Source organism: Paraburkholderia sp. GAS333 (genome assembly GCF_050435665.1).
Classification (GTDB): domain Bacteria; phylum Pseudomonadota; class Gammaproteobacteria; order Burkholderiales; family Burkholderiaceae; genus Paraburkholderia; species Paraburkholderia fungorum_A.
Genome location: NZ_JBNDKS010000001.1, coordinates 1,147,277 through 1,261,808, shown reverse-complemented (window position 1 = coordinate 1,261,808; position 114,532 = coordinate 1,147,277). Strand labels below are relative to the sequence as shown.

The 114,532-nt window shown below is 62.2% G+C and carries 104 protein-coding genes (1 of these 104 only partly in view); 34 read left to right on the top strand and 70 right to left on the bottom strand.

All coding sequences use genetic code 11. The annotated features are described in order from the left end of the window. Positions 1-132: 132 nt before the first annotated feature. From rbsK to ABH945_RS05650, 7 genes are all read right to left on the bottom strand, one after another. Entirely contained in the window at positions 133-1,062 is a 930-nt protein-coding gene (gene rbsK, locus ABH945_RS05680; protein WP_074764153.1) for a ribokinase, read from the bottom strand. Positions 1,063-1,370: 308 nt separating this feature from the next. Further along, positions 1,371-2,429 (bottom strand): LacI family DNA-binding transcriptional regulator, encoded by a 1,059-nt coding sequence (locus tag ABH945_RS05675; protein ID WP_074764154.1) that lies wholly within the window; start codon positions 2,427-2,429, stop codon positions 1,371-1,373. Positions 2,430-2,801: 372 nt separating this feature from the next. After that, positions 2,802-3,869, bottom strand: coding sequence for an ABC transporter permease (locus ABH945_RS05670; protein WP_074764155.1), 1,068 nt, complete (start codon positions 3,867-3,869; stop codon positions 2,802-2,804). Further along, positions 3,869-5,461, bottom strand: a complete 1,593-nt coding sequence (locus ABH945_RS05665; RefSeq protein WP_074764156.1) for a sugar ABC transporter ATP-binding protein — start codon at positions 5,459-5,461, stop codon at positions 3,869-3,871. The genes ABH945_RS05670 and ABH945_RS05665 overlap by 1 nt, the downstream gene beginning before the upstream one ends. A 383-nt stretch (positions 5,462-5,844) precedes the next feature. Beyond that, positions 5,845-6,819: a sugar ABC transporter substrate-binding protein gene (locus tag ABH945_RS05660; RefSeq protein WP_074764157.1), complete on the bottom strand. Its 975-nt coding sequence runs from the start codon at positions 6,817-6,819 to the stop codon at positions 5,845-5,847. Between the two features lie 462 nt (positions 6,820-7,281). Then, positions 7,282-8,259 (bottom strand): magnesium/cobalt transporter CorA, encoded by a 978-nt coding sequence (gene corA, locus ABH945_RS05655; protein WP_074764158.1) that lies wholly within the window; start codon positions 8,257-8,259, stop codon positions 7,282-7,284. A 208-nt stretch (positions 8,260-8,467) separates the two neighbouring features. Then, on the bottom strand, positions 8,468-8,926 hold the full coding sequence (locus ABH945_RS05650; RefSeq protein WP_429249958.1) for a hypothetical protein: 459 nt from the start codon (positions 8,924-8,926) through the stop codon (positions 8,468-8,470). Between the two features lie 355 nt (positions 8,927-9,281). Between ABH945_RS05650 and cydX the strand changes: the two genes are divergently transcribed. Both cydX and ABH945_RS05640 read left to right on the top strand, forming a co-directional pair. Continuing rightward, positions 9,282-9,431, top strand: coding sequence for a cytochrome bd-I oxidase subunit CydX (gene cydX, locus ABH945_RS05645; RefSeq protein WP_074764160.1), 150 nt, complete (start codon positions 9,282-9,284; stop codon positions 9,429-9,431). A gap of 5 nt (positions 9,432-9,436) precedes the next feature. After that, the gene (locus ABH945_RS05640) at positions 9,437-10,057 is read left to right on the top strand and encodes an AAA family ATPase (RefSeq protein ID WP_429249957.1); all 621 of its coding nucleotides are present in this window, start codon (positions 9,437-9,439) and stop codon (positions 10,055-10,057) included. Positions 10,058-10,267: 210 nt separating this feature from the next. Here ABH945_RS05640 and ABH945_RS05635 read toward each other — a convergent pair whose 3' ends face one another. The 3 genes from ABH945_RS05635 to ABH945_RS05625 form a co-directional block, all read right to left on the bottom strand. Then, positions 10,268-11,365 carry a saccharopine dehydrogenase C-terminal domain-containing protein gene (locus tag ABH945_RS05635; protein ID WP_429249956.1) on the bottom strand — a complete coding sequence of 366 codons (1,098 nt, stop codon included), beginning with the start codon at positions 11,363-11,365 and terminating at the stop codon, positions 10,268-10,270. A 176-nt stretch (positions 11,366-11,541) separates the two neighbouring features. After that, positions 11,542-12,000, bottom strand: a complete 459-nt coding sequence (locus ABH945_RS05630) for an Lrp/AsnC family transcriptional regulator (RefSeq protein WP_074764162.1) — start codon at positions 11,998-12,000, stop codon at positions 11,542-11,544. A gap of 98 nt (positions 12,001-12,098) precedes the next feature. Then, positions 12,099-12,983 (bottom strand): LysR family transcriptional regulator, encoded by an 885-nt coding sequence (locus tag ABH945_RS05625; RefSeq protein ID WP_429249955.1) that lies wholly within the window; start codon positions 12,981-12,983, stop codon positions 12,099-12,101. 190 nt (positions 12,984-13,173) lie between these two features. Here ABH945_RS05625 and ABH945_RS05620 point away from each other — a divergent pair, with 190 nt between their 5' ends. Continuing rightward, on the top strand, positions 13,174-13,686 hold the full coding sequence (locus tag ABH945_RS05620) for a Spy/CpxP family protein refolding chaperone (RefSeq protein WP_074764164.1): 513 nt from the start codon (positions 13,174-13,176) through the stop codon (positions 13,684-13,686). Between the two features lie 292 nt (positions 13,687-13,978). Further along, positions 13,979-14,416, top strand: a complete 438-nt coding sequence (locus tag ABH945_RS05615; RefSeq protein ID WP_074764165.1) for a PGDYG domain-containing protein — start codon at positions 13,979-13,981, stop codon at positions 14,414-14,416. 38 nt (positions 14,417-14,454) lie between these two features. Here ABH945_RS05615 and ABH945_RS05610 read toward each other — a convergent pair whose 3' ends face one another. The 8 genes from ABH945_RS05610 to ABH945_RS05575 form a co-directional block, all read right to left on the bottom strand. After that, the gene (locus ABH945_RS05610; protein ID WP_074764166.1) at positions 14,455-14,820 is read right to left on the bottom strand and encodes a DUF3022 domain-containing protein; all 366 of its coding nucleotides are present in this window, start codon (positions 14,818-14,820) and stop codon (positions 14,455-14,457) included. A gap of 131 nt (positions 14,821-14,951) precedes the next feature. Further along, complete coding sequence (locus ABH945_RS05605) at positions 14,952-15,770, bottom strand: YhfC family intramembrane metalloprotease (RefSeq protein WP_429249954.1); 819 nt, start codon at positions 15,768-15,770, stop codon at positions 14,952-14,954. A 60-nt stretch (positions 15,771-15,830) separates the two neighbouring features. Then, the gene (locus tag ABH945_RS05600; RefSeq protein WP_429249953.1) at positions 15,831-16,898 is read right to left on the bottom strand and encodes a LacI family DNA-binding transcriptional regulator; all 1,068 of its coding nucleotides are present in this window, start codon (positions 16,896-16,898) and stop codon (positions 15,831-15,833) included. Between the two features lie 31 nt (positions 16,899-16,929). Next, positions 16,930-17,895, bottom strand: a complete 966-nt coding sequence (locus tag ABH945_RS05595) for a 2-hydroxyacid dehydrogenase (RefSeq protein ID WP_429249952.1) — start codon at positions 17,893-17,895, stop codon at positions 16,930-16,932. 4 nt (positions 17,896-17,899) lie between these two features. Further along, positions 17,900-19,195 (bottom strand): MFS transporter, encoded by a 1,296-nt coding sequence (locus tag ABH945_RS05590; RefSeq protein ID WP_429249951.1) that lies wholly within the window; start codon positions 19,193-19,195, stop codon positions 17,900-17,902. A gap of 132 nt (positions 19,196-19,327) precedes the next feature. Further along, entirely contained in the window at positions 19,328-20,341 is a 1,014-nt protein-coding gene (locus ABH945_RS05585) for a sugar kinase (protein WP_429249950.1), read from the bottom strand. A 251-nt stretch (positions 20,342-20,592) separates the two neighbouring features. Continuing rightward, complete coding sequence (locus ABH945_RS05580; protein ID WP_429249949.1) at positions 20,593-21,375, bottom strand: sugar phosphate isomerase/epimerase family protein; 783 nt, start codon at positions 21,373-21,375, stop codon at positions 20,593-20,595. A gap of 165 nt (positions 21,376-21,540) precedes the next feature. After that, positions 21,541-22,440, bottom strand: coding sequence for a LysR family transcriptional regulator (locus ABH945_RS05575; protein WP_429249948.1), 900 nt, complete (start codon positions 22,438-22,440; stop codon positions 21,541-21,543). Positions 22,441-22,558: 118 nt separating this feature from the next. Here ABH945_RS05575 and ABH945_RS05570 point away from each other — a divergent pair, with 118 nt between their 5' ends. From ABH945_RS05570 to ABH945_RS05545, 6 genes are all read left to right on the top strand, one after another. Beyond that, the gene (locus tag ABH945_RS05570) at positions 22,559-23,650 is read left to right on the top strand and encodes a YeiH family protein (RefSeq protein ID WP_429249947.1); all 1,092 of its coding nucleotides are present in this window, start codon (positions 22,559-22,561) and stop codon (positions 23,648-23,650) included. 210 nt (positions 23,651-23,860) lie between these two features. Continuing rightward, the gene (locus ABH945_RS05565; protein WP_429249946.1) at positions 23,861-24,598 is read left to right on the top strand and encodes a glutathione S-transferase; all 738 of its coding nucleotides are present in this window, start codon (positions 23,861-23,863) and stop codon (positions 24,596-24,598) included. 106 nt (positions 24,599-24,704) lie between these two features. Next, positions 24,705-26,438: a ClcB-like voltage-gated chloride channel protein gene (locus tag ABH945_RS05560; RefSeq protein ID WP_429250369.1), complete on the top strand. Its 1,734-nt coding sequence runs from the start codon at positions 24,705-24,707 to the stop codon at positions 26,436-26,438. A 200-nt stretch (positions 26,439-26,638) separates the two neighbouring features. Beyond that, the gene (locus ABH945_RS05555; protein WP_074764176.1) at positions 26,639-27,976 is read left to right on the top strand and encodes a C45 family autoproteolytic acyltransferase/hydolase; all 1,338 of its coding nucleotides are present in this window, start codon (positions 26,639-26,641) and stop codon (positions 27,974-27,976) included. A gap of 281 nt (positions 27,977-28,257) precedes the next feature. Next, positions 28,258-28,512 (top strand): hypothetical protein, encoded by a 255-nt coding sequence (locus ABH945_RS05550; RefSeq protein ID WP_074764177.1) that lies wholly within the window; start codon positions 28,258-28,260, stop codon positions 28,510-28,512. A gap of 294 nt (positions 28,513-28,806) precedes the next feature. Further along, on the top strand, positions 28,807-29,037 hold the full coding sequence (locus tag ABH945_RS05545; protein WP_074764178.1) for a DUF2795 domain-containing protein: 231 nt from the start codon (positions 28,807-28,809) through the stop codon (positions 29,035-29,037). 62 nt (positions 29,038-29,099) lie between these two features. Here the strand turns inward: ABH945_RS05545 and ABH945_RS05540 are convergent, their stop codons facing one another. Beyond that, positions 29,100-30,176, bottom strand: coding sequence for a LysR family transcriptional regulator (locus tag ABH945_RS05540; protein WP_429249945.1), 1,077 nt, complete (start codon positions 30,174-30,176; stop codon positions 29,100-29,102). 262 nt (positions 30,177-30,438) lie between these two features. On the opposite strand from ABH945_RS05540, the gene ABH945_RS05535 reads away from it, so the two are divergent. Further along, positions 30,439-30,651 carry a hypothetical protein gene (locus tag ABH945_RS05535; protein WP_074764180.1) on the top strand — a complete coding sequence of 71 codons (213 nt, stop codon included), beginning with the start codon at positions 30,439-30,441 and terminating at the stop codon, positions 30,649-30,651. 149 nt (positions 30,652-30,800) lie between these two features. Here ABH945_RS05535 and ABH945_RS05530 read toward each other — a convergent pair whose 3' ends face one another. Further along, positions 30,801-31,418 carry a TetR/AcrR family transcriptional regulator gene (locus ABH945_RS05530; RefSeq protein ID WP_074764181.1) on the bottom strand — a complete coding sequence of 206 codons (618 nt, stop codon included), beginning with the start codon at positions 31,416-31,418 and terminating at the stop codon, positions 30,801-30,803. A gap of 218 nt (positions 31,419-31,636) precedes the next feature. Here ABH945_RS05530 and ABH945_RS05525 point away from each other — a divergent pair, with 218 nt between their 5' ends. From ABH945_RS05525 to ABH945_RS05515, 3 genes are read left to right on the top strand one after another with little or no spacing between them, the layout of a single operon-like run. Then, on the top strand, positions 31,637-32,782 hold the full coding sequence (locus ABH945_RS05525) for an efflux RND transporter periplasmic adaptor subunit (RefSeq protein WP_429249944.1): 1,146 nt from the start codon (positions 31,637-31,639) through the stop codon (positions 32,780-32,782). Further along, positions 32,779-35,910 (top strand): efflux RND transporter permease subunit, encoded by a 3,132-nt coding sequence (locus ABH945_RS05520; protein ID WP_429249943.1) that lies wholly within the window; start codon positions 32,779-32,781, stop codon positions 35,908-35,910. The genes ABH945_RS05525 and ABH945_RS05520 overlap by 4 nt, the downstream gene beginning before the upstream one ends. A gap of 2 nt (positions 35,911-35,912) precedes the next feature. Further along, positions 35,913-37,430, top strand: coding sequence for an efflux transporter outer membrane subunit (locus ABH945_RS05515; protein WP_429249942.1), 1,518 nt, complete (start codon positions 35,913-35,915; stop codon positions 37,428-37,430). Positions 37,431-37,890: 460 nt separating this feature from the next. On the opposite strand, the gene ABH945_RS05510 is transcribed toward ABH945_RS05515, so the two are convergent. Together ABH945_RS05510 and ABH945_RS05505 are read right to left on the bottom strand one after the other, a co-directional pair. Continuing rightward, positions 37,891-38,742 (bottom strand): lipid A biosynthesis lauroyl acyltransferase, encoded by an 852-nt coding sequence (locus tag ABH945_RS05510; RefSeq protein WP_253189673.1) that lies wholly within the window; start codon positions 38,740-38,742, stop codon positions 37,891-37,893. Positions 38,743-39,160: 418 nt separating this feature from the next. After that, positions 39,161-41,647 carry a penicillin-binding protein 1A gene (locus ABH945_RS05505; RefSeq protein ID WP_074764184.1) on the bottom strand — a complete coding sequence of 829 codons (2,487 nt, stop codon included), beginning with the start codon at positions 41,645-41,647 and terminating at the stop codon, positions 39,161-39,163. A 493-nt stretch (positions 41,648-42,140) separates the two neighbouring features. Between ABH945_RS05505 and ABH945_RS05500 the strand changes: the two genes are divergently transcribed. From ABH945_RS05500 to ABH945_RS05485, 4 genes are all read left to right on the top strand, one after another. Next, positions 42,141-42,812, top strand: a complete 672-nt coding sequence (locus tag ABH945_RS05500; RefSeq protein ID WP_429249941.1) for a hypothetical protein — start codon at positions 42,141-42,143, stop codon at positions 42,810-42,812. Positions 42,813-42,824: 12 nt separating this feature from the next. Then, positions 42,825-43,073 (top strand): hypothetical protein, encoded by a 249-nt coding sequence (locus ABH945_RS05495; RefSeq protein WP_429249940.1) that lies wholly within the window; start codon positions 42,825-42,827, stop codon positions 43,071-43,073. A 260-nt stretch (positions 43,074-43,333) separates the two neighbouring features. Further along, the gene (locus ABH945_RS05490) at positions 43,334-44,014 is read left to right on the top strand and encodes a PspA/IM30 family protein (protein WP_074764186.1); all 681 of its coding nucleotides are present in this window, start codon (positions 43,334-43,336) and stop codon (positions 44,012-44,014) included. Between the two features lie 130 nt (positions 44,015-44,144). After that, positions 44,145-45,320: a tetratricopeptide repeat protein gene (locus ABH945_RS05485; protein WP_429249939.1), complete on the top strand. Its 1,176-nt coding sequence runs from the start codon at positions 44,145-44,147 to the stop codon at positions 45,318-45,320. 98 nt (positions 45,321-45,418) lie between these two features. Here the strand turns inward: ABH945_RS05485 and ABH945_RS05480 are convergent, their stop codons facing one another. Further along, positions 45,419-46,102, bottom strand: a complete 684-nt coding sequence (locus tag ABH945_RS05480) for a TetR family transcriptional regulator (protein WP_429249938.1) — start codon at positions 46,100-46,102, stop codon at positions 45,419-45,421. Positions 46,103-46,280: 178 nt separating this feature from the next. On the opposite strand from ABH945_RS05480, the gene ABH945_RS05475 reads away from it, so the two are divergent. Both ABH945_RS05475 and ABH945_RS05470 read left to right on the top strand, forming a co-directional pair. After that, positions 46,281-47,768, top strand: a complete 1,488-nt coding sequence (locus ABH945_RS05475) for a flavin-containing monooxygenase (RefSeq protein WP_429249937.1) — start codon at positions 46,281-46,283, stop codon at positions 47,766-47,768. A 59-nt stretch (positions 47,769-47,827) separates the two neighbouring features. Further along, positions 47,828-48,823, top strand: a complete 996-nt coding sequence (locus ABH945_RS05470) for an alpha/beta fold hydrolase (protein WP_429249936.1) — start codon at positions 47,828-47,830, stop codon at positions 48,821-48,823. A 243-nt stretch (positions 48,824-49,066) separates the two neighbouring features. Here the strand turns inward: ABH945_RS05470 and ABH945_RS05465 are convergent, their stop codons facing one another. From ABH945_RS05465 to ABH945_RS05450, 4 genes are all read right to left on the bottom strand, one after another. Then, positions 49,067-49,885: an ABC transporter permease subunit gene (locus ABH945_RS05465; protein ID WP_074764191.1), complete on the bottom strand. Its 819-nt coding sequence runs from the start codon at positions 49,883-49,885 to the stop codon at positions 49,067-49,069. Continuing rightward, positions 49,885-50,814, bottom strand: a complete 930-nt coding sequence (locus tag ABH945_RS05460) for an ABC transporter permease subunit (RefSeq protein ID WP_074764192.1) — start codon at positions 50,812-50,814, stop codon at positions 49,885-49,887. Before ABH945_RS05460 ends, ABH945_RS05465 begins: the two co-directional genes overlap by 1 nt. Next, positions 50,811-52,001, bottom strand: a complete 1,191-nt coding sequence (locus ABH945_RS05455; RefSeq protein WP_074764193.1) for an ABC transporter ATP-binding protein — start codon at positions 51,999-52,001, stop codon at positions 50,811-50,813. The genes ABH945_RS05460 and ABH945_RS05455 overlap by 4 nt, the downstream gene beginning before the upstream one ends. Positions 52,002-52,092: 91 nt before the next feature. Beyond that, positions 52,093-53,193 (bottom strand): polyamine ABC transporter substrate-binding protein, encoded by a 1,101-nt coding sequence (locus ABH945_RS05450; RefSeq protein WP_074764194.1) that lies wholly within the window; start codon positions 53,191-53,193, stop codon positions 52,093-52,095. A gap of 497 nt (positions 53,194-53,690) precedes the next feature. Between ABH945_RS05450 and ABH945_RS05445 the strand changes: the two genes are divergently transcribed. Both ABH945_RS05445 and ABH945_RS05440 read left to right on the top strand, forming a co-directional pair. Next, on the top strand, positions 53,691-54,995 hold the full coding sequence (locus ABH945_RS05445; protein ID WP_429249935.1) for an Nramp family divalent metal transporter: 1,305 nt from the start codon (positions 53,691-53,693) through the stop codon (positions 54,993-54,995). 68 nt (positions 54,996-55,063) lie between these two features. Continuing rightward, positions 55,064-55,267, top strand: coding sequence for a DUF1289 domain-containing protein (locus tag ABH945_RS05440; protein WP_429249934.1), 204 nt, complete (start codon positions 55,064-55,066; stop codon positions 55,265-55,267). A 79-nt stretch (positions 55,268-55,346) separates the two neighbouring features. On the opposite strand, the gene ABH945_RS05435 is transcribed toward ABH945_RS05440, so the two are convergent. From ABH945_RS05435 to ABH945_RS05425, 3 genes are all read right to left on the bottom strand, one after another. Beyond that, positions 55,347-55,940, bottom strand: a complete 594-nt coding sequence (locus ABH945_RS05435) for an OmpW/AlkL family protein (protein WP_429250368.1) — start codon at positions 55,938-55,940, stop codon at positions 55,347-55,349. 140 nt (positions 55,941-56,080) lie between these two features. Then, positions 56,081-57,271, bottom strand: a complete 1,191-nt coding sequence (locus ABH945_RS05430) for an NAD(P)H-dependent flavin oxidoreductase (RefSeq protein WP_429249933.1) — start codon at positions 57,269-57,271, stop codon at positions 56,081-56,083. Positions 57,272-57,527: 256 nt separating this feature from the next. Next, positions 57,528-59,120, bottom strand: a complete 1,593-nt coding sequence (locus tag ABH945_RS05425; protein WP_074764198.1) for an ABC-F family ATPase — start codon at positions 59,118-59,120, stop codon at positions 57,528-57,530. A 249-nt stretch (positions 59,121-59,369) separates the two neighbouring features. On the opposite strand from ABH945_RS05425, the gene ABH945_RS05420 reads away from it, so the two are divergent. Beyond that, positions 59,370-59,576 carry a dodecin gene (locus tag ABH945_RS05420; RefSeq protein WP_074764199.1) on the top strand — a complete coding sequence of 69 codons (207 nt, stop codon included), beginning with the start codon at positions 59,370-59,372 and terminating at the stop codon, positions 59,574-59,576. 172 nt (positions 59,577-59,748) lie between these two features. Here ABH945_RS05420 and ABH945_RS05415 read toward each other — a convergent pair whose 3' ends face one another. From ABH945_RS05415 to ABH945_RS05400, 4 genes are all read right to left on the bottom strand, one after another. Then, positions 59,749-60,843 carry a BMP family ABC transporter substrate-binding protein gene (locus tag ABH945_RS05415; protein WP_074764200.1) on the bottom strand — a complete coding sequence of 365 codons (1,095 nt, stop codon included), beginning with the start codon at positions 60,841-60,843 and terminating at the stop codon, positions 59,749-59,751. Positions 60,844-60,913: 70 nt separating this feature from the next. Then, the gene (locus ABH945_RS05410) at positions 60,914-61,843 is read right to left on the bottom strand and encodes an ABC transporter permease (protein ID WP_074766452.1); all 930 of its coding nucleotides are present in this window, start codon (positions 61,841-61,843) and stop codon (positions 60,914-60,916) included. 28 nt (positions 61,844-61,871) lie between these two features. Further along, positions 61,872-62,978, bottom strand: coding sequence for an ABC transporter permease (locus ABH945_RS05405; RefSeq protein WP_429249932.1), 1,107 nt, complete (start codon positions 62,976-62,978; stop codon positions 61,872-61,874). An 85-nt stretch (positions 62,979-63,063) separates the two neighbouring features. Beyond that, positions 63,064-64,665, bottom strand: coding sequence for an ABC transporter ATP-binding protein (locus ABH945_RS05400; RefSeq protein ID WP_429249931.1), 1,602 nt, complete (start codon positions 64,663-64,665; stop codon positions 63,064-63,066). A gap of 250 nt (positions 64,666-64,915) precedes the next feature. Here ABH945_RS05400 and ABH945_RS05395 point away from each other — a divergent pair, with 250 nt between their 5' ends. Next, the gene (locus ABH945_RS05395; protein ID WP_074764203.1) at positions 64,916-65,848 is read left to right on the top strand and encodes a LysR substrate-binding domain-containing protein; all 933 of its coding nucleotides are present in this window, start codon (positions 64,916-64,918) and stop codon (positions 65,846-65,848) included. A gap of 144 nt (positions 65,849-65,992) precedes the next feature. Here the strand turns inward: ABH945_RS05395 and ABH945_RS05390 are convergent, their stop codons facing one another. Beyond that, positions 65,993-67,393 (bottom strand): 8-oxoguanine deaminase, encoded by a 1,401-nt coding sequence (locus ABH945_RS05390; RefSeq protein ID WP_429249930.1) that lies wholly within the window; start codon positions 67,391-67,393, stop codon positions 65,993-65,995. A 538-nt stretch (positions 67,394-67,931) separates the two neighbouring features. Between ABH945_RS05390 and uraH the strand changes: the two genes are divergently transcribed. The 4 genes from uraH (at position 67,932) to ABH945_RS05370 (ending at position 71,663) form a co-directional block, all read left to right on the top strand. Beyond that, entirely contained in the window at positions 67,932-68,285 is a 354-nt protein-coding gene (gene uraH, locus ABH945_RS05385; RefSeq protein ID WP_144150373.1) for a hydroxyisourate hydrolase, read from the top strand. A 271-nt stretch (positions 68,286-68,556) separates the two neighbouring features. Continuing rightward, a complete protein-coding gene (locus ABH945_RS05380) occupies positions 68,557-69,750 on the top strand; it encodes a urate hydroxylase PuuD (protein WP_074764205.1) in 1,194 nt (397 codons plus the stop codon). 303 nt (positions 69,751-70,053) lie between these two features. Beyond that, positions 70,054-70,320, top strand: coding sequence for a helix-turn-helix domain-containing protein (locus tag ABH945_RS05375; protein ID WP_074764206.1), 267 nt, complete (start codon positions 70,054-70,056; stop codon positions 70,318-70,320). After that, positions 70,317-71,663 carry a type II toxin-antitoxin system HipA family toxin gene (locus ABH945_RS05370; RefSeq protein ID WP_074764207.1) on the top strand — a complete coding sequence of 449 codons (1,347 nt, stop codon included), beginning with the start codon at positions 70,317-70,319 and terminating at the stop codon, positions 71,661-71,663. The genes ABH945_RS05375 and ABH945_RS05370 overlap by 4 nt, the downstream gene beginning before the upstream one ends. 122 nt (positions 71,664-71,785) lie before the next feature. On the opposite strand, the gene ABH945_RS05365 is transcribed toward ABH945_RS05370, so the two are convergent. The 11 genes from ABH945_RS05365 to ABH945_RS05315 form a co-directional block, all read right to left on the bottom strand. Continuing rightward, entirely contained in the window at positions 71,786-72,298 is a 513-nt protein-coding gene (locus ABH945_RS05365) for an ureidoglycolate lyase (RefSeq protein ID WP_074764208.1), read from the bottom strand. Continuing rightward, positions 72,295-73,308, bottom strand: coding sequence for an allantoicase (alc, locus tag ABH945_RS05360; protein WP_074764209.1), 1,014 nt, complete (start codon positions 73,306-73,308; stop codon positions 72,295-72,297). Before alc ends, ABH945_RS05365 begins: the two co-directional genes overlap by 4 nt. A 101-nt stretch (positions 73,309-73,409) precedes the next feature. After that, on the bottom strand, positions 73,410-73,931 hold the full coding sequence (gene uraD, locus ABH945_RS05355) for a 2-oxo-4-hydroxy-4-carboxy-5-ureidoimidazoline decarboxylase (protein ID WP_074764210.1): 522 nt from the start codon (positions 73,929-73,931) through the stop codon (positions 73,410-73,412). After that, positions 73,928-74,878 (bottom strand): allantoinase PuuE, encoded by a 951-nt coding sequence (puuE, locus tag ABH945_RS05350; RefSeq protein ID WP_429249929.1) that lies wholly within the window; start codon positions 74,876-74,878, stop codon positions 73,928-73,930. Before puuE ends, uraD begins: the two co-directional genes overlap by 4 nt. 244 nt (positions 74,879-75,122) lie before the next feature. Further along, complete coding sequence (locus tag ABH945_RS05345; RefSeq protein ID WP_429249928.1) at positions 75,123-76,046, bottom strand: aspartate/glutamate racemase family protein; 924 nt, start codon at positions 76,044-76,046, stop codon at positions 75,123-75,125. Positions 76,047-76,139: 93 nt separating this feature from the next. Next, positions 76,140-77,621, bottom strand: coding sequence for an NCS1 family nucleobase:cation symporter-1 (locus ABH945_RS05340; protein ID WP_429249927.1), 1,482 nt, complete (start codon positions 77,619-77,621; stop codon positions 76,140-76,142). 378 nt (positions 77,622-77,999) lie between these two features. After that, complete coding sequence (locus ABH945_RS05335; protein ID WP_074764214.1) at positions 78,000-78,740, bottom strand: GntR family transcriptional regulator; 741 nt, start codon at positions 78,738-78,740, stop codon at positions 78,000-78,002. Between the two features lie 329 nt (positions 78,741-79,069). Next, positions 79,070-79,996, bottom strand: a complete 927-nt coding sequence (gene ldcA, locus ABH945_RS05330; RefSeq protein ID WP_429249926.1) for a muramoyltetrapeptide carboxypeptidase — start codon at positions 79,994-79,996, stop codon at positions 79,070-79,072. A 49-nt stretch (positions 79,997-80,045) separates the two neighbouring features. Beyond that, positions 80,046-80,729, bottom strand: coding sequence for a tRNA adenosine(34) deaminase TadA (gene tadA / locus ABH945_RS05325; protein ID WP_429249925.1), 684 nt, complete (start codon positions 80,727-80,729; stop codon positions 80,046-80,048). Positions 80,730-80,764: 35 nt separating this feature from the next. Continuing rightward, positions 80,765-81,166: a DnaJ family domain-containing protein gene (locus ABH945_RS05320; RefSeq protein ID WP_429249924.1), complete on the bottom strand. Its 402-nt coding sequence runs from the start codon at positions 81,164-81,166 to the stop codon at positions 80,765-80,767. Positions 81,167-81,744: 578 nt separating this feature from the next. Continuing rightward, positions 81,745-82,347, bottom strand: coding sequence for a 2'-5' RNA ligase family protein (locus ABH945_RS05315; RefSeq protein WP_429249923.1), 603 nt, complete (start codon positions 82,345-82,347; stop codon positions 81,745-81,747). 160 nt (positions 82,348-82,507) lie between these two features. Here ABH945_RS05315 and ABH945_RS05310 point away from each other — a divergent pair, with 160 nt between their 5' ends. Both ABH945_RS05310 and ABH945_RS05305 read left to right on the top strand, forming a co-directional pair. After that, positions 82,508-83,719 (top strand): putative DNA modification/repair radical SAM protein, encoded by a 1,212-nt coding sequence (locus ABH945_RS05310; protein WP_429249922.1) that lies wholly within the window; start codon positions 82,508-82,510, stop codon positions 83,717-83,719. 9 nt (positions 83,720-83,728) lie between these two features. Further along, positions 83,729-85,213 carry a UdgX family uracil-DNA binding protein gene (locus tag ABH945_RS05305; protein WP_429249921.1) on the top strand — a complete coding sequence of 495 codons (1,485 nt, stop codon included), beginning with the start codon at positions 83,729-83,731 and terminating at the stop codon, positions 85,211-85,213. A 46-nt stretch (positions 85,214-85,259) separates the two neighbouring features. On the opposite strand, the gene guaA is transcribed toward ABH945_RS05305, so the two are convergent. From guaA to guaB, 3 genes are all read right to left on the bottom strand, one after another. Further along, entirely contained in the window at positions 85,260-86,843 is a 1,584-nt protein-coding gene (guaA, locus tag ABH945_RS05300) for a glutamine-hydrolyzing GMP synthase (RefSeq protein ID WP_074764221.1), read from the bottom strand. Positions 86,844-87,049: 206 nt separating this feature from the next. Continuing rightward, on the bottom strand, positions 87,050-87,829 hold the full coding sequence (locus ABH945_RS05295; RefSeq protein WP_429249920.1) for a hypothetical protein: 780 nt from the start codon (positions 87,827-87,829) through the stop codon (positions 87,050-87,052). Between the two features lie 6 nt (positions 87,830-87,835). Further along, the gene (gene guaB, locus ABH945_RS05290) at positions 87,836-89,296 is read right to left on the bottom strand and encodes an IMP dehydrogenase (RefSeq protein ID WP_074764223.1); all 1,461 of its coding nucleotides are present in this window, start codon (positions 89,294-89,296) and stop codon (positions 87,836-87,838) included. Between the two features lie 315 nt (positions 89,297-89,611). On the opposite strand from guaB, the gene ABH945_RS05285 reads away from it, so the two are divergent. Then, positions 89,612-90,589 carry a DMT family transporter gene (locus ABH945_RS05285; RefSeq protein ID WP_429249919.1) on the top strand — a complete coding sequence of 326 codons (978 nt, stop codon included), beginning with the start codon at positions 89,612-89,614 and terminating at the stop codon, positions 90,587-90,589. 111 nt (positions 90,590-90,700) lie between these two features. On the opposite strand, the gene ABH945_RS05280 is transcribed toward ABH945_RS05285, so the two are convergent. After that, a complete protein-coding gene (locus ABH945_RS05280; protein WP_429249918.1) occupies positions 90,701-91,027 on the bottom strand; it encodes an RnfH family protein in 327 nt (108 codons plus the stop codon). Next, on the bottom strand, positions 91,024-91,461 hold the full coding sequence (locus ABH945_RS05275) for a type II toxin-antitoxin system RatA family toxin (RefSeq protein ID WP_074764226.1): 438 nt from the start codon (positions 91,459-91,461) through the stop codon (positions 91,024-91,026). The genes ABH945_RS05280 and ABH945_RS05275 overlap by 4 nt, the downstream gene beginning before the upstream one ends. A gap of 112 nt (positions 91,462-91,573) precedes the next feature. On the opposite strand from ABH945_RS05275, the gene smpB reads away from it, so the two are divergent. Further along, positions 91,574-92,020, top strand: a complete 447-nt coding sequence (smpB, locus tag ABH945_RS05270; RefSeq protein WP_074764227.1) for an SsrA-binding protein SmpB — start codon at positions 91,574-91,576, stop codon at positions 92,018-92,020. A gap of 199 nt (positions 92,021-92,219) precedes the next feature. On the opposite strand, the gene ABH945_RS05265 is transcribed toward smpB, so the two are convergent. The 3 genes from ABH945_RS05265 to ppsA form a co-directional block, all read right to left on the bottom strand. Further along, the gene (locus tag ABH945_RS05265) at positions 92,220-93,152 is read right to left on the bottom strand and encodes an SPFH domain-containing protein (RefSeq protein ID WP_074764228.1); all 933 of its coding nucleotides are present in this window, start codon (positions 93,150-93,152) and stop codon (positions 92,220-92,222) included. A gap of 60 nt (positions 93,153-93,212) precedes the next feature. Beyond that, a complete protein-coding gene (locus ABH945_RS05260; protein ID WP_074764229.1) occupies positions 93,213-93,668 on the bottom strand; it encodes an NfeD family protein in 456 nt (151 codons plus the stop codon). Positions 93,669-93,830: 162 nt separating this feature from the next. Further along, positions 93,831-96,233 (bottom strand): phosphoenolpyruvate synthase, encoded by a 2,403-nt coding sequence (gene ppsA / locus ABH945_RS05255; RefSeq protein ID WP_429249917.1) that lies wholly within the window; start codon positions 96,231-96,233, stop codon positions 93,831-93,833. A 529-nt stretch (positions 96,234-96,762) separates the two neighbouring features. On the opposite strand from ppsA, the gene ppsR reads away from it, so the two are divergent. Further along, positions 96,763-97,578: a posphoenolpyruvate synthetase regulatory kinase/phosphorylase PpsR gene (ppsR, locus tag ABH945_RS05250; RefSeq protein ID WP_074764231.1), complete on the top strand. Its 816-nt coding sequence runs from the start codon at positions 96,763-96,765 to the stop codon at positions 97,576-97,578. Between the two features lie 94 nt (positions 97,579-97,672). Here the strand turns inward: ppsR and ABH945_RS05245 are convergent, their stop codons facing one another. The 16 genes from ABH945_RS05245 to rpsB all read right to left on the bottom strand — a co-directional run bounded on the left by ABH945_RS05245 (position 97,673) and on the right by rpsB (position 113,898). Next, positions 97,673-98,458 carry a TrmH family RNA methyltransferase gene (locus ABH945_RS05245; RefSeq protein ID WP_429249916.1) on the bottom strand — a complete coding sequence of 262 codons (786 nt, stop codon included), beginning with the start codon at positions 98,456-98,458 and terminating at the stop codon, positions 97,673-97,675. Between the two features lie 76 nt (positions 98,459-98,534). After that, positions 98,535-99,284, bottom strand: coding sequence for a ribonuclease HII (gene rnhB / locus ABH945_RS05240; protein ID WP_429249915.1), 750 nt, complete (start codon positions 99,282-99,284; stop codon positions 98,535-98,537). Then, complete coding sequence (gene lpxB / locus ABH945_RS05235; protein WP_429249914.1) at positions 99,281-100,450, bottom strand: lipid-A-disaccharide synthase; 1,170 nt, start codon at positions 100,448-100,450, stop codon at positions 99,281-99,283. Before lpxB ends, rnhB begins: the two co-directional genes overlap by 4 nt. Positions 100,451-100,453: 3 nt before the next feature. Further along, positions 100,454-101,242, bottom strand: a complete 789-nt coding sequence (gene lpxA / locus ABH945_RS05230; RefSeq protein WP_074764235.1) for an acyl-ACP--UDP-N-acetylglucosamine O-acyltransferase — start codon at positions 101,240-101,242, stop codon at positions 100,454-100,456. Between the two features lie 115 nt (positions 101,243-101,357). Then, positions 101,358-101,822 carry a 3-hydroxyacyl-ACP dehydratase FabZ gene (gene fabZ / locus ABH945_RS05225; RefSeq protein ID WP_006048683.1) on the bottom strand — a complete coding sequence of 155 codons (465 nt, stop codon included), beginning with the start codon at positions 101,820-101,822 and terminating at the stop codon, positions 101,358-101,360. Positions 101,823-102,016: 194 nt separating this feature from the next. Continuing rightward, positions 102,017-103,153: a UDP-3-O-(3-hydroxymyristoyl)glucosamine N-acyltransferase gene (gene lpxD / locus ABH945_RS05220; RefSeq protein ID WP_429249913.1), complete on the bottom strand. Its 1,137-nt coding sequence runs from the start codon at positions 103,151-103,153 to the stop codon at positions 102,017-102,019. 84 nt (positions 103,154-103,237) lie between these two features. Beyond that, complete coding sequence (locus ABH945_RS05215) at positions 103,238-103,759, bottom strand: OmpH family outer membrane protein (protein ID WP_171910247.1); 522 nt, start codon at positions 103,757-103,759, stop codon at positions 103,238-103,240. A gap of 58 nt (positions 103,760-103,817) precedes the next feature. Beyond that, entirely contained in the window at positions 103,818-106,130 is a 2,313-nt protein-coding gene (bamA, locus tag ABH945_RS05210) for an outer membrane protein assembly factor BamA (protein WP_074764238.1), read from the bottom strand. Positions 106,131-106,197: 67 nt separating this feature from the next. Then, on the bottom strand, positions 106,198-107,592 hold the full coding sequence (gene rseP, locus ABH945_RS05205) for an RIP metalloprotease RseP (protein ID WP_429249912.1): 1,395 nt from the start codon (positions 107,590-107,592) through the stop codon (positions 106,198-106,200). 7 nt (positions 107,593-107,599) lie between these two features. Then, the gene (locus tag ABH945_RS05200; RefSeq protein ID WP_074764240.1) at positions 107,600-108,805 is read right to left on the bottom strand and encodes a 1-deoxy-D-xylulose-5-phosphate reductoisomerase; all 1,206 of its coding nucleotides are present in this window, start codon (positions 108,803-108,805) and stop codon (positions 107,600-107,602) included. Between the two features lie 10 nt (positions 108,806-108,815). Next, positions 108,816-109,637, bottom strand: a complete 822-nt coding sequence (locus ABH945_RS05195; protein ID WP_074764241.1) for a phosphatidate cytidylyltransferase — start codon at positions 109,635-109,637, stop codon at positions 108,816-108,818. Continuing rightward, the gene (gene uppS, locus ABH945_RS05190; RefSeq protein ID WP_074764242.1) at positions 109,631-110,413 is read right to left on the bottom strand and encodes a polyprenyl diphosphate synthase; all 783 of its coding nucleotides are present in this window, start codon (positions 110,411-110,413) and stop codon (positions 109,631-109,633) included. The genes ABH945_RS05195 and uppS overlap by 7 nt, the downstream gene beginning before the upstream one ends. Before the next feature lie 64 nt (positions 110,414-110,477). Further along, a complete protein-coding gene (gene frr / locus ABH945_RS05185) occupies positions 110,478-111,038 on the bottom strand; it encodes a ribosome recycling factor (protein WP_012433445.1) in 561 nt (186 codons plus the stop codon). A gap of 99 nt (positions 111,039-111,137) precedes the next feature. Further along, positions 111,138-111,851: a UMP kinase gene (pyrH, locus tag ABH945_RS05180; protein ID WP_074764243.1), complete on the bottom strand. Its 714-nt coding sequence runs from the start codon at positions 111,849-111,851 to the stop codon at positions 111,138-111,140. A gap of 218 nt (positions 111,852-112,069) precedes the next feature. Then, on the bottom strand, positions 112,070-112,951 hold the full coding sequence (tsf, locus tag ABH945_RS05175; protein WP_074764244.1) for a translation elongation factor Ts: 882 nt from the start codon (positions 112,949-112,951) through the stop codon (positions 112,070-112,072). A gap of 194 nt (positions 112,952-113,145) precedes the next feature. Beyond that, positions 113,146-113,898, bottom strand: a complete 753-nt coding sequence (gene rpsB, locus ABH945_RS05170) for a 30S ribosomal protein S2 (protein WP_429249911.1) — start codon at positions 113,896-113,898, stop codon at positions 113,146-113,148. Positions 113,899-114,416: 518 nt separating this feature from the next. Between rpsB and map the strand changes: the two genes are divergently transcribed. Continuing rightward, positions 114,417-114,532: the 5' portion of a type I methionyl aminopeptidase gene (gene map, locus ABH945_RS05165; RefSeq protein ID WP_429249910.1), read on the top strand. 694 nt of this gene lie beyond the right edge of the window; 116 of the gene's 810 nt are visible here — the first part of the coding sequence; it begins with the start codon at positions 114,417-114,419; the stop codon falls past the right edge of the window.

Genomic DNA, 114,532 nt, shown 5'->3' with positions numbered 1-114,532 from the left:
TGAAGCGTCGAAGGCAATGTGGGACGTAAAAAAGCCGCCAGGCATCTGGCGCGTGGCGGCAAAAGTCAAATCAGATTGAATGGGCTTGAACGCGGGGACGAGAACGCCAGTCGCGACGCCGTCCTTGGGCTATCAACCCGCTGCGCCCACTTCATCGCGAGTGGGAATCGACGGCTGAGCACCCGCGCGAGTCACCGACAACGCCGCCGCGCGTTGCGCAAACCGGATCGCCGTATCGACGTTCTCGCCCTGCGCAAGCTGCGCCGCAAAGCCGCCGATAAACGTATCGCCCGCTGCAGTCGTATCGATGGCTTTCACCTTCGCCGCGTCGTATAGCGCGGCATGTCCGCCATCGAGCGCCGCGTAGACGCCGCGCGCGCCGAGCGTCACCAGCACGTTGCGAACACCGGCCGCCTGCAGCGCGGCAGCCGCTCTGGCTGCATCTTCGGGGGAATCGACCGGCAAACCGGTCAGCGTGGCGGCTTCCAGTTCGTTCGGAATCAGGTAATCGATCAGCGGCAGCCAGTCGGCAGGCAGCGGACCGGTGGCGGGCGCGGGGTTCAGAATCACCGTCTTGCCCAGACGCCGCGCTGCGGCCAGTGCTGCGCGCACCGTGTCGGGCGGGGTTTCGAGCTGGCAAATCACCACATCGGCGGACGCCAGCACCGCCTCGTGACGGCCGACCGTCTCCGGCGTGAGTTCGCCATTGCTGCCCGCGACGATCACGATCGCATTCTGGCTCGCATCGTCGACGACGATCAGCGCGACGCCGGTCGCTTCGCTGCCGGTTTCCACCGCCGAGCAGTCGATTCCTTCCGCCTCCAGACCCGCGCGCAATTGCGCACCGTTACCGTCCGCGCCGACGCAGCCGAGCATCGACACCTGCGCGCCGAGCCGCGCGGCCGCGACCGCCTGGTTGCCGCCCTTGCCGCCCGCGACCTGCGTGAACGTGCGGCCGGCGAGCGTCTCGCCGGGATGCGGCATACGCGGCGCACGCGCCACCAGATCCATGTTCAGACTGCCGACCACTGTCACGCGTGAGCGCGTTTCGTTACTTGCCACTGCTGTCTCCTTTCGTGCGTGCGGCAGGGTTATGCCGGTGCCAGGCCAGACTGGCTTCCGCGGACCCGTCCGGCGGCGAGCGCCGTGTGTCCGGATCGTTTCGCCGCCCTGTCGGCTGACTCGCTGACTCGCGATCGCAGCGGGTATTTACGATCGACCGCCGGTTAAGCAGTCAGGCCAACCGCCAGAAAACCGCACAAAAAACTGGCGCGCGTGGGGCGATCGAGTCGCCATGCCACGCCACCCTTACCACCCTTACCACCCGGCTATCACCTCGAACCGACCTCAAATCTGCCGCAAATCCACCTTCAAGCCGCCAACCCGTGCTTCTCCGCTCCGGCCCACGTCGCCGTGGATTCACGCACGATCAGCCTCGGCGACACCACCCGGCGACGCCCCGCCGCCCGCGTGCCGACCGGCAAACCGGCACCGCCTCGCGCGCTTCCCGCGATCCGCTCGATCAGCGTCTGCGCCGCCATGTCGCCCAACGCACGCACCGATTGCCCGACCGTCGACAACGCCGGATACGTAAAGCGCCCCAGTTCGATGTCGTCGAAACCGATGATCGAGCAATCGCGCGGCACGCTGATATTGCGCTCCGCCGCTGCGCGCAACGCGCCGATGCCCATCATGTCGTTGCCTGCGAAAATCGCCGACGGCTTGACCGTATCGAATAGCTGTCCGGCCGCGCGATGCCCGCCCGTGCCCGAAAAATCGCTTTCGACGATCGCGTCAGGCGGAATCTCGATGCCGCGCTCGGTCATCGCGCGGATGAAGCCGTGCACACGCATGGCGCTGACCGCCGTCGCGACCGGCCCCGTAATACAGCCGATCCGCACATGCCCGAGTTCAAGCAGATGACGCGTGGCGAGATAGGCGCCCTTTTCATGGTCGATCTGCACCAGATCCGCGTTCAGCCCTTCGATGTTGCGGTCCACGATCACCAGCGGCTCGTGCGCGTCGGCGAGGGTCTGCGCGAGCACGGCGTCGTCGCCGGCGGACGCGACGATCAGCCCGTCGATGCGCTTTTCCTGCAGCACGCGCAGATAGTTACGCTGCTTGGCCGGATCGTCGTCGGAATTGCAGAAGAACACGCAGTAGCCATTGCGCGAACAGCCGTCCTCGATACCGCGCGCCAGTTCCGCGAAATACGGATTCGTGCTGTTCGGCACCACCAGCCCGATAGTCGCCGTCGCCCGCGCTTTCAGCGAGCGCGCCACCGCCGACGGCACATAGTGAAGCTGACGGATCGCGTGCTCGACCTTCGCGCGCACGTCGGCGGACACTGGCCGCGAGTTATTCACCACGTGCGATACCGTCGTGAACGACACCCCTGCCACGGCCGCTACATCCTTGATCGTCGCCATAACCTGTTGCTCTCCTGCCTGTTTTTCCCGCCGGTCGCGCCAACTGGCGACCCACCGGACGTTCTCATCGAAATCAGACCAACCCCGTTTGTATTTTTGCTGTACCGCCAGTCACGCTGCGACTGCTGCTGGTTCCGCCCCCGGTCCAGACCATTGCTGCTACGCCTTCATCTGCTTTCTGCGACTTCATCTGCCACTCGCTTACAACTTCATTTCTCATCTGTTCGCGACTTCGTTTGCTACTCCATTTGCCGCTCCATTTGCCATTCCAGCCACTTCATCCGGCCAGTCTGGCAAATCCGGCAAATCCGGCAGCATCACAGCCGCGCCACCCGCCGCCGCTGCGCCAGTCCGCTGCCGCCCCGCTTCGCATCACGCCCGCTTGCGCCGGCTCCGGTACGTATCCAGCACCACGGCCACGACGATCACCGCACCGGTGATCATCCGTTTGGTCGGCTCGTTCGCGCCGATCTGCGCGAGCCCGGCTGCCAGCACCGAGATGATCAACACGCCGAAAAACGTGCTGATCACCGAACCGCGTCCGCCCATCAGGCTCGTGCCGCCGATCACCACCGCCGCGATCACCTGCAGCTCCATGCCGACGCCCGCGTTCGGGTCGGCCGCTTCCAGACGCGAAATCTGGAACAGCGCGGCGAGGCCTGCCATCGCGCCCATCAGCGCGAACACGATCACCTTGTAAGGCCGCGGATTGACGCCCGCGAGCCGCACCGCTTCCTCGTTCGTGCCGATGCCGACCAGATAACGACCGAACACCGTGCGCGTGAGCACAAGTTGCGCGATCACCATCACCGCGACCGCGATCAGGAACGCCGGCGAAATGCCGAGCGCGATCGGGTTCGACAGGATGTCGAACGCGTCGCCGATATAGGCGGTGCGCGAATTCGTCATCTGATAGGCCAGCCCGCGTGCCGCTTCGAGCACGCCGAGCGACACGATGAACGACGGAATCCGCCAGCCCACCGTCACCGCACCGGTGATCGTGCCGGTCAGCGCGGCGGCCGCCATGCCGAGCAGCGCCGACGGGATCGGCCCCCAGCCCCACTTGAGCGCCGCCACGCTGACCACCGACGCCCCCAGCGCCAGCACCGACCCCACCGACAGATCGATCCCCGCGATGATCAGCACGAAGGTCATCCCCACCGACATCACCACCAGATCCGGGATCTGATTGGCGATCGTGCTGAACGTGTCGTAAGTCAGAAAGTGCGAACTCAGCAGCGAGAACAGCACGATCATCGCCAGCAACGCGCCGGCCAGACCCAGGTAGTTCGAAAAGCCGAGCCGCGTGCCGGCCGGTTTGCCGCTCGCGAGCGGCGCCGACGGATCGGCCGGCGGCGTGACGTTGCCGCCCGCGCCGGCGTTTGCGCCTGCTGCGCCCTGCTTGCCGCCCGATGTTTCCCGCAACGATTGATCGGTCATCACAGACTCCCTGCTTCAGTGGTATCGGGGGCGTGCAGCATCGCCTCGCGGCTGCGGTAACCGGCAAATGCAGCCGCCAGCAACGCATCCTGCGACCAGCTATCACGCTCGAACACGCCCGTCATGCTTCCCGCGGACATCACGCCGATCCGGTCGCAGATCAGCATCAGCTCACGCAGGTCGCTCGACACCACGACGAGCGCGCGCCCTTCCCGGGCCAGCGCGCCCATCAAGCCATAAATATCGAACTTCGCGCCGACGTCGATACCGCGCGTCGGTTCGTCAAATAACAGCACGCGGCAATCGCGCGCCAGCCAGCGGCCGATCACGACCTTCTGCTGGTTGCCGCCCGACAGCTCGCCGACAATCTGCCCCGGTCCCGAACTGCGGATCCGCATCGCGTCGATCTGCTTCTGCGCGAGCGCGTTTTCGCGTTTCGCGTCGACCACGCCATGCCGCGCGACGCTGCCGATATTGCCAAGCGACACGTTGGCCGCGATCGGTTGCGGCAGCAGCAGGCCTTCGCCTTTGCGGTCTTCGGTGATCAGCGCGATGCCCGCGCGCACCGCGTCCGACGGCGACGCGATCTCCACCGGTGCTGGCGTCGCGCCCGGCGTCGCGGCCAGCGCTACCGTGCCGCTGTCCTTCTGATCGGCGCCGTAAATCAGCCGCATCAGCTCGGTTCGGCCCGCGCCGATCAGCCCGCTGATGCCGAAAATCTCACCCGCCCGCACCTCGAACGACACGTCGCGCACCACCTTGCCGCGCGCGAGCCGGTCCACCTTCAACAGCGTCGCGCCGATGTTGCGCACGCCCAGATCGATCCGCTCGCCGAGTTCGCGGCCGACCATCCACGTGACGATCTCGTCGCTGGTCAGGTTCGCCATCGCGTCGACGTGCACGAGGCGGCCGTCGCGCAACACCGCGACCTGCTCGGCGACCCGCGCCAGCTCTTCGAGCCGGTGCGAGATATAGACCAGCGCGACGCCGCGCGACTTCAGCCGGTCGATCTGTTCGAACAGCAGATCGACCTCGCGCGCGGTCAGCATCGCGGTCGGTTCGTCGAGGATCAGCACGCGGCAGTCGTCGATCAGATTGCGCGCGATCTCCACCATCTGCTGATGACCGATCCCGAGTTCGCCCACCAGCGTGTCGGGGTCGATGGCGTCGAGGCCGACTTGCGCCATCGCCTGACGCGCGTCCTCGCGCAGCTTGCGACGGTCGATCCAGCCAAAGCTGAATGCGCCCGCACGCGGCAGCCGGTTCAGGAACAGATTCTCGGCGACCGACAAGGTCGGCAGCAGATTCAGCTCCTGCATCACCATCCGCACGCCGAGCGCTTCGGCCTGTGTCCGGCTGGCCGGTGCGTAAGGCGCGCCGCCCAGTTGCATCGTGCCGGCGGTCGGATCGACCAGCCCGCCGATGATTTTGGACAGCGTGCTCTTGCCCGCGCCGTTCTCGCCGGTCAGCGCCAATACTTCACCGGCTCGCAGCGACAGCGAAACGTCGGCGAGCACCGGTTCGGCATAGGTCTTACCGATGCCGCTGACGGACAGTACAACGGGTGACGCGTTGTGGTCGGTTGAATCCATCGCGATCCTGTTTCCATGGCGGGCGGCGTGGCCTCATACGCGGTGACGCAAATGAGGTCGCGGCCGGCCGTCACGAGTCATGTCGGCTCAATACGCGCGGTTCGCGAGTCCTAAGGTTCGCGCACCATCCGTTGCCCAGCCGCCGTCATGACGCTTACCACTGAAATTAACGGCGGCACTGCGGGTTTCTTGAGCGCTTATTGAGCGTTTATTGAATAGTGCGGATTCGCACGCTGAAGCCGGAGTTTTGCCGGCGTCGGAGGGTCCGGTTGCGGTGCAGCGGGAACCCGCGACGGCTCCGGTTTCGGTGCGATTCCGTGAGCCCGGCGCCGGATACCGGACGCGTGGTCCCGGCATCCGGCCCGGTGCTGCTTAGGCGACGCTTACTTCGTCACCAGGCTGACCGGCGTTTCCACCACGCCCGACAGCTCCGACTGCTTCTTGTGCTCGCTGAGCGCCTTCAGCGCGGTGTCGATTCCGAACACGGCCTGCTTGGCCGCGTATTGATCGGCGGTGGCGAGCACGCGGCCGTCCTTCAGCATCGGCTTGATCGCGTTGATGTTGTCGTAGCCGACCACCAGCACCTTGCCCTGCTTGCCCGCTGCGCGCACGGCGGAGACCGCGCCGATCGCCATGTTGTCGTTACCGGCGAGCAGCGCCTTCAGGTTCGGGTACTCGTTGAGCATGGCGGCAGCCACCGTATTGCCCTTGTCGATTTCCCACTCGCCCGACTGCACCGACACGACCTTCGCGCCGACCGTCTGCATCGCCGCCTTGAAGCCCGCGGTACGCTGCTGTGCGTTGGTCGTGGTCGATACGCCTTCGATGATGCCGACCTCGTCGCCCGACTTCAGACGCTTGGCCAGGTAATCGCCGACCATCTGCGCGCCCTTCGCGTTATCCGGTCCGACGAACGGCACGTTCAGGTCTTTCGACTTGAGCACGTCCTGATCGAGCCGGTTGTCGATATTCACGACGATGATGCCCGCATCGACCGCCTTCTTGACGACCGGCGCAAGCGCCTTCGAATCGGCCGGTGCGAGCACGATGGCGTCGACCTTCGACACGATCATCTGCTCGACGATACGGATCTGGTTCGCCGTGTCGGTCTCGTCCTTGATGCCGTTGGTGATCAGGTCGAAATGGCTGGAATTGTGGGCCTGATAATCCTTCGCGCCGGTTTCCATGGTCAGGAAAAATTCGTTGGCGAGGGACTTCATGACCAGCGCGACCTTGGGCTTGTGAGCGGGAGCGCTCTGCGCGTAGGCGGCTGAAAACGGCAAGGCGGCGGTGGCGGTAGCGAGGACGGCAGCTGCAAGAATGCGGCGGCGCATGCGATGACCGTTGCAATGACTCATTGCGTATCTCCAGGTTTCTAGGCTCGAAGCCGAGCCGTATTTTTAGTGGCGCGCAAACGTTTGCGAGGCCTATTCTCAGCGCAGTTCCTTCGAAATGTCAACGATTCGCGGTGTTGCAGTGCATCGGCGCGCAGGATGTGCGGCGGTGCTATGCGGTCGGTAGACTCAGCCCGATTCGCCGGATAGGCGCGTCGGCAGGCAGCGTGTGGCAAGGGTCCCTCGCTCGGTCCGTGCGTGGCAGGGTTGCCGCCGGCTGCAAGACAGGCAGCCGGCGGGCCGCTTATGCTGGCCTTTTATTGCGCGCGGTGCAAGCGGGGACAACGCGGAGCGATGGGGACTTTGAAGAAGGTTGTTGGCCCGCTGTCAGACGGGCTTGAGGTTGGCGTTTGTGGCCGGTTTGTGGCCGGTGCTTGGCCTGTGTTCAGCCGATTGCGATACCAGCCGTGAAACCGGCCCCGAGCCCTACAGCCAGCCGGCCTTGCGAAAGCGCCGGTACAGGAAAATGTCGACCGACAGCATCACCAGCAGGCAGATCTCATAGCCAAACTTGAAATGCAACTCGGGGATGCTTTCGAAGTTCATCCCGTAGATGCCGGCGATCATGGTCGGCACCGCGAACAGCGCCGCGAACGAGCCGAGCCGCTTGGTCACCTCGTTCTCGGCCAGCGAGATCATGCCGAGGTTGACCTGCACCGCCGTGACGACGATTTCGCGCCGGCCTTCGATCGTTCTGACGATTCTCTCAAGATGGTCGTAGACGTCGCGAAAGTACGCCTGCATGCCCGAGCAGACGCTCGGAATACGACCGCCTGTCAGCTTGCTGACGGCTTCCTGCAACGGTCCAATGTGATGCTGCAGGATCACCAGACGGCGTTTCAACGAGTACAGATCCTGCACGATCGCGCGCGACGCCGCCGAATCGTTGCGATCGAAAATGCGGTCTTCGAGATTCTCGATCTCGGTGCTCATCGCCTCGATGATGGGGAAATAGCGGTCGACCACGTCGTCCATCAGCGCGTACAGCACGAACGCCGAACCTTCCTTCAGCAGATGCGGTTCGCGCTCGCACCGCGCACGGACATTCTGAAAGCCGATTTTCGTCCCGCGCCGCACCGACAACACATAGTTGCTACCCACAAACACATCGACTTCGCCGATCAGCAGTTCGCCCTCTTCGTCCATCTCGACCGTGTGCATCACGGTGAAAAGCGAGTCGCCGTATTCCTCGATCTTGGGACGCTGGTGACCGTTCTGCGCGTCTTCGATCGCGAGTTCGTGCAGGCCGAACTCCTTTTTCATCACGGCCAGTTCGCCCGGGCCCGGGTCTTTCAGCGCGACCCACACGAAGCACTCGGGCCGCGCCACGTAGTCGCTGATGCTATCGATGTCGATATCTGCCAGCTTCCGGCCGTCCTGATAGGCGGCGCAATTGATCAGCATGTTCGGATTACCTTGAAAAGCTAAAACAGACCGGCCGGCATTGCCTGAAGCGTAAGCCTGGCGCAAGGTCCTCGTTGACGGATAAACGGTAGCCGCCATGTTAGCGGCTACGCGCAAACGTCAGGTATCCAATTGTTAATCGCTGCGGACTGCGGGGCTTAGTCGCGGTAGAGCATTCCGCGCGCCTGAACGGCGCCGGCCTACAACCTCATTGAGCAACCCGGTTCAGCAGAATGCGATGATCGTCGTTGAACGTGACCGATGCGCGGTTCGTGTAACGCGGATCAGCCGTCACCATAAACTTCAACTCGACCACCGGATCGAACTGCGTCGACACGCCGATCCGGTGCACGCCGGGGCTGAGGTAGAAGACGACGTGCTCGCCGTTCATCAGATCGGTAACCCGCTCGCCGTCGATATAAACCAGCGCGTCGCGAAACCGCACGATGACGTCGCGCGAACGTTCCCGTCTTACATCCACGGCCACGAGTCCTGGCGCCGGTTGCGTGTAGCCCTGCTCCACGATGCGCGTCGACGGCACCGGCTTGAAGGGCACAGGCTCGGCCGGTGTCGAAGCACAACCGCCGAGCGCCGCGACGGTGAGCATGGCAAACGCGATCATCACGACAGACGCGGCCTTGCAGTGGCAACCGATGCGCATTGGCATGCTGTCTCTCCCGTGTTGTTAATTGTGGTCGTTGTTCTTCGAACTTCGATGCCGCGCGCGATAGGTGACGCGAGATCAACGCGTGCCCTGCTGCCAGGCCATCCTGACTGCTGAGTGTTGCCCTTCGCCATTGCATGATAGCAACGCGCAGCCGTTGCACCAGCTTGGCCGAACGGCCAATCCGACGCCTCTTGCATGGCGTCGCGTTCTTGTTCATGATCGCTGCAAAGGACTGCGACGTGGGCGCTCGGGCGCTGCGGATTTACCCTCGGTTGCGTCGCAGGTCAGGGTTGCCAACCCGCATGCGTCATACGGGTTCGTCCGTGTCGGCAGACCCGCGATCAAGGAGACGGCTATGTGGTATTTCACCTGGATTCTGGGCGTCGGCGTGGCGTTGGCCTTCGGCGTCATCAACGTGATGTGGCTGGAGGCGAACGGCAAGTTCGCGCGCGACCCTCTACCCGGCGACCCGCCAGCCGCGCCATCCGGGGACAAATCTGCGTGATCGGCGTGACGCATCTGGTTTTCTTCTGCGGCCACGCGGGCACGGGCAAGACGACTCTCGCCAGAAAACTGCTCGCCCCGCTGATGCAGGCAAGCGCCACGCCCTGCTGCCTGCTCGACAAGGACACGCTCTACGGCGGTTACAGCGCCGCCGCGATGGCCATGCTGACCGGCGACCCGAACGACCGCGACAGCCCACTTTTCCTGCAGCATCTGCGCGATCCCGAATATCGCGGCCTGATCGATACCGCGTGCGACAACCTTCGACTCGGCGTGAGCGCAATGGTGGTTGCGCCGTTATCGCGCGAAATACGCGAGCGCCGTCTGTTTGATCGCGCATGGCTCGGAATTGGCGACGAAGTGAAACTGCGGGTCGTGTGGGTTCATACGACCGAAGAGACGGCGCGGCAGCGGATCATCGAGCGCGCAGATCCGAACGATGCATACAAACTCGCGCATTGGGACGAGTACCGGCAACGCCGCTTCGTGCCCAGCGGCGACATGTGCGACGACCTGCTGATGTTCGACAACACCGCGCCAGTGCAGGCGGATTATGAAACGTTGCTGACGCGTATCGTCGGCGAATCGTGGACGACTGGCGGGAGGTTGCCGCCGTTGCCCGTGTAGCAACCTCTGTCTGACAAAGCCAAAAAACTACGCCCTGAACATCAGGACACATGTTCAGGGCGCGACTCACTCAAGCGGCATGTCTGTGATGCTCTACCGTGGCCTGGTTTCTCCATTCGCCGCATATGGCCAGAACATAAGCAGCGATGATTCGCCGAGTCGTCCGGCAAACGGCTCCGGTTTCCAGAAACCTTTTCCACCAACCCGGCGTCACACCACCGCCAGCGTCTCCAAAGACTTTCCTTCATACAACTGCCCAAACCGGTTCGCCAGAAAGTCGCGCAGCGGCACCTGTTCCTGACGCACAAAACCGCTTTGAGGCAGCTTCTTCTCGCGGAACAGATCGAGCACTGCGCACATCGCGCCGGCCGTCGTAATCTGGATCGCGCTCATCGGCACGCCGCACACGGTCTTCGCGAAAATCTTGCGGGTGAACACTTCCTGCACCAGTTGCCCATCGCGCATGCCGCTCACGGTGATGAACACCAGCACGACATCCTGCGCGGTCGACGGCACCGAGCGGCGCATGATGTTCTTCAATGTGTCGCGGTCGCTCGAAAGACGCAGGTCTTCAAGCAGGAATTGCATCAGTTTGCGGTGGCCCGGATAACGCACCGACTTGTAATCGAGCGATTCGACGCGCCCAGCCAGCGTCTCGCACAACGTGCCCAAACCACCGGAGGTATTGAACGCCTCGTACTCGGTGCCGTCGAGCGAAAAATGTTCGAGGCCTTCGAGCGGCTGCACCCACTGCGTGCGGCTGTCGCGGATCGCCTCGCACGGCTGACAGTATTCGTTGATCAGACCGTCGACGCTCCACGTCAGGTTGTACTTCAGCGCGTTGGTCGGAAACTCGGGCAACGCACCGACGCGCATTTTCACGTCGCGAATCTCGGTGAAACGGTTCGCCAGTTCGTGCGCGGCAATACCGATGAAACCCGGCGCAAGACCGCACTGCGGCATGAACGCATGCTCGGCGTCGTCGGCGATCGCGCGGATCGCGTGGGTCGCGCGCACATCCTCGGTCAGGTCGAAGTAATGCACGCCCGCGCCCTTGGCCGCTGCGGCCACGTTTACCGCGAGGTAATACGGCAATGCGTTCACCAGCGTGTCGAAACCCTGAATCGCGGCGCGCAGCGCGGCCGCGTCGGCGGAATCGACCCGGCGAGTCGGAATACCCTGGGCGGCGAGTTTGTCGAGCGCGTGCTGATCGCGGTCGAATGCGACGACGTCGTAATCGCCGGTTTCGCGCAACATATGAGCGATGGTGTGACCAATCAGCCCTGCACCAACGATGGCTACTTTCATGCGCTTCTCCTTGTTATCCGTATGCCGTCTTGAACTCCACAGCGACAGTTTAGGAAGAAGCAAAAACAGTTCATACACGCAAAATGCTGCGTTATGACCATGAACTTCGACGTTCCGACCAACTTTTCAATCAATATGTTGAAAAGTTATAAAAATCGCGTAAACGCGGCCCCGCTTCAAACCGTCCCGCGATCGATCTTGCGCGCCAGAATGATCGACGTCGTGGTCCGCTCGACGCCTTCCAGCCCGCCGATCTGATCGAGCAGATCGTTCAGGCGTTCGGGCGAATCGGCGCGCAACCACGCGACATAATCGAACTCGCCGCTAACCGCGCAGAGCAACTGCACCTCGGGCATCTTGCCCAGTCGCTTCTGCACCGCCGCACCATATTTCGGCGCGATGATGATGCCGACATAAGCGACGATGCTCGAATCGAGCACGTCCTGCCCGAGCCGCACGCTATATCCGGCGATCACGTTGCTGCGCTCCAGCCGCGCGATTCTCGCGATAACCGTGGTGCGCGCCACGTCGAGTTGGCGCGCGAGACTGGCGACGCTTTCGCGGGCGTTAGCTTGCAACAGTGCAACGAGGTTACGGTCGAGGTCGTCGAGTTGGTCGAGGCGCGGTGGTCGCATTGAGGGTTTCGAATTGGGCCGGTAATGCGGACGATTATCGCGCGTCTTCGCCACGAAAAGCGGGGTTGGCCGCGCTCTCTTGCATGCTCATCGCGAACTCACACGCCGAACCGGTCGATCACGAAATCGATGAAGCTGGTGAGCTTGGGTGTCGCGCGGCGATCGCGTGGATAGATCAGATGCACCGGGGCGCCGTCGGGTAGAAAATCGTCCAGCACCGGCACCAGTTCGCCGCTCGCAATCTCGCGCGCGAGCAACGCTTCCGGCTGCAACACGAGGCCGAAACCACGCAATGCGGCAACCTTCAGCGCCTGCCCGTTATTCGCACGAAAACGGCCCGCACGCAGCGGGTTTTCGTCGACGGTATCGCCATCGAGACGCCATAAGCCTTCGCGTCCCCAATGCAGGAAACCCAGGCATTCGTGCTGCGCGAGATCGGCGGGCGTGCGCGGCGTGCCATGCTTCGCCAGATACGCTGGCGACGCGCACGCGCGCATCCGGTAAGGCTTCAACGGCCGCGCGACAAAACCCGAATCCGCCAGATGACCGATGCGTACGGCCGCGTCGAAGCCTTCTTCAACGAGATCGACCACGCGGTTCGACAGATCGAGTTCCAGCGTGATATCCGGCCATGCGTTCAGATAATCGGTCACGGCGGGCGCGAACACTTCGACGCCGTAAGTCAGCGGCGCGGTCACCTTGAGCACGCCGCGCGGTGCGGCGGCCATCGCTTCGGCCAGCGACTCGGCGTCTTTCACATCGGCGAGGATACGTCTGCATTGTTCGTAATACTGCCGACCAATCTCCGTCAGACTTTGCCGACGTGTAGTGCGTGTCAGCAGCCGCGTCGCCAGCCGCGTTTCGAGCGCGCGGATATGCTTGCCTACCATCGCCGACGAAATGTGAAAGCGCTCGGCGGCCGCGGTCAGGCTGCCTTCGTCGACCACCGCGACGAAAATTTCCATGCTGACGAATTTATCCACCCGCTATTTCCTTTCGTTTCGGTTGTAAGCGTTTGTCGCACAACAGCCGCATTACCCAGATATCGTGTTACAAATAGCGGCGACGGAAACAGGCGGCAGCCAAACGTTGCGCGTTATCGACGCAATGTGAAGCGCGACGGAACGCTCGCCGCACGCCCTGTCCCAATTCGAATAGACATCAGGAGTTTCGATGAAAAAAGCACTGGTTATGCTGGCCACCGCAGTCGCCATGAGCGGCGCGTTCGCACAAACTCCCGCGCCGGCTTCGGCACCGGTGAGCGCCTCGGCTCCGGCCGGCAAGGCAGGTCACGAACGCAATGTCGAAGACCGCATCGCCTATCTGCATTCGCAACTGAAGATTACCTCGGCGCAGGAATCGCAATGGAACACGTTCGCCGACGTGATGCGCGGCAACGGCGAGACGATGGGCCAACTGTTCGAACAGCGCAAGTCGGCCGGCAAGCTGTCCGCCGTCGACGACATGAAGCAATACGCGCAGATCGCGCAAGCGCATGCCGATGGCATGAAGAAGCTGGTCGATGCTTTCGATCCGCTGTATAGCAGCTTCTCGCCGGAGCAGAAAAAGCTCGCCGACGCGACGTTCCATCAGCCGGGCGGCGAAGGTGGCCGTCATCATCATGGCAAGGGTAAGGGCGGTAAAGCAGCCGCTGCCCCGGCTAGCGACGCAGCTGTGAAGCCGTAAGCGCTTAAAGGTTCTGTTCGTGCGCGGCGCGAGGTTGGCGCTGCGCACGCGGATCTTTTGCGAAGGGCGCTGGTTCGGGATGGTTCACAGCATCCGCAACGCCCTTCGCAAAAGAAGCCAAAAGAAGCTGATTTTTCCGATGCATCTGGCATCATGCGGGTAGACGGCTTTGGGACGTGAAGTCCCGTGAGAAAATCCCTTGTTTTAAAGCCCCTAGGAACGACATCGCGGCATAAGCCAGCACGCTGTCTTTCCCCTTTCCGCACCAGTCTGCCTCTACTCCTACCGCTTCATGACCGAACTGAAAAATCTCGACCTGACTCAGGACGCCCACGCACTTCGCGTCGTCAAGGACGAAACGGTCGCCGTCGAATTCGCTGCGAGCGAAGGCGAATTGATGAGCCTCGAAGGCCCGAACCGCTACGTGCGCGGTGACGCGCTGATCACCGGATCGACCGGCGACCGCTGGGTCGTTTCGCGCGAGCGCTTCGACGCTAAATACCTCCCCGCCGACGCAGCCCTCGCGCACGGCGAAGCCGGCGCGTACCGCAACCGCCCTGCGGTCGTGCTGGCCAGACAGATGAACGAAGCGTTTTCGCTCGCGCGGTCCGCCAGCGGTGGCGACGTGCTGCGCGGCGTCGCAGGCGACTGGGTGATGCAATACGCGCCGGGCGACTACGGCGTAGTCCAGGCCGCGCGCTTCGCGAAGGTCTACCGGCGCGCGGACTGATTCCTGGTCGCCGCGCTCAGGCGATTAGCGCCCCCCCTTCAGGCAAACTCGTCGCCGAGATCCACGATGACGTCGCGCGGCACCGCCTCACCTTTCGCATACTGCTCTTCGAGCGAGCCCAGGCTCGCTTCGACATACGCGCGCAACACCGCGAAACTGCGGCCCCGCAACCGCGCCGGCAACGCGAAATAACGCGCCAGCGCCGCCGGTGTGATCGCTACGGTCATCACGATGCGGCGTGCGGTCGAACCGAAGCGCATCGCCACCCAGTGAATCGTCAGCGTCGGCGTACCGTCTTCGGCGGCGCTCTGGATGAACTGCGTCTGCTCCGGGAACAGATCGCTGATCACACGCGCCAGTTCCTCGAACTCGGGATTCGCGCAGTCGTATTGGTAAGCTTCCATGAGGTCTGCCGAAAGATCGGCCTTAAGAGGCTGAAAGAGCTTAAAAAGCTACAGGAAAAAGTCGGCCGATTGTAGGCAAAGGCCGACGTTTTAGCGAGCTATCCGCAGAGCGTGCGAATACACTCGGGCAATCACGGACGTGCAGCCGCTGCAGGACGTTTGAAAGTCCTGAACAGCAACCCGGCGACCACGAGCGCAGCCACCGCATAAATGGCGTCAACGGCAGCAAGCGGCACCAGTTGCGCCTGGAACAGCGCGGCGGGTGCGTCCACCAGCGCGTGCAGAACAATCGCCAGCGGCAGGATGCCGCGCCAACCCGCGCGCAACCCGCGCCACATCAGCACCGACAAACCAATCTGGAACACCAGCGCCGCCACGCGTTCGAGCGCGAAAATGCCCGCCGTCTGCGGCGTCAGGCTGGCGAGGATCAGGTGAATACGCATCAGCGAATCGGTCGGCAGATTGCTCAGGTAGCCGTCCAGTTCACCCCGGTTCTCGAAGATCGCAAACAGAACCCACTGAACCTGCACCAGCACGCCGACCAGCCACGCTTCCGCGCCGCCATGGCCGAGGCCGTAGGTCAGCGCGGTGCCGTCGTCGGTGCGGGCGGCCGTCGCGGGCGACTTCGCTGCCGCACGTTTCAGGATCAGCCGCATGCCGATAAAGCGCCCCACTTCCTCGCAGACGCCTGCGACCAGCGCGCCGTAAATCACGAAAGCCAGCGGGTTCGACAGGAACGTCGCGGTTGCCTCGTTGCGATGCAGGACGTAGTCGTTCAGCGCGCGCTCGATCACCATCGCGAACAGCGCGAACACGGCGATACCAGTAATGGCGTCGCGCGGATTGAGCGCGAGCGGACGGCGCGCACGCCGGTAAATCATGAAAGGTAACGCGGCCACGAAAAGCGTCGCGACGGCGAGGCTCGACAGGGTAATCGGTGCAACAACCATGAGTTTCCTTGCGATGACCGGCGCGCACCCGCTGCGCGCCGCAGCCCGCATGATCGCAGATCAGCGCGAAGTTGATGCGCGAACGATCAGCTCGCCCGGCAGAAGACAGTCCCGCACCGTTGTCTGAACGCCTTCGATGCGCTCGTGCAGAAACTCGACCGCGCGATAGCCGATCTCGTAGGTCGGCTGGCGGATCGTGGTGATGCCGGTGAGTTCGGCCCAGTCGGGGTCGTCGATGGAGAGAAGCGCGACGCGCGTTTGCCAGTCGGGGCCGTAACGCGATTTCAGATGCAGCGCGAGGCACAGCGCAACCGGCGCGTTGGCTGCGAACAGGGCGATGCGATGAGCGGTTGACGCGTTCTTGCCTCTCTTGCCGTCCGCAGCCGAATCGATCGCGCGATCCAGTTCGGCGAGACCGCGCGCCGTCTCGTCCGACTCCGCCAGATCCAGCACCAGCGTATGTCCCCGCGCGCGGCCTTGAGCGCCCATCGCATCGCGAAACGACGTCTGCCGCAAATGCCGCGAGCTGACCTGCTCGAACGGCTGCACGACAAACCAGATGTCGTCGAAGCCTTGTTCCAGCAGATGCTGCACGCCCAACTGCGCCGCCGCGCCGTTGTCGAGACCGACCATGTCGGCGGTCAGTCCTTCGACCTGACGGTCCACCATCACCGCCGGAATGCCGCTGCCGCCCACGGGACGCAACGTCTCCTCGCTCACGCCGAGCGCGTTGACGATCACCCCTTCCACCCGGTACGTGGTCAGCAGTTGCAGATAACGCCGCTCCATTTCCACTTCGTTGGCCGCGTGGCAGATCAGCGGCATCAGGCCGAGCGCGTGACAGGCCGCCTCGACGCCCTGCAGCACCTCGACCGTGTACGGGTTGGTCAGATCGGCGAGCAGCATGCCGATCAGCCGGTTGCGGCCGCGCTTCAGCCCGCGCGCCATCTGGTTCGGCTGATAGTTCAGCCGCGCGATGGCCGCCTCGATGCGCGCGCGCAATTCCGGCGACATCACGCTCATCTCGCCATTCAGGTAACGCGAAATGCTGGTCTTGCCCGTACCGGCCTCGCGCGCGACGTCGGTAATCGTCGCGCGGCGCGGCGTGCCCTGCTGCGGCGTGCTCATCGTGCAGTCACTCCTTCGCTGGCAGTCCGGCTCACTGGCTCAGCACGTCGCGATTGACGATGTTCGTCTTCAACGTGCCGTCGAGCGCGGCGACCAGGTTTTCGGCCGCATTGAGCGCCATCGCGTGACGGGTTTCGTGAGTCGCCGAACCGATGTGCGGCAACGCGACCACGTTAGGCAGTTTCAGCAACGGCGAATCGGCGGGCAGTGGTTCGGTATCGAAAACGTCGAGGCCTGCGCCGTGAATCGTGCCGTTTTGCAGCGCTTCGATCAGCGCCGCTTCATCGACGGTCGCGCCGCGCGATGCATTGATCAGGATCGCGCTCGTCTTCATCGCCTTGAATTCGGCCGCGCCGATCATGTGGCGCGTTTCGGCGGTGAGCGGCACTTGCAGGCAGACGAAGTCGGAAGTGGCGAGCAACTCCGCCAGCTCCACGCGCTTTGCGCCATAGGCCGCTTCGGCTTGCGGATTCGGGCTGCGGTTCGTGTACTGCACCTTCATGTTGAAGCCGAGCGCCGCGCGCCGTGCGACCGCGCCGCCGATCCGTCCCATCCCGACGATACCGAGCCTTTTGCCCTGCACGTCGACCCCGAATTGAGCCGGACCGACGCTCTCGCGCCAGTCACCCGCCTTGACCCAGTCGGCCAGTTCGACGACCCGGCGGGCCGACGCGAGGATCAGCGCGAACACGGTGTCGGCGGTCGATTCGGTCAGCACGTCCGGCGTATGCGCGAGCACGATGCCGCGCCGCGTGAGATCGGCGACGTCGAACTGGTCGAAGCCGACCGAGATGGTCGACAGCGCCTTCAGGCGGCTGGCGCCTTCGATCATCGCCGGCGTGATTTTCACGCTGGCGCCAATCGCGCCGTCCGCGTCGCGCAATGCGGCGACGAACGCATCATGCTGCGAGGCATCGACCTCGACGACTTCCGCGTGCTGTTGCAGATACGCGAGCACATCTGCGGGCAACGACTTGTAGGCGACGATCTTCTTCATGAGCTTATTTTCCTTGCAACGGTGTAGCGAGCGTGGGCTTCTGGGTCAGCGGCTGGGGCTTGACGGTCAGCGTCAGGATTACCGCGGCGATCAGCGCCACGCTCATGAATGCATACGATGCCGACGGCGATCCGGTCGCGCCGTTCAGATAGCCGACCACATACGAGCCGACAAACGAACCGAGCGCGCCCATGCTGTTGATCAGCGCCATCGCGCCGCCCGCGACGTTCTTCGGCAGCAGTTCCGGGACGATCGCGAAGAACGGGCCGTACGGCGCGTACATCGCGCCGCCCGCGATCACCAGCAGAGCATACGAGAGCCAGAAATGCGTGGAGCCGAGCGCATACGACGCCGCGAAAGCAATGGCGCCGACCAGCAGGAACGGCCACACGAACACTTTGCGGCGGTTGAGTTTATCCGATGCCCACGAAGCTGCAAGCATCGCAATCGTCGCAGCGAGGTAAGGCAGCGCCGACAGCCAGCCGGTTTCGACCATGCCGAGCGACGAACCATTCTTCAGAATGGACGGCAGCCACAGCACGAAACCATACACGCCGATGCTCCAGCAGAAATACTGCGCACATAGCCGGATCACGGCGGGCGTGCGGAACGCCTCGCCGTAATTGCGAACCGGCTTGATCGCGGCCTGCTCGGCGCGCAACGTCCGTTCGAGGTCGTCCTTCTGTTGCTGCGTGAGCCACGACACCTGCTGCGGCTTGTCCTTCACGATGAACCACCAGCACACCGCCCAGATGATCGCGGGCGCGCCCTCGGCGATGAACATGTGACGCCAGCCGAACGAATGCACCAGATAGCCGGACACGACCGACATCCACAGCACGGTCACCGGATTGCCGAGAATCAGAAACGTGTTGGCCCGCGAGCGCTCGCTTCTGGTGAACCAGTTGCTGATGAAGATCAGCATCGCGGGCATCACGGCGGCTTCGACGACGCCGAGCACGAAGCGGATCACCATCAACGACGGAATGTTGTCGACCATGCCGGTCAGCGCCGCGCAGCCGCCCCACAGGATCAGGCTCCAGAACACGAGCTTCTTGACACTGCGGCGTTCCGCGTAGATCGCGCCGGGAATCTGGAAGAAGAAATAGCCGAGAAAGAACAGCGCACCGATCAGCGACGCCAGCCCTTTGCTGATGCCCAGATCCTGGTTGATGCCGGCCGCCGACGCGAAGCCGAAGTTCGCCCGGTCCAGATAAGCGAGGCTGTACGTGATGAAGACGATCGGCATGATCGTCCACCAGCGGCGAACCGCAAGCGATGAAGTGACGGGGGTCTGCATGTGAGTCTCCTGTTACTGCGTACTGTGTTACGTCTCTCTACGGCATTTCCGGCGTCTACGGCGTCCCGGATTGGTGACGGGCGGTCGTGGGCGCCGTATCCGTATGTCTGTGCGTTGTTGCTGTGTTCGAAGTCACACGACGCCGGCCGTACTCGACACCCGTGCGCTCGTGCCGACAGGCGGCACGTCGGCCAGTTCGAGCGCGTCGAGTTCCGCGCGGCCCGGCAGGCCTTCTGAATCGCCGATCACCTGAATCGCCAGCGCGCCGATCCGGTTGCCGCGCGCCACCGCTTGCGGCAGCGTTTTGCCTTCCAGCAACGCGCTGACGACGCCGACCGCGAAGCCGTCGCCCGCGCCGACCGTGTCGACGACGTTCGCGACGGGCTGCCCGGCGACGGTGCCGGCATCATCGGCGGTACGGTAATACGCGCCCTGCGCGCCTAGCTTGATGATGACGCCGCGCGCGCCTCGCTCCAGATAGAAGCTGGCGATATCTTCGGGTTGCGTATAGCCGGTCAGAATCTCGCCCTCGCCGATGCCGGGCAGCACCCAGTCGGCCAGTGCCGCGAGCGAGTTCAGGCCTTCGACCATCGCGGCGCGCGACGGCCAGAGCGTCGGGCGCAGGTTCGGGTCGAACGAAATCGTCTTGCCCGCCGCGCGCATTTCGCGGGCGAGATGGAACGCGAGTTCGCGCGAACTGGCCGAAATCGCGGGCGCGACGCCCGTCAGATGCAGGTGACGCGCGGGCAGCACGTAATCGCCCACATAGTCGTCCAGCGACAGATGACTCGCCGCCGATCCTTTACGGAAGTATTCGATCGCAGGGTCGCTGCCGTCGTCGTTCTTCGATTTCAGCTGGAAGCCGGTCGGATAGCGATCGTCGGTGCTCACGCAGCGCTGGTCGATGCCCTCTTTCGTCAACGTGTCGCGCACAAACTGGCCGAACGAATCGTTGCCGACGCGGCTCATCCAGCCGACCTTGAAGCCGAGCCGGGACAGGCCAATCGCGACATTCAGATCGGCGCCCGCCACGCGCTTCGTGAATTGCCCGACTTCGGCGAGCGGGCCGGTTTCGGCGGCCACGAACATGGCCATTGCTTCGCCGTAGGTGATGACGTCGAGTGCTGCGTGTGAGGTGGTGGTCATGCTTTGCTCCTGCTCGCTGCTATGCGCTGTGTGTCTGGCTAGTTCTATTGCTGTGCGATGTCGTGAGCGCGTTTCAGGTGCGGTGGTTAAAGCCACCCTCGCCTGAACCGGCACGTTCATGTCACATGACTTTGCGTCGCCCGCGCTGTGATTCTCGCGGTGTGTTTTTTGTGTTTTATTTTCGCGGCATGTTGTCGTCTTGTTGTCGTCTATTGCCGCACTCTCAGGTTCTTCAAGCCACTCGCGACCACTTAAGCTTTGCCTAACCACTCGACGTAATGCGCGGCATCCGCATCGATCCGGCTTGTGTCGAACGGAAACTCGATGCCGCGCGGCACGTCGCGCGGCAAGCGCTCGAGCACGGCGGCGAAGTTTGCATCGTCGGCAGCCGGGGCCGCGGGAAAACGCCGCGCGCCTTCGCCAACCGTCGTCTTGCAATGGATATAGTCGACGTGCGCCGCCAGCAGACCGGCTGCGTCGAGCGGCGCGACATCGCGCCATGCCCAGTTGCCGATATCGAACGTCATGCCGAGCACATCGGCGAAACCTTCACGCGACAGCGCGTCGAACAGGCTGGTGAATTGCGACAGCGAGCCGCCTTCTTCCAGTTGCCCGTTTTCGACGACAAGCCGGAGATTCGCGCGCTGCACTCGCTGCATCTGCTCAGCAATCGCCGCGCCGTGCGCATCGCGGACGAAGCCGCCCAGTTGCAGCTTGACGAAGTGCGCGCCGAGCGCGGTGGCTTCGTCCTGCGCGAGATGCAACGCGGCGCTGTCGAGTTGTCCATCGGATGTGTAAAGCGAAGCCGGCGTGGAAAACACCGACCACAAGCCCAGTTCGGCGATCGATTCGCCGAGCGCCTGCAACCGCTGCGGCTTAGCGTCGGATTCATCGGCGAACAGCTCGCGACGCACTTCGAAACCCGCCGCACCGGCCCGCCGGCTCGCCTGCGCCCACTTCAGATGGCCGCCCGTGCGCACCGCGTCCATCCCGAACGCGCTTGCAACGATCACCACGTCTACTGCTTCAGCCATGTCGAATTTACCTGGTCCTGTCTTGCCGCACGCAATTGGAACCGGTTCCAATTGCGCTTTGAAAAAAAGCGCCGAGGCGCTTGCAATGCCCAGATAGTGGCCAGGGTCAGGGCCATGCACCATAGTGGAAATCCCCAGGCGCGGCGGGCATGTGGGCTCTTGCCGCTAGCCGCCGTCCGCGAGACACAGCGTCAGAAACTGCTCGACGACCCGGGCGGGCGCGCTCGCGTGCGGCACGAGAATCGACAACCGGCGAGTCAGCGGCTCCGGGCTGAGCGAGAACAGACGCAACGAGCCATTCTCGTGCCGCATCGACATGGCCGACACGAAACCGATGCCCATACCCGCGCGCACCGCCTCCTTCACGCCTTCGACCCCGGCGATTTCCAGCGCGACGCGCATTGGCACGCCCGCTCGAGCGAAGGCCCGCTCGACGATCTGCCGCACACCCGACCCCGCCTCCCGCACCACCAGCGGATGCGCGCCGAGCACCGCCAGTTCGACGCGGCCCCGGTCGTCTCCCGAAACGTCCTGCACCAACGGATGGGAGCGCGGCATGATCGCCACGATCTCGTCCTCGCGCCACGCGTGCACGGCGGTATCGGGCGGCAGATCGGCGCCGACCGGCCCTTCGATCATCGCGATATCCACCGAACCGAGCGCGCCGACGATCTCGGCCGTATTGCCGTCGGCGGTATGCACGCTCACATCCGGGTGCCGCCGATGAAAATCCGCGATCAGATAAGGCAGCAGGTAACTCGCGGGCGTCGTGCTCGCGCCAATCCGCAGCGTGCCCTGCTCCAGCCCGCGCAACGCGTCGCGATAGGCATGCGCCTGCCGCCACGTGTCGCGCAGCCGCGTGGCATAGCTCGCGAGTTGCTCGCCAGCGGGTGTCAGACGTATGCCGCGCCCGTCGCGCTGATACAGCGGCTCGCCGAATTCGTCCTGCAATTGCCGCAGTTGGCCTGATACCGCCGGTTGCGACAAATGAAGCGCCACCGCCGCACGGCTGATGTTCAGATGCTCAGCGACTGAGGCGAATGTTATAAGTTGATCGGGGGTCATGACGAGACAAATATCAGATTAGCCGATACTTTACATCCTAAATCACGATTTTTCATATCGATATATCTAAATTAGGATTAGGCCATCGAATCCAGTCAGTCATCAAAAGGACTGCGCCATGTCCACTGCCCCGCTTACCGCTGCCCCGACCGGCGAGTCGTCCACTCTCGGACAACTCAACGGCATCCTGTTCGTCGCGCTGTTCGCGGCGGCCGTGACCCGCGTCGCGGCGATTCCGGCGATTGCCGGGCTGGGCCTGAGTCCGCTGATCGTCGGCATCGTGGCCGGCGCCATCTACGGCAATGTGCTGCGCGACGGCATGCCCGCGAGTTGGGCGGCCGGCGTCAACTTTTCGGCGCGCAAGCTGCTGCGCATCGCCGTCGCGTTCTTCGGCCTGCGCGTGAGCTTGCAGGAAATCGCTCAGGTCGGCTTGCCGGGGCTCGCCGAATCGGTGCTGATCGTGGTCAGCACGCTGGTTATAGGCACGTGGGCGGGCATGAAAATCATGAAGCTCGACCGCGATACCGCGTTGTTGACGGCCGCCGGCAGCGCGATCTGCGGCGCGGCAGCAGTGCTGGCTTTCGAGTCGACGCTGCAATCCAAACCGCACAAGAGCGCGATGGCCGTGGGCAGCGTGGTGTTGTTCGGCACGCTGTCGATGTTCCTCTACCCGGTTCTGTTCAAAGCGGGCTGGCTGCATCTCGACACGATCGGCGCGGGGCTGTTCTTTGGCGGCACGATCCACGAGGTCGCGCAGGTGGTCGGCGCGGCCAGCAATGTCAGCCCGGAGGCGACCCACATCGCCACCATCGTCAAGATGACTCGCGTGATGCTGCTGGTGCCGGTGCTGCTGGTGGTCGGCATGTGGGTGAACCGCTCGGCGCGTAAAGAGGCTGCTGCCAACCCAACGTCGGCGGGCGCGCAAAACAACATCCCGCGCAAGCTGGCGATTCCGTGGTTCGCGCTCGGCTTCCTCGGCTTCGTCGTGATCAACTCGCTGCATGTGTTGCCCGAAGCCGCCACGAGCACGCTGAACACGCTCGACACCTTCGCGTTGACCATGGCCATGACCGCGCTCGGCATCGAAACCCGCATTTCGCAAATCCGCCAGGCGGGACCGCGTGCGTTGACCACCGGTCTGATCCTGTACGTATGGCTGATCGCCGGTGGACTGGGGATTACATGGGGTGTCCAGCATCTGTTCGGCTAAACCGTTCGCGCAGTTTGCGCTCCCTCAGCAACCCCGCCGCGTGCGGGGTTTTGCGCGTTCTGGAGCGCCCCGCTCGAGCCGTGAATCTTCATCGGAGACACCACCGGTTGCGCTCGCGCGGCATACTGGTTGCTGGCATCACCTTCTCCTGCAACCCGCGCGTTCACCGGCCATGCGTCGTGAATGGGCGACCGGAATGAGGACCGATCGATGAGCCTGGAACTTTACTATTGGGACGGCCTGCAAGGCCGCGGCGAATTCGTGCGGCTGGCGCTGGAAGAAGCCGGCGCGGACTACGTGGAAGTCGCGCGCGGCAAGGAGTCTAAAGGACTCGGCACGGGCGCAATGCTGGCGCTGATGAAAGACCGCGACGAGCCGTATCCGCCGTATGCGCCGCCGTTTCTGAAAGACGGCGACCTGCTGATCTCGCAGACCGCCAACATCCTGTTCTACCTGGGGCCACGGTTGAATCTGGCGCCGTCGGTGGAAAGCCTGCGTTACGTGGCCAACGGGCTGCAATTGACTATCGCCGATCTCGTCACCGAGGCGCACGACACGCATCACCCACTGGCGAGCGGCCTTTATTACGAAGATCAGAAAGACGCCGCGAAAGTGCGCGCGCACGACTTCATCGACAACCGGATTCCGAAGTTCATGTCGTACTTCGAGCGGGTGCTGAAGCAGAATCCGGCGGGCGACACGTTCATGGTCGGCGACGCGCTCACGTATGTCGATACATCGATGTTCCAGTTGATCGACGGTCTGCTGTACGCGTTTCCGCGTGCGCTCAAGCGATTCGGCGAACACTATCCGCGTCTCGCCGCGCTGCACGATCGTGTGATCGAACGGCCGAACATCGCCGCGTATCTGGAATCGGAGCGGCGCATCGAGCACAACGAGTCGTGCATCTTCAGGCATTACCCGGAACTCGATAAGGCGGCGAGTTGATTCGCGCTGCTGGATGGCATCAGGGTGCTGCAATGCATGCCTGCCGGCGCGCGTTGCCTGTGTCATGCCCGGTCCCTCACCCAACCCCTCACCCCGTACCACCGACGTGCTTTCATTCCTGCTGAAGCTGCGCACCCGCGCCCAACACCTGTTTCGCCTGTCCGAAGCCCATACGATGCTGGTCTGGTCGGTGGTCGTCGGCGTCGCCGGCGCCTTTGCGACGATTGCGTTTCGCGAGGCCATCGCGCTGTTGCAACTGAGCGTGGCCGGCCGGTCGGGCAGCTTCGTCGAAATGGCGCGCAGCATGCCCTGGACCGTGCGTATCTGGCTGCCCGCAGCCGGTGGCCTGATCGCCGGTCTGTTCCTGCTGATCGCCCAGCGTTACGCGGATAAATGCAATCACGTCGACTACATGGAAGCCGTCGCGATCGGCGACGGCGTGGTGCCGGTCAAACTGAGTTTGTGGCGCAGCGTATCGTCGCTGTTCACGATTGCGAGCGGCGGCTCGATCGGCCGCGAAGGGCCGATGGTGCAACTGGCGGCGCTCGCTGCGTCGCTGATCGGACGCTGGGTGCATTTCGACCCTTCCCGGCTGCGTCTGCTGGTCGCGTGCGGCGCGGCGGCGGGCATTACGTCCGCGTACAGCGCGCCGATTGCGGGCGCGTTTTTCGTCACCGAGATCGTGCTCGGCTCGATCGTGATGGAGAGCTTCGGGCCGGTCGTGGTGTCGGCGGTGGTGGCCAATATCACGATGCGCGAATTCGCCGGCTACAAGCCGCCATATGAAATGCCGGTGTTTCCGCCGGTGGCCGGGATCGAAGTGCTGCTGTTCGTCGCGCTCGGCGCGCTGTGCGGCGCGGCCGCGCCGCAGTTTTTGCGTTTGCTCGACGTGTCGAAGGCGGGTTTTCGCAAGCTGCCTTTGCCGTTGCCGGTGAGGCTCGCGCTCGGCGGCTTCGTGGTCGGCGTGATCTCGATCTGGTCGCCCGAGGTCTGGGGCAACGGCTACAGCGTCGTCAACTCGATCCTCCATTCCCCGTGGACCTGGACCGCGCTCGTCGCCGTGCTGGTGTTCAAGCTGATCGCGACGGCGGCTACCGCAGGTTCGGGCGCGGTCGGCGGGGTCTTCACGCCGACGCTGTTCGTCGGCGCGGCGGTCGGCTCCATCTTCGGCCAGGGCATGCATGCGTTGTGGCCGCACGCGACGTCCGCGCCGTATGCTTACGCAATGGTCGGCATGGGCGCATTTCTGGCGGGCGCGACCCAGGCGCCGCTGATGGCGATCCTGATGATCTTCGAAATGACGCTCAGCTATCAGGTCGTATTGCCGCTGATGCTGTCGTGTGTGGTCGCGTATTTCATTTCGCGTGCGATTGCGAAGACGTCGATGTACGAAATCACACTGCGCCGTAATAGCGAGGAGCAGGCGCGCTCCCGGCTGCGCGCCACCCAGATGCGCGAGCTGATCCGTCCCGCGGAAACCGTCGTGCCGCCCAACGCGACCGTGCAGGACATGACGCGCGTGTTCCTCGAATATCCGGTGAAGTATCTGTACGTGGCGAACGCGTCGGGGGCATTTCTCGGCGTGGTCGCGCTGAAGGACATCACGTCCGATCTGCTCGACAAAAGCGATACGTCGACCAAAACCGCCGCCAATTATTTGCAGCCGCATTTCGACGTGCTCACGCCGGATATGTCGCTCGGGGTCGCGTTGCAGCACTTCCTCGCGTTTCAGGGCGAGCGTCTGCCGGTGGTGGAAAGCGCCGCGCATCCGACGCTAGCGGGCGTGGTCTACAAGACCTCGTTGCTCGACGCCTATTTCCGGATGAATCCGACGCGCTAGGCGCCGGCCCGGGGGCATAACGGGGAGCGGCGCGGAGCCCCGGCGCAAAGCAGCGCAAAGTTTCTACAATGAGAGGACTGCTGCGGCGAATCGATCTCACTCGATCCGAGGCGATTTCAAGACCCATCACTCCTCGCCCGCAGCGCGCGTTACGCAAAAAGCGGGCGCATCGGAACGCCCGCCATCCGACCGGAGCGATCATGAGCGATTCATCCGCCGATGCCGTACGCCGCGACCAGGCGGGCTGGATTTTCGTGCACATCGAAGGCGAGCCGTACGATCGCGGCGAACAGCACGGCCAGTTGCTCGCCACCGAAATTCGCAACGCCATCCGCACCGCCCGTTATCTCGCGAAGTGGGATACGGGCGAAGATTTCGACACCTTCGTCCAGGCTGCGGTCACGCAGTTCGCGAACCAGCTGGACACCGAATTCGCCGACGAAATCCAGGGTATCGCCGACGGCGCGAAGCTGCCGTTCGCCGAAGTGCTTGCGTGGAACGGCTACATGGACCTGTTGCAAAGCTGGTGGCCGAGCCACGCGGCACAGCAGAAGCCGGAGCTTGGCGCGAAGCTCTGGCGTGGCCGGCGCGGACATCATTGCAGCGCGTTCATCGCAACCGGCGACGCGACCCGCGACGGCGGCATCGTGATGGCGCACAACTCGTGGGACCGCTACGCAGCGGGCGACGCGTTCAACGTGATCTTCGACATCGTGCCGGACCGCGGCAACCGCATCCTGATGCAAGGCCTGCCCGGCTGCATTTCGAGCCTCACCGACTTCTGGATCACGGCCGCCGGGCTGATGGTGACCGAGACCACGATCTCGAACTTCGTCGGCTACAACGCGGCCGGCGCACCTGAGTTTTACCGCTCGCGACGGGCATCGCAGTACGCGAAGGACATCGGCGAATGGTGCGAGATGTTCGCGCGCGCGAACAACGGCGGCTACGCGAATAGCTGGCTGCTCGGCGACGTCAAGACCGGCGAGATCGCGCGCTACGAACTGGGGCTGCACTTTTCCGGCTTCGAGACCACGAAGAACGGTTTCTATAGCGGCTACAACACCGCGACCGACCTGAAAATCCGCAACCAGGAATGTATCGGCGAAGGCGAGGACTACACGGACGTGCGCAAAAACGGCGCGCGCCGGTTGCGCTTCATGCAGCTCGAAGAAACGCATCGCGGCAAGATCGACGTCGAACTGGCCAAAGCAATGATCGCCGACCATCACGACGTCTACCTGGAGCGCAACGACAACCCCTGCTCGCGGACGATTTGCGGCCACCTCGAACTGGACGATGCCCGCTTCGGCGGCACCGATCACGGACCGTTTAACCCGTGGGGCGCGAACGACGGCAAGGTCGCCGACAGCGAGATGGCCCGCGCGATGGCGTTTAGCGCGCGCTGGGGGCATCCGTGCGGAAGGCCGTTCGACGCGCAGGCGTTCATGAAACGGCATCCGCAGTGGAACTGGCTGAACGGCTACATGCGCGACCGGCCGTCGTGGCCGTGGACGCGGTTCGAGGTGCAGCGCTAATGCGAAGTCAGCACGGGTTTTTAGTGCACCGCACCATCCGGTGCCTGCACGACGCCTCGTGCACGGAGCGGGCATCTACTGCCTCATTGGTGCCATCATCTGAAAACTACAATACGGTTTTGCCGCAAATGTGCGCGCATTGCAGTATTTGCCAACTAAGATGGAAGATACGCGCACGCGGGATAGTGCGAGGCCGCGTGTAGCCTGGCCGCCCTTTCGACGCGGGGACGGCACGGCGATTGCTCAACAGTTTGCGCCGCATGAGCTTAGGAGGTCGGGCGATGAAAACCTCGACACTGTTGACCATGGTGACGCTGTCAGCTTCGTGTTTTGCCGCGCCGGTTCATACCGCGACCGACGGCACGACCGCGACCAGCCTTGCCGCCCGCGCCAATGCCGCACCGGTCGCGCCTGCCGCACCCGGCGTCGCCGCCACGGACGACACCAGTCCGCAACAATGGCAACACATCGCGCTGCCGAAGTCGCGGCATCTCGACCGAAGTTTCATGGGACAAAACGAGCATTTGCAGACTTGACGGGCGGCGCCTGGGCGTAGCGCTGCGTAGAGCGGCCATTTGATACGTCAATGCGAACCTGGGCGCTTTGCGGGTTGATTCTTGGCGGCTGCGGTGTTGGCCGCCTTCCAGCGGCGGGCTTTTTTATAAGCCGATGCGTTATCGGCGGATTAATCTCTGAGTTCCGCCGAGTGGCCCGTCATTCGCGAACTTGCGAACGGGCAAATTCAGGTCTCGATAATTTACCTTCGCGCTCCAACCCTCATCTCAACCGGCGCATCAACGCCGCTCTCACCTTCAACCTGGAGCACTTGCATGACAGCATCGGCATTCCCCGGCGAATCGATTGATCTGCAGATCGCCGATCTTTTAAGCGAAGTCCATTTTCCGGCCAACAAGGACGCTTTAGTCGATGCCGCGCGCGAAGCCGGCGCGAGTAACGAACTGCTGTCGATGCTCGACGGCATGCCCGAACAGGATTACGCGGACATCGACTCGGTCACGCGTCTGGTCGCGGGAAATTACGGGCCCGGTCTGGGCTCGTGATCCAGAAAGAATGAGCGGGGATAAACCCCGCTCACGTCAGCATCAAAACGATCAGCAACTCTTCACGCCGACGACGCCGCCACGATCCGCGTACGCGGCACCTTCGGCAAGCGACGCGCCGCATCTCGCGGCAGCGCGACCTCAACAGGCGCCGCAGACACTGAACGCGTCCGGACATCGGCGTTAGCCATCGGCTCCGCTGCGACCCGCGCCGGCGCGATCACGCGCGGCGACCGCGCTGGCGGGCTGGTCTGCTGAAAATGCTCGACGAGGTGGTCGATAAACGTGCGCACCTTCGCCGGCAAATGAAGACGGCTCGGATATGCAATCGTGATTTCAACCTGCGGCAGCCGGTAATCGGTAAGCAAAGGCACGAGCCGCCCCGACGCCAGATCCCGCCCGATCAGGTAACTCGGCAGAATCGCCACGCCCATGCCGAGCAACGCGAATTGCCGCAACATCTCCGTATTGTTCGCGCCGATCGCATTGCCGGGGCGCACGCGAATGTCACCGCCATCGGGGCCCGTGAATACCCTTTCCTCGCCGCCGTGTTCGGACGGCCGCGCAAGACACGGATGATTCAGCAGATGCTCGGGACGCGTCGGCGTGCCGTGTTGAGCGAGATAAGCGGGGGTCGCGCAGACGGTCATGTAGCCAGTGGTCAGCCGTCGCGTGACGATGCTGCCGCTGCGCATATGCCGCGTCGCCAGAATGCCGACGTCGAAACCTTCCTCGACCAGATCGACCTGGCGGTCCGCGAGCGTGACGTCCGGCATCACGTCCGGATAGCGCGCCGCGTACGACTGCACCACCGGCGCGAGCGTATGCAGCCCGAACACCACCGGCGCGACGATCCGCAACGTGCCCACCGGCTCGTGATTACGCGCGACCACCATCTGCTCGACGCCTTCGAGGTCGTCGAGAATGTGCCGCACACGTTCGAGGTAAGTCCGGCCCGCTTCGGTCAGCGAAAGACGGCGCGTGGTGCGGTTGAGCAGCCGGGTGCCGAGACGCGCTTCGAGATCGGCCACGTGCCGCGTGATGACCGCCGTAGACAGATCCAGCGCACTGGACGCGCCGACGAAACTGCCGAGGTCCGCCACCTTGACGAATACGCGCATCGACTGAAGTTGATTCATGGGACCGCTCCTGCCACGGTAACGCCGGGCCGGCGCAACGCTGCCGCCTGTGTCGACCCGCACGGCAAGGCGCGCGCGGATTTGCCCAACGTTCCGATTGTAGCTAGCGGATCATGTCCCAACCCTGACCCGAAGATGACATTCCGGTCAGGTTGGCGACGCGCCCATTTCATAATTTGTTGCAAAGCAACATTGCGGCTTTTCGACTAGGTATAAACCCTAGTATTTTGGTACCATAGCGTCCGAAAGGAAATCAATCGCTATGACACCTCGTTTTCAACTGATCGAAAAAATCGCGTTTTCGCTGGTTTGCTGGTCCGCCGCAGCCTGTTCGGCCTTCATCGCCTACGAGCGATGCCCGGACATCAAGGTCGTTCTGCATGCCGGAGAAGAAGTCCTGCGCTACAGCGGCGAGTATTCGCTCGCCTGCGCGACGCCGTCTACCGACGTTTGCGGCCAGCTTCCGGTCAACTGATCTGATTGATTGGCGGCGGCGAGCAGGACTGCTGTAGCAGGGTCTGCCGCACTCCAGCCGCGCTTTTCGATATCGCCCGCGGAAAATCACCGGCCAGGCGCACCCAGCCACGCTGCAACTAAAGGCAGCTCCGCGAGCGGACTCCCCGCTCACGCATCGCGCCCGAACACCACACGCGCGAAAAATCCCGCCAGCACTTTTTCGGCCATCTCCGCAGGCACATTCTGCGGATCGATGATGTGAAAAAACTGCACGCCGTCGCACAAACCCATCAGGCCGATTGCCAGTTGCTCTGGCTCGATCAGCATCGGCGTGCCGACTCGCGCCGAGAATTCGCGGACATAAGCGCCCAACTGCTCCAGCTTTTCGTGCATGAATGCGTTGAAACGCAGCCGGAAGCGACCATCGCGCACGGCCAGCAGCTTTGCCTCGACCCACAGCAAAAAGCATTTATTCTCGCGATACAGGTTGCTGTAGTAGTTCAGCACGCGCGTTTCCATTTCCTCACGCGACGCCGCGCTCTCGAAGATCGCGTGCAAGCCTGCCTGCATCGTCTCGTGATCGCGCCGCAATAGTTCGAGAAACAGTTCGTTCTTGCTGCGGAAGTTCGAGTAGAACGCACCGCGCGTGTAACCTGCCGCCCCGGCGATGTCCTCGACACTCGCCGCGACAAAGCCCTTCTTCATAAAAATCGCTTGCGCAGCATCGAGCAGGCGCTCGCGCGTCTGGTCTTTGCTCTGCTCGCGGGTCAGTCGTTGCCGTTTCATGGGCGCCAGTCTAGCACCGAAAAGAATTCCAATTCACTTCGACATTCAAATACAGGTGTGTATTAGAATGCAAAACGTCATTCGAAGTCAGACGTGTATGCGAATTGCATAATCCGCTTACAAGCCTTTGCTGGCGGGCCGCTGCGGCTTGCCGTGTTCGTTCGCTGTCTCCTGTTGGGGTAATTGTGAAGCGTCCCGGTTTTCCCGCATCGTCGCCGATGCGCCAGCAGTTCCGCGGCTTTTTGAAGCGCTCCGCCTTCGTGTTTGCGATGGCAGGTTTCGTTGTAATCAGCGCGTGTTCGAAGAAGGAAGCGGCGGCTCCCGAGCCGCGCCCGGTTGTCGCGCTTGCCGTCCATGCGGACGGCAATTCGATGCAGGCCGCGTCGTTGCCCGGCGAAATACAGGCGCGTTATTCGACGCCGCTGTCGTTTCGCGTCAACGGCAAGATCATTGAGCGGCGCGTGCGTCTCGGCGATGTCGTGAAAGCCGGTCAGGTCGTCGCCCAACTCGATCCCGCCGACGCGCAGAAAAATGCCGCCAGTTCGCAGGCGCAACTCGACGCCGCGCAGCACGGCCTGGTGTTCGCGAAACAGCAGCTAGACCGCGACCAGGCGCAGGCGAAAGAGAATCTGATTTCGCAGGCGCAACTCGAACAGACCACCAACGCTTACGCTTCCGCGCTCGCACAGCGCGATCAGGCCCAGCAGCAGGTAGCGTTGTCGAAGAACCAGTTGCAGTACACCTCGCTGGTCGTCGGTCATGACGGCGTGATTACGGGCGAACAGGCTGACACGGGGCAAAACGTGTCCGCGGGTCAGGCCGTGTACAACCTCGCGTGGAGCGGCGACGTCGACGTGATTTGCGACGTACCGGAGAGCGCGCTGGCCTCGTTCGCCATCGGACAAAGCGCGAACGTCACGCTCGCGGCGCTGCCGGGGCGCAAGTTCACGGCGCGCGTGCGCGAATTGTCGCCGGCCGCCGATCCGCAAAGCCGCACTTATCGCGCGCGTCTTACGCTCCTGCAGCCCAGCCCGGACGTGCGTCTTGGCATGACCGCCGACATCGCGCCGATCTCATCACCGTCATCGTCGAACGGTCAGGCGGATCAGCACGGTTCGTTCACGCTGCCCGTCACCGCGTTGTTCCACCAGGGCCAGCAACCGGCCGTATGGATCGTGCGCGCCAACGACAATGCGCTCGAACTGCGCCGCGTCACCGTGGTCCGCTATACCGAGCGCACCGTCGTCGTCAGTCAGGGGCTGAGCGACGGTGAACGCGTCGTCCTGCAAGGTGTGCATACGGTGAGCGCTGGCGAAAAAGTCCGCGTGATCGCGCCGCTGCATCCCGAGGACTTCGCTTCATGAGCACGCCCCATGAAGAGGGACGCTTCAACCTGTCCGCGTGGGCGTTGCGTCACCAGGCGCTGGTCGTTTTCCTGATCGCGCTTGCCACCGCGTTCGGCATCCTCGCGTACTCGCGGCTCGCCCAATCCGAAGACCCGCCCTTCACGTTCCGCGTGATGGTGATCCGCACGTTCTGGCCCGGCGCGACCGCGCGGCAGGTGCAGGAACAGGTGACGGACCGCATCGGCCGCACGCTGCAGGCAACGCCCGCCGTCGATTTCGTGCGCAGCTACTCGCGCCCCGGCGAATCGCTGATGTTCTTCTCGATGAAAGACTCGGCGCCGGTCAAGGACGTACCCGAAACGTGGTACCAGGTGCGCAAGAAAGTCGGCGACATCGCGAGCACCTTGCCGCAAGGCATTCAAGGCCCGTTCTTCAACGACGAATTCGGCGACGTCTACACCAACATCTACACGCTCGAAGGCGACGGTTTTTCGCCCGCGCAACTGCACGACTACGCGGACCAGCTCCGCACGGTGCTGCTGCGCGTGCCGGGCGTCGGCAAGGTCGATTATTTCGGCGACCCCGACCAGCACATCTACATCGAGATCGCCAACACGCAACTCACGCGTCTCGGCATCTCGCCACAGCAACTCGGCCAGGCGATCAACTCGCAGAACAGCGTCGCGCCGGCCGGCACGCTGACCACCACCGACGACCGCGTGTTCGTGCGCCCCACCGGCCAGTTCAACGACGTCAACGCGCTCGCCGACACGCTGATCCGCATCAACAACCGCTCGTTCCGTCTCGGCGATATCGCGACCATCAAGCGCGGTTACGACGACCCGACCGTCACGCAGATGCGCTTCGGCGGCAAGGCCGTGCTCGGCATCGGCGTGACGATGCAGGATGGCGGCGACGTGATCCGCCTCGGCAAGGCGCTCGATCAGCAGATGGGGCCGTTGCGCGCGGCGTTACCGGTCGGCCTGCATCTGGTCGAGGTGTCGAGCATGCCGCACGCGGTCGCGCGTTCGGTCGACGACTTCCTCGAAGCTGTCGCCGAAGCCGTCGCGATCGTGCTGGTGGTCAGCCTCGTGTCGCTCGGTGTGCGCACCGGCATGGTGGTCGTGATCTCGATCCCGGTCGTGCTCGCCGTCACGGCACTGTGCATGTATCTGTTCGATATCGGTTTGCACAAGGTGTCGCTCGGCACATTGGTGCTGGCGCTTGGACTGCTGGTTGACGACGCGATCATCGCGGTCGAAATGATGTCGGTGAAACTGGAGCAAGGCTGGAACCGCACGCGGGCGGCAGCATTTGCGTACACCAGCACCGCGTTTCCGATGCTGACCGGCACGCTCGTCACCGTGTCCGGCTTCCTGCCGATCGCGCTGGCCAAATCGAGCACCGGCGAATACACGCGCTCGATCTTCGAGGTCTCGGCGATCGCGCTGATCGCTTCGTGGCTCGCGGCGGTCGTGCTGATTCCGCTGCTCGGTTTTCATCTGCTGCCCGAACGCAAACGCGAAGCGCACGAAGCGCATCTCGCCGACGACCACGAACACGATATCTACGACACGCGCTTTTACAGGCGTCTGCGCGGCTGGATCGGCTGGTGTATCGAGCGGCGCTTCATCGTGCTCGCGATCACCGTCGTGCTGTTCGCGCTGGCCATGGCGGGCTTCACGCTCGTGCCGCAACAGTTCTTCCCGAGTTCGGACCGTCCTGAATTGCTGGTCGACGTGCGTCTGCCCGAAGGTGCTTCGTTCGAAGCCACGCTGCGTCAGGCGCAACGCCTCGAAAAAACCCTTGTGGGAAGGCCTGAAATCGATCACACGGTGAGTTTCGTCGGCACCGGTGCGCCGCGTTTTTATCTGCCGCTCGACCAGCAATTGCAGCAGCCCAATTTCGCGCAGTTCGTGATTACGGCGAAGTCGGTGAAGGATCGCGAGAAGCTCGCGCAGTGGCTCGACCCGCAATTGCGCGACAACTTCCCGGCGATTCGCACGCGTCTGTCGCGGCTGGAAAACGGGCCGCCCGTCGGTTATCCGGTGCAGTTCCGCGTGAGCGGCGACGACATCGCCACCGTGCGCTCCATCGCCGATCGCGTCGCCGCGACGATGCGCGCCACGCGCGGCACGAGCAACGTGCAATTCGACTGGGACGAACCCGCCGAACGCTCGGTGCGCTTCGAAGTCGATCAGACGAAAGCGCGCGAACTCGGCGTGAGTTCCGAAGACATTTCGAGCTTCCTCGCGATGACGCTCTCCGGTTACACCGTCACGCAATACCGTGAGCGCGACAAGCTGATCAGCGTCGATCTGCGGGCGCCGAAAGCGGAGCGCGTCGACCCGTCGCGGCTCGTCACGCTCGCGATGCCGACGCCCAACGGCCCGGTGCCGCTCCGCACGCTCGGCCACCTGCGCAACGATCTCGAATACGGCGTGATCTGGGAGCGCGACCGTCAGCCGACCATCACCGTACAGTCCGACGTTACCGGCGGCGCGCAAGGCATCGACGTCACGCATGCGGTGGACCGCGCGTTGGGCCAGATTCGCGGCACGCTGCCGGTTGGTTACCGGATCGAAGTGGGCGGCTCGGTCGAGGAAAGCGGCAAGGGCCAAACCTCGATCTACGCGCAAATTCCGATCATGGTGATCGCCGTGCTGACCTTGCTGATGATCCAGCTGCAAAGCTTCGCGCGCGTGCTGATGGTCGTGCTGACCGCGCCGCTCGGGCTGATCGGCGTCGTCATCACGCTGCTGCTGTTCGGCCAGCCGTTCGGCTTTGTCGCCATGCTTGGCGTGATCGCGATGTTCGGCATCATCATGCGCAACTCGGTGATTCTGGTCGATCAGATCGAGCAGGACATCGCGTCGGGGCACAAACGGTTCGACGCGATTGTCGGTGCGACCGTGCGGCGTTTCCGGCCCATCACGCTCACTGCCGCTGCGGCTGTGCTCGCGCTGATCCCGCTGTTGCGCTCGAATTTTTTCGGCCCGATGGCGACCGCGTTGATGGGCGGCATCACGAGCGCGACGATCCTGACGCTGTTCTATCTGCCCGCGTTGTACGCCGCATCGTTCAGGGTGCGCGGCGACGAGCGCGAGCCGCCGACAACGTCCGGCGCGACGCATACGGGGAATTGAGCATGGTGACTTTGGCAACTCTCCAGCAGCCGCGCTTTGGAAAACTCTCCTTGCTGGTTGCCGCCTGCATGCTCGCGGCCTGCTCGTTCGGACCAGGCGGCGAGCCGCCCGCGATGCCGCAACCCGCGCACTACGGCGCCGAAGCGCAACCGACGCAAACCGTCCCCGCGCAAGGCATCACGCAGCAGTTTGTGACCGGCGCGAAGCCGGTTCCCGAATGGTGGAAGCTGTATCAATCGGACGCGTTGAACACGCTGGTCGACGAAGGCTTGCGCAATAGCCCGACGCTCGCCGCCACCGATAAAAGCCTCGCCGCCGCACGCGAGCAATTGCGCGCGCAGGTCGGCAGTTCGATGTTGCCGACCATCGACGCAGGCGGCCAGGCGACCCGCAACCGGGCGCTGACCATTCCCGACCTCGGACCGAGCACGCTGCTCTACAACGTGTTTGTCGGCCAGTTGCAGGTGCATTACACGTTCGACCTGTTCGGCGCCGCGCGTCTGGCCGACGCCGCACTGGCCGCACGCGTGAACGTGCAGGCGTATCAATTCGACGCGGCACGGCGCGCGCTCGCGGCCAATATCGTGACGGCGGCCATCACCAGCGCCGCACTGCACGCGCAGATCGACACCACCGAGCGGCTCGTGACCCTCGCCAACGAACAGGCGCGCGACACGCAGCGCCGTTACGCATTGGGCGCGGTTTCGCACAGCGATCAGTTGAATGCGGAGCAAAGCGCGGCGAGCCTGTCCGCGAGCCTGCCTGGGCTCAGACAGCAATGGCTGACCACGCGCCACGCGCTGGCTGTCCTGCTAGGCCGTACGCCCGACGCCGCACCGGACGACCTCGAGCTTGCGCAATTGCATGTGCCCGAGCAGGTGCCGGTCGTGGTGCCGTCTGAGTTGTTGCGCGCACGGCCGGACATCCAGGCCGCCGACGCCGCTTTGAAAGCCGCGGCTGCCGACGTCGGCGTGGCGACTGCGCAGATGTTCCCGAGCCTGTCGCTGAGCGCGGCGATGGGCCAGGGCGGCTTTAGCTGGCCCGTGGCGCTCTCCGGTGCTGGAGCGATCTGGAGCATCGGTGCATCGTTGTCACAGCCGCTGTTTCATGGCGGCGCGCTGTTTGCGCAGCGTCGCGCGGCGCAGGACACGTACGAGGCAACCGTCTCCCAATACAGGCAAACGGTGCTGGCCGCATTCCAGAATGTCGCCGACAGCCTCGCCGCGCTTCAACATGACGCACAGGCGCTCGACGCCGCGAACATCGCCGCGCGCTCGGCGCACGGCATTTTCGTCGAGACATCGGGACGCTATAAGCTGGGTGCGTTGCCAGAGTCGTCGGTACGTTCGGGCGAGCAGCAATTCCGTAACGCGCAACTCGATGAAATCCGCTATACGAGCGCACGTTTGACAGACACGGCGGCGTTATTCCAGGCGATGGGTAATCCACCGGTTGACGATGTTCAAGGTGTGAAGGCGGCTGACGCGGGGGCTAAATCGACAGTTGGAATTAGCAACTAAACCTGGGATTCCGTACTGAAGGCAGTCGAGTTATCCCCAGTTTGTGTTGACGAACCTGTTGAAAACTTTCTGATAACCCGGCTAACACGTTGAGCAGACTGGGATTTACCCAGGCGGTTCAGAATGAACCATTTGGGGCTGCCAGGCTATTTTTTCGCTGGATCGAAAGCCAGGGATGCCTCAACGTTATCCCCAGATTTTGTTGACAGATCTGTTGATAACTTCAACAGGTGTCGTGTAAGTGCTTGATGCGATTCGCTTTGCTGCCCGAAGACCTGGTGGAAACAAAGCGAGTCAATCTGGTGACCTGATGCGCGGGAAAATGCCCGCTTTGGCGGGCCTGCTTATCCACAGATTTTGTTGAAAGCCCTGTTGATAACGCCCGGAAATTCCACCTAAGTGCTTGAGCGCGCACCGGATTCAGCCACAGACGCGCTCACTGCCACGCACAGCAACGGCATCAGTAAACCCCCGCCTCCCCCGCCGGACGATTCTTGAAGCGTTTGTGCACCCAATAATATTGATCAGGAATCCGTCTTACCTGCGTTTCCAGAAACTCGGTAATTCTGCGGGCATCGACCGATACATCGTCGGACGGGAAGTTGCTCAGCGCGTCGAAAATAGTCAGCTTGTAGCCGCGATAGTCCGGCAGCACTTCCGTCACGAACGGCACCACGCGCGCATTGCCCGCCCGCGCCATCCGCGAGACGGACGTCAACGTGCAGGCTGGTACGCCGAAAAACGGCACGAATACGGAATCGCGCATGCCAAAGTCCATATCGGCTGCCAGCATCACCGGCGTGCCCTCGCGCAGCGCCCGCAACGCGCGCCGCACGCTGTCGCTGCGCGGAATCATCTCCGTGCCGAAACGGCCGCGCTGGCGCTTCGCCATTGCGTCGAGCAGCAGATTCGACATCGGCGTATAGAGCGATGCAACCGGATGACGCGTCGAATACATCATGCAACCCGCCTCGATGCCGACGAAGTGGAAGCCCACGAAGATCGTCGGCTGGGCCTGCACATCGTCGAGATCGATCGCGCTTTCGACTTCGACAAGCCGCGCCAGCGCCTGCGCGTTGCCGAACCATTGCGGCCCGCGCTCGACATAACTGCGGATCACATGACAGAAGTGCGCGCGCGCGAGACGTTCGCGCGCGTCGTCGCTCATATCGGGAAAACACAGCTTCAGATTGGTATGCACGACGCGTCGGCGTGTGCTGGGAATGCGGTACAGCAGTGCGCCGATACCCGTACCGATTCGCGCGACGACCCCATACGGCAGGAACGCAAACGCGCGCAACAGACCTGTCATCAGACAGATGAGAATTCGACTTTTCACAAGGCTGGAACCCGGTGGATGCTGGATGGTGAACACACCGGACACGGCAATTTCAACATTGCCAGCGAGCGAGGTGACGAGCAAGGTGAACCGTGCGCGCGTCAAACCGGGTCTTGCGCTGCGCGTTCTGAAGAGGGACGCCCCGCTTGCGGCGGGACGCTGTGGTGCCGAGGCCGATCCCGTTTAGGAATCGGGCGTCCTGTCAGGGACCCTGGGTGAATGCACCGCAGGCGTGATTAAAACACACCGCGAATGCCGGGAACAAAAACTGCTGGACGGCTGCCGGCGTTACGCTTCGTAAGCCTTACTGGGCAGGGTTTGGTGCTGCTTTCAAAAACTTGCATGCGCGCCTGGCCGAAGCCAGTACGCGCATGCATCGATGCATCAGGCATCAAGGCTTGTTCGACTCGAACAGGTCCATGATCTCTTTCTTCTCGTTCGACGAGACGCTCGGCGGCGGCACCACCGGCGGCGTCATGCCCGCCGGGCCGACACCACCCACTGCATCGGTCGCACCTGCGGTCGGATTCGCCGAATCGAGGCCGATGCTGGCGACAAACCCGTTACCCGGCGTCATGTTCGTGAAAAACAGCTCGCCGTCGACCGAGGTCACGCCGTCTGGCTGCGCCATCTCCGCCTGCGGCACGCCGCGCAACGCACGCTGCATGTACTCGACCCAGATCGGCAACGCGAGCTGCGCGCCGAACTCACGGCTGCCGAGGCTCTTCGGCTGGTCATAACCCATCCACGCGACCGCCACCAGCGACTGCTGATAACCGGCGAACCAGCCGTCTTTCGCGTCGTTGGTCGTACCCGTCTTGCCCTGCAGGTCCGAGCGATGCAGCACGTTGGTGCCCGCGCCCGTGCCGGCCGTCGCGACCGAATGCAGCAGGCTGTTCATCACATAGGCGTTACGCGGTTCGAGCGTGCGCGGCGCATCGCGACCCGCCGTCAACGGCTGCGCCTTGGACAGCGGCTGACCGCGTGCGTCCGTCACTTCGCTGATCAGATACGGGTTGATCCGGTAGCCACCGTTCGCGAATACCGAATACGCACCCGCCGATTGCAGCGGCGTGACGAGCCCCGCGCCGAGCGCCATCGGCAGATACGGCGGGGTCTTGTCGGCGTCGAAACCGAAACGCTGCGTAACGAAGTCCTGTGCGTACTTGGTGCCGATGAACGACAGAATGCGGATCGACACGAGGTTCTTCGACTTCTGCAACGCGAGGCGCATCGGCATCGGACCGTCCGGCTGGTCGTCGTCCTTCGGCTCCCACGCGTCGCCGCCCGGCGTGCTCGGCGGGAAGTAAAGCGGTGCGTCGTTGATGATCGTGGCCGGTCCGAGACCCTTGTCGAGCGCCGCCGAATAGATGAACGGCTTGAAGCTCGAACCCGGCTGACGCCATGCCTGCGTCACGTGATTGAACTTGTTCTTGTTGAAGTCGAAGCCGCCCACCAGCGAGCGGATCGCGCCGTCCTGCGGCGTGAGCGACACCAGCGCGCCCTCCACTTGCGGAAGCTGCGTGATCTGCCAGTTGTCTTTATCGTCGGCGACCACGCGCACGATCGAGCCTTCCTTGATCTTCGTCGCCGCCGATGCACGCGCGCTCAGCGCGCCCGCGACGAAGCGCAGACCGTCGCCGCTGATCGTCACCTGGGTGCCGTCGACCAGTTGCGCCTTGACCTGCTTCGGACTCACGTCCGTCACGACGGCAGCGATGATCTCGCCGTTGTCCGGGTGATCGGTGAGCGCGTCGTCGATCGTCTGATCGCGGTCGTCACCCGGCGCGGGCAGTTGCACGAAACCTTCCGGCCCGCGATAACCGTGGCGCCGCTCGTAGTCCATCACGCCTTTACGCACCGCCAGATAAGCAGCGTTCTGATCGGCGGAATCGATCGTGGTCGTGACGTTCAGACCGCGCGTATAAGTTTCGTCCTTGTATTGTGCATACATCATCTGCCGGACCATTTCGGCGATGTACTCCGCGTGCACGCTGTACTCGTTGCCCGGATTGCGCGTGTGAATCTCTTCCTTCACCGCCTGGTCGTACTGCTCCTGGCTGATGTATTTCAGCTCCAGCATGCGCCGCAGAATGTATTCCTGGCGGATCTTCGCGCGCTTCGGATTGACGACCGGGTTATACGCGGACGGCGCTTTCGGCAAGCCCGCGAGCATCGCGGCCTCGGCCAGCGTGATGTCTTTCAGATCCTTACCGAAGTACACGCGCGCAGCCGATGCGAAGCCGTAGGCGCGCTCGCCCAGATAAATCTGGTTCATGTACAGCTCGAGAATCTGGTCTTTGGTCAGCGCGCGCTCGATCTTGTACGCGAGCAGCATTTCGTAGATCTTGCGCGTGTAGGTCTTTTCGCTCGACAGGAAGAAGTTGCGCGCCACCTGCATCGTGATCGTGCTCGCGCCCTGCGATGCGCCACCGTGCGCGAGATCGGCGAAACCAGCGCGCAGAATGCCCAGGAAGTCGACGCCGCCGTGCTCGTAGAAGCGATAGTCTTCGATCGCGAGCACGGCTTTTTTCATCTGGTCGGGAATGTCCTCGAAGCGCACGAGGCTGCGCCGCTCGTCGCCGAATTCGCCGATCAGCACGTGGTCGGCGGTGTAGACCCGCAGCGGCACCTTCGGACGATAGTCGGTCAACGCGTCGAGCGACGGCAGTTGCGGCCCCATCACCACGAGCGCATAGCCGACGATCAGCGCGCCCACCACCGCGAGCGTCGCGACCAGGCTGACAAACCAGATGACGAGCGTCGAGCCGATCGAACGGCGCGCGGGCTCGGCGTCGCGTCCTGGAGTGCGTTGGTAGGAGTCCCGGTCTTCACCGGCCGGAGAATGGGAGGAATGCGGTCGTTTGATGATTGGCATGACTGGAATAGTGGGCGCATAACTGAACGCCTTTCTGCCCGCGCTCATGGCGCGCGCATGGGTCGTGATCGAGCATCGTAGCCTGAGGCGTGAATCACCGCGCGGCCCTCAGCCCCCGGCCAGCCGCACGGCACGCCAGGGAGCTTGCCCGGCGCAACGTAACAGCGCATTTTAAAGAAATCAAGCACGGTCCAAGCTAGTTTTTTTGTAAGAATTCCCTTCGCGGCGCGCGCGGCTGTATTTCCTGGTACGCACAAACCCGCCCCGGGCGGCGCGCGGGACTTATCAACAGAAACTGTGCGCAGGCCTGTGGACAAATGCCGAGGAAACGCTACAACTCGTTGATGTCACGGGATTTTCACGCGACGCCCGTTCCGCATCGGCGCAACTCGTCATATGATGGACCGACGCGTGCAAAGACACCGGAACGCGCGACGGCGTATGCCACATGCACGCCTTGACCCGCCAATGCCAACAAGTATGCGAGCCGATCATGAACAAGCCCAGTGAGCGTATCGTCGTCTTCGTCACGACCGCTCAGAAACGCGCGATCACCGCCACTGCCGAGAATCTGGGCATCAGCGTCAGCGAACTGATGAGGCGCGCGGTGCTCAGCTTCGGCGCCACTAGCGAACAGGTGAAGGCGGCGAGCATCGTCGACCGGCTGCGCGCGCCCCGCGCGCCGGATGCGCTCAACGCGGCGTTGCAGCGGGTGGCGCGCGGCACGCGGCACGCTCGCGCTGCATTGCCGGCGGCACTGCAGCCACGCGACGACAGCGAAGCCGACGCGCACGCACCTCTATCGGCCGACGACGCTGCAACGACCGCTTCCGTCAATTCCACGGAAACGGCCCATCCGGCGGCGCGCTCCGCAGCCGATCCAAAAGTATTGCCCGACACGCTCAAACCGGCCGGGTTTGCCCCGCTGCTTCCCGCAGGCATTGCCGCCGCTCTCGCCGCCGAAATCGACGAGGAAGCCGCCGCGACCGCCGAGGCCGTTGCCCGTGTTGCCGCAGCCAGAGCAACGGCCGACGATCCCGCCCCCACGCAAGCCGATAACGACGCGCAATTGCGCAGCGTGTTGAAGCGCCCGCGCCTCGACACCAAGCGCGAAGACGACGATCCGCTCGGCGATCCGAGCACCGAAGGCGGCCGCTTCGCCTAAACGAAAACCTTCGTGTTTTTCGCCCGCTGCGAAGCCACGCTTTACGCGGCGACAGCACAACATTGTCGCTGCCTGATTCAAGTGATGAATCAGCTTTCGATATTGCAAGCTAAAGCAATTAAAGATCGTCGCGCCTTATTCGTATTCGGTGATGAAACTCCGTTTAAGCGCGAATTACCGATGTGTCGCAACCCCGCGCACAGTCACGTCATCGACACCCGGCGCATGCAAAGTGGTGAGCACTGGCATCGCGCCCTTTAAGCCGAAATTAAGAAAGCCCATGGTGTAATATCCGCCAGCCGCTTAATGACAACCACGCGCTTTAACATTCACTTCAACATTTACAACTGCCACTCACCATTCATCGAACAATTTATCGTTTCGCTATTGCAATCGAAGAGTACGCCCCGAACTCCGGTCCGAACGTTGCGCAGCATCCCGCGCAGCGGCGTAAAGTAGCAGTTGAAAGTAGTTGAGCGCGTGAGATATTCAGCGCCGACACCATTCTCTGGAGGTTTTTCATGTCGCTTTTTGACAGCATTTCGCGCACGCTCAAAGGTCTTCTGAACGACGCAGCCGACTCCGTGCAAGACCCGTCGCGCGACTCGCGCCAGATCGTGCGCGAACTCGACGACAGCATCGGCAAAGCCGAAAATTCGCTGATCGAGATTCAGGCTCAGGTGGCCACGCAGCAAAGCAAGCGTGACGTGGCGGCCGACAAGGCGAAGAAATACGAAGACGGCGCGAAGCGCGCGCTGCAATCCGGCGACGAAGCACTCGCTCGCGAAGCCCTCGGCGCGCAAGCTACCGCCGAAGCCGAACGCGATGCGCTGACGAAAGAACTGACTACGCTTGAGCCGTCGGTTGCTCAACTGAAGAGCCAGATCGACGACATGCGCAGCCGTCGCAACGACCTGAACGCACGCTCGAACATCCTGCAGGCAAAGCAGCAGATCGCGCAGGCCAAAGATACGGCGGCCACCGCGTTGGGCGGCATCGGCGGCAAGAATCTGTCCGAAGATTTTCAGAAGCTCGAAGACAAGGTGGCGTTGTCGAATGCACGTTCGGACGCACGCCTGAATTCCGCCGACCAGAAAAGCGGCAAGGCGCTCGACGACAAGCTCGCGGATCTGAATCGCGGCCCGTCCGTCGAAGACCGTCTCGAGGCATTGAAGAAGCAGCTCAACACGCCGGCCCAGTAATTGCGTCGGCAGTACATACCGGCGTCTGTGTCTGCATCAGACGTCCGGTATGCCGGCCGAAGCAGTACGTTGCAACACACGGCCACCGGAAACGACTCAAGGAGACGGGCGCCACGCGCCCGGCCCGCACATGAAAAAATTTCTCGCCACCGCCTTCGCTTCAGCGCTGTTCGTATCGGCTGCGGCGTTCGCGTTGCCCACCGCGCAGCAGATCGAATCGGCAATGTCGCAAGGCAACTGGCAGCAGGCCGATGCCGGTCTGAGCGAAGTGCTGCAGGCGCATCCGAACAATGCGCGCGCGCATTATCTGTATGGCCAGGTTCTCGATCGCGAAGGCCGTTACGCCGACGCACTGGCTCAGATCCAGCAGGCCAAGACGCTCGATCCGCAAATCCGCTTCACCGATCCCACCCGTTTCGCACAAACCGAGGCGCGCGTCCGTCGCGACGCGGAACGTGCGGGCGGTCTCAATGGCAACAACACTACCCGCGCCGCGAATCCGTTCGCGCAGCAGAATGCGCCTGCTGTGCAGCAACAATCGGCGATGGCGTCGCAAGCGCAACAACGGCATGGTCCGGGAGTCGGTATGTGGATCGGCATCATTATTCTGATCGGTGTGATCGCGCTGGTACTGCGCTGGACCCTGCGCCGCGCCCGCACTCAGGAAGACACGCGCGCGGACGACGATCGTCGTGTGCAACTCAAGCGCGCCACCGAGTTGCTGAACACCGTGCGTTCGCTGAAGCTCGACGTGAAACTCTCTACTGCGCCTGGGCACGAAGCGCTGGAGAAGGAAGTCGAAGCGGCTGAAGATCAGTTGCGCGGCGTGGTCGAAGGCCTGGCGAATGGCAAGAACCCATTGCCGCCGTATCAGCTCGACGAACTCGAACAACGCATCGGCAGTCTGCGTGCGCGTGCGGACGGCAAGCCCGATCCGTATGCGGCGTCCGCGAATACCCAGCAGTCGTCGTATGCGCAGGAAGCCGAACGATTCGGCAATCCGCCGCAAGCACCGTATCAGCAACAGCCTCAACAGGTCATCGTGCAACAGGGCGGCGGCGGTTTCGGCGGCGGCATGGGCGGTCTGCTGACCGGCGTGCTGCTGGGCGAAGCGCTGAACTCGGGGCGTGAGCGCGTCGTCGAGCGCGATGTGATCGTCGACGATGATTCGCGTCGCCGTGGTAACGACAACGGTAACGGCGGCCTCGACTTCGGCCAGGGCTCGAACGACTGGAGCGATGGCGGCGGAGGCGGCGGAATCGATATGGGCAGCAACGACGATTCGGGCGGCTGGACGGATACCTGATTCACGCCGCAAGCAGAATCTCCGCTCAAATAAAAAACAGGCTCCGTACGATGAACGGAGCCTGTTTTTTTTATGCGCGCGTCTTCCTACGCGCAATCTCAGCCCGAGGTCTGCGCCCTCTCCGCCTCATGCTGCGCAAGCAGCATCGAACCCGCAAACAGCCTGACGATAAAACGCTCCGCATAAGCAATCAGCGCATCGCGCCTGGCGGTGTCCGCGTCGATATACTCCGCCGACAGATGGAACAGTTGCAGCACGATCTGCGTGCAGACTTCGTCGACGGTTTCGCGTGAGAGCGTCGGCATCAGCGCCAGTTGCACGACGTCGTCCGCCATTTCCGCCGACACCTCGTGCAGATTCGCGCGCACCGCCTCGCGCAACGCCGGCGACGTGCCGTGATACTCGACCAGCGCACTCTGAAACGCCGCCCGGTTCTCCAGCGTGAACGCAAAAAAAGCCACGCACGCGCGACGCGGCACGCTCAGCGGTTCGTCGTGCGCGGCGAGCCAGCGCTCACGCCGCAGCATCGGCCGCAAACGCCGGCTGACCGACTCGACCGCCTCGACCGCGAGATCGTCGAGCGCGCTGAAATGACGGTAAAACGTATTCGGATTCAGCCCCGCCTCACGCGCAATTTCACGCAGACCCAGGCTCGCGAAACTGCGTCCGCCCGCGGTCAAACGCAGCGCGGCTTCAATCAGCTTGCGCTTGCCCGCTGGCAATTCCCGCACAACGGCGTGGCTTGGATCGGCGACGAGCGCCGCTTCGGGGGCGGATTTCATGAGCTTTCAATCACCGTGCGACAGGTACGTTTAACAGTAGCGTTTAATAGCAGCACTCTAAACGATCTTGACGCGAAGTGTACAGTTGTCTACCCTGCGATTTATGCTCAGGTAGACAGGTGTGCACGTCTGCCAATACGAGCAATATCTGAAATTCCACCCCATGCCGGAGACTTTTGTGACGCCTGCCCCTTCCCGTCCCGCTGCGCCACGCATCGCCATTGTCGGCAGCGGTTTTGCCGGTATCGGCATGGCGATCCGATTGCAGCAGATGGGCATCACGTCGTTCACGATTTACGAAGCGGCGGCTGACATCGGTGGAACATGGCGGGACAACACGTATCCCGGCGCGGCTTGCGACGTCCCCTCGCACCTCTATTCCTTTTCTTTCGAGCCGAATCCGGCGTGGTCGCGTGCGTTCGGTGGCCAGGCGGAAATTTTCGCCTATCTGAAGCATTGCGCGCGCAAGTATGACGCGGAGCGCTATGTGCGCTGCAACGCGCGCGTGGCGTCGGCGCAATTCGATGAAACGCGTCGAATCTGGCGTGTCGAGATCGACTCGAACGGTTCGCGTGAAACCGTTGAAGCCGATATCGTGATCGCCGCGAGCGGTCCCTTGTCGCGTCCGGCCATGCCGCAAATTGCCGGGCTCGATCGCTTCGAAGGCAAGCTGTTTCATTCGGCGCGTTGGGACCACGCGTATCCGCTGGATCAAAAACGCATCGCCGTGATCGGCACCGGTGCAAGTGCGATTCAGTTCGTGCCGCAAATCCAGCCGCGTGCTGCGCACATCGACCTGTTCCAGCGAACCGCGCCGTGGATCATGCCGAAGCCGGACAAGCCGGTCGGCCCGCGCGCGCATTGGCTGTTCCGCCATTTGCCGTTCACGCAGCACTTCGTACGCAACGCGATTTACTGGCAACTCGAATCGCGCGCGATCGCGTTCGTGATCAACCCAAAGCTGATGAAGCTGCCGATGAAATTCGGCCTCAGCTATCTGGAACGCCGCGTGAAAGACCCGGCGCTGCGCGCGAAGCTGACGCCGAATTACCGGCTCGGCTGCAAGCGGGTTCTGCTGTCGAGCGACTACTACCGCGCCGTCACCCAGCCGAATGTCGACGTGGTGACCTCCGGCATTCGCGAGATCGTCGCTGACGGCATCGTGACCGACGACGGCGTGCATCGTCACGCGGACGCGATCATCTGCGGCACGGGGTTTCAGGTCAACGATGTTGGCGCGCCGTTCGACGTGACCGGCCTCGATGGAGCGGACCTCGGCGCGATGTGGCTGCGCGACGGCCCCGAGGCTTATCTCGGCACCAGCATCGCGAATTTCCCGAATTTCTTCATGATCGTCGGCCCGAATACGGGACTCGGCCACAACTCGATGATCTACATGATCGAGTCGCAGGTGCAGTACATCGCCGACTGTTTGCGCGTGATGAAGAAGCGCAAGGCGCGCACGATGAATTTGCGGCCCGACGTACAGCGTGATTTCAACGCGCGTCTGCAAAAGGATATGCAGCATTCCGTGTGGACCAGCGGTTGCCATAGCTGGTATCAGACACAGAGCGGCAAGGTGACGGCGCTGTGGCCGGGCTTCACGTTCAGTTTCCGTAAGCGCACCCGGCGCGTGCGGCCGGACGATTACCGGTTTGCGCCATAGCGCAGTCGCTCGCGTAAAAGCAGCGTTGCGTTTGAGAAAATCAAAAGGGAGACAAAAATATGACCCGCATCGACTCCAGTACGTCCTCATCCACCGCGCTGCCTTCGCGCTCCATCGCCGCGCGCCTGGGCATCACCAGCGTGTCGCGCGCCGATCTGCGTCGACGGTACACGCAAAGCGGCTCGAAGTTCGTGAAGATCATGGGCGCCGATGTTCACTACGTCGATGAAGGACACGGCGATACGATCGTGATGATTCACGGTTTCGCGTCGTCGCTGCATACGTGGAATCGGGTTGCGGATGAACTCAAACGCACGCATCGCGTGATCCGTCTCGACCTGCCGCCGTTCGGCGTGACGGGTCCGCTGCGGTCGAGCAGCGGCGTCATCGAAACGATGAATCTGCCGACTTACCGGCGTTTCATCGACACCTTCCTGCAAGCGCTCGATATCGCACGCGCGACCTTTATCGGCAATTCGCTCGGCGGCCTGATTTCATGGGACTACGCGATCCGTCATCGGAATGCAGTCGAAAAACTGGTGCTGATCGACTCCGCCGGCTTTCCGATGAAGCTGCCGATCTACATCGACCTGTTCAATAGCGCGCTGGTGCGCGTCAGTTCGCCATGGTGGCTGCCCGAGGCGATCATCAAGAGCGCGGTGCGCAACGTGTACGGCGATCCTCGCAAGATCGACGCGGTCACGCTGCGGCGCTACGTCGATTTTTTCCACGGCGAAGGCACACGCGCCGCGATCGGCAAGATGGTGCCCACGCTCGATTTCACCGAAGTCGACACTAACGTGTTGAAGACACTCGATGTGCCGACGCTGGTGCTTTGGGGCGCGAAGGACCGCTGGATTCCGACCGCGCATCTGGAAGAGTTCGCGAGCCGCATTCCGGGCGCGAAGTCGGTGATGTATGCGGGACTCGGTCACATTCCGATGGAAGAAGCGCCCGAGCGCGTGATGACCGATCTGCGCGCGTTTCTCGGCACGCCGGATGTGAATACGATGAACAGCAGTGAGCGCGCAGACGAAAAGCGGGCGCCGGTTTAAAACCTAGCCGCCGCCCAGCATGCGCAGAAGCCCGAGAAAAAGCTTCCAGAGCATGACCAGCATTTCCCACAGGTAATACAGCTGATCCCAGCCGGAGACGCGTGCAAAGGCCTCTGCAAACGCGCTTGTAAAACAATGAATCATGGTCGCCGAGGGGAAGATGGAAGGAGTTCGGAGCAGTCCTGAATCAACCGGCGACCCCTCGTGCGATGCCCGACCGGCATCGCACGAGGCATCGGAAAACTAGACCGCCAGCACTGCCCGCCTGCGCTCCGCCCGCTGCATGAAGAAGTTGGCCGCCACCACGCCAACCGTGACCACGGCGATAAACAGCGTGGCCAGCGCATTCATTTCGGGGTTCAAACCGAGCCGCACGCGCGAGAACACCACCAGCGGCAACGTCGTCGAACCGGGGCCGGACAGGAACGCCGACAATACCAGATCGTCGATCGACAACGTGAAAGACAACAGCCATCCTGACACAAGCGCCTGTGAAATCAGCGGCAATGTAATGAAGAAAAATACGCGCACGGGCGTTGCACCCAGGTCGAGCGCAGCTTCTTCGAGCGAAGGATTCAGCTCCTTCACCCGCGATTGCACGATGATCGCGACGTAGGACATGCACAGCATCACGTGACCGATCCAGATCGTGAAGACGCCGCGTTCGGCGGGCCAGCCAAGCAGCTTGCCCATTTCGATGAACAGCAGCAGCAGCGAGATGCCCTGAATCACTTCGGGAATCACGAGCGGCGCGTTGATCATGCCCGTATATAGCGTGAGACCGCGAAAGCGCCCCATGCGCGCGAGCACGAAACCCGCCCATGTGCCGATGATCACCGATGCGAACGCCGTCAGCAAAGCGATCCGCAACGACAGCCACGCGGCGGCGATCAATTCGTCGTCGTGCAGCAAGGCCACGTACCAGCGCGTCGAAAAACGCGTCCACACGGTGACCAGTTGCGAGTCGTTGAACGAATACACGACGAGACTCACGATCGGGATGTACAGGAACAGAAACCCGATACCCAGAGCCAGAAACTGCCAGAAACGATTCGGCTTCATCAGCGCCTTTCCTCCATCGCCTTCGCCTGCGCGCGCTGGAAAAACGCCATCGGCACCAGTAACAGCAACACCATTGCACACGTCACCGCGGAGGCCATCGGCCAGTCGGCGTTGTCGAAGAACTCATTCCACATCACGCGGCCGATCATCAGCGTATTCGCGCCGCCGAGCAGTTCCGGGATCACGTACTCGCCCACCGCCGGAATGAACACCAGCAGACAGCCCGCGATAATGCCGTTCTTCGACAGCGGAAACGTGATCTGCCAGAACGCCTTCCACGGCTTGGCGCCGAGGTCGTACGCGGCTTCGAGCAAGGTCATGTCCATCTTCACCAGATGCGCGTACAGCGGCATCACGAGAAACGGCAGGTACGAATACACCATGCCGATATAGACCGCGATGTTCGTGTGATACAGCTCGATCGGCGAATGAATCACGCCGATCGACATCAGGAAATTGTTCAGTAGCCCGTTGTTCTTCAGAATGCCGATCCACGCATACACGCGCATCAGGAACGAGGTCCAGAACGGCAACATCACGGCCATCATCAGCAGATTGCGGTTCTTCGGATTCGAGCGCGCGATGTAGTACGCCATCGGATAACCGATCAGCAGACACAGGAACGTCGAGATCGCCGCGATCACCACCGAACTCACATAGGTCGCGAAATACAGACTGTCGGTCAGCAGGAACGCGTAATGCGACAGGTCGAGCGTGATGTGAATCGCGCCGTCGGCGAAGTTGGAAAGCTGCGTGTACGGCGGAATGCCGAGTTGCAGATCGGCGAAACTGATCTTCACGACCAGCAGGAACGGCACGAGGAAAAACAGCAGCAGCCAGATAAACGGCCCCGCCACCACGGCCGTGCGGCTCGTCAGGTTGAAGCGTCGCACCGGCCACGTGGCGAACGAATGGATGAGGCGTGTCATGACGTCAGCACCACACCGGCCGACGCGCTCCAGCGCACATACACTTCGTCGCCCCAGGTGGGCGGATCGATTTCGGTCAGCGCGAGGCTCGTCACGTTCGCGATCACGGTCTTGCCGCCGTCGAGCTTCACGTGATACAGCGAATAGCCGCCCATGTACGCGATATTCGTGACGACGCCCTTGCCCCAGTTGTACGCGCCTTCAGGCGGCTTGCGCGTAAGCGCGATGCGTTCGGGACGCACCGAGATGGTCACCGGCATGCCGAGCGGGCCGGTAATGCCGTGGCTCACGTACAGGCGGCACGGCAGGTCCGGTGTTTCGATGAACACGTAGTCGGGTTCGTCTTCGACCGTATGACCTTCGAACAGATTGGTCGAGCCGATAAAGCCCGCCGAGAAGCGGCTATTCGGATACTCGTAGACCTCGTGCGGCGTGCCGAGCTGCACGATCTCGCCTTCGCTCATCACGGCGAGGCGGTTGGCCATCGTCATCGCCTCTTCCTGATCGTGCGTGACCATCACGCAGGTCACGCCGACCTGGTTGAGAATGTTGACCAGTTCGATCTGCGTGCGTTGACGGATCTGCTTGTCGAGCGCCGACATCGGTTCGTCGAGCAGCAGCAGCTTGGGCCGTTTGACCAGCGAACGCGCGAGTGCCACGCGCTGCTGCTGGCCGCCCGAAAGCTGATGCGGCTTGCGCTTCGCGAAACGGCCCATCTGCACGAGTTCGAGCGCGCTTTGCACGCGGTCGTTCAGCTCGGCCTTCGGCACGCCTTCCTGCTTCAGGCCGAACGCGACGTTCGACTCGACCGTCATGTGCGGAAACAGCGCGTACGACTGGAACATCATGTTGACCGGCCGGCGATACGGCGGCAGTTGCGCGAGGTCTTCTCCGTCGATCAGGATCTTGCCCGAGGTCACGGTTTCGAGTCCCGCCATCATTCGCAGCAAGGTCGATTTGCCGCAGCCGGAACTGCCGAGCAGCGCGAACAGTTCGCCCTTCTTCACCGACAGGCTGACACCCTTGACCGCGACCGTGTCGCCGAACTTCTTGACGACGTCGACGATCTGGATGAACTGGTCCGCGGCGTCGCTGCCCACAGCGTTCGCGCCGCCGCTGATACTCACATACTGGCCCTGGGACGACGCGGGCGCTGCCGCCCCTGCGCCCGGCTGGTCACTACTCATCACAATGCATTACTCCGGCGTTTGACGTACAAAGCCCCCGGCGGACACCGAGGGCTTCATGATGATACTTACCCGTTCAGTCTTACGGCACTCAGCGGCCGGACTTGAACTCGGTCCACAGCCGCGTTTGCAGCCGCTGGATTTCCGGCGGCAACGGCTTCAGCAGAAACAGGGTCTTGATGGTTTCCGGCGACGGATACACGGCCGGGTCGTTCGCCACGTCCTTGCTCACGTACTTGCGCGCCTCGGTGTTGGCGCTCGGGTAATAGACTTCGTTCGTGATCGCGGCGTGAACCTGCGGCGTTTCGATGTAGTTGATCCACTCAAGCGCGGCTTCCTTGTTCTTCGCGTCCTTCGGAATCGCCATCACGTCGAACCAGACCGGCGCGCCGCCCTTCGGCACGTAGTACTCGATCTTGTACGGTTTCTTCGCTTCGGCCGCGCGATGCTTGGCGATCACCACGTCGCCCGACCAGCCGTACGCGAAGCACACGTCGCCGCCCACCAGGTCGTTGATGTAGCCCGACGAGTTGAACTGCGTGATGTACGGACGGATCTTCTTCATCATGTCGAGCGCGGCGCGGTAGTCGGCCGGATTCGTGCTCATCGGATCTTTACCGATGTAGTGCAGCGCGGCGGCGAACATCTGGTCCGGCGCGTCGAGCACGGACACGCCGCAAGCTTTCAGCTTCGAAATGTTTTCCGGCTTGAAGAGGATGTCCCAGTTATCGAGCGGCACGTTCTTGCCGAGAATCTGCTGGACTTTGGTGACGTTGTAGCCGAGGCCGGTCGTGCCGTAAGCCCAGGGCACCACGTACTGGTTGCCCGGATCGGCGCCGGCGACCAGCGCCATCAGCGCCGGATCGAGATATTTGAGGTTCGGCAGCTTCGACTTGTCGAGCGGCGCGAAGATGCCGGCGGCGATCTGCTTGCCCGCGTAATTGCTGGTCGGCACGACGATGTCGTAACCGGAATTGCCGGTGAGCAGCTTGGCCTGCAGCGTGTCGTCGCTGTCGTAGTTGTCGTACTTGACCGTGACGCCGCTCTGCTTGGTGAAGTTCGGGATCGTGTCCTTGGCGATGTAATCCGACCAGTTGTACACGTTGAGCTGCGTATCTTTCGCAGCGGCCGTCAACCAGGGGGCCGCGCACAAGACCAGCGCCGCCACATGACCTACTACCCGTCTTTTCATCCCGTTCTCCGCTCCTGGCCGGCCTGAGCCGGTCGCCGTCACTCGTGCCGCGGCTTTGCGCACACGGCTCCCCTGAAAAACCCGAAAACTACCACCAATTATTGCGCGGACCAAAAAAAACGCCGAGGTGTCGCGCAAACGGTACAGCGCAGGCCGCACCACTGGAAAATGGGCGCAATTTTAGCGGGTTATCCGCGCGTGTCTACCCGAAAAAAACACGCTCGGCCGATGCGCTGTTATCTCATTGTCAAGTTCGGGAGGCCGCGTGACCAGCAGGGGCATGAGCGGTAGAGCGTTTCACAGTGCACAATGAGCTGTAAGGCAAATCCGGGAATCGCGTGCCGTGAATCCATCTGGCTGCGGTGTGGTTCCTCCGCCCTGCAAAGGTCCTGCTTCACGTGCACGACGCCTGCCTTCCGCACCGGCAAAGCAGGCACCCAGGAGCGGACCGCAGGCACGTGGCTTGCCCCGGATTCAGTCCCGACCCTCACACTGCGATGAACACGAATCCATCCGCGTGGCGACCCAACCGACGCCGGCGCGTGCCCGTCGATGGCGCGGCACGTCCGGCGCACTGGTTTTCGTTCGTCGGCGCGGGCGCGCTGATCGCCGTCGGCTATATCGATCCCGGTAACTGGGCGACCGCGCTCGGTGCGGGCGCGGGCTACGGCTACCGGCTGCTCGGCATCGTGCTGCTGTCGAGCCTGATGGGGATGCTGATGCAATGGCTGTCGTCGCGGCTGGGCGTCGTCACCGGCCGCGATCTCGCGCAAATCTGCCGCGAGCGCACCAGCCGGCGCGGCACCCTCTTCCTGTGGCTGACCAGCGAGATTGCGATCATCGCGTGCGACGTCGCCGAGGTGGTCGGCAGCGCCGTCGCGTTGCAATTGCTGCTGGGCGTGTCGCTGACGGTCGGCGTGCTGATGTCGGCGGTCTGCACGTTCGCGCTGCTCGCGCTCCAGCAGAAAGGCGGCCGCAAGCTCGAAGCGGTGATCGCCGCGCTGATCGGCTTTGTCGGATTGTGCTTCGTGGTCCAGCTGGCGCTCGCGAAGCCCGACTGGCACGCCGCGCTGGCCGGCACCGCGCCGAGCGTCGAACTGCTGCGCAACGCGGGCATGGTGTGGCTGGCGGCGGGCATCGTCGGCGCAACGGTGATGCCGCACAACCTGTATCTGCATTCGTCGCTCGTGAAGCACCACGCGCCCGACAACAGCGACACGCAAATCCGCGCCGCGCTGCACGTCGTCAATATCGACACGTTCGGCTCGCTGGCGTTTGCGTTCGTGATCAACGCGGCGCTGCTGATCGTGGCGGCGGCGGTGTTTTACACGAGCGGCCACCGCGACGTCACCGATCTCGCGGATGCGCATCGGCTGATTGCGCCGCTGGTCGGCTCGCGTTGGGCCAGCATCCTGTTCGCGGCGGCGCTGCTCGCCTGCGGGCTGAGCGCCACCGTGACGGGCACGCTGGCCGGCCAGGCGGTCATGGAAGGCTTTCTGCGGCTGAAGCTGCCGCGCTGGAAACGCGCGCTGTTGACGCGCGCGCTCGCGATCGGCCCCGCATTATTCGCGGTCGCGCTGTTTGGGCAGCACGGCTCGAATCAGTTGCTGGTGGCAAGCCAGGTGGTGTTGAGCCTGCAATTGCCGCTCGCCGTGGTGCCGCTGATCCGCTATTCATCGGATGCCGGACTCATGCGCGGATGGCGCGTGCGCGGCGTGCCGCTGGCGCTGGCGTGGCTGTCGGCGGCGTTTATCGTGTTGCTTAACGGCGCGTTGTTGTGGCAACTCGCGGCGGGCGGGTAGCTTTGCCGGGGAGCCCGCGCGTCATCGTTTAACATAGCGGAACTTTGCTTCCCGCCCCAAGGTTTCCGATGGCTTCGAATCTCCACGATCTTCCCGACAGCCCGTGCATCGGCGTCTGCTCCACGCTGTTCGACGACGTCTGCAAAGGCTGCGGCCGTACCGCCGCCGAAGTCTCCAACTGGGTTTTCCTCAGCGACGAAGAAAAGCGCGTCGTCTGGACGCGCATCGAGCAGGAAGGCACGGCAATGCGCTTCAGGAACGACAAGCTTTAATTTTTCGCCGTACCCGGGGCACATCCGTACCGGCCCGCGCCTGCCGCGCCCATTGCATCGGGCACGGTCCCGCGCAAGATCAGAACTTCATACCCACACCCAGCCCGACGATCAACGGATCGATGTTCAGGCGGCCAATCGACGCGCCGCCGAGTGTCGCGTCCGTGTGCATCCAGATTTTCTTGATATCCGCGTTGACGAACAGCTTGCGCGTGACCTGCACGTCGACACCGGCCTGCAACGCGGGTCCGAAGCTGTGATTGCTGATGCCGATCGACTCCCCGCCCGCGCTCAAACCGTTGTTATAGAACAGCGTGTAATTGAGACCCGCGCCGACATACGGACGAATGCGCCCCGCGTGATTGAAGTGGTATTGCAGCAGCAGCGTCGGCGGCAACACGTTCACGCCGCCGAGGTTGCCGAGGCTCGATGTCAGTTGATGGCGCGACGTTCCCAGAATCAGTTCGACGCCCAGGTAATCGCGAATCATGTAGGTGAAATCGAGTTCCGGCACGATCGCATTGTTGACGCCCACGTTGAGCGCCGACAGCGTGTTGCTCGTGCCGACGTCCGGCATGATGCTGATCGCGCGCAGACGCACCAGCACGTCGCCCGCGTGAATGCCGCTCATCGGATCGCTGTCCACCGATTGCGCGCGCGCCTCCGGCGCCATCAGTCCCGCGCATAGCAGCCCCGAGACAATGGCGGCGGTTTTGATTTTCTTGCTGAGCGCGTACTTCATAAGTTTCCCCGTGTCGTTGATTGATTCGTAGGGATTGTCGAAGCTCGCGTCGGCGTGCGCGTTGACCCGCATCAACCCAGCGAAAACGACCAGCGCCCTGCGACAGCAGGTCGCGTGTTGCCCGTCAGCAGCAGTTCGATCAGATCGTGAACGCTGCGGATTGCCGGGCCGAACGGCAACGCTTCTCGTCCGCGGAAAAACAGGCCGTTGGCTATGTCGCCGCGCAGGGCCGCGGCGAGCCGTGTATCGATGCAGAAGTGCCCGAACTTCTCGATGCCGTCGCGCCAGCCGCACATGCTCAGGCATTCGAGCGCGGTCGGGCATGCGTGCTTGAGCGCGCCGACCTTGTCGCGGATTTTCGCCTCGTGCTTCAGATAGCGTGCGAGCCACGGTGTTTTCACCGCGCGCGCAGGCAGCCCCGTCACGCTGACGAATTCGACGATGTCGTCGGGAGTCGCCTCGGCCAGCACGCGCTTGAAGTTCGGATGCGCGTCGCCCTCTTCGGTGACCGCGAACGGCGTGCCGAGTTGTACACCGCTTGCGCCCGCGTTAAGCAGCGTCCGCACAGACTCGTGACTGTTGATGCCGCCCGCGACGATCAACGGCACGTCCTGCCGGTTCAGGCCAAGCGACTTGAAAACCGTGTCGAGCTCGTCGAGCACGCGCACGAAGTCAAAGCGCTTATCGTGCATGTCGGCGATGTTGCCGACGCCGAGATGGCCGCCCGCGTGCGCCGGATGTTCGATCACGACCGCATCGGGGAGGCGCCCTTTTTTCATCCACCGTTTGAGCACGAGCGCGACGCCCCGGCTGTCCGACAGAATCGGGATCAACGCGATGTCCTGGCCCTGCGTCATGTCCGGCAAATCGAGCGGCAGGCCCGCGCCCATCACGATGGCGTCGGCGCCGCTTTCGCAGGCCACGCGCACGTAGTCGGCTTGCGCGTTGACCGCCTTCATCACGTTGACGGCGATCATGCCGCGGCCTTCGCTGAGCGCTTTGGCCGCGCGGATTTCGCGCTCCAGTGCGACGAGGTTCGCGTGTTCGAGCGTCGCGGTATCGGGCGACTGGCGGCATGCGTCGATCAGGTCGCGATGATGATGCCGCAGGTCGATACTGGCGATCGTGCCGAGCGCCCCTTCACGGGCAACGCTGCCGGCCAGCCGGTGCGCCGAGATACCGACGCCCATGCCGCCCTGAACGATAGGCAGCAGCGAACGGCCGCGAATCACCAGCGGCGGGAAAGGATGAGAGTTGAGCATTGACTGGCCCGATGGTGAGTGATCGAACCGGTGATGATCGACGCTCGGGCGCGGGGGGTTTTGCTTCAGGTCAATGGGTTGGTGATTGGATGGAGTGCGTGTGTTGAATGATTGATGCCGGTCACGTGGAGCGGCTTTCATCAAGGAAACGGTGCGATGCAATGACGCACCATGAAAAAAGCCCGCTTCTCCAAAGAAGCGGGCTTTCGTGAACTAGCTACGAGCGCGATGCGAAAAACGCGCGTGTCAATGACGCTTACTGCACGCCCTGGCTCGTCAGGAACTCTTCATAGTTACCACCGAAGTCGTTCAACGTGCCATCGGTCTTCACTTCGATAACCCGATTCGCCAGACCGCTAACAAACTCACGGTCGTGTGACACGAAAATCAGCGTGCCGTCGAACTTGTCGAGCGCGATCTGCAGCGATTCGATCGATTCCATGTCCATGTGGTTGGTCGGCTCGTCCATCAGCAGCACGTTGTGGCGGCCCAGCATCAGCTTGCCCCAGATCATGCGGCCCTTCTCGCCACCGGACAGCACCTTGACCGACTTGCGGATGTCGTCGGCATTGAACAGCAGGCGGCCGAGCGTGCCGCGCACCATCTGCTCGTCGTCGCCTTCCTGACGATAGCCGTCGATCCAGTCCATCAGCGTGACGTCGTCCGGAAATTCTTCGTACGTGTCTTGCGGCATGTAGCCGATGTTCGCGTTTTCCGCCCACTTCACGTTGCCGTGATCGAGTTCCAGCTTGCCGAGCAGCGAGCGCAGCAGCGTGGTCTTGCCCGCGCCGTTCTCGCCGATGATCGCGATACGCTCGCCCGGCTGCACGCTGACGCTGAAGTCGTTAAAGATGGTGCGTTCGTACTTCTTCGAAATCTTCTCCGCCACCACCGCGATGTTGTGCAGCTTCTTTTCGTACTCGAAGCGGATGAACGGATTCTGACGCGACGACGGCTTGAATTCCTCGATCTTGATCTTGTCGATCATCTTCAGACGGCTGGTTGCCTGACGCGCCTTCGACTTGTTCGCCGAGAAGCGGCGCACGAAGTCCTGCAGGTCGGCCACGCGTTCCTTCGCCTTCGCGTTGGCGTTCTGCTGACGCTCGCGCGCCTGCGTGCTGGCCAGCATGTAGTCGTCGTAGTTGCCCGGATAGACCTTCAGCGTGCCGAAGTCCATATCGGCCATGTGCGTGCAGACCTGATTCAGGAAGTGTCGATCGTGCGAGATGATGATCATCGTCGAGTTGTACTGGTTGAGCACGTCTTCCAGCCAGCGGATCGAGTTGATGTCCAGGTTGTTGGTCGGCTCGTCGAGCAGCAGCACGTCCGGCTTCGAGAACAGTGCCTGCGCGAGCAGCACGCGCAGTTTCCAGCCCGGCGCGACGTTGCTCATCGGACCGTTGTGGTCTTCGATCGCGATGCCGATGCCCAGCAGCAGTTCGCCCGCGCGCGCTTCGGCCGTGTAGCCGTCGTACTCGGCGAACTTCGCTTCGAGTTCGGCGGCGTGCATGTAGTCGTCGTCGGTTGCGTCGGGGTTCGCGTAGATCGCGTCGCGCTCGGTCATCGCGGCCCACATTTCGGCGTGGCCCATCATCACGACGTCGAGCACGCGCACGTCTTCGTAGGCGAACTGGTCCTGGCGCAATTTACCGAGGCGGATGTTCGGTTCGAGCATCACGTTGCCCGAACTCGGTTCCAGATCGGAACCCAGAATCTTCATGAAGGTGGACTTGCCACAACCGTTTGCACCGATCAGGCCATAGCGATTCCCTCCCCCGAATTTGACCGAGATGTTCTCGAAGAGGGGCTTGGGCCCGAATTGCATGGTGATATTGGCGGTAGACAGCACGGCGCGTCCCTTTGAATGTGATATCGGCGAAAAACCCAATATTTTAGCAGGTTATCGCGAATTCAACCCACGCGCACACCGGACGCCTGTCATGCAACCCGCATCGGGCGTCACGCAAACCGTCCCGCGCCTTTCTGGACGCCGCCAGGCACGCGACGTGCGACTTCACTCGCTCCAGGAACGGCCGTGCGCCAAAGGCCCGGTTGCCTATACTTTTTGAACACCAACGAAGTTCAAAGGAGGAAGTTCATGTCGGAACACGTCTATAAACAGATCGAACTGACCGGTTCGTCGAAAAAATCGATCGACGACGCCATCAGCACTGCCATTGCGAAAGCGTCGAAGACATTGCGCAACCTGCACTGGTTCGAAGTCATCGAAACGCGGGGCCAGATCGAGGACGACAAGGTGGCCTACTGGCAGGTGACGATCAAGGTGGGCTTGCGGATCGAGTGACGCGTCGCCGTCGCGTGGTTACTGGCTCCAGATGTGACCACTGAAAAGGCGAAAAAAAAAGCTGTGCCCCCTTCAAAGGGGACACAGCATTTCAGAGCCACGGTTGCCAAGGCCGCCGCCCGGTCGATCCTGAATTCTTCAGACCGTGGCGGGGCAAACCCGGCGCGCCGTCTTACTTCGGCAACGCGCCATCCACACCTTCCACGTACCAGTTGATCCGTTGCAGATCGGCATCGCCCAGCGTCTTGCCGGCCGGCACCTTGACCGCGCCCGACTGATCCTTGATCGGACCGGTGAACACGTCCCACTTGCCGCTCGCCAGTTCATCGCGCTTCGCCGCGACCTGCTTGAGGCCGTCAGCCGGAATCGCCGAGGTGTTCAGGTCGTCGAGCGAAACGGCTTTTTGCGGGATGCCCCACCACACCGGATCGTTCTTCCACTTGCCGTCCAGCACCTGCTGGATTGCAGCGTTGTAGTACACGCCCCAATTCCCGACCACCGAGCCGAGGTGCGCGTCAGGACCGAATTTCTTCATGTCCGAATCCCAACCGAACGCGTGCACATGCTTTTCCGATGCAGTCGCGAGCGTCGCGCTCGAATCGGTGTTTTGCAGCAGCACGTCAGCGCCCTGGCCGATCAGCGTTTCGGCGGCCTGCTTTTCCTTGCCCGGATCGAACCAGCTGTTGATCCAGATCACCTTCGTATGCACGTTCGGATTCACCGAGCGCGCGCCGAGCGTGTACGCGTTGATGTTGCGGATCACTTCGGGAATCGGCACCGACGCGACGAAACCGAGCGTGTTGGTCTTCGTGACCTTGCCCGCGGCGACGCCCGCCAGGTAAGCGCCCTGATACATGCGCACGTCATAGGTGCCGAAGTTCGGCGCTTTCTTGTAGCCGGTAGCGTGCAGGAACACGACGTCCGGGAAATCTTTCGCGACCTTCAGTTCGAAGTCCTGGTAGCCGAAGCTCGAACCGATGATGATCTTGTTGCCCTTGTTCGCCAGATCGCGGAACACGCGTTCCGAGTCGGCCGATTCCGGCACGTTCTCGATGCGCGTGATCTTGATCTTGTTGCCGAACTTCGCTTCGGCCTGCTTCGAACCCGCGTCGTGCGCGAAGGTCCAGCCGGCGTCGCCCGGATTGCCGAGGTAGACGAACGCGACGCCCGGGGCGTCGGCGGCCTGCGCGGTTTGTGCGAACGGTGCGGCGAGCGCGAGCGAGGCTGCGCCCCACGCAAAGGCGGTCAGCAGATTTCTTCTCTTCATGTTTTCTCCTGTCGTGTGCAACGTGTAGCTGTGGTTATCGGATGATTCAAAACGTGGGGACAGGCAGTTCTCAGCCCGCCGAGAAAAACGGCTTGCCCAGCGAAGCAGGCGCATTCAGACGGATCGTGTTCGGATTGCGCGAAATCAGCACCAGCACGACGACCGTCGCGATATACGGCAGCATCGCGAGGAATTGCGTCGGCACCGGCACGCCGATCGCCTGCGCGTAAAACTGCAGGCCGGTCACCGCGCCGAACAGCAGCGCGCCGATCAGCAGACGCCCCGGCCGCCACGTCGCGAACACGACCAGCGCAAGCGCGATCCAGCCGCGGCCCGAGGTCAGGTTTTCCTGCCACAGGTGCAGATTGACGATCGAGTAATAGCCGCCCGCGAGGCCCGCCATGCCGCCGCCAAAGGCCACCGCGCCATAGCGCACGCCGACCACCGGAAAGCCGACCGAGTGCGCGACCTGCGGCGATTCGCCGACCGAGCGCAGCACGAGACCCGCACGAGTGCGGTACAGGAACCAGCCGATCACCGCGAACATCAGGAATGCGAGGTAATCGAGCGGCGTGAGGCTGAACAGCGCCGGGCCGAGCACGGGGATCTTCGAGAGGCCGGGAATGGTCCACGTGTCGATGGTCGCGCGCACGGCCGCGGACGTGTACGGCTTGCCGACATACGCGGACAACCCGATGCCGAAGATCGTCAGCGACAGGCCGGTGGCGACCTGGTTGGCGAGCATGGTCAGCGTGAGGAACGCGAACAGCAGCGACATCGCGAGGCCCGCGCCGATCGCGGCGAGCACGCCGAGCCACGGGCTGCCGGTAATCGCCGTGACCGCGTAGCCGCTCACGGCGCCCATCAGCATCATGCCTTCCACGCCGAGATTGAGAACACCGGATTTTTCGGTGACGAGTTCGCCCGCGCCCGCGAACATCAGCGGAATCGCGGCGGTGACGGCGCTCGAAGTGAGCGCGCTGGCTTGTTGAATATCCATGAGATCGGCTGAAAAAACGGTGAACGGGTCAGTGAGCGGGAGCGGCCAGCGAACGGCGGCGCACACGGTAGTTCACGAACAGGTCGGCGCCCAGCAGGCAGAACAGCAGCAGCCCCTGGAACACGCCGGACAGCGCCTGCGGCAATTGCATCGAGGTTTGCACCGCTTCGCCGCCGAGGTACAGCAGCGCCATCAGCAGGCTCGCGAGCACGATGCCGATGGGATGCAGCCGCCCGACGAACACCACGATGATCGCGGTGAAGCCATAACCCGGCGACCACGTGGCCTGCAACTGGCCGATCGGACCGGCGATCTCGCCCATGCCCGCAAGGCCCGCGAGACCGCCGCTGATCAAGAGCGAGGTCCAGATGGTTTTCTTGTCGGAGAAACCCGCGTAGCGCGCGGCCAGCGGCGCGAGACCGCCGACGTTCATCTTGTAGCCCGAGAAGCTCTTGCGCATGAACACCCACACGAGCGGAATCGCGATCAGCGTGACGAACACCGACGCGTTCAGCCGCGTGCCGCGCAGCCATTTCCAATGCCAGTCGCCGTACAGCGTCGGGTAAAGCGCGTCGCCGCTGAACATTTCCGACAGCGGGAAATTCATCCCCTGCGGATCGCGCCACGGTCCGCTGACCAGATAGATCAGCAGTTGCGTGGCGACATACGTGAGCATCAGGCTGACGAGGATTTCGTTGGTGTTGAAGCGGCTTTTCAGCAGTGCCGGAATCGCCGCCCACACCATGCCGCCGACCACCCCGGCGATCATCATGAGCGCCAGAATCCACCAGCCGGTTGCCTGATCGAAATAGATCGCGACGCCGCTTGCGGCAATCCCGCCGAGCAGCATCTGCCCTTCGGCGCCGATGTTCCACACGTTCGCGCGATAGCCGACCGCGAGACCGAGGCCGATCAGGCACAACGGCGACGCCTTCAGCAGCAGTTCGGACCAGCCGTTCACGCTCGACAGCGGTTCGATAAAGAAGGCGTGCATCGCCTCCAGCGGATCGCGGCCGACGAGGCTGAAAATCAGGAAGCCGATCGCGAGCGTGAGCAGCGCGGCGATCAGCGGTACGGCGAGCTGCATCGTCCGCGAGGGGGTCGTGCGCGCTTCGAGTCGATAAGGAAAGATCATGGGTAGCGTGTGATTTATCGCGTTGTTGTTGTCGAGCCGAGGTCGAACCGGTTGGCTTAAGAAGCCGGCGTCGCTTTACGCATCGTCAGGCATGCGCCGGCTGTTCCGCCGACGGTGCCGCGCCTTCGCGTCCGCCGAACAGACCTGCCATCCAGCGGCCGATTTCCTCGGCATTGGTCGCCCCCGTGGCACGCACCGGCGACAGTCTGCCACCGGCCAGCACCGCGATGCGGTCGCAGATATCGAACAACTCCTCCAGTTCTTCCGAGATCACCAGGATCGCGACGCCGCGCGCGGACAGATCGAGCAATTGCTGGCGAATGAACGCCGCCGCGCCGACATCGACGCCCCATGTGGGCTGCGCGACCACCAGCACCTTGGGCGCCTGCAGAATCTCGCGTCCCATGATGTATTTCTGCAGATTGCCGCCCGACAGACTTTGCGCGAGCGCTTCGGAGCCGCCGCAACGCACGTCGAACGCGTCGATGCAGCGCTTCGCGAACGCGCGCATCGCACCGGACCTGATCCAGCCCGACTTCACCATCTGCTGCCGATGCGCGGTGAGTAACGCGTTCTCCGACAACGACATCGCGGGCACCGCGCCGCGTCCAAGCCGCTCTTCCGGCACAAAGCCGAAACCGAGCGCGCGACGCCCGCCCGCACCGAGCCGCCCGGCCGCCTTGCCGCAAATCGTCACGGCGTCGGCGCGCGCGCCCCGCTTTTCGCCGGACAACGCCGACAGCAATTCCGCCTGGCCGTTGCCCGACACGCCCGCGATACCGAAAATTTCGCCCGCATGCACGCTGAACGACACGTTGTTCAGCGACGTGCCGAACGGATCGTCGCTTTCGACCGACAACTCCTTCACGTCGAGCAGTACCGCGCCGGGGTTGTGCTCGCGACGCGTGTAGTCGGGCAGCGAATGGCCGACCATCAGTTGCGCGAGCGATGCGTGCGTCTCGCCTTTCGGCTTCACATGACCGGTCACGCGGCCGCCGCGCATCACCGTGGCGGTGTCGCAGAGCTCCTGGATTTCGTCGAGCTTGTGGCTGATGTAGAGAATGCTGCAGCCTTCGGCGGCGAGACGGCGCAGCGTCGCGAAGAGCTTTCTCACCGCTTGCGGCGTCAGCACGGACGTCGGTTCGTCCATGATCAGCAGACGCGGATTCTGCAGCAGGCAGCGCACGATCTCGACGCGTTGCCGCTCGCCCACCGTCAGGCTATGCACGTGACGCTGCGGGTCGATGTCGAGGCCGTAATCGGCGGAGACTTCGCGGATCCGTTTGGAGAGCGTCTTCAGATCGAACGGTTCGTCGAGTGCGAGCGCAATGTTTTCGCCGACCGTGAGCGTCTCGAACAGCGAAAAATGCTGGAACACCATGCCGACGCCGAGCTTGCGCGCCGCCGCCGGACTCGCTATTTCGACCGGCTGGCCTTCCCAGCGAATCTCGCCGGCATCGGGCCGTACCGCGCCGTAGATGATCTTCATCAGCGTGCTTTTACCGGCGCCGTTTTCGCCGAGCACCGCATGGATTTCACCCGGCTGGACGATCAACGTGACGTCGTCGTTGGCGCGCACGGCCGGATATTGTTTGGTGATGCCCGAAAGCACCAGCCGGGGCGTCGCCTGTTCCGGCCTGGGTGCCGGCTGCGCGGCGGCGCCGTTGCTATAAGAAGAGTCGCTCATGTGATTCCGTAGTACGTCAGAGACTGCCGGTTACAGCGTGTCCGTCTACCTCGCCGGCAGACGATCCGTCACCACAACCGGGTGACAATACCTAATTCGACCCAGTCAGTCGAGCCGCCAAAATTCCCGCAAACCCGCGCCGTTGCGCGCTCTGCGGGTATGCCTCCCTTGACGCGGTTTTTCGTTCATATTAAAACGCATATACCCCCACGCCCGTTCGATCAGCCAGAACATATATTTCGGAGAAGTCATGAGTCAGCAACGCGAGGCGATCGATACGTACCTTCTACGCGTCTTGCATACTTTATTGATGGAGCGCAGCGTCACGCGCGCGGCCGTCAAACTGAATCAATCGCAACCTGCCATCAGTGCGGCGCTGCGCCGCCTGCGCGACATCACCGGCGACCCGCTGCTGGTGCGCGGCAAATCCGGCATGGTGCCGACCGAGTACGGCCTGCGCCTGCTCGAACCGGTGCAGAACGCGCTGCGCGAAATCGAGCGCATCAAGTTCCAGCAGCACAACTTCGATCCGGCGACGTCGATCCGCTGCTACCGGATCGGTTGTCCCGACTACCTGAACGTGCTGTTCGTGCCGACCGTGGTCGAACGTTTTCGCCAGGCCGCGCCGAATGCGACGCTCGAATTTCACTCGCTCGGGCCCGCCTTCGACTACGAACTCGCGCTCGAAGACGGCAAGCTCGACATCGTGGTCGGCAACTGGCCGGAGCCGCCTGAGCAGTTGCATCTGTCGAACCTGTTCGTCGATCAGATCGTCTGCCTGATGAGCAACACACATCCGTTCGCCAAACGCGGCGGGCTGACGCTCGACCAGTATCTGAATGCTCCGCATCTCGCGCCGACTCCTTACTCGGTGGGCCAGCGCGGCGCGATCGACGTGCACCTCGCGCGCGAGCGGTTAAAGCGTCATGTGGTCGTCACGTTGCCGTACTTCAATCTGGCGCCGTACGTGCTGATCAAGTCCGATCTGATCTTCACGACGACGCGCCTGTTTGCCGATTACTACGCGAAGTTTTTGCCGCTCACCGTGGTGCCCGCCCCGCTCGATTTCCCGCCGATGCAGTACTACCAGTTGTGGCACGAGCGCGTGCATTACTCCGATGAAGTGCGCTGGTTGCGCAGCCTGGTCGCCGAGGCGACCAAAACGTTGATCGACAAGCCTTGAACCTTCCGTACTGAGAGTTTCCCGCCGCCGTTCAGGCCTGGTGGCGGCGGGCAACTCGATTAGCTTGTTACGCCGGTTTTCACGCTTTTTTCACACCTGCTTGCCGCAAGTTGCTCGCGCGGTTCGGTTGCCTGTCAGCCGGTACTACGCGGCCGCTTCGTAAAGCGTCTTCGCCAGCCGGTTGTGCCGCTCGATCACCGGGCCCAGTTCCAGCGTCGCCAGTTGCCCGTCTTTCACCACCACCTTGCCGCCGATCACGCTATAGCTCACCTGCGACGGCGCGCAGAACACCAGCGCGGCAACCGGGTCGTGCAACGCGCCCGCGAACAGCGGCTGACGCAGATCGAACGACACGAAATCCGCCGCCATGCCCGGCGCCAGTGCGCCGATATCGTCGCGGTTGAGCACCTTCGCGCCGCCGAGCGTCGCGATTTCCAATGCTTCTCGCGCGGTCATCGCGTCGGGTCCGAAGCCGACCCGCTGCAACAGCAGCGCCTGCCGCACTTCCGCGACCATCTGCGCGCCATCGTTCGACGCCGATCCGTCCACGCCCAATCCAACCGGCACACCCGCGAGCCGCATCCGTTTGACCGGCGCAATGCCCGACGCCAGCCGCATGTTCGAACACGGGCAATGCGCGACACCCGTGCCGGTGCGGGCGAACAGTTCGATGCCCGCATCGTCGAGTTGCACACAATGCGCATGCCATACGTCGTGACCGACCCAGCCGAGATCTTCCGCATACTCGGCGGGCGTCATGCCGAACTTCTCGCGGCTGTACGCAATATCGTTGACGTTCTCCGCCAGATGCGTGTGCAGCGACACGCCATACTGGCGCGCCATCACCGCCGACTCGCGCATCAGATCGCGGCTCACCGAGAACGGCGAGCACGGCGCGACGACCACGCGCAGCATCGCGTAACGGCCTTCGTCGTGATACGTCTCGATCAGACGCTGCGTGTCCTTCAGAATGTCGGGCTCGCGCTCGACCACCGAATCCGGCGGCAAACCGCCGTCCTTCTGCCCCACGCTCATGCTGCCGCGCGCCGCGTGAAACCGCATGCCGATCCGCTGCGCAGCGACGATGCTGTCATCGAGCCGGCTGCCGTTCGGATAGATATACAGATGGTCGCTCGACGTCGTGCAACCGGACAGCAGCAGTTCGGCCATCGCCGTCAGCGTCGAAACTTCGATCATCTCCGGTGTGAGGTTCGCCCACACCGTGTAGAGGTTCGTGAGCCAGCCGAACAGTTCGGCGTTCTGCGCGGCGGGTATCGCGCGCGTCAGGCTCTGATACATGTGGTGATGCGTATTCACGAGACCGGGGATCACCAGGTGCCCGCGCATGTCCAGCACTTCGTCGGCCGTTTGCGGCAAGTCCGCCGTCGGTCCGACCGCGACGATCCGGTTGTCTTCGATATACAGGCCGCCGTCGCGCAATTCGCGCCGGGCGCCGTCCATCGTGAACAGCACGTCCGCGTGCTTCACCAGCATCGTTTTCTTCGGCCTGCCTGCCGTCTGTTCCACCTTCTGCTCCATCGTCATTCGTTTTCTCCGCTTCAATGCTTCCGTGCAAAGCCGTTCGAACGCGATGTGGCGCACGCTCACCGTGCCGCCGCGTCCCGTCGAACGCCGTTGGCCCGGTTACCCAGCGTCTTCCGCCGTCTTCGGGTTGTGTGCCGCAGCCCAACACTTCAAGTTCGGGTTTGCTGCGGCACACAGCCGTAACCTTCGACGGCCAAAAAAACGCTGACAACTCGCGCCAATGCGATACCCAACTTCACGCTGCCGATATAGTGGGCCTTTTTTGGCACCGGTACGATCCGCCGGTGGGTTCGATTCAGCGTATTGATCGAACAAATCGGCATGCTGTGGCTTTCAACAGGCTGTCTGTCATGCGCCGGGGCTTATCTTTCCTATCTCGCGCGCGCTGGACGGAACATCCTTTTTACAATGGCTGCCACGGCGCTCGCTTCATTTCGCCGACGGGTATGTAGCCACTGACGTGGAGCCTCGATCCGCCGCAAACGTATCTGGATCGGGCCGCCGCCGAAACCTCGCAAACACACAAGGAAAATTGCGAATGGGAAAGCTCACAACCCATGTGCTCGACACCGCGAACGGCCGTCCCGGCGCGGGCATCAAGGTCGAACTCTTCGCGCTGTCGGGCGACACCCGCCGCGCGCTCAAAACCACCCTCACCAATGACGACGGCCGCTGCGACCAGCCGCTGCTCGAAGGCGACGCGCTAGTCGCGGGCGAATACGAACTCGTGTTCGGCGCGGGCGACTATTTCGCGTCGATCGGCACGAAGGTGCCGGAGCCGCGTTTCGTCGATCGCGTGGTGTTGCGCTTCGGCGTCGCCGATGCGGCTGCGCACTATCACGTGCCGCTGCTGGTGTCGCCGTGGTCGTACAGCACGTATCGCGGCAGCTAGGAGGCTGACGCCGATATGCGTCCGATTGCCTTGCGCAGAGGGTCGCCCGACACCGGCGACCTGTCCGCGAAACGCAATCGACCGCGTGCGGTTCGGCCCAGCGATCTGACTGGAAGCACTGTTAAAAAACGGCGTGCTGCGAACTGAGCGCAGCGTGTCTTTCACCCCGCAGTCGGCGCAGTGACGTAATACGTGCCCGAGACCCGTCAAGCGGGTCCGCACAAGGCCGAACGTCATCGCGCATACAACGAATCAGAAGTGGAGGAGTTTCATGGAAGGCTTTATCACCGACTGGCTGAACCTGGCGATTCGCTGGTTCCACGTCATCGCCGCGATTGCATGGATCGGCGAATCGTTCTATTTCGTCGCGCTCGACAACAGCCTGAAACCGCCGACGGACCCGAACCAGCGCCGACGCGGCGTGTTCGGCGAGCTGTGGCACGTGCATGGCGGCGGCTTCTACAACATGCAGAAGTACACCGTCGCGCCGCCGGAAATGCCCGACGATCTGCACTGGTCGAAGTGGCCGTCGTACACGACATGGCTGTCGGGCTTCGGTCTGTTCACGGTGCTGTATCTGTTCTCGCCGTCCACTTACCTGATCGACAAGAACGTGCTCGATATGGGTCCGGTGGTGGCAGTGGCGTCGGCAATCGGCTTTCTCGCGGCGGGCTGGATCGTCTATGACTCGCTGTGCCGCCTGCTCGGCACTAAAGACAAGGTGCTCGGCATCTGCGTCGGCGTGTATGTGTTCATCGCCGCGTGGCTGGCTTGCCACATTTTCGCGGGCCGCGCCGCGTACCTGATCATGGGCGCGATGCTGGCGACGATCATGTCGGCGAACGTGTTCTTCGTGATCATTCCGGGCCAGCGCAAGATGGTCGCGGCGATGCTCAAGGGCGACACGCCGAACCCGATCTACGGCAAACGCGGCAAGCAACGCTCGGTGCACAACACGTATTTCACGTTGCCGGTGGTGTTCGCGATGCTGTCGAACCACTACGCGATGACCTACACGCATCCGTACAACTGGGCCGTGCTGCTGGTCATCATGCTGGCTGGCGCGCTGATCCGTCAGTTCTTCGTGATGCGTCACCGTGGCCAGGTGCTGTGGTATCTGCCGCTGGTCGGCATCGCGCTGATGTTCTGCGCGCTGGTCTGGACCATGCCGAAGCCGATCGTCGCGCAGGCTCAGGCTGCGAACGCGCCGTCGGTGAAAGTGGCCGACATTGCGCCGGTGCTGCAACAGCGTTGCGTGGCGTGCCACTCCGCGCATCCGACGATGATGGGCAGCGCACCCGCAGGCGTGTTGCTCGATACGCCGGATGAAATCTCGCAGAACGCGCAGCGGATTTATCAGCAGGCGGTGACGCTGAAGGCAATGCCGCTCGGCAACGTCACGCATATGACCGACGACGAGCGCATGAAAATCGCTGCGTGGTTCGAAGGTGGTGCGGTGAAGTGAGATTTGCAGGAATTCGCACGCGGCTTGTCGTTTTTGACTGAAGGCCGGGTGAGCGTGCCGGCCTGAAGAGGCGGCATCATTGAAAAGCGGGCTTTTCGCGTAAGCGGGAAGCCCGCTTTTTCTTTTGTCGCCCTTTCGCGCGATTTGCCAATTATTAAATCGCATTTGGTAGCCTAAGAGCTACAAAAAATGCTATACCAGATCAAAATGTAGCCCATAGGCTACAAATCGGTCATTTATTTTTGTGTCCCATAGGCTACAATAAAGCGACAAATCGCAGAAATTGATGCCTTGGGGCTACAAATGACCAATCTGGCCGACGTATCCGACATGCTGAAAACCGTGCGACGCGAAAGCAATCTGTCGCAGGAAGAACTGGCGCGGCGCGCGGGCGTCGCGCGCACCACCGTCGCGCGGATGGAAACGCTCGCCAAAAATGATATGAGCGTGTCGGTGCTCGTGCGTCTGCTCGAAGCAGCGGGCTACGACCTGAAGTTCGTCGCGCACGGGCATGGGCGCACGCTCGAAGACATCCTCGCTGAACAGCGCAGCCCGGACGCGAACTCATGAAACTCGACGTTCAGGTACTGGGCAAGACCGTTGCCACGCTGTTCCGCGAGCGCGACGACTACGTTCTCAAATACAACGCCAACGCAAATGCCGCCGATTTCGTCAGCCTGGCCATGCCGGTTCGTGACGAAGCGTGGCGCTGGCCGCGCGACCTGCATCCATTCTTCCGGCAGAACCTGCCGGAAGGCTATCTGCTGAATCTGATCCGCGAGCAATTCGGGCCGTTGCTCGATGGCACCGATCTCTCGTTGCTGGCGGTGGTCGGTGCAATGGGTATTGGGCGCGTCACCGTCACGCCCGAAGGCGTCGCGCCCGGCACCGAATTGCAGGCGCTCGACGTGCAGGACATTCTGCATGGCGACAACACCGCCGACCATTTCTCGCAACTGGTGCGCGAATATGCACGCGCGGCAATCTCGGGCGCGGTGCCGAAATTCATCGCGCCGGACCGGCAGGCAAACAGCGAAGCTGTACCGACGCCACTCGGCAAGCCGACCATCCGCACGAGCCGTCACATCGTCAAGGGCTCGGACGACAGCACGCCGTTTCTCGGCTTCAACGAGTTCTATTCGATGCGCGTGCTGGAGCGGCTCGATGTGGCAAAGGTCGCGCGTACGCAGATGTCGGACGATGGCCGCGCGCTGATCGTCGAGCGCTTCGACGTGGATGCCGACGGCCTGCCCGCCTATGGCGTCGAAGACATGTGCGGCCTGCTGGGTCTGCCGCCGCATGAGAAATACAACTCGACCACCGAGAAAATGCTCAATGCCGCACGGGCTTATCTGCTCGATCGCGACAGCATGCGGCTTCAACTGGAACAGCTCGCGTGGCATCTGCTGACCAACTACGTGGTGCGCAACGCCGACTGTCATACGAAAAACGTTGCGCTGTACTACACGTCCGTCGACGATGTCGCATTCACGCCCGTCTACGATATCGTCACGACCCAGGCTTACCCGCGATTTGCCGCGAATCCGCCGGGCCTGCCGATCGACGGCCGCAAGACCTGGGCAGCCGGCAAGACGCTCGAGCGCTTCTTCAATACGCGGATGGGCATTCCGCCCCGGCAGTACGCGCAGATGGTCGAAGCGTTGTGCGATTCGGCGGTCACGGTCGGCCATGAGCTGATCGAAGCAGCGCGCAATGAGCCGCAATGGCACACCGTCGCGAAGCAGATGCTGCATGCGTGGGACGACGGCATGGCGTCGTTGCGCTCGTCGAAGAAAAGCCTGCAATTCAAGGGACTGAAACCCGCGATCGAGGCGGCGGGATTTTCCGCGCCCGAACCGGCTGAAAAAGCGCGTGAGGTGATTGGGCGCTCGCCCTTGCTTGGAAAACGGTGAATCAACGCGCGCGCGATTTGCACCGGCCGGCCGCAATGAAAAAGGCCCACGGCACCTGCATGCCGTGAGCCTTCTTTAACATTGCGCTGCGCGTGGGACACAAACACGCGCAGCGACAACCCTCAAACCGCGACCGCGCTCAACGCATCTTCCGTGAGCCACAGCGGCTCGGCCAGATCCTGCTCATTCAGATTCAGCCCGTCCCCGCCACGATCGACGACGATAAAGTCGCTCACATCACCCAGCGCGATCAGCGGATGGTGCCAGACGCCCTTTGCATAATTGACGCCCTGCCAGCCGCTCGTCACGAACGCGCGAATCTGCGATGCATCGAGATCGCCCGCCGGCGCGACCACGACCAGATACGGCTTGTCGTTCAGCGGCACGAACGCCTGACTGCCCAGCGGATGACGTTCGAGCATCTTCACTTCGAACGGCAACACGCGCGGCTGTCCGCGAAACAGGTTGACCAGCGTGCGACCGTTTTCGTCGGTGACATCCACTTTCGCGAGATCGTGAAAGCGGATCGTCGTGCCGAGGTTGATCGGAATCTGCTTCGCGCCTTCGAGTTCGATCACGTCGCCGAAGGCGGCGAACGCCTCTTTCGTCAACGGTTCGATTGCGAGCGTTTTCATGATGCGAGCGTGCCCCACAGACGCAGACGCGACACGCCGCCGTCCGGAATGATGTTAAAGCGTACGTGCGTGACCGGACCCAGCGCCGCGATCTCGCTTTCGAAGAAATGCTGCTTGTCCATTTGCAGCTTCTGTTCGCCGAGCAGCACCGGCCAGAACATGGCCTGCGTGACCAGCGAACTGTCGGTGCCGCCCGTCACGAACGCGGCCTGGATCGAGCAGCGGTCCGGATAGTTGCCCTTGAAGTGCGCGGTGTCGACTTCGATCTTTTTGATCACGCCCGGCTGCGCCAGCGCGATGATCGCCCAGTCGTTGCCCGGCTCGCGGCGACGGCGCGTTTCCCAGCCGTCGCCCATGTTCACGCCGCGACCCGGCATCAGCAGCGTGGACGCTGCGCCGAAGTGCTGGTTGTTCGCGCCGACCAGATACGCGCCGTTTTCCATCGCGGCCAGATCGAACTGCTCGGTGCGGCTCGCGCCTGCCCAGTCGACTTGCGGCTGACCATACACACGCAGACGGGCAATACCGCCGTCCGGGTAAATGTTCACGCGCAAATGCGTGTACGCGTTCGCGTCGCTGACTTCGTGATAGTGGTGGCTATTGCCCTGCAACGTCGACGACGGCACGATCTCGGTCCACTTCGTCGACTGATTCGGCGCACCGTCCACCACGCGCGCGGCTTCTACCGAGGCCGCCGGCGGGAAGTTGCCGGTGAAGTGGCTGGTGTCGAGATCGAGCCCCTTGATCACGCCCGGACGCGCGAGCTTGACGATGCACCAGTCATAGCCCGACACGCGCTTGCGGCGCGTTTCCCAGCCGTCCATCCACTTGCCGTTGTCGTCGTACTTGCCCGGAATGAAGACGGCCGGCTCCGGATTCAGCATGCGTTCCTTCGGCGCGAAGAAATCGTCGCTGGACTCGAGCGCCTGCGCGCCCAGACGCGGGTCCGCCAGATTCACATAGCGGCGCGTGAATTCCGGTGCGTTGGGATCGAGAATCGGGAGTGCCATCTTTGTCTTCCTTGATTGTGGGTGCTGAAAAAACGTTTCGATTCGAGAGTTGCGATGCGTGTGCGCATTAACAAGGCGTGATCGAAATCACGCCTGAGCGCTTACGCATCGATCAGATCGTCGAGCCGGAAACGTGCGATGCGGTAGATCTGGTCGAGGCTTGCGCGCAACTCGTCGGAGCGACTGTTGTTCACGCGCGCCTCGAAGTTCGCGATGATGCCGTGACGGTCATAGCCGCGAACCGCCAGAATGAACGGAAAACCGAATTTCTCGCGATACGCGCTGTTCAGCGCGAGCAGCTTGTCGAACTCTTCCTGAGTGCATTGCGCGAGGCCCGCGCCGCTCTGTTCGCGGGTCGACTCGGCGGTGAGTTCACCACGCACCGCGGCCTTACCGGCAAGCTCCGGGTGAGCGTTGATCAGCGCCAGTTGTTTCGCTTCGCCCGCCGTTTCGACAACGCCCGACATCTTGCGATGCAACTCGTCGATGCTCGCGAACGGCCGTTGTTGCGCGGCGACTTCCGCGACCCACGGCGAATGCTCGAAGATGCCCGAGAGCGCTGTGATAAACGCGTCGGCCGGGATGCTGTTGAGTTGGTCGAGTGTGTATTGCATCGCCTTCATGCCGCAGCCTCGCGGTTGTTTTGCTGGTAAGGGTGATGTTCGCGCCAGTGACGCGCAATATCGACGCGCCGCGTCACCCACACGCGATCGTGCTGTTCGATATGGTCGAGAAAACGTTGCAGTGCGCGGAACCGCCCAGGGCGGCCGAGCAGGCGGCAATGCATGCCGATGGACAGCATTTTCGGTGCTTCGTCGCCCTCTTCGTAGAGCACGTCGAATGCGTCGCGCAGGTAGGTGAAGAAGTGGTCCGCCGTGTTGAAACCTTGCGGGCTGGCGAAGCGCATGTCGTTGGTGTCGAGCGTGTACGGCACGATCAGTTGCGGCTCGGTTTTGCCGCCCTTGACCTCGACGTCCATCCAGAACGGCAGGTCGTCGCCGTAGTAATCGGAGTCGTACAGAAAGCCGCCATATTCCGCGACCAGACGGTGCGTATTCGGACTGTCTCGGCCGGTGTACCAGCCAAGCGGGCGCTCGCCCGTCACGCGCTCGATCGCTTCCATGCCGAGGCGCATGTGCTCGGCCTCTTTCTCCGGCGACACATCCTGGTAATGAATCCAGCGGTAGCCGTGACACGCAATCTCATGCCCCAGTTCGACGAAGGCGCGCGCGAGATCGGGATGCCGTTCGATCGCCATGCCGACACCGAACACTGTAAGCGGCAGATGACGTTTTTCGAACTCGCGCAGGATGCGCCACACGCCCGCGCGCGAACCGTATTCGTAGATCGACTCCATGCTCATGTGACGAGACGGATAAGCGGCAGCGCCGACGATCTCCGACAGAAACTGCTCCGAGCCAGGGTCTCCGTGCAACACGCAGTTTTCACCGCCCTCTTCGTAATTCAGGACGAATTGCACTGCGACGCGCGCTCGACCCGGCCAGTTGGCCTGTACCGGGTGGCGGCCGTAGCCGATCAGATCACGTGGGTAGTTCGAGTCGAGTGGCATGGTTTGACAATGCGTGGTGACGGTATGAAAAATTCGCGCGACGCTCTGAGCGGCGATATATGCACCTGACACGTGAGCTTTTTGCGCAAGTCCACGTGCGATGCGACTGCATGTGCGTCTCGCCGGCGCGGGTACGAACGGGGCTGAATCAGCGGCAAAAACCGCGTTTCGGCACCCTCGCCGAGTTGAATCAGTGTAGCGAAAACACCCGGATGCGCCCATACACCCGGGCAGATAGTGCGTGTCAGACTGAATGTATGTGCTGCGCCGATTCCTTCGCGTTTACCCGGGCTGAATCGGATGTTTCTGCGGATTCTTGAAGATTTTTTGACGAATCTCCATGCGTGACGACGTGTGCGCCGGCTTGCTGCTGATTAGGATCGGCCGGACCCGACGCGGCCGACCCGCGCGGCGACTGCGGATGCAACTCCGTTGCGCCCGGGCTGAACGACTCCAGCGCGCCGTCGTAGCGCTTGGCCAACGGTCGCGCATAGTCGCCGCGCTTGGCCGTCGAAAGCCGCAGCGAGACCAGCGCCTCACTCCATTTCACGGCCGCCGTCACGCCTTCGATCACCGGTGCGCCGAGCGCGTCCTCGATCTCCCGGCACAGTTCGGCCATGCCCGCACAACCCAGCACGATCGCGTCCGATCCATCCTCGGCGAGCGCACGACGGCATTCGTCGAGGATGATGCGGCGCGCCGCCGAACCCGGCTTGTCGAGATCGAGCACGGCTACATCAGTCGCGCGGACATTGCGGCAGAAGCGCTTCATCCCGTAGCGCTCGGCGAGATGCCACGCCATGCCGCAAGTGCGGGCAAGCGTCGTTACGACAGAAAAGCCCGGCGCCAGCACGCTCGCCGCATGCATCGCCGCCTCGGCAATGCCGATGACGGGCCCGCGCGCCACCTCGCGCGCCGCATACAAACCGGGGTCGCCGAAGCAGGCGATCACGTACGCGTCGCAGCCCTCGCGCTCGCCTGCGGCGACTTCCGCCAGCAGGCCCGGCGTGGCGAGCGCTTCGTCGTAGTAGCCTTCGATCGACGGCGGCCCCATGGTCGGATTTACCGCGATCACTTCGGTGCCTGGCGCGGCGACTTCCCGCGCGCAACGGCCCATTGCGTCCGTCATGCGCTGGGTCGTATTCGGGTTGATCAGTTTGATACGCATCTCGACTCCTGTTGCAACTCATTTGCGGCTACGAATCGGGCCGCGAACTGGCGAATTGGCGGGCAAAACGAACGGGCAAACGACCGACGAGACTCAGCGCGCAAGAATGCGATAGAACAGCGCGGCCAGCCCGGCGCCGAGGAACCACGAGAAATTCGCCACGTTGTCGAGCGCAGGCGTCATCACGCAGACCACGGTAATCAACGCGGCCGGCAGCAACGCAGCCACAGCCTGGTAGTTGACACCGTTGCGATACCAGTACGAACCGGTCGGCTCCACCGTGTACAGATCGTCGAGCACGATCTTCTGACGCTTCACCAGATAGTAGTCGACGATCAGGACGCCGTACAAAGGGCCGATGAAGCTGCCAAGAATGTCGAGCGTGTAGTGAATCACGGCCGGGTTGTTGAACAGATTCCACGGCGTAATGAAAATCGACGCCACTGCCGCGAGCATGCCACCCATGCGCCAGCTGATCAGACGCGGCGCGACGTTCGAGAAGTCGAACGCCGGCGACACGAAGTTGGCCACGATGTTGATGCCGATCGTTGCAATCGTGAAGGTCAACGCACCGAGAATCACCGCGGTCGGATAGTCGATCCGGCCTACCGTTTCGACCGGGTCCGTGATCAGTTCGCCGAAGACCGGCAGCGTGGCTGCAGTCGTCACCACCGTGACCAGCGAAAACGCGAGGAAGTTGACCGGCAGTCCCCAGAAATTGCCACGCTTCACGCTGCGAAAGCTCTTACCGTAGCGGGAGAAGTCGCCGAAATTCAGCATGGGGCCGGAGAAGTACGAGACGACCAGCGAGGTTGCCGTGATCATCACCGGCACGACCTGCATGCCGTGATATTTGACACCGCCCAGGTTGATGCCGATGTTGCGCCAGCCGGCGCGATACACCATGTAGCCCGCGAGGATGAACATCACGACATAGACCGCCGGACCCGCGAAGTCGATGAACTTCTTGATGGTTTCCATGCCGTGCCAGAACACCAGCGCCTGCAACGTCCACAGGAGCATGAAACCGGCCCAGCCGAGCGTCGAGAGGCCCATGAAGCCGTGGTGGTGAACATCCGCATAAGGCAGCCATTGCGGGACGAATTTGAGCACCACGATCACCAGCGCGCTCGACGCCAGATAAGTCTGAATGCCATACCACGCGACCGCGATCAACCCGCGAATCACAGCGGGAATATTCGCCCCGAGCACGCCGAACGTCGCGCGGCACGCGACCGGATACGGCACGCCGTTCATCTGGCTTGGCTTGGCGATCAGGTTGCACAGCAGATTGACGATCGTGATGCCGACCAGCAGCGCAATCAGCAGCTGCCAGCTCGTCAGACCGAGCGCGAACAGACTGCCCGCGAACACGTAACCGCCGACGCTATGCACGTCCGACATCCAGAACGCGAAGATGTTGTAAGCGCCCCAGGTCTGTTCGCGCAGCGGCGCGAGATCTTCGTTGTAAAGCCGCTCGCTATAGCCTGCCGGCATCGACGATTCGCCGGACGCGCTGCCGTCTGCATAAGTGGGTAGGTTGGGACTGCCGGGCGCTGCACTGAACTGAGCCATGATTCCTCCTTGGGTGGGGACCCTCGATAGCGCATCGAAGGACGTTGCACCAGCCGTGCCAGTCGCGCCCTCCTTGCCCGCGTACGCTTTAACGTTAGCTTTCGCTGTCGGGAAAGGAAGCCGGCGCTGTCTGTCAGGGCCGTGCCGCGGGTGTCTCCGTACTGAAGTACTTGTGGTGATCGCATCGCCGGCTGCCGCGAATGTCCGGCAATACATTGCTGCCCAAAGTCCGTCGTTCGAAGACGGACACGCGTGCGCAAGCCGGCAGCGCTCACGCCGAGCCGCCTTGCAACGCCTGATCCAGTTCGATTCAATTCAGTGCGGCGCGCACCGCTAACGGGCGCTTCTGCTCAAACCTGCTCGCACTGACTGCTTGCCTCAGCCTGCTGTGGAATTGGCTTTGGAGGCATTTTTCGGCGCCGCACCCAGCGTGCCGAACACTTCATGCAGATCGGCCGCGCCACGAGCGGGGCGGTCCAGCATCTTCAACTCGACGCTTTGCAGATGGCGCGACATCAGGGCCGCCGCCTCCTTTGCATCGCCGGCGTCGAGCGCGGCGAGAATGGCTTCGTGGTCTTCGAACGAACAAGGGCTGCGTCCGAGCGACTCGTACAACGCGGAAATCAGCGTGGAGCGCGCAACCAGGCCATTCAGACAGTCGCACAACACGGCATTGCCGGTGAGTCCTGCCAGTTCGGTGTGGAACTCGCCCGACAGGCGAATCCACGCCGGAAAATCACGTGTTTCGAACGCCTTACGTTCACGGCCGATCATGCTGCCGATGTTTTTCAACCGACGCATGCCGTGACCGTTGCAAATCTTTTCAACCACGGCAAGTTCGATGATGCGGCGCATTTCGAACACTTCGTGCACTTCCTGCAGCGACGGACTCGCGACGAACGCACCGCGATTCGGCTCGAGATCGACGAGATGGTCGGTCGCCAGTTGCGCGAGCGCCTGCCGGATCGGGCCACGCTTCACGCCGAATACTTCGCATAACTGCGCTTCGGTCAGCTTGGCGCCAGGAGCCAGCCGATGCTCGAGGATCGCCGCGCGGATGCGCTCGGCAATCGCTTCGGGTTTCGAACTGGTGATGGCGGCGAAGTCTGTGTCGGACATGATGTTTGTCTCTGTATGTTGGTCATCTTAGGACGGACATAAAGATTGTCAACAATTTTTGTTTTGAATTTTGACAATTTCTTGCGGAGGCTGGGGTTTGCGATGGGCGAGGTGGAGTGCTTTGCACAGTGCAGCTTATTTAGCAGGTTTATTAATTGATAAGCAGTCGGGCGATCGACAGCGTATTTTGTCAACAAAATCCGCCTGCGGTCGTGGTCGATTATGGTTATCGACGTGGCCAAGATATGACCGTTAGTTGCTTTCATATTGCTAAAAAGAGCGGGCTGCTCAATGCCCGCTCTCTTCCAGATCCGGATCGAAGCGAAATGTCAGGCGAGATGCGGATAGCCCGACAACGTCAATTTGAACCCATGCGCGTTCGCGACGAGGTGCCCGTCCGCGCCGACGGGCAAGGTCAGCATGTTATGGATATGCCCGAATTGCAGCCCTGTAACGACCGGAATGCCGATCAACGCCCTCACCTGCTCGACCATCGCGTGCAAGTCATAGCCGTTGTCGTAATCGTACGTTTTGCCGCCGGAAAAATCGCCCAGCACGAGCGCCTGCTGCTGCGCGAGAATGCCTGACAGATGCAACTGATAAATCATCCGCTCGATGCGGAACGGTTGCTCGTTGACGTCTTCGACAAACAGGATGCCGCCCTGCACCGGCGGCATATACGGCGTACCGATCAGCGACGTCAGCACCGCCAGATTGCCGCCCCACAGCATGCCCGACACGTCGACGGATTGTGCCTGCGGCGTGTTGCCGGTCACGGTCATGCTCGGCTTCGTCAACGCCGACCAGAAATGCTGCATGGTGAATTCGCTGACGTCCTCCGCGCCGAAATCGCTCATCAGCATCGGCCCACCGAACGTTTTCACGCCAGAACGCGCCAGCAACGCGAGCTGGATCGCGGTGAAGTCGCTGTGCCCGACCAGCGCGACCGGCTGATCGGCCAGGCGCCGCTGCAGCCCCTCATAGTCAAGGCCATGCAGAATACGCACGGCGCCGTAACCACCGCGGACGGCCAGCACCACATCGGGCAATTGCCGCGACGGATCGGCGAGCCGGTTCAGATCGGCCGCGCGTTCGCCGTCAGTGCCCGCGAATCGCTGATACCGACGCTTTGCCGCCTCCTCGCCGCCGACGCGGTGCCCCAGCGCGTGCAGACGATGCAAAGCGCGATGCAGCACCTCAGGATCATGCGGATATCCGGACGGCGCGATCAATTCGATGGTGCGATGAACGGTCATTGGCAAGACCTGTTGGATGTTGTCGTTTTACGGCGGGTTCAAAGCCGCTCTACAGCGCTTCGGCCGACGGAAGATCGCCGGCAGTTTCAGCGGCACGCGCCGCCGCGCGCGCTTCACGACTTGCGCGTCGACGCTCCGCAAAAAACGATTTGAGCGCCGCCCCACATTCGGCTTCGAGCACTCCGCCGCTCACCGTGGTGTGATGATTCAGTTGCGGATTTGCAAATGCATCGACGACGCTGCCGCATGCCCCCGTTTTCGGATCGCGAGCGCCAAACACGACGCGAGCGATTCGCGCGTGCATGATCGCGCCCGCACACATCAGGCAGGGCTCGAGCGTCACATAGAGTTCGCAGCCTGGCAGCCGGTAGTTTTCGACGGCCTGCGCGGCCGCACGCAACGCAATCATCTCTGCATGCGCCGACGGATCGTGCGCCCCGATCGGATGATTGAAACCTTTGGCGATGACTTCGTCACCACGAACGAGCACCGCGCCGACCGGCACTTCGCCCGCTGCGCGTGCCTCTTCGGCGGCGGCCTGAGCAAGTGCCATAAACCGGCGATCACGTTCGGACACGGCAGGAGACTCTGAGGGATCGGTAGATATTGTCGATCCACTGACCTCTCGCACAGCAGGCGGGCACGAATCGTTCACCGACGTTTTAGAGAGTTCTGCGCCGGCCTCATTGGGAGAAACAGACATATTCAATGCTTCGCCCCCCTCGACAGACATCGAACCAGACAGCACTGAGCAGCTAGCCGATTCATTCACCGCGAAACCACGTCTGCCGTGTCGAGTTTGCCAACCCGCTCCGATTGCCGCTCAGCGATGCGTCGGCAGTATTCGCGCGGCAAAACCAGCGGACCGCCGCGCAACGATTCGAGCGCCATATCGAGCGCCAGCATGCGAGCCCGGATGCGGCAAAGCGTGGCGCTGCCGCTGTCGGCATTCAACTCCGTTTGCAGATCACGCAACGCGCGTAACTGCTCAACTGCGGGCGGCAGGAAGCCCGCATTCTTCAAAATCCGGTTAGCGATACGCACCTCTTCCGGGACCAGCGCATCATCGTCCTGGGGTCGCGGCGCGGCCGTACCCGGCACGTCTTCGAACTCGCCGCGCGCGGCTGCGGCGGCAATACGCTGTTCGACAAGCGCATCAAGCAATTTCATCTGAAATCCACTACGTTGCGGCCCAAGCATTCTATCAGGGAGCGCCTAGCCGCTCCGCGTGTCTGACAGACAAAACACACCGGTTTTCAGATACTGCGTATTTGTGATACGCATAGACGTAAATTAGAGTTGAAACCCTGCTGCTGCGCCGTTTATGCACAACGAACTCGCGATAAATCTTCCATCAACCGGTACGACAAGCGTCCTGCTTTTTGTTCTTCGAGGCCACTTACCTGATGCAATCCAGAATGATTGATTCATCATCCTGCACCACTTCAGCGGCACCCGACTCGAACAGCCTCTCGCAGTTCGCCGCGCGCCGCCCGCATACTGTGTCCATAAGCAAGCTCATACTTGGGAAACGCTTGCGCACAACTTTAGCGACCATCGCCATGATGATGACGCTGTCAGGCTGCGGCGTATTCTGCGGCGGCGCGGGTGGAAGCGGTGGTGGCTTCGCTGGCGGCTGCGGAACCGGCGTACGGTTTTAATGCACACGCTTCAGCTTTGCACGGCTTAGTGGCGCGGAAGTAGCTGCACAACCACTTTCTCCCGCCCCTTTGCAACTGACGCAGTCGTTACGACACGCCGCCCACCAGAGACCACCGCGCCAATGCAACATGTCGGGTACGTCCTAACAAACTATGTATCAATGCAAACTCCCGCACATTCCAGCACGCGGGCTCAACGGGACGTTTGTCCGCCGGCGGTATGCCATAAGCCAGCGTAACGTGCGGCTCATAACTCTTGCTGGCAATCGGATGCCCCCAGAAGTCGACGCTGTTTAACGCTTGCTCTAGCGCGTCATGCAGCGCATGAAGGCCAACGACGCCCTCGCCTCCAGTCAACACCATGGGCCCCGGACGCGGCCTCTTTCCAAAATTCGCAACCGCGTCGAATTCGACGGTAAATGGCGCCATGCCGATCGACTCCGCTGCACGCTTTGCCGCGTCGACTTTCTCTTGCGGCAACCCTCCCGCAAAATTTCCCAGATGAGTCAGCGTTGCGTGCAAACGTCCAGCTGCTAGCGGCTTGCTGCGGACGCGCGCCTCCCCGCAAAGCTGGTGCGCGAGCTTCGCAATGCCGGCCGCTGTTCTTGTGTCGGGGAAAACGGCGAAAAACAGGCCATCTGTTGGCGTTGGCGGCGCCTCTAGCCCAGGCAACCAGAATTGTTCAGGCATGTCGCTCCTGACATGGAAAAGCCCGCATCTGCATGTAAATGAACCCCCGGTTTGTCGCGAGCGCGGCCGCGCCCCGATCGTTTCAGCCACTTCAGAAACCGCTTGCACCTTTGCTCTGCCCACGTACAATACTGTACATCCATACAGTATTGGCGGCAACATGGAATTGCTCAAAAAGCTCGAAGTATTGGCGGACGCGGCGAAGTACGACGCGTCGTGTGCCAGCAGTGGCGCTCCCAAGCGCGGCTCTCGAGGCACAGAAGGGCTCGGCGCAAGCACGGGTGCGGGCATTTGCCATAGCTTTACGCCCGATGGGCGCTGCGTGTCCCTCCTGAAAATACTGCTAACCAATTTTTGTCTTTACGATTGTCAATACTGCGTCAATCGGCGCTCGAGCAACGTGCCCCGCGCGCGCTTCACGCCGGAGGAAGTGGTCGATCTCACACTAGATTTCTATCGGCGCAATTACATCGACGGCCTGTTTCTGAGTTCCGGAATCATTCAGTCATCGAACTACACGATGGAGCAGCTTGTACGCGTTGCGCAGTCGCTGCGTGAGGAGCACCAGTTTCGCGGCTACCTTCATCTGAAAACGATTCCCGACGCCGACCCGCAACTGATCGCCCTGGCGGGGCGTTACGCCGATCGTTTGAGCGTGAATATCGAGTTACCTACTGACAGCAGTCTTGCTCGCCTCGCCCCGGAAAAGGACGTGCGCACCATCAAGCTGGCAATGGGTTCGATCCGTCTCGCGCAGGAAGAAGCGCAGAGCGACGCGAAGGCGCCAAAGTTCACTCCGGCGGGACAAAGCACGCAAATGATCGTCGGCGCAGATCAAACCAGCGACAGCACGATCCTGCAAACAGCCGAAACGCTCTATGGCGCTTATAAGCTGAAGCGCGTGTATTACTCGGGATTCAGCCCGATTCCCGACAGCCCTTCTGCGTTGCCCGCGCAGGCGCCGCCGCTGTTGCGTGAACATCGGCTGTATCAGGCCGACTTTCTGATCCGCGGCTACGGTTTCAGCGTCGAGGAACTGTTTGAAAAGCCGGGCAATCTTTCGCTTGAGATAGATCCCAAGCTCGCGTGGGCGCTGGCGCATCGCGAGGCGTTTCCGGTTGATCTCAATCGCGCACCGATGCGAATGATCGCGCGCGTGCCGGGCATCGGCATGCGCAACGCGAAGCGGCTGGTCGAATTGCGGCGAACGCGTCGTGTGCGCTATGACGACCTCGTTCGGCTGCGTTGTCCGCTGGAGAAAATCAAACCGTTTGTCGTCACGCAAGACTACCGGGCGGCCAGTCATGACGCGTCGTCGGCTCATTTGCGCCGTGTGCTGACGCCGCCGCCGGTACAACTGGCGCTGTTGTAAAGCATCGCAATGCGTTCCATCGTTATTGACGACGATTTCACCGCGTGGCGAGCCGCGTCACTCAAAGCGTTAGCCGAAGGCCTCGCGCCGGAATCGATTGAATGGCGCGTCGAACAACCGCCAGAGTTACGGCAAGGTCAAACATTGTTCGACTATGGGGAATCGTCGGAAAACGACATGATCACGCCCGCAACAGTGGCCGTGCTTGTATCAAAAGAACTGGGCGCGCTGATTCACGACTGCGCACTTCACTGCGAGCCACAGCGTTGGGCTTTTTTATACAAAGTACTGTGGCGCTGGCAGCAAGGAGATCGCTCGGTAGCGTCGCCGGCTGACGAAGACGGCGCGCAGCTTTATCGCATGGCCAAAAGCGTGCGACGCGCCAAGCACGACATGATTGCGTACGTCCGGTTTCGCCAGCAGGCGCAAGCGTCACGGCCACCCGAGTACATCGCGTGGTACGAACCGGAGCACGACGTCCTTGCGTGGGCGGCCGAGCATTTCGCCCAGCGCATGGGGCGCTCGTCGTGGATTATCACGACGCCAAGAGGCGCGGCGTTCTGGGACGGTCAGCAGTTGCATCTCGAACGCCGTCACGCGTTGCCCGGCGAACATCGCGTCGACACCGAGGACGAAGCCGAAGCGCTTTGGCTCGCCTATTACCGCAGCACGTTCAACCCGGCCCGCCTCAACGAGACCGCGCTCGAACAGCACATGCCGGTACGTTTCTGGAAAGGCTTACCGGAAGGCCACCTGATCCCCGCCATGATCAGCGAAGCGAAAAGCGGCGCGCGCCGTTTAGCGCAAGCAAGCGGCGTCGGTGAGCTCGGTGGCAAGTCGATTCCGGTTGAGGCTGAAGTCGCTCAACCAGTTCGCGAAAGCCCATCATCGCTTGATGCGTGCCGACGTTGCGACCTGTGGCGCAACGCGACGCAAGCGGTCGGCAGTTCAGGGCCGGGCGAAGCGCGAATCATGCTGATTGGCGAGCAGCCTGGAGATCAGGAAGACCTGAGCGGTCAACCGTTTGTCGGGCCCGCAGGGCAGTTACTGGACATGGCGATAAAGCGCGCGGGATTGTCGCGCGAGCGTCTTTATCTGACGAACGCTGTAAAACATTTCAAATGGGAATTGCGCGGCAAGCGACGGCTTCACAAGACACCGGGGCAGCGTGAGGTCGAAGCGTGTTCTTACTGGCTTGAGCGGGAATTGGAGACGGTGCGGCCAACTGTAATCGTAACGTTGGGAGCAACAGCACTCAACGCCTTGTTGCGAGAGAAAGCCAGCTTACGGGATTACATCGACAAACCGTTCGAAATGGCAGGCAGCGTGGGCATTGCGACCTATCATCCTTCGTTCGCGCTGAGACAGCCGAACGACGCTGCCCGCGACAAGATACTCGGCGAGATCAGCAACGCGCTTGAGCGGGCCCGTGAATTGGCGGAATCCGCATTACATGAAATACCCAACCCAACTTCGAAAAAATTGCGGCAATAAAAAAGGGCGCCGCAGCGCCCTCTTCCATGCCATTAAACCGGCAAGCTTATTCCCACTCGATTGTCGCCGGCGGCTTACCCGAGATGTCGTAAACAACCCGGTTAATCCCGCGCACTTCATTGATGATCCGGTTCGACACATGCCCCAACAACTCATGCGGCAGGTGCGCCCAATGTGCGGTCATGAAGTCCAGCGTCTGCACGGCGCGCAGTGCGACAACGTACTCGTAAGTGCGGCCATCGCCCATCACGCCAACGCTCTTCACCGGCAGGAACACCGCAAACGCCTGGCTCGTCAGGTCGTACCACGACTTGCCCGTTTCCTTATCGATAAACGTACGCAGCGTCTCGATGAAAATCGCGTCCGCGCGACGCAGCAGATCCGCGAAATCGCGCTTCACTTCGCCGAGAATACGCACGCCCAGACCCGGGCCCGGGAACGGATGGCGGTACACCATCGACGGCGGCAAACCGAGCTTTACGCCGAGTTCGCGCACTTCGTCCTTGAACAGTTCGCGCAGCGGTTCGAGCAGCTTCAGATTCAGCGTCTCAGGCAAGCCGCCCACGTTGTGGTGGCTTTTGATGGTCTGCGCGCCCTTCTTGCCCTTACCGGCCGATTCGATCACGTCCGGGTAGATCGTGCCTTGAGCCAGCCACTTCGCGTCGGTCAGCTTGCCAGCTTCGGTCTGGAACACTTCGACGAATTCCGCGCCGATGATCTTGCGCTTCGCTTCCGGATCGGTCACGCCGGCCAGCTTGCTCAGGAACGCTTCGCTCGCGTCGACGTGAATCACCTTCACGCCGAGGTTGTCGGCGAACAACGCCATCACCTGCTCGGCTTCGTTCAGGCGCAACAGGCCGTGGTCGACGAACACGCAGGTCAGCTGATCGCCAATCGCGCGATGCAGCAGCGCTGCCGCCACCGACGAATCCACGCCGCCCGACAGCCCCAGGATTACGTGCTCGTTACCGACCTGCTCGCGAATTTTCGCGACAGCTTCGTCGATATAGTTGCCCATTTCCCAGTCGGGCTGCGCGCCGCAGATCTTCAGCACGAAACGCTCGAGCATCGCGCGGCCCTGCACGGTGTGCGTAACTTCCGGGTGCCACTGCAGACCGTAGAAATGGCGCTTTTCGTCAGCCATCGCCGCGATCGGGCACGATTCCGTCGATGCCATCAACGCAAAGCCCGGCGGCATTTCCAGCACCTTGTCGCCGTGGCTCATCCACACCTTCAGCATGCCGTGACCTTCCGGCGTGGTGAAGTCGCTAATGCCGTCGAGCAGGCTCGTATGGTTGCGCGCGCGCACTTCGGCATAACCGAATTCGCGCAGATGGCCGTTGTCGACCTTGCCGCCGAGCTGCTCGGCCATCGCCTGCATGCCGTAGCAGATGCCGAGCACCGGCACGCCGAGTTCGAACACCGCTTGCGGCACGCGCGGCGTATCCGTTTCGGTGACCGAGCTCGGGCCGCCGGAGAGGATCACGCCCTTCGGCGCGAAATCGCGAATGAACGACGCATCGACGTCGTACGGATGAATTTCCGAATACACGTTGGCTTCGCGAACGCGACGTGCAATCAGTTGGGTGACTTGCGAACCGAAGTCGAGGATCAGGATCTTGTCATGCATGGCAGCGGACGGAGTCAAAAGTGAGCGGATACGGAATGCCGCGCACCGAAGCGCGCGGCCTTGAATTCAAAACGGTCCACGTGGGGACAATCGGACATGAAACGTAACGATGAAGCCAGCTGATGCGTTCGACGCCGCAGCCACCTGCCTGCGGCATGCTCGAACGAAATCCGTTAGCTTCAGCGGATGGCGTGGCGCTCGGCGCGTCAGCCATGAAGCGGTGGCCGGGGTGCGCCGGAAGCGTCGGCGGTTGCGTCACGCGTTTCGTTGCGCGCAACCGCTGCTGCCCGTGCAGCACGTTCAGACTCGGTGAGGCTGGCTTCATCGACAGGATGAAGTGGCGTGGCCGACGCAGCACCTACAGGCCGCGTAACCGGAATCACAGGTTCGACCACCGGCTCCGCGTGATACACCGGAAAACCCGCGGTGACACGTGCCGGTTCGCGCGCAGCGTCGCGCTCCAACTCGCGCCGCCTGGCGGCATCCTTTTCGGCCTGGATTTCGGCGTCTTTAGCAGCCTGGCTGGCGGCCAGTTTCTCAGCCCGCTTTTCAGCGCGAGTGGAAGAGCCTTTAACCACAATGCCCTTCTCACGCCGTCTTACCGCGCCCGACAGGCGCACGCCGCCGAGACCGACCACCACCAGCACCACACCCGCCAGCACCGCCACGACCTGCCCAAAACCGGTCAGCGAAGGTGTACGCAGACCGAGCAGCCAAACCAGCATCAGCACGCCGGTCAGCCAGTTCACATGGCCGACGGCCTTGGCAACCGCCGAAGTTAGCGCTCCATCGAACGACGCGTGCAACGCCAGCCACGCGAGTCCGATCAGCGCCACGCCAAACCCCTGGCCGACCAGAGCCGGCTCGGTTTGCACCAACTGCAGCGCGTTGTACAACGAAGTCCAAGGCGTCAGCAGAAACAGCAGACCGAACGCAAGCAACAACAAGGCATCGACGATAAGTACAAAACGCAGCAGTGGCTTCATTGGCGTTTAGTCCACGTGGTAGTTGGGGGCTTCCTTCGTGATTTGCACATCATGCACATGCGACTCGCGCAGGCCCGCGCCGGTGATCTGCACGAACTCGGCCTTGTCGTTCATTTCGTCGATCGTGCGGCAACCGCAGTAGCCCATGCTCGCGCGCACGCCGCCGATCAGCTGGAACAGGATGGCGTTGACCGAGCCCTTGTAGGCGACACGGCCTTCGATACCTTCCGGCACCAGCTTGTCGATATTCGCGGAGTTGTCCTGGAAGTAACGGTCTGCTGCGCCGTCCTTCATCGCGCCGACCGAACCCATGCCGCGATACGACTTGTACTGACGGCCCTGATACAGGAACACGTCGCCCGGCGCTTCTTCGGTGCCGGCGAGCATGCTGCCCATCATCACAGCGTTCGCGCCGGCTGCCAGCGCCTTGCTGACGTCACCCGAGAAACGCACGCCGCCGTCGGCGATGACCGGCACACCCGTGCCCTTCAGCGCTTCGGACACGTTCGAGATTGCGGTGACCTGCGGAACGCCGACACCCGCGACGATACGCGTCGTGCAGATCGAACCCGGGCCGATACCGACCTTCACGCCGTCCGCGCCGTACTCGACGAGCGCCTTCGCAGCCGCTGCGGTGGCGATGTTGCCGCCGATCACTTCGACGTGCGGGAAGTTCTGCTTGACCCACCTGACGCGCTCGAGCACGCCCTTGCTGTGACCGTGCGCGGTATCGACGACGATTACGTCGACGCCCGCCTGCACCAGCAGTTCGACGCGCTCTTCGTTGTCCGCGCCGACGCCGACCGCCGCGCCTGCGCGCAGCTTGCCGTGTTCGTCTTTACACGCGTCCGGGTGTTCGGTTTGCTTGGTGATGTCCTTGACGGTCATCAGGCCGCGCAGTTCGAATGCATCGTTGATGACCAGCACGCGCTCGAGGCGGTGGCTGTGCATCAGCGCTTTCGCTTCGGCGAGCGGCGTGCCTTCCTTGACCGTGACGAGGCGCTCGCGCGGCGTCATGATGGTGCGGACCGGCTCATCCAGGCGCTCTTCGAAACGCAGGTCGCGATTCGTGACGATGCCGATCAGTTGCGCGCCTTCGACAACCGGAAAGCCCGAAATGCCATGCTGCTGCGACAACGCGATAACGTCGCGCACTTTCATTTGCGGCGGGACGGTGATCGGATCACGCACGACGCCTGACTCGAAACGCTTGACCTTGGCAACTTCACGCGCCTGTTCGGCCGGCGTGAGGTTTTTGTGGATGATGCCCACGCCACCCATCTGCGCCATTGCGATAGCAAGGCGGGCTTCGGTGACGGTGTCCATGGCGGCGGACACGAGCGGCATATTCAGGGAGATGTTGCGGGTCAGCCGGGTCTTGAGGCTGGTGTCGCGCGGCAAAACATCGGAGAAAGCCGGGACGAGGAGCACGTCATCGAACGTGAGTGCTGTTTGGATCAGACGCATGGCAAATCCTATAGGCGCAAAAGCGAATTATACGCGATACCTCCCCGGTTTTCACTGCACTAACAGCAGCTTAGCGAATTTCGGGTGATTTTTTTCATGACTTTGGGCCTGTCGATTTCGCTTATCGGTTCGGCTCGGGTTCGATCGGGTTTCGTTTGCGCGTTCGGGCGCAAATAAGCGGCGGCGGGGAAAAACCGGATAAAACACGCATGACGGTCGCATGATTTCCGCTCAAATGCAGAATCGAACAAGACGCGGGACCGGCCAACCCGCTATTCTGCCGACCATTCTCAAGTTTTCCAGCAGGAGCAGTCGATGCAGCGCGGTGTGGCATATGGAGTAATGGCCGGAGCCTTATGGGGCATGGTTTTTCTGGTGCCGCGCGTGCTGCCCGACTTTTCGCCGCTGCTGCTGAGTGCGGGCCGCTACACGATGTACGGAATCGTGTCGCTGGCCGCCGCGCTGCCGATGGCGCGCTCGCTCGTCAAACGCCTGACCCGCGAGGATCTCGGCGCGCTGGTGAAGCTGGCGCTGGCCGGCAACCTCATCTATTACCTTTTGCTGACGGCGGCCGTCCATCTGATCGGCATTGCGCCGGCCTCGCTGATCGTCGGCGTACTGCCGGTCACGGTGACCCTGCTCGGACGGCGCGATCACGGCGCGGTGCCGCTGGCCCGGCTCGCGTGGCCGCTGACGGTGGTCATGGCGGGTATCGTCTGCATCAACGTCGACGTATTTACGGTGGCGGATAGCTCACCCGTCAGCGTCGCCACGAAGCTGCTGGGCATTGCGTGCGCAGTCGGCGCGCTGGGCTGCTGGACGTGGTTCGCGGTCGAAAACGCCCGATATCTGCAGCGCCAGACGCATTTCAGCGGCAACGAGTGGTCGGTGTTGTGGGGTGTGGTGACCGGCGCCCTCGGCGCGGCGCTGTGGCTGGTGGTCGCGGTGTTGCCGTCGGGTGGTCCGCAAGGCGAACTGGCGGATGCTCGCTGGCAAACTTTCTGGATGCTGAATCTCGGCCTCGCGATTGGCGCGTCGTGGCTCGGCAATGGACTGTGGAATGCCGCATCGAAACGGCTTCCGCTGACACTTTCCGGCCAGATGATCGTGTTTGAGACGCTGTTTGCGCTGCTCTACGCGTTCATTTATGACCAGCGCTTGCCGCGCCCGCTGGAACTGGCGGCGATCCTGTTGCTGGTAGCAGGAGTGTGCTGGTCGGTGCGCCAGCATGCGGACGACGATTCGTCAGGGGCCACACGGATCAAGGAGAAAGCGCAGGTTTCAGCGCCTTGATTGAAAGTTCGGCGTTCGGACCGCTCACGCGCAGCCTGCGACGATTTGCGGCGGTTCGCACAAGCCGTGCTCCCTTTCAGCCCTGAAGATGCGCGACTACTCCGCCTACCACTACTCCCGATTCTGCCAGCGACGCCCTTCGATCGACCCTGCCTTGCGGGCCTTCTGCACACGACGCTGACGCGACAGCTTCGGATCTACCAGCAGAGGCCGGTAAATCTCGACGCGATCGTGATCGGCCAGCACTGTATCGAGCGGCTTCAGCTTGCCAAACACACCCACCTTCTGCGTCTCCAGATTGATAGCCGGATAACGCTGCAAGATGCCGCTTGCGTCGAGCGCCTGCTGCAATGTCGCGCCCTCTGGCAAATCCACGGCGATCAGCGTTTGCGCGTCGGCCGCCGCGTAACAGACTTCAATCGACAGACGCGTGCTCATGCCTTACCGTAGCGCTGATCAGCGCGCTTAACGAATGATTCGACAAAACTATTGGCGATGTGATTGAACACCGGCCCGATGATTTTCTCGAGAATGATGTTGGTGAATTCGTAGTGCAGCGCGAACTCGATCTTGCAAGCATCCGCGCGCAACGGCGTGAAGCGCCAGAAACCGGTGAACTTGCGAAACGGGCCATCGGCGAATTCCATGTCGATGCGCGTGGGCCGCTCCATGCTGTTACGCGTGGCGAAGTGCTGCTTGATGCCCTTGAAGTTGATATCGATCTTCGCCTCCATGCCGGTTTCGTCCTGGCGGCGAATTTCGACGCCTCCGCACCAGGGCAGGAAGTTGGGGTAATCGGCGACGTCGGTGACGAGGTCGAACATCTGTTCCGCCGAATGGCGGATCAACACGGTTTTCTGGACATCTGCCATAAATTGAACAGCGCGCGGCAAGGGTGGACAAGCGGGTTAAAAAGCGCCGCGGGCTTTCCTTGCCCCGCTTTGCTAAAATCGTGATTTTAAACGAGTTGGGCACTTTCCATTCATGAGCATCATCGACAACAGAAAAGCCTTCTACGACTACTCGGTCGAAGAACGCTATGAAGCAGGACTCGTGCTCGAAGGATGGGAGGTCAAGGCGCTGCGCGCCGGGCGCGGCCAGATCAAGGAAGGTTATGTTGTGATCAAAAACAACGAACTGTTCCTGATCGGCACGCACATCAGCCCGCTGCCCGAAGCCTCGACCCACATCAATCCCGACCCGGTCCGTACGCGCAAGCTGCTGCTGCACGCCGAACAGATCAGCAAACTGATCGGCAAGGTCGAGCAGCGCGGTTATACGCTCGTGCCGCTGAATTTTCATTACAAGGGCGGCCGCGTCAAATGCGAAATTGGCCTCGCCAAGGGTAAGAAACTGCACGACAAGCGCGAGAGCGAGAAGAAGCGCGATTGGGAGCGGGAGAAGGCGCAGTTGATGCGCTCGCGAGGCTGATCTGGGCGGGATGCGGGTGATCGTGGCCGCTGAACTGTGCAACTTCGAGCCAGGCGAAGATTGACCATTACTCCTCGCCACTCCGCCACGTTACACATCGTTCCCACATCGCGCCAACGCCAACGCCTTACTGGCGCTCAAATGCAAAAATGGCCCGCACTCACTGCGGGCCATTTTTTTGGCTGACAAACTCGCGCGCTCACTTCGTGTCGGGCACACCCTTGCCTTTGCTCACGATGGTCAGAGCCGACGCGATCATCGAACTCATATCCGACATATCGCCAGGCACGATCAGCGTGGTGCCCTGCTTCGCCAGGTTGCCGAACGCGTTCACATATTGTTCGGCCACCTTGAGATTCACCGCCTCCATTCCGCCATTCGACTGGATGGCTGCCGCAATTTTCTGAATCGCCTGCGAATTGGCCTCAGCCACCGCCAGAATCGCCGACGCCTGCCCCTGCGCCTGATTGATCGCCGCCTGGCGCTCGCCTTCGGACTTCTGGATCGCCGCTTCCCGCCCACCGGACGCAATATTGATCTGCTCCTGCTTGCGCCCCTCCGACGCCGCGATCAGCGCGCGCTTTTCACGCTCGGCGGTAATCTGCGCCTGCATCGCGTGCAGGATTTCCTTGGGTGGCGTCAGGTCCTTGATTTCATAGCGCAGCACCTTCACGCCCCAGTTCGCGGCGGCTTCATCGAGCGATGAAACGATGCTGTGATTGATGAAATCGCGCTCTTCGAAAGTCTTGTCGAGTTCGAGCTTGCCGATGACGGAACGCAACGTGGTCTGCGACAACTGCGTGATGGCGAACACGAAGTTGCTCGATCCATACGACGCCTTCATCGGATCGGTGACCTGAAAATACAGCACACCGTCTACCTGTAACTGCGTATTGTCACGCGTGATACAGACCTGACTCGGCACTTCAAGTGGAATTTCTTTAAGAATGTGCTTGTACGCGATCCGGTCGACAAACGGAAACGCGAAGCTCAGGCCAGGGGTCAGTGTGCTGTGATAGCGGCCCAGCCGTTCGAGCACCCACGCGTGTTGCTGCGGCACGATCTTGATGGTCTGTGATGCCAGCACGATCACGATGACGAGAAGCACCACCCCGACGATGGTCGAATCCATAACTGCCCTCCGCTCTTTGGTTCGAATAGTTACGCGAGTATTGCCCGGGCGTGCGAATGCTCAGACCGCGCCCGCTTTCGCCGGCGAATGCCGGCTCGCCACGACGATGAGGCAACTGCCGCGCAATTCGGTGATTTCGTAGACCTGCGCACTTTCGGGTTCACCCGCGGCGAGTTCGACATCCCATGCCGCGCCGCGATAGTTGACCCGCGCTCGCCGCTCGCTCCACGCGGGCACATTCAGCGTCTGACCGATATCGAGATTGACGTCCGGATTACGCGACGCCTCCTTGCGCTTGCGCCGTCCAAAGCTCGAGCGCCGCAACGCCACGACCGCCGCCAGCGCCACCACGGCAGCAATCGCGAACTGCAGGTCAGCGCCCGCGCCTGCGAGATGCGCAATCGCGGCCGCCACGCAACCCAAAGCGATCATTAGCAGATAAAAAGTGCCGCTCATCAACTCGAGCACGACCAGCACACCCGCCCCGATCCACCAGAACAATCCACCTGGCGCCACGTTGACCTCCACAAAGCAAAACACCCCGGATCTACCGGGGTGTTTATAGCACGAAGCAGGTGCATTTAACGCACGATGCCCTATGTCTCAACTACTTTTGACCGCATTTGACATATCGCACCGCACGTTATGCAAGCCGCTTAAAAACGGCATGCATTGCTTTTACTTCGTCGACTTTGCCAACTGCTGCCACGTCTCGATGATCGAGTCCGGGTTCAGCGAAATCGACGCGATACCTTCGTCCGTCAGCCATTGCGCGAAGTCCGGATGATCCGACGGACCTTGCCCGCAGATGCCCACATACTTGTTCAGACGCAGGCAAGTTGAGATCGCGCGCTGCAGCAGGAACTTGACGGCCGGGTCGCGTTCGTCGAAATCGACAGCCAGCAGCTCCATGCCCGAGTCGCGATCCAGACCCAGCGTGAGCTGCGTCAAATCGTTCGAACCGATCGAGAAGCCGTCGAAGAATTGCAGGAATTCCTCAGCAAGAATCGCGTTCGAAGGCACTTCGCACATCATGATCAGGCGCAGGCCCTTTTCGCCGCGCTTCAGGCCGAACTTCGCCAGCAGCCCGATCACGCGCTCCGCCTGCTTCAGCGTACGCACGAACGGCACCATGATCTCGACGTTGTCGAGGCCCATCTCTTCACGCACCTTCTTCAACGCGATGCATTCCATCTGGAACGCTTCGGCGAAGTCTTCGGCGATGTAACGCGACGCGCCACGGAAACCGAGCATCGGGTTTTCTTCGTCCGGCTCGTAACGCGAACCGCCGATGAGCTTCTTGTACTCGTTCGACTTGAAGTCCGACAGACGCACGATCACGGGCTTCGGGTAGAACGCGGCCGCGATCGTCGCAATACCTTCGGTCAGCTTGTCGACGTAGAACGCGCGCGGCGACGCATGACCGCGAGCAACGCTTTCCACGGCCTTCTTCAGGTCCTGGTCGATGTTCGGATACTCGAGAATCGCCTTCGGGTGAACGCCGATGTTGTTATTGATGATGAACTCGAGTCGCGCCAGACCCACGCCTGCGTTCGGCAGTTGCGAGAAGTCGAAAGCGAGCTGCGGGTTGCCCACGTTCATCATGATCTTCACCGGAATCGGCGGCAGTTCGCCGCGCTGCACTTCGGTGATTTCGGTTTCGAGCAGACCGTCGTAAATCTTGCCTTCGTCGCCTTCCGCGCACGACACGGTGACGAGTGCGCCTTCCTTCAGCACGTCGGTTGCATCGCCGCAGCCGACCACTGCCGGGACGCCGAGTTCACGCGCGATAATCGCCGCGTGGCAGGTCCGGCCGCCGCGATTCGTGACGATTGCCGACGCACGCTTCATGACCGGCTCCCAGTTCGGGTCGGTCATGTCGGCGACCAGCACGTCGCCCGGCTGCACACGGTCCATTTCCGAGGGATCGTGGATCACGCGAACCGGACCCGCGCCGATCTTCTGGCCGATTGCGCGACCCGTAGCCAGCACGTTCGACTGACCTTTCAACTTGAAGCGCTGCTCGGCCTTGCCCGCCGCCTGGCTCTTCACCGTTTCCGGACGCGCCTGGAGAATGAAGATCTTGCCGTCACGGCCGTCCTTGCCCCACTCGATGTCCATCGGACGCTCGTAGTGCTTTTCGATGATGACCGCGTACTTCGCCAGTTCGATCACGTCTTCATCGGTGATCGAGAAGCGGTTGCGCTGCTCATGCGACACGTCGACAGTCTTCACACGGCCTTCTTCGCCGGCTTTCGTGAATTCCATCTTGATCAGCTTCGAGCCAATCGAGCGACGGATGATCGGGTACTTGCCTTGCGCGAGCGTGGTCTTGAAAACGTAGAACTCGTCCGGATTCACCGCGCCTTGCACGACGGTTTCGCCCAGACCATAGCTCGACGTGATGAACACGGCGTCCTTGAAGCCCGACTCGGTGTCGAGCGTGAACATCACGCCCGCTGCGCCGACGTCCGAGCGCACCATGCGCTGCACGCCCGCCGACAACGCGACTTCAGCGTGAGTGAAGCCCTTGTGGACACGATAGGAGATAGCGCGGTCGTTATACAGCGACGCGAACACGTGCTTCATGCGATCGAGCACGTCTTCGACCCCGACCACGTTGAGATAGCTTTCCTGCTGACCCGCGAACGATGCGTCCGGCAAGTCTTCCGCCGTTGCCGACGAACGGACGGCAAACGACAGCTCTTCAGGCGAGCTGTTCTGGAGCGTGTCGAAGCCCGCGCGAATGTCGGCCTCGAGTTGCGGCTGCATGGGAGCGTCGACGATCCATTGACGGATCTCCTTGCCCGCTTCGGCGAGCGCCTTCACGTCGTCGACGTCGAGCGTTTCGAGACGTTTGGCGATGCGTTCGGTCAGATTGTTGTGATTCAGGAAATCACGGAAGGCCAACGCCGTGGTGGCGAAACCGGTCGGCACGCGCACGCCCGCTTCGGCGAGCTGACTGATCATCTCGCCCAACGACGCGTTCTTGCCGCCGACGATTTCCACGTCGGTCATCCGCAATTGCTCAAACGGAACTACATACGCCTTGTCCTTTGCGACGGTAACTACGTTAGTCATACAAGCCCCTAAGTGTGAAAGAAATTCACGGTTGTGCAAGTGGGCTTGAACACGAGACGCCCATTGGAAGCGTGAACTCGTGTCTTGCACAACCTGTTGGAGAAGCAATCGCTACGCGCAGCCGAAGTGCGCGGCGAACCGGATACGCGACGAAGAAGCCGGATGGACGAAATTACCGATCAATCCACCAATTTCACCGCTAGTTACCGGCCAATAGCAAGGCGTTGAACGATCGTTCGCGGCAAGTTAGCCGCCAATCGCCTGCAATTGCTTATCCAACAGGTTGCCGCTATTCTACCGTGCCGACTCCTAAAATGTGGCAGTCGGACGAGAATTGCGCCTCGAATCGCGCCCCGGACCGGCAAACGGGCTTTTACTAGGCCCTGCCGTCATCCGGACGCAATTACGGTGCCCACGGCGCGCTGTATCGACGCCGCTGCCGTCTTCCGGTTAGCCACCTGGCAGCAAGTCCGATACAGCGATGTTTTATTCGAGCGCTGTTTGCCGCTCACGTTCCCCAGCCCCACTGATGCCGCCCACCGTATTCATCGTCTCCGACGGTACCGGGATCACTGCCGAAACCTTCGCGCATTCGATCCTTTCCCAGTTCGACCAGAAATTCCGCCTGGTTCGTGTGCCTTTCGTCGACTCGACGGAAAAGGCCTACGCCACGCTCGAAAAAATCAACGAGGCAATCCAGCAGGACGGCCGACGACCGATCGTTTTCACCACGCTGGTGGATAGCGCGTCGAACCAGATCGTCAAAGGCTCGAATGCGCTCGTGCTGGATATGTTCCAGACGTTTGTCGAGCCGCTGGAACAGGAACTGGAACTGAAGTCGAGTCACGCGATGGGTCGCGGTCACCAGAACGCTGACACCGAGGAGTACAAGAACCGGATCGAGGCGATCAACTTTTCGCTCGCTCACGACGACGGTCAGTCGAACCGCAATCTTGCCGACGCCGACGTGATTCTGGTCGGCGTATCGCGCAGCGGCAAGACGCCGACCAGCCTGTATCTGGCGATGCAGTACGGCGTGAAAGCGGCCAACTATCCGCTGATCCCGGAAGATTTCGAGCGCGGCAAGCTGCCTACGCCGTTACTCGCGCATCGGCAGAAGATGTTTGGTTTGTCGATTGATCCGCAGCGCCTGTCGGAAATCCGGAACGAGCGCAGGCCCGGGAGCAAGTACGCCGCGCCGGAGAATTGTCGCTATGAGATCAACGAGGCCGAGGCGATGATGCGGCGCGAAGGGATCAAGTGGTTGTCGTCGACGCATAAGTCGATCGAAGAGATCGCGACGACGATTCTGCAGGAGATCAAGCTGGATCGACAGGCTTATTGAGCCTGGTCCGAAGATCGTTGGACGACGGGCTGCGCGTAGTGCGCAGCCCATTGCTGGCGAGTCAAAGCGAAACGTCAGCCGTGCGGCGGAGCGCTCAACCCCGCCCGCGTTGCTGCCGGCACTGCTCGAACACACACACAGCGGCCGCCGCCGCCACATTCAGCGACTCCATTCCGCCGGGCTGCGGAATCGTCACTCGCAACGACACCGCGTCGCGCCAGGTCTGCGAAACGCCGGCCCCTTCGTTGCCGAACACCCACGCAAGCGGACCGCTCAGATCGCAGTCGTAAATCGCTTCGGCGCCGTGCGAATCCGTAATGACGATCGGCACCGCGAGGCGCCCGATCAGCGCGTGCGCGTCGACATCCTCGTGAATCTGCAACAGGAAGTGCGCGCCCATGCCCGAGCGCAAGACTTTCGACGACCAGGCGTACGCGGTACCGGGTGCGCAAAATACCTGCTGAATCCCGGCGGCTGCCGCGCTGCGCAGAATCGACCCGACGTTGCCGGCGTCCTGCACGCCGTCGAGGACGAGACAGGTCTGCGCGACCTTTTCGGGCAGCAGCGTTTCGAGCTTCTCCACCAGCAGCAAAATGCCGACGCCATGCACGACATTCGACAATTGCCCGAACAGCGCATCCGGCAGCGTCACGATTCGGTGGTCTTCGATGCGCGAAACGATGGCCTGCGCTTCATCGTGCTGAAGCGCGCCTTCCGTGACAATGCACATTTCCGGCTGCCCGGCGACGTCGAGATACGCGCTCGCGAGATGGAAACCTTCGAGCAACGCGTGACCGCTGCGACGTTGTTGATGCGTCGAACCGGCCAAAGCTTTCAGGCGTTTGTAGAGCGGATTGTCCCGCGAGGTGATGGCTTTCACAGGCAGCGAAGACAGTGAGATTGGGAAAAGAACCGGCGACGAACGACTCGTGGCCGCTCGTGGCGCTCAAATAGATTCAGGCGGTGTTGCGCTCGCCGAACGCGTCGTCGTCGAGCCGAGCGTCGGTCAGCGTGCCGGGCACGACGATGACCTTGCTCGCAGTGAGCTGTACGCCCGTGCCGAACCGCGCATGCGCTTCGCGCACCGGCGCAAACGAACGCCGATGAAGCTCACAAGGACCATGCTCGCGCAGTGCCGCGAGATGCTGCGGCGTGCCGTAGCCAGCATGCGCGTTGAAGCCGTACACAGGAAACGTCTGGTGCAGTTCCAGCAGCATCCGGTCACGCGTGACCTTCGCCAGAATCGACGCCGCGGAAATGCTCTTCACAAGCGCATCGCCACCGATCACCGCTTCGCTGCGAATGCTGAGCTTCGGGCAGCGATTGCCGTCGATTTTCACCAGCGTAGGCACGACCGACAGCCCTTCCACCGCGCGTTTCATCGCCAGCATCGTGGCGTGAAGGATATTGAGCGAATCGATTTCTTCGACCGAGGCCGACGCGATGCAATACGCCAGCGCACGGTCGACGATCTTGTCGTATAGCTCGTCGCGCTTTTTAGCAGTAAGCGCCTTCGAATCGTCGAGCCCGCGAATCATCGGTTTCGACGGATCGAAAATCACGGCCGCGGCAACGACCGGACCCGCCAGCGGGCCACGCCCTGCTTCGTCGACGCCGCAGACGATGTCGTCGGGATTCTCGAAGTTCAGGCCGACTTGCGCCGCGGCACCCGCGACCTTACGGCGAGGAACACGCGCACCGGTCACGGCCGCGCCCTGCGTTTTTCGACGACGGCGGCCACGACTTCCGCTGCACGCTGCGCGGTATTCTGCTTCAGCACGTGATGCATCTCCGTGAAGATTTCCGTCAGCGTGCGCCGGTTGGCTTCGTCGCGCAACTGTTTCAGCGTGGCTTCGGCCAGCGCCTGAGGCGTAGCAAAGTGCTGCAGAATTTCCGGTACGACGAAGCGGCCGGCCAGAATATTCGGCAAACCCACGTACGGCAGATAGCCCTGGCGGCGCATGATCTGGCCGGTCAGCCAGGGCACCTTGTACGAAATAACCATCGGCTTCTTCAACAGCGCCGCTTCGAGCGTTACCGTGCCGCTTTTGACGAGAATCGCGTCGGCGGCGGTCATTGCGAGTTGCGATTGGCCGTCGGTGATGGTGAGCGCGAGACCCGGATGCGAATCGACCAGCGGACGCAGCATTTCGCGCAGCGTCGGCGTTGCCGCCGGCATCACGAAGCGCAAGCCCGGCTCCTGGTGCTGCATCATTTCCATGGCCGCAAAGAACGTCGGGCCGATCAGATCGATCTCCGAGCGCCGGCTACCCGGCAGCACCGCGATGATCGGGCCATCTTCAGCAAGGCCGAGTGCACGGCGGGCGCCGAGCGTGTCGGGCACCAGCGGAATCTCGTCAGCTAGCGGATGACCCACGTACGACGCCGCGACGCCCGCCTTTTCCAGCAGCGCCGTCTCGAACGGGAACACGCACAGCATATGGTCGACCGCCTTCGCGATCTTCTTGATGCGGCCGCCGCGCCACGCCCAGATGGACGGGCACACGAAGTGGACAGTCGGAATACCCGCGTCGCGCAGCGCGTGCTCGAGCCCGAAGTTGAAATCGGGTGCATCGACGCCGACGAACACCGACGGCGGTTCGGCCAGCAATTGCCGCTTCAGTTCGTTGCGGATGCCGAGAATCTCGGGGATATGCCGCAGCGCTTCGACATAACCGCGCACCGTCAGCTTTTCCATCGGCCAGTGCGGATCGAAGCCCGTGGCGATCATGCGCGGGCCGCCGATTCCGTAGTACTGGGTGCCGGCGGGAAGACGGCTCGCGAGGCCATCGAGCAGCGATGCGGCCAGCAGGTCGCCGGACGGCTCGCCGGCCACCATGGCGACGCGTAACGGACTGGGGTTCAATGCCATCGCTTAGCGGATGATGCCGCGTTGCGACGCTTCGACGAACGCGAGTAGCGTCTGCACCGGTGCATCGCCGTCGCCGCCTGCGGAAGCGAGTTCGCGCAATTGCACCTTCGCTTCTTCCAGCGACAAACCGTTCTTGTACAGCACGCGATAAGCGGCGCGCAGCGCCGAAATCGCGTCCGGCGAGAAGCCCCGGCGACGCAAACCTTCGACGTTGATGCCGTGCGGCTCGGCCTTGTTACCGGCGGCGATCACGAACGGCGGAATGTCCTGCACGAGTGCCGACGCACCGCCCAGCATCGAATGCGCGCCGATGCGCACAAACTGATGCACGCCCGACATGCCGCCAACGATCGCGTGGTCGCCGATCGTCACGTGGCCGGCCATCTGCGCATTGCTCGACAGGATGATGTTGTTGCCGAGATGGCAGTCGTGCCCGATGTGCACGTACGCCATGATCCAGTTGTCGTCGCCGAGCGTGGTCACACCCGCGTCCTGCACCGTACCGGTGTGGATCGTGGTGAACTCGCGGATCGTATTGCGGTTGCCGATCACGAGCCGGGTCGGCTCTTCCTTGTACTTCATGTCCTGCGGACGACCGCCAACCGACGCGTAGTGGCCGATCTTGTTGTCTTCGCCGATCGTCGTGTGGCCTTCGATCACGCTGTGCGAACCGACCGTGCTGCGCGCACCGATCGTCACGTTCGCGCCGATCACGGCATACGGCCCTACTTCGACGGATTCGTCGAGTTGTGCGCCTGCTTCGATGATCGCAGTGGGATGAATCCTGCTCATGCGTCCTCGCTTCTGATTCTGTTGCGTTGTCTGGATGGGTCTGCTCGACCCGTCAGCACCGATCTCCGCCGCCCATTGGAGACGTCTTGAAACCGCTGACCGCCGGGACGCCGACTCAGGCGTCCTTGTCCGTGTGCCGCACCGCGCACATCAGGTCGGCTTCCGCCGCTACGACGCCATCCACTTCGGCACGCGCCTTGAACTTCCAGATGCCGCGCATGTGACGCTCGAACGTGCAATTCAGGATCAGCTGATCGCCCGGTTCCACCACACGCTTGAAACGCGCATTGTCGATGCCGACGAACAGATACAGCGTGTTCGACGGATCGCTAGGTTCTTCCGAAAACGTCAGCAGGGCCGCGGTTTGTGCGAGCGCTTCGAGAATCAGCACGCCGGGCATGACCGGACGTGTCGGGAAGTGCCCTTGAAAATACGGCTCATTGATCGACACGTTCTTCAACGCTTTGATGCTCTTGTGCGGCTCGAGTTCGAGCACCCGGTCGACCAGCAGGATCGGGTAACGATGCGGCAGCAGCGTGAGAATCTTATGAATGTCGAGATTGATTTTTTCGGTGCTCATGGTGTTTCTGCTCACGCATTGACTGCGCGATGATGACTGCGGAAGCTGGTGCAGGTAGGTTGAAAACGTGTGCCGCCGGCGCCCGCCATGATCCGGTTGTGGTGCCACGCGACGCCACAACCGACTTTGTTTCGTGAAGCTCGCCCGCTATTTTACGCGTGCCGGCTGGCCGCCTTGATAACTTGGGCCAATTTTCAGGCTTTGCTGCCTGTGGAATTGCTTGCTTCGCCTGCCGATGCATCAGCCGATGCGTTGGCAGATTCACTGCCCGGCCTGTCGGCCGCGGCGTTTTCGAGCGCCCTGATGCGATCGCGAAGCTTGTCGATATTGCGCAGCAACGCCGCGCTCTTGTTCCAGTCCGCGTGATTCACGGCCGGGAAAGCGCTGGTGTACATGCCGGGCTTCAGCAGCGACTTCGATACACCCGACTTCGCCGTGACGATCACGTAGTCGGCCAGCGTAACGTGCCCCGCGATCCCGACTGCGCCGCCGATCATGCAATGACGGCCAATCGTCGTACTGCCAGCAATGCCCGCGCAGCCGGCGATCACCGTGTATGCACCGACCTTGCAGTTGTGGCCGATCTGCACGAGGTTGTCGATCTTCACGCACTCTTCGATGATCGTATCGGCCATCGCGCCGCGATCGATCGTCGTGTTCGCGCCGATTTCGACGTCCGCCGCGATCGACACACCGCCGACCTGAGGAATCTTCACCCAGCTGCCGGTACGCGCATCACCCTCGCCGACGAAATCCGGCGCGAAGCCGAAACCGTCCGAGCCGATCACCGCGCCCGCGTGCACGATCACACGCTCGCCGAGCTTGCAGCCGTAGTAGACCGCCACATTCGGGTACAGATGCGAACTCGCGCCGATCCGCGTACCGCGGCCGATCACCACGTTGGCGTCGAGCCGCACGTTCTCGCCGATCACCGCGCCCGCTTCCACCGTGACATGCGGACCGATGACCGCCGTCGCCGCAATTTGCGCCGATGGGTCGATCGTGGCGCTCGGATGCACACCCGGCGCCGCCTTCGGCATGGCGAGATCGATGAAAGTTTGCGCGACGCGCGCGAAGTAAGCGTAAGGGTTCGGCGTGACGATGAAGTTACGGCCCTCGCGAGAAGCGAGCTTGGTCAGGTCGTTGGCGTTGATCAACACCGCGCCCGCACGGGTCGTGTCGACCTGTGACAGGTACTTCGGATTGGCGAGGAACGCCAGTTGGTCCGGACCTGCCTGGTCGAGCGGCGCCAGACTGCCGACGCGCTGCGAACCGTCTCCGACTACTTCACCGCCGAACCGATGGACGATGTCCTCGAGCGTAAATGCCATGCCTATCCTGTCTCCTGCAATTCAGTCCAACTTGTCAGTGCAAACGCAAAGCGGTTGCGCCGGTCAACGACCCGGCGCTTTCAATTAGTTGCCCGACGCTGCGAGCGCCTTGAGCACCTGGTCGGTAATGTCGATCCGCGGACTCACGTAGACCGCTTCCTGCACGATCAGATCGTAGTGCTGCTGCTCGGCGATCTGCTTGATGACCTTGTTCGCACGATCGAGCACCGCCGCCAGTTCTTCGTTACGGCGCTGGTTCAGATCTTCGCGAAACTCGCGCTGCTTGCGCTGGAAGTCCGTATCCAGTTGCGACAGATCGCGTTGCTTCTGTGCACGATCCGCCGGCGACATCGACGCGCCGTTCTTGTCGAGCGAGTCGGACATCGATTTCAGCTTCTGCGCCATGTCGGCGAGATCTTTGTCGCGCTTCGCGAATTCGGCTTCGAGCTTGACCTGGGCGGCCTTCGCCGCCGCCGATTCGCGCAGGATGCGGTCGGAATTCACCGCGGCGATGCGCGCCTCCTGCCCATGCGCGACGCCAACGCCCAAGGTCATTGCCAGCGCCAATGCGCACGCTACACGTTTCGAAAACATACCGGTTAGCAAAGTCATCCTCTCGATACTGTAGTTTGGCCGGCCCGCAACTGCAGCCGGCCGCGCCCGATCAGAACGCCGTCCCGATCTGGAACTGGAATTTCTGATACTGGTCGCCAGTGTGCTTCACGAGCGGGAAGCCCAGGCTGAGCTTGAGCGGACCGATCGGCGAAATCCACGCCAGACCCACACCGTAGCCATAACGCAGACCGTTCGCGCCGGTCGACGTTGCGGCGCTGCTCGCGTCGGCCCAGACGTTACCGGCGTCAAGGAACGTGAACACCCGCAGCGTGCGGTCATAACCGGTGCCCGGCAGCGGGAACGTCAACTCGATATTGCCGACCAGCAGCTTCGAGCCGCCGATCGGGTCGCCGGTGGTTGCATCGCGCGGACCCAGCGAGCTCGGCTCGTAGCCCCGCACAGAACCGATACCGCCCGCGTAGTAGTTCTTGAAAATCGGGTAAGGCTTGCCGCCCATGCCGTTACCGTAACCGCCCTGGAAGTTGAAGCCCAGCACGAAGCCACGCGAGAACGAATAATAGTACTGGGCGTTGATGTCGGCCTTGTAGTACTGCGTGCTGCCGATCGGCGTGCCATATTCGGCGTTGGCCTGCGCGAAGTAACCACGGCTCGGCACCAGCGCGCTGTCACGCGCGTCGCGCGACCAGCCCACCGTGACCGGCACGTTGTTCGAAACGCGGCCAAAGTCGGCAACGTACTGCTTGTACGACGCCGGCGTGGTTGAATCGACGTCCAGCTGGTTCTGCTCGAGACCCGCGCCGAAGTAGACCGTGTCGACTTCCGAGAACGGAATCCCGAACTTCAGGTCGCCACCGATCGTAACGATCTTGAAGCTCGAATCCGTCGAGTAGTACAGCGGCTGGTACGTACGGTAGTAGACGTCGGTAATACGCTTGATGCCGTCAACCGTGAAGTACGGATCGACCTGCGTCACCGTCAACGTGCGGTACGTTTTCGCGGTGTTCACGTTCACCGACAGACTCGTGCCCGAACCGAACACGTTGTCTTGCGACACGCCCGCGGACAGCACCACCTTGTCGGTCGACGAGAAACCCGCGCCCAGCGTAATCGCACCGGTCGGCTTTTCAGCGACCTTGACGTCCACATCCACCTGGTCAGGCGTGCCTTCGACCGGCACTGTGGTCACGTCGACGTCGGTAAAGTAGCCGAGACGGTTGATGCGGTCTTTCGACAGCGCGAGGCGGTTCGAATCGAACCACGAGCTTTCGAGCTGGCGCATTTCGCGGCGCACGACTTCGTCACGGGTACGCGTGTTGCCGACCACGTTGATGCGGCGCACGTAGACGCGGCGGCTCGGGTCGACCTGCAGCGTCAGATCCACCGTGTGGTGTTGCTGATCGATCTGCGGCTGCGCGTTGACGGTCGCGAACGCGTAGCCGTATTCACCCAGCTTGTCGACGATGGCCTTCGTGGTGGCTTGCAGCTTTTCAGCCGAGAAGCGATCACCCGGTTTGATCTTGATGAGCTTGGTCAGCTCGGCTTCGCGATCGAGCAGATTGCCGGCCAGCTTGATGTTCGAGATCGTGTACGGCTCGCCTTCATGCAGCGTGACCGTCAGGTACATGTCCTTCTTGTCCGGCGTGATCGACACCTGGGTCGACTCGATGTTGAACTCGAGGTAACCGCGATTCAGGTAATACGAACGGACGTTTTCGAGGTCGCCGGTGAGCTTGTCTTTCGCGTACAGGTCGTTCTTCGTGTACCACGAGAACCAGTTCGGCGTGGACAGCTGCATTTCATCGCGCAGCGTACCCGTGCTGAACGCCTTGTTGCCGATGAAGTTGATCTGGCGGATCTTCGCGCTCGGGCCTTCTGCCACCGAGAACAGCACCGACACGCGGTTCCGGTCGATCGGCGTGATTGTGGTCGTGACTTCGGCTGCGTAGTAACCGCGCGTCAGGTACTGACGCTTCAGTTCCTGCTCGGCCTTGTCGACCAGCGCCTTGTCGTAGTAACGACCTTGCGACAGCCCCACGGCGCGCAGCGCCTTGGTCAGGTTTTCCTTGTCGAATTCGTGAATGCCGGCGAAGTCGATCGCGCCAATGGCAGGACGCTCCAGCACCTGCACGATGACGACATTGCCTTCGGTCGCGATCTTGACGTCGTTGAAGAAGCCCGTCGCATACAGCGCGCGAATCGCTTCGGACGCCTTGTCGTCGCTAAACGTGTCGCCTTGTTTGATGGGCAGATACGCGAACACGGTACCGGGTTCGACGCGTTGCAATCCCTCAATGCGAATGTCTTGCACCACGAAGGGCGTCGTTGCGTGAGCAACCAGCCCATGCGCGGCGAATGCCGCGGCTATAACCGTCTTTGGAACAAAGCGATGAGGTTTAAACAACGTGCTTCCCCAGTGTGTATAGCTGCATCAGGTCAGACGGTCGCCATCGTGAACGCCGCCGGACACTTTAAAAATGGATTAAACGAGCCAGATCGTTGAACAGTGCGATCGCCGACAATGCGACGATGCAGGCGAGACCCGCCCTCTGAAAAACGAGTTGCCAGCGATCGGAGACAACTTTACCGGTCACAGCTTCAACCAAATAATATAACAGATGACCCCCGTCCAATACCGGAATTGGTAGCAGGTTCAGTACGCCGAGGCTAATACTGACAAGGGCCAGGAACGACAGAAACGCAGAAGGACCCAGACGTGCGCTCTTTCCTGCGTAATCGGCGATCGTCACGGGGCCAGAAAGATTTTTCAGCGATGCTTCGCCGACGATCATTCTTCCGAACATGCGCACGGAGTAAACCGCGAGGTCCCACGTGCGGCGCGCACCCAGTTGCAGACTCTCGATCGGCCCATAGCGCACGTCGATCGACGGCACCTGGGTCGCCAGTTCGGCACCGATACGGCCGATCTGCTGGCCGCTCGTTTCATCGCGCTGTGACTGCGGCACGATGCTGATGTCTTCGAGACTGCCTTGCGCGTGCCCTGCCTGACCACCGCGCTCGATCTGCAAGGTCACGGGCACGCCGGCGTGCGATTTTACATAAGCGATGAACGCCGTGGCGTTATCCGTCGGAATTCCGTTGACGGCGCGCAAGCGGTCGCCCGCGACCAGACCCGCCTTCTGCGCCGCGCTGCCCGGCTGAACGCCGGCCACCGTCAGCTTGCCGCCGCCCGGCTCAAAGCCGAGATGGGACATGAAGTCGTCGTCGACATCTTTCTCGCCGATGCCGCGTAGATCCAGCTGGAACTGCGATGTGCCATGCGCGTCTTTCGCGCTCAGCACGATGTACTTGTGATCGAATGCCGCGCCCAGCAATTTCCAGCGCAAGTCCGACCACGAGCGCACCTGTTCGGAATCGTCGGCGTTGGAAGCACGCGCAGCAACGATCGTCTCGCCGCCCTCGAAACCTGCCAGAGCTGCCGGCGTGTTCGGCGCAGGTGGCGCGATCACGGCCGCCGGCTCGGTCACGCCGGTGGCAAACACGAGCGCGAACAGCACAATAGCTAGCAGGAAATTGGCGACCGGACCGGCCGCCACGATCGCGAACCGGCGCCATACCGACTTACGGTTGAACGCCTGCGACAGCAAGTCGGCGGGAATCGGCGCAGCGCCGGTTTCGCGCTCGTCGAGCATCTTCACGTAGCCACCGAGCGGCAGCGCGGCAATGGTCCACTCGGTGCCTGTTTTCGGACTCACCCACTGAAACAGCGGCTTGCCGAAGCCAATCGAAAAGCGCAACACTTTCACGCCGCACAGACGCGCGACACTGTAGTGCCCGTACTCGTGGACGACCACGAGTACGCCAATCGCGACCGCGAAGGCAAGCAGCTCGATCAGCAGGTTCATAGGCGCCTCACTGGACGGCGCGTTCCGTTCGACGGGCGCCGTCCGGCAGACGCGCGATAAATTCGGTAGCGGCGCGACGCGCGGCGGCGTCGGCTTCGATCACGTCTTCCAGCGCGTGCGCGCTGCGGTTCGGCAACGCGTTTAGCACCGAGTCGACCACTTGAGCGATCGTCATGAAGCCGATCTGGCGAGCGAGGAACGCTTCGACGGCGATTTCGTTAGCGGCATTGAGCGCCGCGCTCGCGACGCCACCCTCGGCCAGCGCCTTCATCGCAAGCGCGAGGCACGGGAAGCGCGTGTAATCCGGCTTTTCGAACGACAACGACGCGATCTCCGCGAGATCAAGTTGCGCGACGCCCGAATCGACACGATCCGGGAAAGCCAGCGCATGAGCGATCGGTGTACGCATGTCGGGGTTGCCGAGTTGCGCGAGCACGGAGCCGTCTGCGTAAGAGACCAGCGAGTGGATCACGCTTTGCGGGTGAATCAGCACGTCGATGCGCTCGCCCGGCAAATCGAACAGCCAGTGAGCCTCGATGACTTCGAGGCCCTTGTTCATCATCGTCGCGGAATCGACCGAAATCTTCCGGCCCATTACCCAGTTCGGATGCTTGCATGCATCTTCGGGCGTGACGTCGACGAGCGTAGCCGGTTCGCGAGTGCGGAACGGGCCGCCCGACGCGGTCAGAATGATCTTGGACACACCGCCATGCAGCGCGGCTTCGCGCGGCAGGCATTGGAAAATCGCGTTGTGTTCGCTGTCGACGGGCAGCAGTACCGCGCCGTTGTCGCGCACCGCGTCCATGAAGATCGCGCCGGACATGACCAGCGCTTCCTTGTTGGCGAGCAGGATGCGCTTGCCGGCGCGAGCGGCGGCGAGACTCGGCGCAAGGCCGGCCGCGCCGACGATCGCCGCAACCACCGTATCGCAGCCGTCGCTGTTCGAGACGTCGACGAGCGCCTGCGGGCCGTACGTGACCTCGGTCTTGCAACCGGCTTCACGCAGCTTCGCGGCGACGCGCGCGGCGGTATCGGCGTCGCCGACTACCGCGACTTCCGGCTGAAAGCGCAGGCATTGCTCGACGAGCTTGTCGCCGTTGCGATGCGCCGTAAGCGCATAAACCGAAAAGCGTTCGGGATGACGCGCGACGACGTCGAGCGTGCTGTCTCCAATCGAGCCCGTGGAACCGAGCAATGTCAGACGTTTTTGCATATCTCTTTCTCTAGCCGAGCAGCAGCATGGCAAGCGGCAGCACCGGCAACAACGCGTCGATGCGGTCGAGCACGCCACCGTGCCCCGGCAACAGGCCGCTTGAATCTTTCACTCCGGCCTGGCGTTTCATCATTGATTCGAACAGGTCGCCCACCACGCTGAATGCCACCAGCAAGGTCAATGCGAGCAGCGTGCGCACGGCGCCCCATTGCGCCAGCAGCGCAGAATACAGGGTCGGCTCGAACGCATGCAAAAAGACCGCCGCCGCCGCGACGATCATCACCACCAACCAGCCGCCGATCGCACCCTCCCAAGTTTTACCCGGACTGATGGCTGGCGCCAGCTTATGCTTTCCGAATGCTTTTCCGGAGAAGTATGCGCCGATATCGGCCAGCCATACCAATACGAGCAGCGACAGCACGAACGGCACACCTTGCATGCGTGCGGCGACGAGAGCATGCCAGCAGGCGACGAATATCACAATGCCAGCCAGAAATAGGAAGATTCGCCACGCCCCCTGAGCGAGCGTCGGCTTGCGCAAAAGCACGAACGGCCCGGCGACGACCCAAAAAATGGCAGATGCCTTGAACAGCGAACGGGCTTCGACCACGCCCGTGCCGAGCTGCGTACTCGCGACCAGCGCGGCCGCTGCGATCAGCGCGTAAATGACGGGACCGGCCCCGCCCAGCTTAAGCAGGCGTGCCCACTCCCACGCGGCGAATACGACGACAAAAGCGATCAGCGCGCCAAACGCGCCAACCGGCGCGAACAGCGTGACCGGCAGGAACACAGCCAGTAGGATGATCGCCGTGATGACACGGGTTTTTAGCATGGAAGCGAATCGACGTTTTGCGATTGCGGCTCGAGTTGAGCACTGGTGCGGCCGAAGCGGCGTTCGCGCTCCGCGTACGAAGCGATGGCATGACCGAGCGCGTCGGCGTCGAAATCAGGCCAGAACGTGTCGGTGAAATAGAACTCGGTGTAGGCAAGCTGCCACAGCAGGAAATTGCTGACGCGGCGCTCGCCGCCGGTGCGGATGAACAGATCCGGCTCCGGCGCATAGGCCATGGACAAGTGTTCGGCGAACGAATCTTCGTTGACCTCTACCGCCTTGCCCGCCAGAGCCGACTGTTCGGCGAGCTTGCGGGTGGCCTGCATGATGTCCCAGCGGCCGCCATAATTCGCGGCGATGGTCAGCGTGAGACGGGTGTTACGCGCGGTTTTGGTCTCCGCGCGTTTGATCAGGTCGCGAATACGCGTGTCGAAACGATCCAGATCACCGACCACGCGCAAACGGATGCCGTTGGCGTGGAGTTTGCCGATTTCGCGCTCCAGCGCAGTGACGAACAGGCGCATCAGGAACGAAACTTCTTCGTTCGGACGACGCCAGTTTTCCGAGCTGAACGCAAACAGCGTCAGGTATTCGACGCCTTGACGGGCGCACGCCTCGACGGCCGCGCGCACCGCGTCGACGCCGCGCGTATGGCCCGCCACGCGCGGCAAACGCCGCTGGGTGGCCCAACGGCCGTTGCCATCCATGATGATCGCGATATGTCGCGGCACCGCGGCGACATCAGGCACGCGCACGGTTGAGCTGGTATAGGTCATGGCCGTCGGGACTGTGACTGCAAATAAGAAGTGGAAACCGTGAAAGTTCTGAGCCCAAACGGCCTCAAACCGTCATGATCTCGGCTTCTTTCGTCACGACGAGTTTGTCGATTTCGGCAACAAACTTGTCCGTCAGCTTCTGAACGTCGTCACCTGCACGACGCTCGTCGTCTTCCGAAATTTCTTTGTCTTTGACGAGCTTTTTCAGTTGCTCGTTGGCATCACGGCGCAGGTTACGGACCGCAACCTTGGCCGTTTCCGCTTCGCTCTTGACCACTTTGGTCAGTTCGCGGCGACGCTCTTCGGTCAGCGCGGGCATCGGCACGCGGATCACGTCGCCTTGCGTAGCCGGGTTCAGACCGAGGTCCGACTCACGAATCGCCTTTTCGACGACCTGAACCATCTTCTTTTCCCACGGCTGCACGCCGATCGTGCGTGCGTCGATCAGCGTCAGGTTCGCAACCTGCGAGATCGGCACCGGCGAACCGTAGTAATCGCACTGGATGTGATCGAGCAGGCCCGTGTGCGCACGGCCCGTGCGGATCTTCGACAGGTCGTTCTTGAACGCGTCGATGGAGCGCTGCATCTTTTGTTCAGCGCCCTTCCTGATATCAGCCACAGACATTTTTAAACCTCCGAACCTTCAAAACGGTGCGAACCGGCCAGCGCGCGCAATATGCGGCGGCCCGGGCTCGCGTTAAAGCCCACGTTATGTGACGAGAGTTTACACGTGGACGAGGGTGCCCTCGTCCTCGCCTTGAACGATGCGCTTGAGCGCGCCCGGCTTGACGATCGAAAACACCCGGATAGGCAGCTTCTGGTCGCGGCACAGCGCAAATGCTGTTGCGTCCATCACCTGCAGATTGCGGCCGATCGCTTCGTCGAAGCTGATCGTGGTGTAGCGCGTCGCGCTCGGGTCTTTCTTGGGGTCGGCCGAATAAACGCCGTCCACCTTGGTTGCTTTCAGCACGACTTCGGCGCCGATTTCCGAGCCGCGCAGTGCAGCAGCCGTGTCGGTCGTGAAGAACGGGTTGCCGGTACCGGCCGCGAAAATGACGACCCGGCCTTCTTCGAGCTGGCGGATCGCGCGGGGGCGAATGTACGGCTCGACCACCTGGTCCATGCGCAGCGCGGATTGCACGCGCGCTTCGATGCCGGCGTGGCGCATTGCGTCCTGCAGCGCCAGCGCGTTCATCATCGTGGCCAGCATGCCCATGTAGTCGGCCGTGGCGCGGTCCATACCGGCCGCACCGCCCGCGACGCCGCGGAAAATATTGCCGCCGCCGATCACCACGGCCAGCTGCGTTCCGAGACGGACCACTTCGGCCACGTCCGCCACCATTCGTTCGATGGTCGCGCGGTTGATGCCGAAGGCATCGTCGCCCATCAGAGCTTCACCGGAGAGTTTAAGCAGGACGCGTTTGTAGGCAGTGGGCATAGGGGTATCCAGATCGCGCAGAACAGGGCAACAACAAGGGACTAATGTAGGGGTGAAATGCTGATTCGGGCAAGCGTCGCCAAATTGACGGACCCTGGAGTCCGCCGGCGACCGCACTGCGAGGGTCAACCCGCGTGCGGTCTTGCGGCGCTGCCGACCGCGGCAAAGTCTTGCTCCGCCGCGGGTCCAACAGTACTACGGTGAAGCTTGGCTAAAGCTTATTGTTGCTTTGCAGCAGCGACTTGAGCGGCCACTTCAGCTGCGAAGTCGTCCTGCTTCTTTTCGATGCCTTCGCCAACCACGAACAGCGCGAACTTCTGGACGCTCGCGTTGCCGGCCTTCAGCATCTGTTCGATCGTCTGCTTGTCGTTCTTAACGAACGTCTGGTTCAGCAGCGACACTTCCTTCAGGTACTTCTGCACGCTGCCGTCGACCATCTTGGCGACGATTTCAGCCGGCTTGCCCGATTCAGCAGCCTTCTGTTCAGCAATGCTGCGTTCCTTCGCGATCAACTCTGCCGGAACGTCGTCCGACGACAGCGAAACCGGCTTCATTGCGGCGATGTGCATTGCCACGTCCTTGCCGACCTGCTCGTCCGCGCCGGTGTACTCGACCAGCACGCCGATGCGCGTGCCGTGCAGGTATGCCGCCAGCTTGTTAGCCGTGTCGAAACGCACGAAACGGCGGATCGACAGGTTTTCACCGATCTTGCCGACCAGCGCGAGGCGCACTGCGTCGACCGTCGAGCCGTCCAGCGGCAGTGCCGACAGCGCTGCGACGTCAGCCGGATTAGCCGTAGCGACCAGTTCGGCGATCGTCTTCGAGAAAGCCAGGAAGTCGTCGTTCTTCGAAACGAAGTCGGTTTCGCAGTTCAGTTCGACCAGCGAACCAGCGTTGCCGCCGATAAACGATGCGACCACGCCTTCAGCCGTCACGCGCGACGCTGCCTTGCTGGCCTTGTTACCCAGCTTCACGCGCAGCAGCTCTTCAGCGCGCGCCATGTCGCCGTCGGCTTCCGTCAGCGCTTTCTTGCATTCCATCATCGGCGCGTCGGTCTTTGCGCGCAGTTCTGCAACCATGCTTGCGGTAATTGCCGCCATCATTTGCTCCTTGAGTTCCGTCTGTCACACACCGCCCGCACTTCGATACCGGCGGCAAGAATTCGTTTCAGCATTGCGCGATTTTTTTCGCGGACAACGCGTTGGGCGCCAAATTCAGCACCCCACTACAATGTCGCGACTTAAAAAAAGGGGGCCTGTAGAAAGCCCCCTTTTTTGCCGGACACGGGGCAGCTTTACGCTTCCGAGTTGACCTCGACGAACTCGTCGCCGTTGTCGCCGCGTGCAGCCTGCACCACTTCGTTGACCGAGTTCGCACGGCCTTCGAGGATCGCGTCAGCCACGCCAGCCGCGTACAGAGCGACAGCCTTCGATGCGTCGTCGTTACCCGGGATCACGTAGTCGATGCCTTCCGGCGAGTGGTTCGTGTCGACCACTGCGATGACCGGAATACCGAGCTTGTTAGCTTCGGTGACAGCAATCTTATGGTAACCAACGTCGACCACGAAAATTGCGTCAGGAATGCCGCCCATGTCTTTCACGCCGCCGATGGACTTTTGCAGCTTGGCCATTTCGCGCTCGAACAACAGAGCTTCCTTCTTGCTCATGCGTTCGGTTTCGCCTGCTTCCAGCGCTGCTTCCATGTCTTTCAGGCGCTTGATCGAAACTTTCAGCGTCTTGAAGTTGGTCAGCATACCGCCGAGCCAGCGTGCGTTGACGAACGGCATGCCTGCACGTTGCGCTTCTTCAGCGATCGTGTCACGCGATTGACGCTTCGTGCCGACAAACAGAATCGTGCCACGGTTAGCTGCCAGTTGACGCGCGTACTTCAGCGCGTCGTTGTACATCGGCAGCGTCTTTTCGAGGTTGATAATGTGAATCTTGTTGCGATGACCGAAAATGAAGGGAGCCATCTTCGGGTTCCAGAAGCGCGTTTGGTGACCGAAGTGGACACCTGCTTCCAGCATTTGACGCATGGTAACTGCCATGAAAATCTCCGCGAGGGTTGGGTCTTAAGCCGGCTGCCGTATCGGCCGCGCCCGCCTTATCTTTGGCTGAACGCGACGGACACCCTGGGTGCGCCGGCTTGCGAGTCTGCTGCCTTGGTACTGCTTCTACCCCATGACGAAGGCAACGATCGTCACAAGAAGCCTTTCCTGCAGGCCAGAACTCTTAAAGAGCAATAAACCACGGCATGGATCGACTTAGCCAAACATTATAGCACGTGACTATCGGCCGACTCAACCTGCCCGGTTGTCCGTTTTGCCACCGCCGGGTTGCACCACAGACTCGCAGATCTAATAGTGTGTCGGGCAGATGTCGCGCGCATGAATCCGGCATAGTGCCGACGCGATATGGCGCAACCAGGACAAAGCGTGCCGCCGCGCCCGCGCAGCGATCTCACCGGAAAGCAGCCTGCAAAACGCGCCAACCCCGGCGCAAAAGCCTGCGGCAGCCGGAATATGGTGCGATAATCATGCAATAACTTGCATTTCAGGCCCGACTTATGGCTATTACGCTCAAAAACGAACACGATATCGCGCAGATGCGCGTCGCCTGCAAACTCGCGAGCGAAGTGCTCGACTACATCACGCCGTTCGTCAAGGCCGGCGTCACGACCGG

What these genes read in the sequence shown, in the direction of transcription:
- ABH945_RS05675 (WP_074764154.1), bottom strand. Translation starts at nt 2,429, where the DNA reads ATGGCGACGATCAAGGATGTAGCGGCCGTGGCAGGGGTGTCGTTCACG.
- ABH945_RS05670 (WP_074764155.1), bottom strand. Translation starts at nt 3,869, where the DNA reads ATGACCGATCAATCGTTGCGGGAAACATCGGGCGGCAAGCAGGGCGCA.
- ABH945_RS05665 (WP_074764156.1), bottom strand. Translation starts at nt 5,461, where the DNA reads ATGGATTCAACCGACCACAACGCGTCACCCGTTGTACTGTCCGTCAGC.
- ABH945_RS05660 (WP_074764157.1), bottom strand. Translation starts at nt 6,819, where the DNA reads ATGAGTCATTGCAACGGTCATCGCATGCGCCGCCGCATTCTTGCAGCT.
- corA (WP_074764158.1), bottom strand. Translation starts at nt 8,259, where the DNA reads ATGCTGATCAATTGCGCCGCCTATCAGGACGGCCGGAAGCTGGCAGAT.
- ABH945_RS05650 (WP_429249958.1), bottom strand. Translation starts at nt 8,926, where the DNA reads ATGCCAATGCGCATCGGTTGCCACTGCAAGGCCGCGTCTGTCGTGATG.
- cydX (WP_074764160.1), top strand. Translation starts at nt 9,282, where the DNA reads ATGTGGTATTTCACCTGGATTCTGGGCGTCGGCGTGGCGTTGGCCTTC.
- ABH945_RS05635 (WP_429249956.1), bottom strand. Translation starts at nt 11,365, where the DNA reads ATGAAAGTAGCCATCGTTGGTGCAGGGCTGATTGGTCACACCATCGCT.
- ABH945_RS05630 (WP_074764162.1), bottom strand. Translation starts at nt 12,000, where the DNA reads ATGCGACCACCGCGCCTCGACCAACTCGACGACCTCGACCGTAACCTC.
- ABH945_RS05620 (WP_074764164.1), top strand. Translation starts at nt 13,174, where the DNA reads ATGAAAAAAGCACTGGTTATGCTGGCCACCGCAGTCGCCATGAGCGGC.
- ABH945_RS05615 (WP_074764165.1), top strand. Translation starts at nt 13,979, where the DNA reads ATGACCGAACTGAAAAATCTCGACCTGACTCAGGACGCCCACGCACTT.
- ABH945_RS05610 (WP_074764166.1), bottom strand. Translation starts at nt 14,820, where the DNA reads ATGGAAGCTTACCAATACGACTGCGCGAATCCCGAGTTCGAGGAACTG.
- ABH945_RS05605 (WP_429249954.1), bottom strand. Translation starts at nt 15,770, where the DNA reads ATGGTTGTTGCACCGATTACCCTGTCGAGCCTCGCCGTCGCGACGCTT.
- ABH945_RS05600 (WP_429249953.1), bottom strand. Translation starts at nt 16,898, where the DNA reads ATGAGCACGCCGCAGCAGGGCACGCCGCGCCGCGCGACGATTACCGAC.
- ABH945_RS05595 (WP_429249952.1), bottom strand. Translation starts at nt 17,895, where the DNA reads ATGAAGAAGATCGTCGCCTACAAGTCGTTGCCCGCAGATGTGCTCGCG.
- ABH945_RS05590 (WP_429249951.1), bottom strand. Translation starts at nt 19,195, where the DNA reads ATGCAGACCCCCGTCACTTCATCGCTTGCGGTTCGCCGCTGGTGGACG.
- ABH945_RS05585 (WP_429249950.1), bottom strand. Translation starts at nt 20,341, where the DNA reads ATGACCACCACCTCACACGCAGCACTCGACGTCATCACCTACGGCGAA.
- ABH945_RS05580 (WP_429249949.1), bottom strand. Translation starts at nt 21,375, where the DNA reads ATGGCTGAAGCAGTAGACGTGGTGATCGTTGCAAGCGCGTTCGGGATG.
- ABH945_RS05575 (WP_429249948.1), bottom strand. Translation starts at nt 22,440, where the DNA reads ATGACCCCCGATCAACTTATAACATTCGCCTCAGTCGCTGAGCATCTG.
- ABH945_RS05570 (WP_429249947.1), top strand. Translation starts at nt 22,559, where the DNA reads ATGTCCACTGCCCCGCTTACCGCTGCCCCGACCGGCGAGTCGTCCACT.
- ABH945_RS05565 (WP_429249946.1), top strand. Translation starts at nt 23,861, where the DNA reads ATGAGCCTGGAACTTTACTATTGGGACGGCCTGCAAGGCCGCGGCGAA.
- ABH945_RS05555 (WP_074764176.1), top strand. Translation starts at nt 26,639, where the DNA reads ATGAGCGATTCATCCGCCGATGCCGTACGCCGCGACCAGGCGGGCTGG.
- ABH945_RS05550 (WP_074764177.1), top strand. Translation starts at nt 28,258, where the DNA reads ATGAAAACCTCGACACTGTTGACCATGGTGACGCTGTCAGCTTCGTGT.
- ABH945_RS05545 (WP_074764178.1), top strand. Translation starts at nt 28,807, where the DNA reads ATGACAGCATCGGCATTCCCCGGCGAATCGATTGATCTGCAGATCGCC.
- ABH945_RS05540 (WP_429249945.1), bottom strand. Translation starts at nt 30,176, where the DNA reads ATGAATCAACTTCAGTCGATGCGCGTATTCGTCAAGGTGGCGGACCTC.
- ABH945_RS05535 (WP_074764180.1), top strand. Translation starts at nt 30,439, where the DNA reads ATGACACCTCGTTTTCAACTGATCGAAAAAATCGCGTTTTCGCTGGTT.
- ABH945_RS05530 (WP_074764181.1), bottom strand. Translation starts at nt 31,418, where the DNA reads ATGAAACGGCAACGACTGACCCGCGAGCAGAGCAAAGACCAGACGCGC.
- ABH945_RS05525 (WP_429249944.1), top strand. Translation starts at nt 31,637, where the DNA reads ATGCGCCAGCAGTTCCGCGGCTTTTTGAAGCGCTCCGCCTTCGTGTTT.
- ABH945_RS05520 (WP_429249943.1), top strand. Translation starts at nt 32,779, where the DNA reads ATGAGCACGCCCCATGAAGAGGGACGCTTCAACCTGTCCGCGTGGGCG.
- ABH945_RS05515 (WP_429249942.1), top strand. Translation starts at nt 35,913, where the DNA reads ATGGTGACTTTGGCAACTCTCCAGCAGCCGCGCTTTGGAAAACTCTCC.
- ABH945_RS05510 (WP_253189673.1), bottom strand. Translation starts at nt 38,742, where the DNA reads ATGACAGGTCTGTTGCGCGCGTTTGCGTTCCTGCCGTATGGGGTCGTC.
- ABH945_RS05505 (WP_074764184.1), bottom strand. Translation starts at nt 41,647, where the DNA reads ATGCCAATCATCAAACGACCGCATTCCTCCCATTCTCCGGCCGGTGAA.
- ABH945_RS05500 (WP_429249941.1), top strand. Translation starts at nt 42,141, where the DNA reads ATGAACAAGCCCAGTGAGCGTATCGTCGTCTTCGTCACGACCGCTCAG.
- ABH945_RS05490 (WP_074764186.1), top strand. Translation starts at nt 43,334, where the DNA reads ATGTCGCTTTTTGACAGCATTTCGCGCACGCTCAAAGGTCTTCTGAAC.
- ABH945_RS05485 (WP_429249939.1), top strand. Translation starts at nt 44,145, where the DNA reads ATGAAAAAATTTCTCGCCACCGCCTTCGCTTCAGCGCTGTTCGTATCG.
- ABH945_RS05480 (WP_429249938.1), bottom strand. Translation starts at nt 46,102, where the DNA reads ATGAAATCCGCCCCCGAAGCGGCGCTCGTCGCCGATCCAAGCCACGCC.
- ABH945_RS05470 (WP_429249936.1), top strand. Translation starts at nt 47,828, where the DNA reads ATGACCCGCATCGACTCCAGTACGTCCTCATCCACCGCGCTGCCTTCG.
- ABH945_RS05465 (WP_074764191.1), bottom strand. Translation starts at nt 49,885, where the DNA reads ATGAAGCCGAATCGTTTCTGGCAGTTTCTGGCTCTGGGTATCGGGTTT.
- ABH945_RS05460 (WP_074764192.1), bottom strand. Translation starts at nt 50,814, where the DNA reads ATGACACGCCTCATCCATTCGTTCGCCACGTGGCCGGTGCGACGCTTC.
- ABH945_RS05455 (WP_074764193.1), bottom strand. Translation starts at nt 52,001, where the DNA reads ATGAGTAGTGACCAGCCGGGCGCAGGGGCGGCAGCGCCCGCGTCGTCC.
- ABH945_RS05450 (WP_074764194.1), bottom strand. Translation starts at nt 53,193, where the DNA reads ATGAAAAGACGGGTAGTAGGTCATGTGGCGGCGCTGGTCTTGTGCGCG.
- ABH945_RS05445 (WP_429249935.1), top strand. Translation starts at nt 53,691, where the DNA reads ATGAACACGAATCCATCCGCGTGGCGACCCAACCGACGCCGGCGCGTG.
- ABH945_RS05440 (WP_429249934.1), top strand. Translation starts at nt 55,064, where the DNA reads ATGGCTTCGAATCTCCACGATCTTCCCGACAGCCCGTGCATCGGCGTC.
- ABH945_RS05435 (WP_429250368.1), bottom strand. Translation starts at nt 55,940, where the DNA reads ATGGCGCCGGAGGCGCGCGCGCAATCGGTGGACAGCGATCCGATGAGC.
- ABH945_RS05430 (WP_429249933.1), bottom strand. Translation starts at nt 57,271, where the DNA reads ATGCTCAACTCTCATCCTTTCCCGCCGCTGGTGATTCGCGGCCGTTCG.
- ABH945_RS05420 (WP_074764199.1), top strand. Translation starts at nt 59,370, where the DNA reads ATGTCGGAACACGTCTATAAACAGATCGAACTGACCGGTTCGTCGAAA.
- ABH945_RS05415 (WP_074764200.1), bottom strand. Translation starts at nt 60,843, where the DNA reads ATGAAGAGAAGAAATCTGCTGACCGCCTTTGCGTGGGGCGCAGCCTCG.
- ABH945_RS05410 (WP_074766452.1), bottom strand. Translation starts at nt 61,843, where the DNA reads ATGGATATTCAACAAGCCAGCGCGCTCACTTCGAGCGCCGTCACCGCC.
- ABH945_RS05405 (WP_429249932.1), bottom strand. Translation starts at nt 62,978, where the DNA reads ATGATCTTTCCTTATCGACTCGAAGCGCGCACGACCCCCTCGCGGACG.
- ABH945_RS05400 (WP_429249931.1), bottom strand. Translation starts at nt 64,665, where the DNA reads ATGAGCGACTCTTCTTATAGCAACGGCGCCGCCGCGCAGCCGGCACCC.
- ABH945_RS05395 (WP_074764203.1), top strand. Translation starts at nt 64,916, where the DNA reads ATGAGTCAGCAACGCGAGGCGATCGATACGTACCTTCTACGCGTCTTG.
- ABH945_RS05390 (WP_429249930.1), bottom strand. Translation starts at nt 67,393, where the DNA reads ATGACGATGGAGCAGAAGGTGGAACAGACGGCAGGCAGGCCGAAGAAA.
- uraH (WP_144150373.1), top strand. Translation starts at nt 67,932, where the DNA reads ATGGGAAAGCTCACAACCCATGTGCTCGACACCGCGAACGGCCGTCCC.
- ABH945_RS05380 (WP_074764205.1), top strand. Translation starts at nt 68,557, where the DNA reads ATGGAAGGCTTTATCACCGACTGGCTGAACCTGGCGATTCGCTGGTTC.
- ABH945_RS05375 (WP_074764206.1), top strand. Translation starts at nt 70,054, where the DNA reads ATGACCAATCTGGCCGACGTATCCGACATGCTGAAAACCGTGCGACGC.
- ABH945_RS05370 (WP_074764207.1), top strand. Translation starts at nt 70,317, where the DNA reads ATGAAACTCGACGTTCAGGTACTGGGCAAGACCGTTGCCACGCTGTTC.
- ABH945_RS05365 (WP_074764208.1), bottom strand. Translation starts at nt 72,298, where the DNA reads ATGAAAACGCTCGCAATCGAACCGTTGACGAAAGAGGCGTTCGCCGCC.
- alc (WP_074764209.1), bottom strand. Translation starts at nt 73,308, where the DNA reads ATGGCACTCCCGATTCTCGATCCCAACGCACCGGAATTCACGCGCCGC.
- uraD (WP_074764210.1), bottom strand. Translation starts at nt 73,931, where the DNA reads ATGAAGGCGATGCAATACACACTCGACCAACTCAACAGCATCCCGGCC.
- puuE (WP_429249929.1), bottom strand. Translation starts at nt 74,878, where the DNA reads ATGCCACTCGACTCGAACTACCCACGTGATCTGATCGGCTACGGCCGC.
- ABH945_RS05345 (WP_429249928.1), bottom strand. Translation starts at nt 76,046, where the DNA reads ATGCGTATCAAACTGATCAACCCGAATACGACCCAGCGCATGACGGAC.
- ABH945_RS05340 (WP_429249927.1), bottom strand. Translation starts at nt 77,621, where the DNA reads ATGGCTCAGTTCAGTGCAGCGCCCGGCAGTCCCAACCTACCCACTTAT.
- ABH945_RS05335 (WP_074764214.1), bottom strand. Translation starts at nt 78,740, where the DNA reads ATGTCCGACACAGACTTCGCCGCCATCACCAGTTCGAAACCCGAAGCG.
- ldcA (WP_429249926.1), bottom strand. Translation starts at nt 79,996, where the DNA reads ATGACCGTTCATCGCACCATCGAATTGATCGCGCCGTCCGGATATCCG.
- tadA (WP_429249925.1), bottom strand. Translation starts at nt 80,729, where the DNA reads ATGTCTGTCGAGGGGGGCGAAGCATTGAATATGTCTGTTTCTCCCAAT.
- ABH945_RS05320 (WP_429249924.1), bottom strand. Translation starts at nt 81,166, where the DNA reads ATGAAATTGCTTGATGCGCTTGTCGAACAGCGTATTGCCGCCGCAGCC.
- ABH945_RS05315 (WP_429249923.1), bottom strand. Translation starts at nt 82,347, where the DNA reads ATGCCTGAACAATTCTGGTTGCCTGGGCTAGAGGCGCCGCCAACGCCA.
- ABH945_RS05310 (WP_429249922.1), top strand. Translation starts at nt 82,508, where the DNA reads ATGGAATTGCTCAAAAAGCTCGAAGTATTGGCGGACGCGGCGAAGTAC.
- ABH945_RS05305 (WP_429249921.1), top strand. Translation starts at nt 83,729, where the DNA reads ATGCGTTCCATCGTTATTGACGACGATTTCACCGCGTGGCGAGCCGCG.
- guaA (WP_074764221.1), bottom strand. Translation starts at nt 86,843, where the DNA reads ATGCATGACAAGATCCTGATCCTCGACTTCGGTTCGCAAGTCACCCAA.
- ABH945_RS05295 (WP_429249920.1), bottom strand. Translation starts at nt 87,829, where the DNA reads ATGAAGCCACTGCTGCGTTTTGTACTTATCGTCGATGCCTTGTTGTTG.
- guaB (WP_074764223.1), bottom strand. Translation starts at nt 89,296, where the DNA reads ATGCGTCTGATCCAAACAGCACTCACGTTCGATGACGTGCTCCTCGTC.
- ABH945_RS05285 (WP_429249919.1), top strand. Translation starts at nt 89,612, where the DNA reads ATGCAGCGCGGTGTGGCATATGGAGTAATGGCCGGAGCCTTATGGGGC.
- ABH945_RS05280 (WP_429249918.1), bottom strand. Translation starts at nt 91,027, where the DNA reads ATGAGCACGCGTCTGTCGATTGAAGTCTGTTACGCGGCGGCCGACGCG.
- ABH945_RS05275 (WP_074764226.1), bottom strand. Translation starts at nt 91,461, where the DNA reads ATGGCAGATGTCCAGAAAACCGTGTTGATCCGCCATTCGGCGGAACAG.
- smpB (WP_074764227.1), top strand. Translation starts at nt 91,574, where the DNA reads ATGAGCATCATCGACAACAGAAAAGCCTTCTACGACTACTCGGTCGAA.
- ABH945_RS05265 (WP_074764228.1), bottom strand. Translation starts at nt 93,152, where the DNA reads ATGGATTCGACCATCGTCGGGGTGGTGCTTCTCGTCATCGTGATCGTG.
- ppsA (WP_429249917.1), bottom strand. Translation starts at nt 96,233, where the DNA reads ATGACTAACGTAGTTACCGTCGCAAAGGACAAGGCGTATGTAGTTCCG.
- ppsR (WP_074764231.1), top strand. Translation starts at nt 96,763, where the DNA reads ATGCCGCCCACCGTATTCATCGTCTCCGACGGTACCGGGATCACTGCC.
- lpxB (WP_429249914.1), bottom strand. Translation starts at nt 100,450, where the DNA reads ATGGCATTGAACCCCAGTCCGTTACGCGTCGCCATGGTGGCCGGCGAG.
- lpxA (WP_074764235.1), bottom strand. Translation starts at nt 101,242, where the DNA reads ATGAGCAGGATTCATCCCACTGCGATCATCGAAGCAGGCGCACAACTC.
- fabZ (WP_006048683.1), bottom strand. Translation starts at nt 101,822, where the DNA reads ATGAGCACCGAAAAAATCAATCTCGACATTCATAAGATTCTCACGCTG.
- lpxD (WP_429249913.1), bottom strand. Translation starts at nt 103,153, where the DNA reads ATGGCATTTACGCTCGAGGACATCGTCCATCGGTTCGGCGGTGAAGTA.
- rseP (WP_429249912.1), bottom strand. Translation starts at nt 107,592, where the DNA reads ATGAACCTGCTGATCGAGCTGCTTGCCTTCGCGGTCGCGATTGGCGTA.
- ABH945_RS05200 (WP_074764240.1), bottom strand. Translation starts at nt 108,805, where the DNA reads ATGCAAAAACGTCTGACATTGCTCGGTTCCACGGGCTCGATTGGAGAC.
- ABH945_RS05195 (WP_074764241.1), bottom strand. Translation starts at nt 109,637, where the DNA reads ATGCTAAAAACCCGTGTCATCACGGCGATCATCCTACTGGCTGTGTTC.
- uppS (WP_074764242.1), bottom strand. Translation starts at nt 110,413, where the DNA reads ATGACCTATACCAGCTCAACCGTGCGCGTGCCTGATGTCGCCGCGGTG.
- frr (WP_012433445.1), bottom strand. Translation starts at nt 111,038, where the DNA reads ATGTCTGTGGCTGATATCAGGAAGGGCGCTGAACAAAAGATGCAGCGC.
- pyrH (WP_074764243.1), bottom strand. Translation starts at nt 111,851, where the DNA reads ATGCCCACTGCCTACAAACGCGTCCTGCTTAAACTCTCCGGTGAAGCT.
- tsf (WP_074764244.1), bottom strand. Translation starts at nt 112,951, where the DNA reads ATGGCGGCAATTACCGCAAGCATGGTTGCAGAACTGCGCGCAAAGACC.
- rpsB (WP_429249911.1), bottom strand. Translation starts at nt 113,898, where the DNA reads ATGGCAGTTACCATGCGTCAAATGCTGGAAGCAGGTGTCCACTTCGGT.